This is a genomic window from Streptomyces justiciae, assembly GCF_015163075.1.
GTDB lineage: Bacteria > Actinomycetota > Actinomycetes > Streptomycetales > Streptomycetaceae > Streptomyces > Streptomyces justiciae.
In genome coordinates this window covers 229,623-342,616 of sequence record NZ_JADDXU010000006.1, presented here as the reverse complement: position 1 = coordinate 342,616, position 112,994 = coordinate 229,623, and the positions used below count along the sequence as shown (strand labels likewise).

Sequence of the window (112,994 nt, the reverse complement as noted above, 5' to 3'; positions counted from 1 at the left end):
CGCCCGAAGCTGCTCGCGCCCGTCGTCCGTGATCTTGTCCGGGCCCCACGGCGGCATCCAGACCCAGTTGATGCGGAGTTCGTTGACGAGGCCGTCCGTGGCGGACTTGGCCTGGTCCTCGATGACGTCCGTCAGCGGGCAGGCCGCCGAGGTCAGGGTCATGTCGATCGTCGCGATGTTGGCGTCGTCGATGTGGATGCCGTAGATCAGGCCCAGGTTGACGACGTCGATGCCCAGTTCGGGGTCGACGACGTCGTACAGCGCCTCGCGGATCTCCTCCTCCGAGGCCGGCTTCATCTCAAGCGTCTCGCTCATGCCGTCTTCCTTTCGGCGTCGGCTCCGCCCAGGGCCTGGGCCGTCGCGTCCTTCCACGCCATCCAGCTGAGGAGGGCGCACTTGACCCGGGCCGGGTACTTGGAGACACCGGCGAACGCGACCGCGTCCTCCAGCACCTCCTCCATCGCGTCGTCGGGCTCGATCCTGCCCTTGGACTGCATCAGCTCCAGGAAGGTCTCCTGGATCTTCTGCGCGTCGGACAGGTCCTTGCCGACCAGGAGTTCATTGAGCACGGACGCGCTCGCCTGGCTGATGGAGCAGCCCTGGCCCTCGTACGACACGTCCTCGATCTTCGTGCCGTCGTACTTCACGCGCAGGGTGATCTCGTCGCCGCACGTCGGGTTCACGTGGTGCACCTCGGCGTCGCCGTCCCGGAGACCACGCCCGTGCGGGTTCTTGTAGTGGTCCAGGATGACTTCCTGGTACATCGAATCCAGCTTCACGACAGCCTCTCAGCCGAAGAAGTTCCGTACGTGCTCCAGCCCCTCGACGAGTGCGTCGATCTCGGCAGGCGTGGAGTACAGATAGAACGACGCTCGCGTGGTCGCAGGAATTCCGTACCGGAGGCAGACCGGACGGGCGCAGTGGTGACCCACGCGGACCGCGATGCCCTGCTCGTCCAGCACCTGGCCCACGTCGTGCGGGTGGATGTCACCGAGGGTGAAGGAGATCGCCGCGCCCCGGTCCTCGGCCGTGGTCGGGCCGATGATCCGCAGGTCCGGGACCTCGTTGAGCTTGCGCACCGCGTACTCGGTCAGCGCGTGCTCATGGGCGAGGATCTTGTCCATGCCGATGGAGTTGAGGTAGTCGATCGCCGCGCCGAGCCCGACCGCCTGCGCGATCGGCGGGGTACCCGCCTCGAACTTGTGCGGTGCGGGAGCGTACGTCGACGAGTGCATCGACACCGTCTCGATCATCTCGCCGCCGCCGAGGAACGGAGGCAGGTCCTCCAGGAGCTCCTGGCGGCCCCAGAGCACGCCGATGCCCGTCGGACCGCACATCTTGTGGCCGGTGAAGGCCACGAAGTCGGCCTGGAGCGCCTGCACGTCCAGCGGCATGTGCGGGGCAGCCTGGGAGGCGTCGATGCAGACGAGCGCACCGACCTCCTGAGCGCGGCGGATTATCGTCTCGACCGGGTTGACCGTGCCCAGGATGTTCGACACCAGCACGAAGGAGACGATCTTCGTCTTCTCCGTGATGATCTCTTCGATGTTGGACAGGTCGAGGCGGCCGTCGTCGGTGAGGCCGAACCACTTCAGCTTCGCGCCCGTGCGCTGCGCGAGCAGCTGCCACGGCACGATGTTGGAGTGGTGCTCCATCTCCGTGATGACGATCTCGGTCTCGGAGTCCACGCGGTAGGGCTCGTCCGCCCAGCCCAGCATGTTCGCCACGAGGTTGAGCGACTCGGAGGCGTTCTTGGTGAAGATCACCTCGTCGCGCGAGGGCGCGTTGATGAACGCGGCGACCTTGTCACGCGCGCCCTCGTACAGCGCCGTGGCCTCCTCGGCGAGCACATGCACACCGCGGTGGACGTTGGCGTTGTAGCGCTCGTAGTACTCGCTCAGGGCGTCCAGTACCTGGCGCGGCTTCTGCGACGTCGCCGCGTTGTCCAGGTACACGAGCTTCTGCCCGTCGTGGACCTGGCGGTCCAGGATGGGGAAGTCCTTGCGGATCGCCTCGACGTCGAGGAGGCCCGGCAGCTGTGTCACGCGGATACGCCACCCTTCGTGTATGCCTCGTAGCCCTCGTTCTCCAGCTTGTCGGCGAGCTCGGCGCCGCCGGACTCGACGATCCGGCCGCCGGAGAAGACGTGGACGAAGTCGGGCTTGATGTAGCGCAGGATGCGCGTGTAGTGCGTGATCAGCAGGGTGCCGACCTCGCCGGTCTCGCGGACGCGGTTGACGCCCTCGGAGACGATGCGGAGGGCGTCGACGTCCAGACCGGAGTCCGTCTCGTCGAGGATCGCGACCTTCGGCTTGAGCAGCTCCAGCTGGAGGATCTCGTGGCGCTTCTTCTCACCGCCGGAGAAGCCCTCGTTGACGTTGCGCTCGGCGAAGGACGGGTCCATGTTGAGGCGCTCCATGGCCTCCTTGACCTCCTTCACCCAGGTGCGCAGCTTGGGGGCCTCGCCGCGGATGGCGGTGGCGGAGGTGCGCAGGAAGTTGGAGACGGAGACACCCGGGACCTCGACCGGGTACTGCATCGCCAGGAACAGGCCCGCGCGGGCGCGCTCGTCGACGGACATCTCCAGGACGTCCTCGCCGTCCAGCGTCACGGTGCCGCCGGTGATCGTGTACTTCGGGTGACCCGCGAGGGAGTAGGCGAGGGTCGACTTGCCGGAGCCGTTGGGGCCCATGATGGCGTGCGTCTCGCCCTGCTTCACGGTCAGGTCGACGCCCTTGAGGATCTCCTTCGTGGCGTTGTCGGCCTCGACGGTGACGTGCAGGTCTCGGATTTCAAGCGTTGCCATGGGTGCCTCAGGACTCCTGGGTGAGGGAGACGAGCACGTCGTCCCCTTCGATCTTTACGGGGTATACGGGGACGGGGCGCGTCGCGGGAAGGCCGGACGGCTTGCCGGTGCGGAGGTCGAAACTGGAGCCGTGCAGCCAGCACTCGATCTGGCAGTCCTCCACCTCGCCCTCGGAGAGGGAGACGTTCGCGTGGGAGCAGATGTCGTGGATCGCGAACACCTCGCCCTCGGTCTGCACGACCGAGACCGGCGTGCCGTCGAGTTCCACCCGCTTCGGGGTGTCCTCCTCCAGCTCGCTCAGCCCACAGGCGCGTACGTAGGCCATCAGACCGTGGCCTCCAGCTCGGCCTCGATCTTCTCGAGCAGGCGCGCCTCGATGTCCTCGACGCCGATCTGCTGGACCAGCTCGGCGAAGAAGCCGCGGACCACCAGGCGACGGGCCTCGTCGGCGGGGATGCCGCGGGCCATCAGGTAGAAGAGCTGCTCGTCGTCGAAGCGGCCGGTCGCGGAGGCGTGCCCGGCGCCGACGATCTCGCCGGTCTCGATCTCCAGGTTCGGCACCGAGTCGACCCGGGCGCCGTCCGTGAGGACGAGGTTCCGGTTCATCTCGTACGTGTCCGTGCCCTCGGCCTTGGCCTCGATGAGGACGTCACCGATCCACACGGCGTGCGCGTCGTCGCCCTGGAGCGCGCCCTTGTAGACGACGTTGGACTTGCAGTGCGGGGTGTTGTGGTCGACCAGGAGGCGGTGCTCCTGGTGCTGACCGGCGTCGGTGAAGTACAGACCGAACAGCTCGGCCTCGCCACCGGTGCCGGCGTAGGACACGCGCGGGTGGAGGCGTACGAGGTCGCCGCCGAAGGTGACGACCACGGACTTGAAGGAGGCGTCCCGGCCGATGAGCGCGTTGTGCTGCGCCACGTGCACGGCCTTGTCGTCCCAGTCCTGGACGGAGACGACGGTCAGCTTGGCGCCGTCGCCGAGCACGTAGTCGACGTTGGCCGCGAGGACGGCGTCGCCGGTGTGGTCGATGACGACGACGGCCTCGGCGAAGGCGCCCAGCTCGATGACCTGGTGGCCGAAGCGGACCCCGCCCTCGCCGTGCACGGCGATACGGATCGGCTCGGTGAGGACCGTCTCCTTGGGGACGGTGACCACGCCGGCCTTCTCGAACGCCGAGTACGCCTGGGCGGCGATGCGGTCCACCGGGGTGCCCGCCTTGCCGAGGCGCGCGTCGTCGCGACCGACGGTCTCGACGGTGACGCCCTCGGGGGCCTGCACCTCGACCTTCACGCCCTCGCCGGTCGCGACGGCGGTGCCGTCGTGCAGCCCGCGCAGGCGCTCCAGCGGGGTGAACCGCCACTCCTCCTCGCGGCCGTGCGGGACCGGGAAGTCCGCCACGTCGAAGGACGGGGGCGCGCTCATGCGCGTGGCGACGGTCGACTCGGCGGCCACCGCGATCGAGCCGGCGGTGGTGGACCCCAGCGGTGGGGGTCCCCCCGCCCGACCGGAGTTGAGGGTGGGGGAGTTCTGAGCCTCAGCCATGGCTGTCGGTTTGCTCTCTTCCTGACGCTTATAAGACTTACGACGGGGACGCGGGTCGGTGATTAACCGACCGCACCCTCCATCTGGAGCTCGATCAGCCGGTTGAGCTCAAGGGCGTACTCCATGGGCAGCTCCTTCGCGATGGGCTCGACGAAGCCGCGCACGATCATGGCCATCGCCTCGAACTCGGAGAGACCGCGGCTCATCAGGTAGAAGAGCTGGTCCTCGGAGACCTTGGAGACGGTCGCCTCGTGGCCCATGGACACGTCGTCCTCGCGGACGTCCACGTAGGGGTACGTGTCGGAGCGGGAGATGGTGTCGACGAGCAGCGCGTCGCACAGCACGTTGGACTTGGAGCCGTGGGCGCCCTCGCCGATCTCGACGAGACCGCGGTAGGACGTACGACCGCCACCGCGCGCCACCGACTTGGAGACGATGTTGGAGGAGGTGTTCGGCGCCATGTGGACCATCTTGGAGCCGGCGTCCTGGTGCTGGCCCTCGCCCGCGAAGGCGATGGAGAGGGTCTCGCCCTTGGCGTGCTCGCCCATCAGGTAGACGGCCGGGTACTTCATCGTCACCTTGGAGCCGATGTTGCCGTCGATCCACTCCATGGTCGCGCCCTCGTACGCCACGGCGCGCTTGGTGACCAGGTTGTAGACGTTGTTCGACCAGTTCTGGATGGTCGTGTAGCGGCAGCGGGCGTTCTTCTTGACGATGATCTCGACGACCGCGGAGTGCAGCGAGTCCGACTTGTAGATCGGGGCCGTACAACCCTCGACGTAGTGCACGTAGGCACCCTCGTCGACGATGATCAGGGTCCGCTCGAACTGGCCCATGTTCTCCGTGTTGATGCGGAAGTAGGCCTGGAGCGGGATCTCCACGTGGACGCCCGGCGGGACGTAGATGAAGGAGCCGCCCGACCACACCGCGGTGTTCAGCGACGCGAACTTGTTGTCGCCGACCGGGATGACGGTGCCGAAGTACTCCTTGAAGAGCTCCGGATGCTCCTTCAGGGCGGTGTCGGTGTCGAGGAAGATGACGCCCTGCTCCTCCAGGTCCTCACGGATCTGGTGGTAGACGACCTCGGACTCGTACTGGGCCGCGACACCGGCGACGAGGCGCTGCTTCTCCGCCTCGGGGATGCCGAGCTTGTCGTACGTGTTCTTGATGTCCTCGGGCAGGTCCTCCCAGGACTCCGCCTGCTTCTCCGTGGACCGCACGAAGTACTTGATGTTGTCGAAGTCGATGCCCGACAGGTCCGAGCCCCAGCTCGGCATGGGCTTCTTGTCGAACAGGCGCAGGCCCTTGAGGCGGAGCTTGGTCATCCACTCCGGCTCGGACTTCTTCGCGGAGATGTCGCGGACGACGTCCTCGCTCAGGCCACGCTTGGCAGAGGCACCGGCCTCGTCGGAGTCCGCCCAGCCGTATTCGTACTTACCCAGGCCCTCGAGCTCGGGGTGGGCAGTCTCCTCGATGGGGAGAGTCATGCGGGGTTCCTCCCGGCCGTGCTTGCAGATGCGTTGTGTGTGGTGTGGGAAATCTTGGGGATGAACGTCGTGCAGACGCCGTCACCGTGCGCGATGGTCGCCAGTCGCTGGACGTGCGTTCCGAGCAGCTGGGAGAAGATCTCGGTCTCCGCCTCGCAGAGCTGCGGGAACTTTTCCGCGACGTGGGCGACGGGGCAGTGGTGCTGGCACAGCTGCTCGCCGACCGGTGCGCTGCGCGCCGTAGCAGCGTACCCGTCCAGGCTCAGGGCCTTGGCCAGGGCTTCGGTGCGCTCCTCGGGGGCGGCGGCCTCGATGGCCCGTCGGTACGCGGTCGCCTGCTCGGCGATCCTGGCGCGCGCGAAGGCGACGACGGCCTCGTCCCCGCCGAAGCGCTCCCTGATGAAGTTGAGGGCGTCCGCGGCGAGCTTGTCGTAGGACTGGTCGAAGGCGTCCCGGCCGCAGTCGGTGAGCGCGAAGACCTTGGCGGGACGCCCGCGCGTGCGCGCGCCGTAGACCTTCTGCTCGCGCGCCTCCACGACGTCGTCGGCGACGAGTGCGTCGAGATGCCTGCGTACGGCGGCCTGGGTCAGGCCCAGCCGGCCGGCCAGCTCGGCGACGGTCGACGGCCCGTGGTCCAGGATGGACCGCGCGACTCGGTTGCGGGTGGACCGCTCACCGGTCGCGAGCTCCTCCTGAGGGGTCCCCGTGGGGGTCTCCCGAGCCTCGCCGACGTTTTTCACAACGCCATTGTTGCGTAATTCCTCAGAGCCGGGCAAGCCGCGTCCGAACGGATCAACGGTGGAGTGCATCACTTAGGTAAGGCTGACCTGACCTGCGAAAACGATCTTTGATCGATCAATTCGGTGGCATCGCCCGGTCCCTTCCGGGACACTCCACAACCATGCCCACACCCCCTCCGACCGGCCCTCTTGTCACCCGCGGCACCGTCGCCGCACAGCTGCGCGAACTGGGTGTCCAGGACGGCGAGACCCTGCTCGTGCACTCCTCCCTGAAGTCCCTCGGCTGGGTCTGCGGCGGCCCTGTCGCCGTCGTCCAGGGACTCCTCGACGCCCTCGGCCCGAACGGCACCCTGGTGGTCCCCACCCAGACCGGCGAACTCTCGGACCCGGCCGTGTGGGAGAACCCGCCGGTGCCCGAGGAGTGGTGGGACACGATCCGCACGTCCATGCCCGCCTACGACCCGCTGATCACCCCCAGCCGCGGGGTCGGGGTGATCCCCGAGACCGTCCGCACCTGGCCCGGCGCCCTGCGCAGCGCACACCCGCAGACCTCCTTCGCGGCGCTCGGCCCCGGCGCCGCCCAGGTGATCGACGGCCACGCCACCGACTGCCGCCTTGGCGAGCGCAGCCCCCTGGCCCGCCTCGAAGAGCTCCACGCGCGCGTGCTGCTCCTCGGCTCGGGCTACGACACCTGCACCAGCTTCCACCTCGCCGAGTACCGCATACCGTCCCCGCTCGTGAAGGTCGGCCGCCCCGGCCCCGTCGGCTGGGAGACGGTCACCGAGATCTCGATCACCTCCGACCGCTTCGACGAGCTCGGCCACGACTTCGAGCGCGACCGTCCCGTCGTACGAGGCAAGGTGGGCGCCGCCGACGCCCGGCTGTTCCCGGTGGCCGACGCGGTGGCGTACGCGGAGCGGTGGCTGGCGGTGCACCGCCCCCGTGAGGAGGAGATCTGAACCCGGCGACCGGAGCCGCCGCCGTCGTACCTAGACTCTTGAGCCATGCGAAGTGAGCCCGTGGTCCAGGTCCAGGCCCTGGTGAAGCGGTACGGCACGAAGACCGCGGTGGACGGCCTCGACCTGGTGGCCAGGGCGGGTGTCACCGCCGTACTCGGTCCCAACGGGGCGGGCAAGACGACCACGGTCGAGACCTGCGAGGGGTACCGCAGGCCGGACTCCGGCACGGTGCGCGTCCTGGGCCTCGACCCGGTCCGGCAGTCCCGTGAGCTGCACACCCGGATCGGCGTGATGCTCCAGTCCGGCGGCGTGTACTCCGGCGCCCGCGCGGACGAGATGCTCCGCCATGTCGCCAAGCTGCACGCCCACCCCCTCGACGTGGACGCCCTCATCGAGCGCCTGGGGCTCGGCAGCTGCGGCCGGACGACGTACCGCCGTCTGTCGGGTGGCCAGCAGCAGCGGCTGGCGCTGGCCATGGCCGTCGTGGGCCGCCCGGAACTCGTCTTCCTCGACGAGCCAACCGCCGGCCTCGACCCGCAGGCCCGCCACGCCACCTGGGACCTGATCCGCGACCTCCGCGCCGACGGCGTCTCCGTCATCCTCACCACGCACCACATGGACGAGGCCGAGCAACTCGCCGACGACGTCGCGATCATCGACGCGGGCCGGGTCATCGCCCAGGGCTCGCCCGAGGAGCTGTGCAAGGGCGGCGCCGAGAACACGCTCCGCTTCACCGGCCGTCCGGGGCTTGATGTGGGGTCACTGTTGAAGGCCCTCCCCGCGGACTGCACCGCTGCGGAGCTCACACCCGGCTCCTACCGCGTCGGCGGCAAGGTGGACCCGCAGCTGCTCGCCACCGTCACCTCCTGGTGCGCCCAGCACGGCGTGATGCCGGAGAAGATCTCGGTCGAGCGGCACACGCTGGAAGACGTCTTTCTTGAGCTGACCGGCAAGGAGCTGCGCTCGTGACCGCGACCGGTACATACACCCCGAAGCCGGGTGCGGCCCCCTCGGGGCGCATGATCGCGGCGCAGGCGGCGCTGGAGACGAAGATGCTCCTGCGCAACGGCGAGCAGCTCCTGCTGACGGTCGTGATCCCGACCCTCCTCCTCGTCCTCTTCAGCTCGGTCGACATCGTCGACACGGGCGCGGGCGAGGCGGTCGACTTCCTCACGCCGGGCATCCTCGCGCTCGCGGTGATGTCCACGGCCTTCACGGGCCAGGCGATCGCGACGGGCTTCGAGCGGCGCTACGGCGTCCTGAAGCGGCTGGCCGCCTCGCCGCTCCCCCGCTGGGGCCTGATGACGGCGAAGACGGCGTCGGTGCTGGTGACGGAGATCCTCCAGATCGTGCTGCTGACGGTGATCGCCTTCGCGCTGGGCTGGGACCCGCAAGGGAACCCGCTGGCCGTCCTGCTCCTGCTGATCCTCGGCACGGCCGCCTTCTCGGGCCTCGGCCTGCTGATGGCGGGCACGCTCAAGGCGGAGGCGACGCTCGCCGCCGCCAACCTCGTCTTCCTGCTGCTCCTCGTCGGCGGCGGCGTCATCGTCCCGTTGGACAAGTTCCCCTCCGGCGCGCAGGACGTGCTCGGGCTGCTGCCCATCTCGGCCCTGTCGGACGGCCTGCGGGACGTGTTGCAGCACGGGGCCGGGATGCCGTGGGGTGACCTGGGGATTCTCGCGGTGTGGGCGGTCGTGGGCCTGGCCGCGGCGGGGAAGTTCTTCCGCTGGGAGTAGGAGGGACCATGGACCCTCGTGAAAGCGTGCACAAGCGGCCCCCTACGATGGACCCCGTGCCAAAGCTGACCCGCGCCGACGCCACGGACGCCGTGCGCAACCCCCTCGCCTTCATCGCCGCACGCTGGACCCCGGAATCCCGGACGGTGCAGCGGGCGGCTCTCGCCGCGCTCGTCATGTCGGTGATCATCGTGGTCACCGGCGGTGCGGTGCGGCTCACCGGCTCGGGCCTCGGCTGCCCGACCTGGCCCAAGTGCACCGAGGACTCGATCAACAACACGGCCGCGATGGGCATCCACGGCTACATCGAGTTCGGCAACCGCATGCTGACGTACGTCCTGTGCGCCGCCGTCGGCTGGGCCATCATCGCCGCGCGCTCCGAGAAGCCGTACCGGCGCAGCCTCACCCGGCTCGGCTGGGCCCAGTTCTGGGTCGTGATGGGCAACGCCGTCCTCGGCGGCATCGTCGTCCTCGTCGGCCTGAACCCGTACACGGTCGCCGCGCACTTCCTGCTCTCCACCGCCCTGATCGCGGTCGCCACGGTGATGTGGCAGCGCACCCGGGAGGGTGACGACGCGCCGCGGCCGCTGGTCGGCAAGTCGGTGCAGCAGCTGGTGTGGTTCCTGGTCGCCGCGGCCGTCCTGCTGATCGCGGTGGGCACGGTGGTGACCGGCTCGGGTCCGCACGCGGGTGACTCCAGCGAGGTCGAGCGGATGCCGCTGGACTGGGAGACGGTCAGCAAGCTGCACGCCGTGCTGGCGTGGATCGTGGTGACGCTGACGTTCGCCCTGTGGTTCGTCCTCAAGGCCGTCGACGCCCCCAAGGGCCCACTGGACCGCACCCGCGACCTCTTCCTGGTCCTGCTCGCGCAGGGTGTCATCGGCTACGTCCAGTACTTCACCGATCTGCCCGAGATCCTGGTCGGCGTGCACATGTTCGGCTCGTGCCTGGTGTGGATCGCGGTCCTGCGGGTGCTGCTCGCGCTGCGCGAGCGGCCCGAGGTCGAGATCCGGCTGCCGGATCAGCCGTACGCCGCCACGAGCTCGTCGATCGCCGGACCCAGGTAGCCCCGGGTCAGCTCGCCCCTGCGCGCCGCCCACTCCTCGGTGGTCGGCGCCGGCGTCCTGTCGTACCGCCGCGCGCGGATGTCCTCGACGACCTCGACGGGTGCGCCGAGTTCCGGCAGCAGCTCCAGCGCCTCCCGCTTGGACAGGAGCCGCCCGTCGCGCAGGGTGGCGGTCGCGCGGGCGAAGGTCGTGAGGCCCACGTCGACCCAGGGGGCGTGCCGCCACCGCTCCGCCTTCGCGAGCTTGGGCCGCCAGAAGTCCCGCTGATCGCGTACGACGAACTCGTCCAGCTCGAGATCCAGCACCGGCGGCAGCAGCCCCGTGGGCGGCTTCCCGTGCAGCACCCGGCCGAAGGTGTGCAGTTCACGCCGGGTGACCGGGGTGACCGGGCGCTTGAACAACTGCTGGTGCGCCCAGGTCAGATGGGACCGTCTGGCGTCCTCGACGGCGTCCGGCGTCAGATAGGTGCAGTGCAGCAGCCCGGCGAGCGGCTCGTTCCGCAGCCTCGCGTGCAGCGTCGCGAGCCGCCAAGTGGTGCGCTGCGTGAGTGGTCGATCCATTACGGCGATCAGGTCGAGGTCGCTGCGGCCCTCCTGGTAGTCCCCGCCGGCGAGCGACCCGTGCGCCCACACGGCGAGCGGGTCCAGCGGGGCGAGGCCGGACAGGAAGCGGTCGAGTAACGCGTCGGTCTGCATGCCCCCATCCTGTACAGCGGGCAGGGGCCCGTACACCCCGGACGCGTCACTCCAGTCCGTACACCCTGCGCGCGTTCCCCGCCGCGATCAGCCCCGCCACCCGCTGCGCGTCCGCCAGCGACCACGCCCCCTCGGCGACCCACGTGCCGAGCACCCGGCCCAGCGCCTCGCGGAACAGCCGCGCGCCCACCACATGGAGTTCCGGCAGCCCCTGGGCGCCGCTGGAGAAGAGGATCTTGCCGAAGGGGGCGAGTTCGAGGATCTCGGCGAGGACGGTCGCCGCCCGGGCCCCCGTCCGCACGAGCGCCGCGCCCGAGTCGGCGTAGACGTGCGGGAAGACGCCCGCGAGATGGGCGGCGTGGCGGTGGTACGGGTAGCCGTGCAGCAGGACCAGGTCGGTGCCGAGGCCGGCCGTGGCGCGGACGAAGTCGGTGAGCAGCACCGGGTCCGTGCGATCGATCCGCTGGCCCGGCTCGCCGAGCCCGGCGTGCAGTTGGAGGGGCAGTCCCGAGGCGACGGCGATCCACAGCAGATGCCGTAGCAGCACCGGATCGGACAGCTCGCCGCCCACCCGGCGGCCCGCCAGCCACCGCCCGGCGGCGCCCCGCACCTCACCCGGGCCAGGCGGTTCGGGGGCGAGGGCGAGTCCGTGCCGTACGCCCGCCACCGAGGTGAAGGCGACCGCGCTCGTGGCCGCCCCGTGCACGGATTCCGCGAGGTTGGCGAGGAAGGACTCGACGGTGCCGGAAGTGTCGGCGACCTGTTCGGCGAGGAGTTCGAGCCGCACGATCTCGCGGGCCTCGGCGTCCGACGCCACCGCCATCTCGTCGGGGCCGGTCAGATCGCCGGGCAGGCCCGCGTCCACGAGATACGTCGTGATGCCACTGCCGCGCAGCAGCCTGCGGCCCGCTTCCAGTACGCCGAGTTCACGGCGCCGGGCGAGATAGCGGGCGGGCGGACAGTGCGGTTCCAGACCGAGCAGGGGTGGACACCAGCGCCGTACGGCGAAGCCCGTCTGGGTGTCGAACAGGGTCGTACCGGGGGCGGGCGGCCCCTCGGTACGGGCCAACTGGGCCTCGAAGGTGCCGAGGCCCAGCTCGGTTCTCAGTACGCCGTGGCAGTACTGGTCCACGAGGGACGGCGTTTCGATCATCCGGGCTCCCGTGGTCGGACCATGTCCTGCTACGGGGCCTAACGGGTGAACGGGGTGTCAGGTGATGCTCTCGCACACCCGGTGTGAAAACCGGCGCGCGTCAGTCGTTGCTCGGGCCGCCCACCTGGATGCCCGCCATGCGGCTCCACTCGTAGCGGCCGGTCTTCACCTTGGCCGCGAACTCGCCGTCGAAGTCCTCGTGGACGGTGAGGCCGGACTTCTCGACGGCCTTCTGGGCGATCTCGTAGGTGGGGGCGACCAGGTTGCCCCAGTTGCCGTCCTCGCCGACGAGGGCGATCCGGGCGCCGCGCTGACCGATGTAGGCCACCTGGCCCTCGGCGCCGCCGTGTGCCTTGGAGAAGGCGGTGATCTGCTTGGCGAGCTTGGCCGCCTTGCGGTCCGCCTTCGCGTCAACCTGCTGCGTGTCTGCCATGGCCAGGATGCTACTCACCGGTAGATCCACTGGCGAGGCCAGGGCACTGTGACATACGTCAGCGCAGGAACGGGTCCACCGCGATCGCCACGAACAGCAGCGACACATAGGTGATCGACCAGTGGAACAGACGCATCTCCTTCAGCTTCGCGCCCGTCACCTCCGCCTTCGCGCGGTTCTGCAGCGCGTGCGCCTCCCACAGCCACCAGCCGCCCGCGACCAGGGCGACCAGCGTGTAGAACCAGCCGGTGTAGCCGAGGGGCGTCAGGAGCAGGGAGACGGCGACCATCACCCAGCTGTAGAGGACGATCTGCTTGGCGACCGTCTTGTTGGAGGCGATGACCGGCAGCATCGGCACGCCCACGCGCGCGTAGTCCTCCTTCACCTTCATGGACAGCGGCCAGTAGTGCGGCGGCGTCCAGAAGAAGATGACCAGGAAGAGGATGACCGGCGCCCAGGTGAGGGAGTTCGTCACGGCCGACCAGCCGATCAGGACCGGCATGCAGCCGGCGATGCCGCCCCACACGATGTTCTGCGAGGTACGGCGCTTGAGGATCATCGTGTAGACGACGACGTAGAAGAGCAGCGCGCCGAGGGACAGCCAGGCCGACAGCCAGTTGACGGTCAGCCCGAACAGCAGCGTCGAGACGACCGCGAGGGTGATGCCGAAGGCCAGGCACTCGCGCGGCGACACCATGCCGGTGACCAGCGGTCGCTGCGAGGTGCGGTCCATCAGGGCGTCGATGTCCCGGTCGATGTACATGTTCAGCGCGTTCGCGCCGCCCGCCGACAGGTAGCCGCCGATGCAGGTGAGAAGCACCAGCGTCAGATCGGGCACACCCTGCTCGGCGAGGAACATCACCGGAACGGTGGTGATGAGCAGGAGCTCGATGATCCGCGGCTTGGTCAGCGCCACGAATGCCTTGACACGGGCCCCGAACGGCCGGTGACTCGAGCGCTTGCTCTCCCCCAGCACCCCGGCTGGACGGGATTCGACGGCCGTCACGCACACCCCTACAGAGACATCCCAGCAAGCCTCAGCCGTGTGAAGTCCCGGTAAAGGCCCGCGCGTACCACGCCACTGTAGACGTTGCCCATACCCCGACATTCGCGGGGGTGGGGTCGTGTTGGGAGGCACCCCCGGACGAGTGGCTCAGGGGGTGCCGGAAGAGCCGATCGACACTCGGTTGAGCACTCGAACGAGCGCGTCCGTATTCAGTTGCCGAATGGCGGTTCGGCCCAGTCAAGAGGCGGATCGTCTCGACTCCCGGCAGTCTGGAATGACGCGAAAAAACGCACGTACATACGGGGGTAGGCTCGACAACGGCCGGGGCGCCCCGTGCACCGGCATTTCGACATGCCTGACATGTGGAGAGGAGCCCTGACCCAGGGTGAGCACCAAGCCGACCACCACAGACCTCGAGTGGACCGAGCTGGACCAGCGGGCCGTCGACACCGCCCGCGTCCTGGCCGCCGACGCCGTACAGAAGGTCGGCAACGGCCATCCGGGTACGGCGATGAGCCTGGCCCCCGCCGCCTACACCCTCTTCCAGAAGGTGATGCGGCACGACCCGGCGGACCCGGAGTGGGTCGGGCGCGACCGGTTCGTGCTGTCCGCGGGCCACTCGTCCCTGACCCTCTACACCCAGCTCTACCTGGCCGGCTTCGGCCTGGAGCTGGACGACCTGAAGTCGTTCCGGACGTGGGGCTCCAAGACCCCCGGTCACCCGGAGTACGGCCACACCAAGGGCGTGGAGACCACGACCGGTCCGCTGGGCCAGGGTGTCGCCAACGCGGTGGGCATGGCCATGGCCGCCCGCTACGAGCGCGGTCTGTTCGACCCGGAGGCCGCCGAGGGCGAGTCCCCGTTCGACCACTTCGTGTACGTCATCGCCGGTGACGGCTGCCTCCAGGAGGGCATCTCCGCCGAGGCGTCCTCGCTGGCCGGCCACCAGAAGCTCGGCAACCTGGTCCTGCTGTGGGACGACAACCACATCTCGATCGAGGGCGACACCGAGACGGCCGTCTCCGAGGACACCGTCAAGCGGTACGAGGCGTACGGCTGGCACGTCCAGCGGATCGCCCCGAAGCCGGACGGCGACCTCGACCCGCACGCCATCTACAACGCCATCGAAGCCGCGAAGAAGGTGACGGACAAGCCGTCCTTCATCGCGATGCGCTCGATCATCGCCTGGCCCGCCCCGAACGCGCAGAACACCGAGGCCGCCCACGGCTCGGCGCTCGGTGACGACGAGGTGGCCGCGACCAAGCGCGTCCTCGGCTTCGACCCGGAGCAGTCCTTCGAGGTCGCCGACGAGGTCATCGCCCACACCCGGCAGGCCCTCGACCGCGGCCGTGAGGCCAAGGCCGAGTGGGAGAAGCAGCTCCAGGAGTGGCGCGACAACAACGCCGAGCGCGCCGCCGAGTTCGACCGCATCTCCGCGGGCGAGCTGCCCAAGGGCTGGGAGGAGAAGCTCCCGGTCTTCGAGCCCGGCAAGGGCGTCGCCACCCGCGCGGCCTCCGGCAAGGTCCTCCAGGCGCTCGGCGCGGTGATCCCCGAGCTGTGGGGCGGCTCCGCCGACCTCGCGGGCTCGAACAACACCACGATCGACAAGGCCTCCTCGTTCCTCCCTGCGGACAACCCGCTGCCCGAGGCGAACCCGTACGGCCGCACGATCCACTTCGGTATCCGCGAGCACTCCATGGCCGCGGAGATGAACGGCATCGCGCTGCACGGCAACACCCGCATCTACGGCGGCACGTTCCTCGTGTTCTCCGACTACATGCGCAACGCCGTCCGCCTGTCGGCGCTGATGCACCTGCCGGTGACGTACGTGTGGACGCACGACTCCATCGGTCTGGGCGAGGACGGCCCGACGCACCAGCCGATCGAGCACCTCGCCTCGCTGCGCGCGATCCCGGGTCTGAACGTGGTCCGCCCGGCCGACGCCAACGAGACGGCCATCGCCTGGCGCGAGATCCTCAAGCGCTGGACGAAGGTCTTCGGCAAGGGCGCCCCGCACGGTCTGGCGCTGACCCGCCAGGGCGTGCCGACGTACGAGCCCAACGAGGACGCCGCCAAGGGTGGTTACGTGCTCTTCGAGGCGTCGAACGGCGCCCCGGAGGTCGTCCTGATCGCCACCGGTTCCGAGGTGCACGTCGCCGTCGAGGCACGCGAGCAGCTGGAGGCCGACGGCGTCCCGACGCGCGTCGTGTCCATGCCGTCCGTGGAGTGGTTCGAGGAGCAGGACCAGGGGTACCGGGACAGCGTCCTGCCGCCCGCCGTCAAGGCACGTGTCGCGGTCGAGGCCGGGATCGGTCTGACCTGGCACAAGTACGTCGGCGACGCCGGTCGCATCGTTTCCCTGGAGCACTTCGGTGCTTCCGCCGACGGCAAGGTCCTTTTCCAGGAGTACGGCTTCACTGCCGACAACGTGGCCGCGAAGGCCCGGGAATCCCTGGCCGACGCCCAGCGCTGACGCTGACATACGACACGTAGGAGATGTAATTCCATGACAGACGCACTCAAGCGCCTCTCCGAAGAAGGCGTCGCGATCTGGCTGGACGACCTGTCGCGCAAGCGGATCACGTCCGGCAACCTCGCCGAACTGATCGACCAGCAGCACGTCGTGGGCGTCACCACCAACCCGTCGATCTTCCAGAAGGCGATCTCGTCCGGCGACGGTTACGAGCAGCAGCTCTCCGACCTCGCCGCCCGCAAGGTCACGGTCGAAGAGGCCCTGCGCATGATCACGACGGCGGACGTCCGCGACGCCGCCGACATCCTGCGCCCGGTCTTCGACGCCACCGGCGGCCAGGACGGCCGCGTGTCGATCGAGGTCGACCCGCGCCTGGCCCACAACACCAAGGCGACGGTCGCCGAGGCCAAGCAGCTGGCCTGGCTGGTCGACCGCCCCAACACCCTCATCAAGATCCCGGCCACCAAGGCGGGCCTGCCGGCCATCACCGAGGTGATCGGCAACGGCATCAGCGTCAACGTCACGCTGATCTTCTCGCTGGAGCGCTACCGCGAGGTCATGGACGCGTACCTCGCCGGTCTGGAGAAGGCCAAGGCCAAGGGCCTCGACCTGTCCCTGATCCACTCGGTGGCGTCCTTCTTCGTGTCCCGCGTGGACACCGAGATCGACAAGCGGCTCGACGCGCTCGGCACCGACGAGGCCAAGGCCGCCCGCGGCAAGGCCGGCGTCGCCAACGCCCGGCTCGCCTACGAGGCGTACGAGGAGGTCTTCTCCTCCGACCGCTGGGCCGCGCTCGACAAGGCGCAGGCCAACAAGCAGCGCCCGCTGTGGGCCTCGACCGGCGTGAAGGACCCCGCCTACAAGGCGACCCTGTACGTCGACGAGCTGGTCGCCCCCAACACGGTGAACACCATGCCGGAGGCCACCCTCCAGGCCACCGAGGAGAGCGGCGAGATCCGCGGCAACGCCGTCGCCGGCACCTACGAGCAGTCCCGCGCCGAGCTCGACGCCGTCGAGAAGCTCGGGATCGCGTACGACGACGTCGTACAGCTCCTGGAGGACGAGGGCGTCGAGAAGTTCGAGGCGTCCTGGAACGACCTGCTCAAGTCGACCGAGGCGGAGCTGGAGCGCCTCGCACCCTCGGAGGGCTAAACCTTGCCAGCCTTTTCCGGTTCCGGAGCGAACCCGCTTCGTGACCCCGCGGACCGACGGCTCCCGCGTATCGCGGGGCCGTCGGGCCTGGTCATCTTCGGCGTCACGGGCGACCTGTCCCGTAAGAAGCTCATGCCCGCCGTGTACGACCTCGCCAACCGGGGTCTGCTGCCGCCGGGCTTCTCCCTGGTCGGCTTCGCACGCCGGGAGTGGGAGAACGAGGACTTCGCCGCCGAGGTCCACGACGCCGTCAAGGCGCACGCCCGTACGCCGTTCCGTGAGGAGGTCTGGCAGCAGCTCATCCAGGGGATGCGCTTCGTCCAGGGCACCTTCGACGACGACGACGCGTTCGAGCGCCTGCGCGGCACCATCGAGGAGCTCGACAAGGCGCAGGGCACGGGCGGCAACTTCGCCTTCTATCTGTCGGTGCCGCCGCGTTCCTTCCCGGTGGTCATCCAGCAGCTGAAGAAGCACGGTCTCGCGGACCAGTCGTCCGGCTCCTGGCGGCGCGCGGTCATCGAGAAGCCGTTCGGGCACGACCTGAAGTCGGCCGAGGACCTCAACAAGGTCGTCCACGAGGTCTTCGCCCCGGACCAGGTCTTCCGTATCGACCACTACCTGGGCAAGGAGACCGTCCAGAACATCCTGGCGCTCCGCTTCGCCAACCAGATGTTCGAGCCGATCTGGAACCGGTCCTTCGTGGACCACGTGCAGATCACCATGGCCGAGGACATCGGCATCGGTGGTCGCGCGGGGTACTACGACGGCATCGGCGCGGCCCGTGACGTCATCCAGAACCACCTCCTCCAGCTCATGGCGCTCACGGCCATGGAGGAGCCCTCGTCCTTCGACGCGGACGCGCTGGCCGCCGAGAAGACCAAGGTGCTCGGCGCGGTCCGGCTGCCGAAGGACCTGGGCCGGGACACCGTCCGCGGCCAGTACGCCGAGGGCTGGCAGGGCGGCGAGCAGGCGGTCGGTTACCTCCAGGAGGAGGGCATCGACGCCAAGTCGAAGACCGACACGTACGCCGCGATCAAGCTGGAGGTCGACAACCGCCGCTGGGCGGGCGTCCCCTTCTACCTGCGCACCGGCAAGCGGCTCGGCCGCCGCGTCACCGAGATCGCCGTGGTGTTCCAGCGGGCCCCGCACTCCCCCTTCGACACGACGGCCACCGAGGAACTCGGCCAGAACGCGATCGTCATCCGCGTCCAGCCGGACGAGGGCGTCACCGTCCGCTTCGGCTCCAAGGTGCCGGGCACCTCGATGGAGATCCGGGACGTGTCGATGGACTTCGCCTACGGCGAGTCCTTCACGGAGTCCTCGCCCGAGGCGTACGAGCGGCTGATCCTCGACGTGCTGCTCGGCGACTCGAACCTCTTCCCGCGCACCGAGGAGGTCGAGCTGTCCTGGAAGATCCTCGACCCGATCGAGGAGTACTGGGACAAGCACGGCAAGCCCGCCCAGTACCCGTCCGGTACGTGGGGGCCGGTCGAGGCGGACGAAATGCTCGCACGCGAGGGACGGAGCTGGCGCCGGCCATGAAGATAGACCTCACGGACACCACCGCCAGCAAGATCAACAAGGCGCTGGTCAAGGGCCGCCGGGCCATCGGCACGCCGGCCGTCGGCATGGTGCTGACGCTGGTCATCGTCACGGACGAGGAGAACGCGTACGACGCGTTGAAGGCCGCCAACGACGCGTCGCGCGAGCACCCCTCGCGCACGCTGGTGGTCATCAAGCGGGTCTCGCGCTCACCCCGCGACCGGACGAAGTCCCGCCTGGACGCCGAGGTACGGGTGGGCGCGGACGCGGGCACCGGCGAGACGGTCGTCCTGCGGCTGTACGGCGAGGTCGTGAACCACGCCCAGTCGGTCGTCCTGCCGCTGCTGCTGCCCGACGCCCCGGTGGTCGTCTGGTGGCCGGTGGACGCGCCGCTCGACCCGGCGAACGATCCGCTGGGCGCGCTGGCCCAGCGCCGGGTCACCGACACCTACGCCTCCGAGCAGCCGGTACGGGACCTGGGCGCCCGCGCCGACACCTACACCCCCGGCGACACCGACCTGTCCTGGACCCGCATCACGCCCTGGCGCTCGATGCTGGCGGCGGCCCTCGACCAGGTCACCGTGGACGTCAAGGGCGTCGAGGTGGAGGGCGAGGAGTTCAACCCGAGCTGCGAGCTGCTGGCGATGTGGCTCGCGGACCGGCTGGACGTGCCGGTGAAGCGGTCGCTGTCCTCGGGCCCCGGCCTCACGGCGGTCCGTATGGACACCAACCACGGTCCGATCGTCCTGGACCGCGCGGACGGCGCCCTCGCGACGCTGTCCATCGAGGGCCAGCCGGACCGTGCGGTGGCGCTCAAGCGGCGCGAGACGGCCGAGCTGATCGCGGAGGAGCTGCGACGCCTCGACCCGGACGACACGTACGCGTCCGCGCTGCGGTTCGGGGTGGAGAAGCTGAACCCCGCACCGGCCGTGGCCGTGGAGACTCCGGTGGAGGAGGCGGTCAAGGCTCCGGCCAAGAAGGCTACCGCCAAGCGGGCCACCGCTGCGTCGCGGAAGGCGGCGGCGAAGTGAGCACTCCGCAGCTGGTCGTGCACCGCGACAAGGAACTGATGGCGCAGGCTGCCGCGGCCCGCCTCATCACGAAGATCGTGGACGCGCAGGCCTCCCGGGGCCACGCGTCCGTGGTTCTGACCGGTGGCCGCAACGGCAACGGCCTGCTGGCCGCGCTGGCGGCGGCACCGGCCCGGGACGCGATCGACTGGGGCCGGCTCGACCTGTGGTGGGGCGACGAGCGCTTCCTGCCCGAGGGCGACCCGGACCGCAATGTCACGCAGGCCCGCGAGGCCCTGCTGGACGCGGTGCCGCTCGACCCGAAGCGGGTGCACGCCATGCCCGCCTCGGACGGCCCGTACGGCGGCGACGTGGACGCGGCGGCGGCCGGGTACGCGGAGGAGCTGGCCCGCGCGGCGGTCCCCGAGAACCACGGCACGGTGCCCACCTTCGACGTCCTGATGCTCGGCGTCGGCCCGGACACCCACGTCGCGTCCCTGTTCCCCGAGCTCCCTGCGGTCCGGGAGACGGACCGCACGGTAGTCGGCGTCCACGGCGCCCCGAAGCCGCCGCCGACCCGGGTCACCCTCACCCTGCCCGCCATCCGCGCCGCCCGCGAGGTCTGGCTCCTGGCGGCGGGCGAGGACAAGGCCCAGGCCGCGGCGATCGCCCTGTCGGGCGCGGGCGAGATCCAGGCCCCGGCCGCCGGCGCCCAGGGCCGCTCCCGCACCCTGTGGCTCCTGGACGCGGCAGCGGCTTCCCAACTGCCCCGCTCGCTGTATCCGCCGGCGTCGCCCTGACGCCTTCGGCTCCCCGAGGAACCCGTACGGTCAACTTCCGTACGGGTTCCCGCCGTTGTAGGGGTTTCCGGAGGGCGGGCCGTACGGGTTGGTGCCCTGGTTGTACGGGTGCCCTGGCTGGGGCCCGTACGGGTTGCCGGGCGGCGGTCCATAGGGGTTGCCGTAGGGACTGCCGCCGTACGGATTGCCCTGCGGCGGCACGTACGGCGGTGTACCCGGCGGCATGGGCGGGGCGTTCGGTGGCATCGGCGGGACGGGCGGTGCCTGGGTGGCCGGGTGGGCCTTCAGACGGATGCCGTAGCGCTGGTCCAGGCGGCGCATCTCCATCAGTGCGATGCCCGTGACCGTCAGGGGGGCGCCCAGGATGAACAGGACGCCCATCCCGAGGCTGAGGCCGTGCAGGTCGCCCGTGAGGAGGTCGGGGAGGGCCATCAGCCACGTGGTGACCGTGGCGAGCAGCGGCGGCAGGCAGCGGTGCACGCCCGCGGTGCCGAAGAAGTTCGCGCCGACGTGCCAGGCACCGCGTCCCACGAAGACCGCCAGCCAGATCACCAGCGGGGCGAGGATCAGCACGAAGAAGCCCGCGCCGCCCGCCGACTGCAGCAGCACCACCGTGATCACGATCGATCCCACGAACGCCAGCAGCAGCTTCAGCGAGTTGAACAGCGGTGGCTTCAGCGCCCGGATGTCGCCGTCGCGCTTCCACACCAGCAGCATGATGCCGACCGTCAGCGGCGTGATGAACAGCAGGACGACGGACGCCGTCAGCATGTTCTCCAGCATCTCGTCGAAGGCGAAGCCGCCCTCGACGAAGGTGTAGACGCCGACCGCCGCGACCGTCCCGGCGATGAGGCGGATCTTCTTGAGCTGCTCGACCGCCGGGTCGATGGACTCCGGGATCCACGCCGGATGGAACACGGCACGCGCCACGTACTTGGGTTTCCACAGGTCTCTCGCCACCAGCGAGCCACCTGTCCAACTGCCTTGCGAACCAGCCACTTTGCACTCCCCCGAGCCATGGCTTCCATGATCGTCGGGGATTCTACGGGAAGCGGACGCCCGCGCACCGCCCGCTTTCCCGCATCGATGACATCAGCGGCGATTACCGGCCGCGCAGCTCCCGGTACTTGGCCACCAACGCCCGCGTCGAGCCGTCCAGCCCCGGCACCTCAGCGCCCTCGGTCAGCGCGGGTTCGACCCGCTTGGCGAGCACCTTGCCCAGCTCGACGCCCCACTGGTCGAAGGAGTCGAGGTTCCAGACGGCACCCTGCACGAACACCTTGTGCTCGTACAGCGCGACGAGCTGCCCGAGCACGGACGGCGTCAGCTCCTTGGCAAGGATCGTCGTCGTGGGGTGGTTGCCCAGGAACGTCTTGTGGGCCACCAGCTCCTCCGGAACCCCCTCGGCCCGCACCTCGTCCGGCGTCTTGCCGAAGGCCAGCGCCTGTGTCTGGGCGAAGAAGTTGGCCATCAGCAGGTCGTGCTGCGCCTTCAGCCCCTCGCTCAGCTCGGCCACCGGCTCGGCGAAGCCGATGAAGTCCGCCGGGATCAGCTTGGTGCCCTGGTGGATCAACTGGTAGTACGCGTGCTGCCCGTTGGTGCCGGGCGTGCCCCACACCACCGGCCCGGTCTGCCAGTCCACGGCGCGCCCGTCGCGCCCGACGTACTTGCCGTTGGACTCCATGTCCAGCTGCTGGAGATAGGCGGTGAACTTGGACAGGTAGTGGCTGTAGGGCAGCACCGCGTGCGACTGCGCGTCATGGAAGTTGCCGTACCAGATGCCCAACAGGCCCAGCAGAAGCGGGACGTTGGACTCGGCGGGTGCGGTGCGGAAGTGCTCGTCGACGATGCGGAAGCCGTCGAGCATCTCCCGGAAGCGGTCCGGGCCGATGGCGATCATCAGGGACAGGCCGATCGCGGAGTCGTAGGAGTACCGCCCGCCGACCCAGTCCCAGAACTCGAACATGTTCGCCGTGTCGATGCCGAAGTCGGCGACCTTCCCCGCATTGGTCGACAGGGCCACGAAGTGCTTGGCGACGGCCTCCTGACCTGCCTTCAGCTCATCGAGCAGCCACTCCCGCGCCGAGGTGGCGTTGGTGATCGTCTCGATGGTGGTGAAGGTCTTGGACGCGATGACGAACAGCGTCTCCGCCGCGTCCAGGTCGCGGGTGGCCTCATGCAGGTCGGCGCCGTCGACGTTCGACACGAAGCGGACGGTGAGGTCGCGGTCGGTGTAGGCGCGCAGCACCTCGTACGCCATCGCGGGGCCGAGGTCGGAGCCGCCGATGCCGATGTTGACGACGTTGCGGATACGACGACCCGTGTGCCCGGTCCACTCGCCCGAGCGGACCCGGTCGGCGAAGCCGGCCATCTTGTCGAGGACGGCGTGCACCCCCGGGACGACGTTCTCCCCGTCGACCTCGACCACCGCGTCCGGCGCCGCCCGCAGCGCGGTGTGCAGGACGGCCCGGTCCTCGGTGGTGTTGATCTTCTCGCCGCGGAACATGGCGTCCCGCAGCCCGAACACGTCCGTCGCGGCGGCCAGTTCACGCAGCAGCCGCAGGGTCTCGTCGGTGACCAGGTGCTTGGAGTAGTCGATGTGCAGGTCGCCGACCTGGAGCGTGTAGCCGGTGCCGCGCCCGGGGTCAGCGGCGAACAGCTCGCGCAGCCGCACCTCGCCGAGTTCCTCGCGGTGCTTGGCCAGAGCGGTCCACTCGGGCGTCTGGTTGAGCCTGGTACGGCCGTCTGCGTTCATGTCCGACTTCCGCCTTCTTTTCGTGCCTGTCCCAGCTGGTCCAACCTAGTTGATCAGCGGGTGACGTGAGCTGTCGTGGCGCTGTCCTGCGGTGCAACAACAGGTACGTCCCGCTTGAACGCCGGTATCAACGAGGCGACGGACAGCGTGAAGAACGCGGCGGCGAGCAGCGCCGGGGCGTTGAGTCCCCAGGCCGTGGCGACGGCGCCACCGAGCAGGGCTCCTATGGGTGCCCCGGCCACGCCCAGGGTGCGGAAGGCGGAGCTGACCCGGCCCAGCATCTCGGCGGGGCTGCGCTGCTGCATGAAGGTCGTGGTGTTCACGTTCCACACCATGCCCATGAGCCCGAAGAGGGCCATCGCGGCGACCAGCGCGGGCAGGCTGCGGACCGTCCCCATGACGACCAGGGCGCCGATCTGCACGCTCCCCGCGAACAGCACCGCCCGCACCCGCCCCGCCCGGGAGACGAGCAGCCGGTTGACCGCTCCCCCGGCCAGCGAGCCGACGGTGTAGCCGGTCGTCGCCACCACGAACCCGGTGTGGCCGGCGTCCAGCCAGCCGGTCACCAGCAGCACCAGGGTGGCGATCAGGGCGCCCACGCCGATGTTGCACAGGGCGGTGGCGGCGCACAGGCCGCGCAGGGCCCGGTCGCGGGCGAGGGTGCGCAGGCCCTCGGTGATCTCCCGGCGCAGGGTGCTGCCCGCCGGTCTGGGCCCCCGGGCGGGGGTTGCCGGCCGCAGCGAGGCCACCAACGCGGCGGCCAGCAGGAAGGTCGCCGCGTCGGCCGCGAAGGGCAGCGCCGCGCCGCCCGCGAGCAGCAGCGGCACGACGGGGGCGCCCAGCAGCCCGCCCGCGATCTTCTGCCCGGTCATCAGCCGGGCGTTGGCGCTGCCGAGGGCGTCGTCGTCGACCAGGGACGGCAGCAGGGCCGTGGAGGCGTTGTCGAAGAGGGTCTGGAACGTGGTCAGCGCGAAGGCGAGGGCGATCAGCAGGCCGATGGAGGCGTGGCCGAGGCCGACGGCGACCGCGAAGCAGGCGACGAGCAGACCGCGTAGGGCATCCACCGTCCACATAGCGCGTCGCTGGTCCACGCGGTCGGCGACGGCGCCGCCGAGCAGCCCGAAGACCAGCCAGGGCAGATAGCCGCAGGCGGTGACCGCCGCTATCGCCAGGGGCTCGTCGGTCAGGGTGGTGGCCAGCAGGGGCAGCGCCGCCGTACGCAGCGCGTCTCCGAAGCTGGAGAGCACGGCGGCACCCCACAGCCGCCCGAACCCGCCACGCCACGCGGGCACACGCACGCCCGCAGCCTCGACCGTCGCCACAGCTTCCCCCTCACGATTCGCACGCCTTGAAGCGATGCACAAACCGTAGAGGTCACCACTGACAGTCGGTCGGGCCTGTGGACAACCCCGGCGACCGGTGTGAAAACACCTCCGGCCAGGCACCTCTCGGTACCCGGCCGGTCGTCAAGTCCCAGGGCCTACCCGGCGGATCATGCCGGAGACTCGGAGCTTGGCACGCCCATCTGCGGCGTTGTCGTCGGTCGCCGACGCTCCGCGTCGACTCCCTCCTCCGCCTTGCAGCTGCACGCGCCAAGCTCCGCTCGCCAGCGCCGAGTTGACACCGTTGCTTTTCTCCGGCCTGATCCGCCGGGTAGGCCCTAGATCTCGCCCCGCAGTTTGGCGAGCGCCTCGGCGAGGATCGCCTCGCCGTCCGCGTCGCTGCGCCGCTCCCGTACGTACGCGAGGTGCGTCTTGTACGGCTCGGTACGCGGCGGGTCCGGCGGGTTGTCCCGGTCCTGTCCGGCGGGGAAGCCGCAGCGCGGGCAGTCCCAGGTTTCGGGAACCTGCGCGTCGCTGGCGAAGCTGGGCTGCGTCTCGTGCCCGTTGGAGCACCAGAAGGAGATGCGCAGTCGGGGCGCGGACTCGCCCCGCTCGGCCTCGCCCATCGGCCCCGCCCCGACCCGGCTTCCTCGGATCGCGTTGCCACTTGCCACGGTCGTAACTCCCTGCGTGATGGTGCCGCGAAGCGAGTCGGCGTTTCGCTTCGTTGCGAGCGCCTCAGTCTACGTAAGGCCCAACGCGCGTCCAGTGATTGGAGTTACAGCCCCCACATCTAGACGCAAGCCCCATGATAGGCCGCGCTCAGGGGCGCGTACCGAACATGGGGCCTTACGTACGGAATGTGCGTGGCGGTCAGTTGTTCGTCTTCATGAGGAGACCGAGCACGATGATGCACGCGAACCAGAGCAGACCGACCACGATGGTGATCCGGTCGAGGTTGCGCTCGGCGACCGAGGAGCCGCCGACGGAGGACTGCATACCGCCACCGAACATGTCGGACAGGCCGCCGCCCTTGCCCTTGTGCATGAGCACCAGCAGCATCATCAGGCCGCTGAAGACGATCAGGGCGATCGAGAACCCCATAACCACGGCTGGACCAACTTCCTCGGATCTGGATGGACGACAGGGGCACAGCCACCGGGCTGTGCCCCCGCAAGGGTACGACGGATCGCCGCTACCGCATACTTACTGGTCGCGGAAGCGCACGATCTTGACGAACTCGTCGGCATCGAGCGACGCACCGCCCACGAGCGCCCCGTCGATGTCGGCCTGCGCCATGATCTCGGCGACGTTGCCGGACTTCACGGAGCCGCCGTACTGGATGCGGACCTGGTCGGCCAGCTCCTGCGTGTACAGCTCGGCGATCTTGCCGCGGATGGCGGCGCAGACCTCCTGGGCGTCCTCGGCACCGCAGACCTTGCCGGTGCCGATGGCCCACACGGGCTCGTAGGCGATCACGACGGACTCGGCCTGCTCGGCCGGGAGGTCCTTCAGACCGCCCTCGACCTGGGCGAGGGTGTGGGAGACGTGGTTGCCCGCCTCACGGACGTCCAGCTCCTCGCCGACGCACAGGATCGGGGTGAGGCCGTGCTTGTAGGCGGCCTTGACCTTGGCGTTGACGATCTCGTCGGTCTCGGCGTGGTACTGGCGGCGCTCGGAGTGGCCGACGGCCACGTACGTGCACTTCAGCTTGGCCAGCATGGCGCCGGAGATCTCGCCGGTGTAGGCGCCGGAGTCCTGGGCCGAGAGGTCCTGGGCACCGTACTTGATCTTCAGCTTGTCGCCGTCGACCAGGGTCTGCACGGAGCGCAGGTCGGTGAAGGGCGGCAGGACGGCGACCTCGACGGCCTCGTAGTCCTTGTCGGCCAGGGCGAAAGCGAGCTTCTGGACGTGTGCGATGGCCTCGAGGTGGTTGAGGTTCATCTTCCAGTTACCCGCCATGATCGGCGTGCGAGTGGTCATGCGGGGTCAGTCCTCCAGTGCGGCGAGGCCGGGGAGCGTCTTGCCCTCGAGGTATTCGAGGGAGGCGCCGCCGCCGGTCGAGATGTGGCCGAACGCGTTCTCGTCGAAGCCGAGCGTGCGCACGGCGGCGGCGGAGTCTCCGCCACCGACGACGGTGAAGCCGTCCGAGTCGATGAGGGCCTGGGCGACCGCCCGGGTGCCCTCGGCGTAGTCGGGGTGTTCGAAGACGCCCATGGGGCCGTTCCAGAACACGGTCCTGGCGTCGGCGAGCTTGCTCGCGTACAGCTCACCGGTCTTCGGGCCGATGTCGAGGCCCAGCTGGCCCTCGGGCATCTTGTCCGCGTCGACGGCGGTGTGCTCGGTGGGCGCCTTGGCCTTCAGGTCCGGGAAGCCCGGAGAGACCACGACGTCGATCGGGAGGACCAGCTCGACGCCGAGCTTCTCGGCGCGCTCCAGATACTCGGTGACGGCCGGGATCTGGTCCTCCTGAAGGAGGGAGGTGCCGACCTCGTGGCCCTGGGCCTTGAGGAAGGTGAAGGCCATGCCGCCGCCGATGAGGATGCGGTCGGCCTTGCCGAGGAGCTGGTCGATGACGGCCAGCTTGTCGGAGACCTTGGAGCCGCCGAGCGCCACGGCGTAGGGCCGCTGGACGTCCTCGGTGAGCTTCTTCAGGACGCCGACCTCGGTGGCGATGAGGTAGCCGGCGTAGTGCGGCAGCTTGGCCGGGAGGTCGAAGACCGAGGCGTGCTTGCGGTGCACCGCGCCGAAGCCGTCACCGACGTAGACGTCGGCGAGGGCGGCGAGCTGGTCGGAGAAGGCGGCGCGCTCAGCGTCGTCCTTGGAGGTCTCACCGGCGTTGAAGCGGAGGTTCTCGACGACCGCGACCTGGCCGTCGGCGAGGCCGGCGACGGTGGCCGTGGCGGACTCGCCGACCGTGTCCGTCGCGAACGCGACGTCGGCGCCGAGGAGTTCACCGAGGCGCGCGGCGGCCGGGGCGAGGGAGAACACCGGGTCCGGGGCGCCCTTGGGGCGGCCCAGGTGCGAGGCGACGACCACGCGGGCGCCCGCCTCGGCCAGCGCCTTGACGGTGGGCAGCACCGCGCGGATACGGCCGTCGTCGGTGATGGTGGTGCCGTCCAGCGGCACGTTGAGGTCGGCGCGGACGAAGACCCGCTTGCCTGCGACGCCTTCGGCGAGAAGTTCGTCGATCGTCTTCATATAGGGGACTCCTGGGGAGGGCTCTGGCTCGTACGAAAGCTGATCACATGAGCGAGGGCTCGGACAACGCGCCCTCGCGCTGCCCGAGCCCTGCACTCACATCAAGCTGCCTGCTCTGTCGGTCAGAGCTGGTTGCCGACGAAGACCGTCAGGTCGACGAGGCGGTTGGAGTAGCCCCACTCGTTGTCGTACCAGCCGAGGATCTTCACCGACTTGCCCTCCTGGACCATGGTCAGGGAGGAGTCGAAGGTGCAGGAGGCCGGGTCGCTGACGATGTCCGAGGACACGATCGGGTCCTCGGTGTAGAACAGGATGCCCTTGAGGTCACCGTCGTCGGCGGCCTTCTTGAACGCGGCGTTGACCTCGTCCTTGGTGACCTCGCGCTGGAGCTCGACGACCAGGTCGGTGGCCGAACCGGTCGGGACCGGCACGCGCATCGCGATGCCGTCGAGCTTGCCCTTGAGCTGCGGGAGGACCAGGGCGGTGGCCTTCGCGGCACCCGTCGTGGTCGGGATGATGTTCTCGGCGGCGGCGCGGGCGCGGCGCAGGTCCGAGTGCGGGAAGTCCAGGATGCGCTGGTCGTTGGTGTACGCGTGGACCGTCGTCATCAGGCCCTTGACGATGCCGAAGTTCTCGTCGAGGACCTTGGCCATCGGCGCCACACAGTTGGTGGTGCAGGAGGCGTTGGAGATGACGTGGTGGTTCGCCGGGTCGTACTTGTCCTGGTTGACACCCATCACGATGGTGATGTCCTCGTCCTTGGCCGGAGCCGAGATGAGGACCTTCTTCGCGCCACCGGCGATGTGCTTCTCGGCGTCGGCCTTCTTGGTGAAGATGCCGGTCGACTCGATGACGATGTCGACGCCCAGCTCGCCCCACGGGATGTCGGCGGGGTTGCGCTCCGACAGCACCTTGATGGTGTGACCGTCGACCGTGATCGTGTCGGCGGTGTGCGACACCTCGGCCTTGAGGCGGCCCAGGATGGTGTCGTACTTCAGCAGGTGAGCGGTGGTCGCGGTGTCACCCAGGTCGTTGACAGCCACGATCTCGATGTCTGCACCCTGCTCCAGCAGCGCGCGGAAGTAGTTGCGACCGATACGACCGAAGCCGTTGATGCCTACGCGGATCGTCACGAACCGATCTCCTCGTTGGTACGCCGGCTATGCGGTGCCGGCGAGCTCTGTTTGGGATGTCCCCGACCGCCTACGACCCTACCTCTCCGACGCCTCCTCAGTGACATCGAGATGCCCCATACACGGGCAGGCGGTCCGTACCCGCCAGTAGGGGTACGGACCGCCCGGGCCGAAAGGCCATATAGCTCGAATTGACTACGGAGAGTCAGTCACTGTTGACCAGTGCGCTCCCCGCTCGTCCGTGCTTCCCGGCGCTCATCCGCCGAGTGCCGCGAGCGCCTTTCCGAGCAGTGCCGTGCGGTCGGCCGCCGCGGTGACGTGCTCCAGGCCGAAGCCCAGCAGCACGGTGTCGTCCGTGGTGACCGCGCCGTACGTCTTGAACAGTTCACCGGCGAGTCCCCAGTCCTTCACGACCGCCGGGCTGCCCGCGGGCGGTCCGGGGACGCTCCAGGCGCCCAGCGAGGTCTCGAAGCCCTCGGTCTCGGTGGCCTGGCCGCCGATGACGACGGAGGCGTTGTCGACGAGGACGCCGCGACCGCCGCTGCCGGGGTCGGTGATGTAGCTGATGGAGATCTCGACCTTCTTGCCGGCGTAGGCGGACAGGTCGAAGGCGACCTGCTGCCACCCGGCCGACGCCCCGGTGAAGCTGTTCCACTGGCCGCTGGTGCCGGTGTTGGTGCAGCCGCCCGAGCCGAGGGTCAGGTACCGCTTGAGCGCGGGGTGGGCCGCGATGAAGTACCCGGCCTCGCACTCGGCGGGCACCGCGGTGCTGGTGGCGCCGTTCTTCTCCGGGAGGGTGGTCCAGTCGTCGGCCCCGGTCGTGTGGGCCTCCAGGACGGCGTGGTCGTAACCCTCCTCGGTGTTCCACAGCATCCGGGTCTGGAACGTGGGCGCCTGCGCGGCGGTCACGTTCGTGAGGTCGATGGTGCGGGTGAGGCGGTTCCAGGCGTAGTCGCTGTGCGTGACGGCGGCCATGGAGGCGCCTTCGTAGGGGCCGTACGGGTTGACGGTGCCGGGGTAGCTGCCCGCGCCCGCGCTGGCGAACTGCGGGAACGTGGTGACCGGCAGGTTGTCGGAGGTGACGCTGAACGACCCTGCCGTGTCGAGCGGGTTGCCCGGCGCCGCGCCGAGGGCTCCGCCGGCTCCGGCGAGCTTGCCGCTGCCCTGGAAGGCGGTGGCGTTCGGCAGGGAGGTGCGGGTGTAGGCGCCCAGGTAGTACTGGCTGAAGTCGTTCGAGAGGGTGCCGCCGCCGAGGTCGACGCTGCCGCCGGCCCGCTCGCCCGCCTCGATCAGCTTGCCGCCCTCGTTGAGGAAGGCGCGCAGCTGGAGCTGGGTGGCGTTGCCGGGGATGCTCGCGCCCGTGTAGTGGACGACCGTCTTGAAGTGGTCGAGCACGCCGAGCGCGTCGGGCGCGCCCTGGGTGGCGACGTCCCAGACGATCGCCTTGCGGCCGTTGGCCTTCAGGGCGTCGACGTAGGTCTGCGCCTGGGTCGCGGTCGCGCCCTCCTCGGCGACCACGAGCGTGTCCGCGCGCGGCCGTTCGGCGACCGTGTAGGTGAAGTGCGGGCTGGAGGTGCGCTTCTTGTCGCGCGTCTCGCCGGTGAACCACACCTCGACCTTGTCGCCCGGGTCGCCTTCGGGGACCTTCGCGCGGTACTCGTCGAAGTAGAGGTTGTCCTCACCGCCGTACGTCTCGCCGCCCTTCCACGCGCGGAGCGGCACGTCGTGCGTGTGGCCGCCGTTGACGCGGTACTTGAGCTCCTTGTCGCGCACGGCCCTGCGCACGACGACGGAGACCTCCTGGTCGGCGCCGCGCGAGTAGGACGTGGCGAAGGTCTTCGGGGTGAAGTCCGCGGCCTTCAGGCCGAGCGAGGACTTCGGCTGGTCGGGCTGCTTCGCCGACTCGGCGACGGAGAGCGCGAACGGGATGTTCTTCTCGAACTCCTGCTGGATCAGCTTCTCGTCGTCCGGGAAGTTGAACACCGACTGGCAGTCGGCCGCGTTCCACTGGTCGTTCGGGTCGAGGTCCGAGGCGGTCTGGCAGGTCGACATCTCGGGCGTGTACATCGCCAGGCCGTTGACGTTCGACGCGTGGCCGTCCGCCTCGCCGTTGGTGGTGTACAGCTCCGAGGAGACCTGCGGACGGTACCCGGGGATCGCGGAGTTGTCGGGGGTGCCGGCGAGCGCCTTGTACATGACGTCGTCCGGGGTGTCGGTGGCCACCTGCCAGCCGACGCCGTAGAGGAGGAGCTCGGCGGCGGAGTGGTAGTTGATGCCGTACGTGAAGCCGATCCGCTTCTCGAACGCGTCGAGCGCCTTGGTCTCGGGCTCGGAGCTCGGTTCCGTGCCGCGGTAGGTCTCGCTGGTGGGGTTGGGGGACGAACCCTCGTTGTCGTAGCCCCACTTGTAGGCGAAGTTGCGGTTGAGGTCGACGCCGTCGCCGATGGCGATGTTGCCGTCGCCGTTGTTGTCGCGCAGGTTCTTGCGCCACAGGCGCTGGTCGGTGCCGGTGAACGTGTAGTCGTAGCCGTCGGGGTTGGCCGAGAGGACGAACCACAGCTCGGTGGAGTCGACGATCTTCTTGATCCGCTGGTCGGTCTTGTAGTGGTCCAGGTAGTAGTGCATCAGCCGGCGGGTCATCTCCGGCGTGATCCATTCGCGCGCGTGCTGGTTGGACAGGTAGAGGACGGCGGGTTTGGCGCCGTCCTTGGTGTGCTTCGCGTTCTTGGTCAGTTTGAGCGCGAGGATGTCCTGCCCGTTCACCGTCTTGCCGATGGAAACCGCCTTGGTGAGGCCGGGGTTGGCCTGGGCGGTGGCGAGGATCTCCTGCTTGAGGCCGCCGCTGCCGCTGTAGGGGCGGTACACGCCCTCGGCGGCGGCCTCGACGCGGGCCTCGGCCTTGGCGGAGAGGGTGTGCTCGGTGAGCTCGACGCCCTGTTTCTCCAGCTTGTCGGCCTGTTTGTCGGTGAGGTAGACCTCGACGGTCGCGGTGCCCTTCGCGGGTACCTGCTCACTCAGTTCGTGGCCGTCCTGACCGGCCGCCAGCAGCAGGGGTACCTGCGCGCTGGTGACGTCGGCCCGGAAGACCTTGATCTCGTCGGGACCGGGAGAGCTGCCGCTCTCCGCGGCCTGGGCGAGGGGCGTAAGGCCCGCGCCGCCCAGAAGGAGTGCGCCAACGGCGAGGATCGGTCTCGCTCTTCGTCTCATGTGCCCCCCTTGCGGTGGTCCGCCACAGCAGCGAACAGATGCCAGGCTCATGACACTTCATGATCCAGTCAAGGGTGCCTCACAGACATGCAAAAGCCGGTGCCGTTCACCCGACTGGGCGGCGGCACCGGCTTCTTGACGGTTGATCAACCGGCGAGGTTGTCGGCCATCTCCTCGGTGAGGCTGGACTCCGTGCCCGGGATGCCGAGGTCCTGGGCCCGCTTGTCGGCCATCGCCAGCAGTCGGCGGATACGGCCGGCGACGGCGTCCTTGGTCAGCGGCGGGTCGGCGAGCGCGCCCAGCTCCTCCAGCGAGGCCTGCTTGTGCTCCATGCGCAGCCGCCCGGCGGCGGCGAGGTGCTCGGGCACGTCGTCGGCGAGGATCTCCAGCGCGCGCTGCACCCGGGCACCGGCGGCGACGGCCGCGCGGGCCGAGCGGCGCAGGTTGGCGTCGTCGAAGTTGGCGAGCCGGTTCGCCGTGGCCCGCACCTCGCGGCGCATCCGGCGCTCCTCCCAGGCCAGCACCGACTCATGGGCGCCGAGCCGGGTGAGCAGCGCGCCGATCGCGTCGCCGTCCCGGACGACCACGCGGTCCACGCCGCGCACCTCGCGGGCCTTCGCGGCGATGGAGAGGCGGCGGGCGGCGCCGACCAGGGCGAGCGCGGCCTCGGGGCCCGGGCAGGTCACTTCCAGGGAGGAGGAACGGCCGGGCTCGGTGAGCGAGCCGTGCGCCAGGAACGCCCCGCGCCAGGCGGCCTCCGCGTCACAGGTGGCCCCGGAGACGACCTGCGGGGGCAGGCCGCGGATCGGGCGGCCCCGGCCGTCGACCAGGCCGGTCTGCCGGGCCAGCTGGTCACCGCCGGCGACGACCCGGACGACGTACCGCGAGCCGCGGCGCAGTCCGCCCGGCGCCATCACGATCAGCTCCGAGCTGTGGCCGAAGATCTCCAGGATGTCCCGCTTGAGGCGGCGGGCCGCCATCGCGGTGTCCAGCTCCGCCTCGATCACGATGCGCCCGCTCACCAGGTGAAGGCCGCCGGCGAACCGCAGGACGGCGGAGACCTCCGCCTTTCTGCAGCAGGTCCGGGTGACGGGGAGCCGGGAGATCTCGTCCTTCACCGCTGCCGTCATCGCCATGGGCCGATCCTTCCATGCATCCGAAAAATACGGTCGTACGCGGCGGCCAACAGCTCCGGGTCGTGCCTCGGGGTTCCGTCGGGCCGGGCCACCGGGGCCAGCTCGACCGCGGCGCCGAACCGCTTGGCGGCATCGGTGAGCGAGTCACGGTCGGGCACGGCGGCCTCGTCGGCCAGCACCACGTCCAGGGCGAGTTTAGGGGCGTGTCGTCCCAAAACCTCCAAATGACGCTGCGGGGAGAAGCCTTCGGTTTCTCCGGGCTGCGGGGCGAGGTTCAGCGAGAGTACCCGGCGCGCCTTCGTCTCGGTGAGGGCGTCCAGCAGTTCCGGCACCAGCAGGTGCGGGATGACCGAGGAGAACCAGGAGCCTGGGCCGAGGACCACCCAGTCCGCGTCCATGACCGCGGCCACCGCCTCGGGGACGGCCGGCGGGTCGTGCGGCACCAGGTGCACCGACTGCACCTCACCGGGGGTGAGGGCGACGGTGGCCTGGCCGCGGACGGTGTCCACCTCCTCCGGCCGCTCCGGGTCGTGCCCCTTGACCAGGGCCTGGAGCTCCAGGGGTACGGCGGACATGGGCAGCACCCGCCCGTGCGCGCCGAGCAGCTTGCCGACCAGGTCCAGGGCCTGGACATGGTCGCCGAGTTGCTCCCACAGGGCGACGATCAGGACATTGCCGACCGCGTGGTCGTGCAGGTCGCCCTTGGAGTGGAAGCGGTGCTGGATGACGCGGGCCCAGGTCTGGCCCCAGTCGTCGTCGCCGCACAGCGCGGCCAGGGCCTTGCGCAGGTCGCCGGGCGGCAGGACGCCCAGCTCGTCGCGGAGCCGGCCGCTGGAGCCGCCGTCGTCGGCGACGGTGACGACGGCGGTGAGGTCACCGGTGATGCGGCGCAGCGCGGCGAGCGAGGCGGACAGGCCCATGCCGCCGCCGAGGGCGACGACCTTGGGCTGGGCGCCGCGGCGGCGGGGCCTGGCGCCCCGGACCTCGACGGGCCGGCCCGCGCGGGACTCGGGCACCGTCCGGCCCAGCCTGCCGAGCCGGGCCAGCCGCGGAGAACGTGCGGTCATTCGCGTCCCATGTCCCGGTGTACGACCACCGTCTCCACGCCCTGGGAGACGAGGCGGGCGGCGAGCTTCTCGGAGGTGGCGACGGAGCGGTGCTTGCCGCCGGTGCAGCCGACCGCGATGGTCACGTACCGCTTGCCCTCGCGGCGGTAGCCGGCCGCGATGAGCTGGAGCAGTTCGCTGTAGCGGTCGATGAACTCCTTGGCGCCGGGCTGGTTGAAGACGTACGCCGACACCTCCTCGTTCAGGCCGGTGTACGGCCGCAGCTCCGGGACCCAGTGCGGGTTGGGCAGGAACCGCATGTCCACGACCAGGTCGGCGTCGACGGGGAGGCCGTACTTGAAGCCGAAGGACATGACGGTGGCCCGCAGCTCGGGCTCCTCCTCGCCGGCGAACTGGGCGTCCATCTTGGCGCGCAGTTCGTGGACGTTGAGGCTGGAGGTGTCGATGACCAGGTCGGCGTCGCCGCGCAGCTCGCGCAGCAGTTCGCGCTCGGCGTCGATGCCGTCGACGATGCGGCCGTCGCCCTGGAGGGGGTGCGGGCGGCGCACGGACTCGAAGCGGCGCACCAGGGCCTCGTCGGAGGACTCCAGGAAGACGATCCGCCGGGTGACGTGCTTGGCCTCCAGGTCGGCGAGGGACTCGCGGAGGTTGTCGAAGAAGCGCCGGCCGCGGACGTCGACGACCACCGCGATCCGGGCGACATTGCCCTGGGAGCGGGCGCCGAGCTCCACCATGGTGGGGATCAGCGCGGGCGGGAGGTTGTCGACGACGAACCAGCCGAGGTCCTCCAGACACTTGGCGGCGGTCGACCGGCCGGCTCCGGACATGCCGGAGATGATCACCAGCTCGGGGATGGCCGCGTCGGGGATCCCGGCCGCGTCGCCGTTCGTGCCCGTACTCACCTGTGCTCCGTCTCCGCCTTGGCTCTCTTGGCCTTCGTGCTCGTTCACATTCATGTCTCCTGCCCCCGTCGTTCGTCCGGGGCGCCCGCCGTCGCGGGCTCCCCTGTGGAACCCATGGTGCCGGGTTCCTCTTCCATGATCTCTCCAGTGGCTGTGTTCACCGCAGGGGCGGCCGGTGCCGCCTGGGCGAGGGCCACGGCAATGGTCTCGGCTGTTTTGCGGCCTATGCCGGGAACCTCGCAGATCTGATCGATCGTGGCAGACCGAAGTTTCTTCAACGAGCCGAAATGTTTCAGAAGCGCCTGCTTACGGGTGTCCCCCAGCCCGGGTACGTCGTCCAGGGGGCTCGACCGGAACCGCTTGGCCCGCTTGGTGCGCTGGTAGGTGATCGCGAAGCGGTGGGCCTCGTCACGGACGCGCTGGAGGAGGTAGAGGCCCTCGCTGGTGCGGGGCAGGACGACCGGGTCCTCGTCGTCGGGCAGCCAGACCTCCTCCAGGCGCTTGGCGAGGCCGCAGACGGCGACGTCGTCGATGCCGAGCTCATCGAGGGCCTTCTTGGCGGCGGCCACCTGCGGCCGGCCGCCGTCGACGACGACGAGCTGGGGCGGGTAGGCGAACTTCTTGGGGCGGCCGTTGTCCTCGGTCAGGGTGTTCCCGGAGGCGTCCCGGAAGTCGTCCTGGGGGTCCTGGGAGCCGCTCCCGGCGCCCTCGTCCACCCACTCGCCGGTCTTCTCCTTCTCGGCGATGTACCGCTTGAAGCGGCGGGTGATGACCTCGTGCATGGAGCGGACGTCGTCCTGGCCCTCGAAGCCCTTGATCTGGAAGCGGCGGTACTCGCTCTTGCGCTGGAGGCCGTCCTCGAAGACGACCATGGACGCCACGACGTCGTCGCCCTGGAGGTGGGAGATGTCGTAGCACTCGATGCGCAGGGGCGCGCTGTCCAGGTCGAGGGCCTCGGCGATCTCCTCGAGGGCGCGCGAGCGGGTCGTCAGGTCGGAGGCGCGCTTGGTCTTGTGCAGCACGAGGGCCTGCTGGGCGTTGCGCGCGACGGTCTCCATGAGGGCCTTCTTGTCGCCGCGCTGCGGGATGCGCAGCGAGACGTTCGACCCGCGGCGGCCGGTGAGCCACTCCTGGACCGGCTCGAGCGGGTCGGGCAGGGCCGGGACGAGGACCTCCTTGGGGACGGAGTCGCCGGTCTCCTCGCCGTAGAGCTGCTGCAGGGCGTGCTCGACGAGGGCGCCGGTGGTGATCTCCTCGACCTTGTCGGTGACCCAGCCGCGCTGGCCGCGCACGCGTCCGCCGCGCACGTGGAAGATCTGGACGGCCGCTTCGAGCTCGTCCTCGGCGACCGCGATCAGGTCGGCGTCGGTCGCGTCGGCGAGCACGACCGCGTTCTTCTCCATGGCCTTCTTCAGGGCCTCGATGTCGTCGCGCAGCCGGGCCGCCCGCTCGTACTCCATCTCCTCGGCCGCCTCCGTCATCTGCTTCTCCAGACGGCGGAGGTAGGTGCCGGTGCGGCCGGCCATGAAGTCGCTGAACTCCTCGGCGAGTTCGCGGTGCTCGTCGGCCGACACCCGGCCGACGCAGGGCGCCGAGCACTTGCCGATGTAGCCGAGCAGACAGGGGCGGCCGGTGCGGGCGGCGTTCTTGAAGACGCCGGCGGAGCACGTACGGACCGGGAAGACGCGCAGCAGGAGGTCGACGGTGTCGCGGATCGCCCACGCGTGCGCGTACGGGCCGAAGTACCTGACGCCCTTCTTCTTGTGACCGCGCATCACCTGCACGCGCGGGAACTCCTCGTTCATCGTCACCGCGAGGTACGGGTAGCTCTTGTCGTCGCGGTACTTGACGTTGAACCGGGGGTCGTACTCCTTGATCCAGGAGTACTCCAGCTGCAGGGCCTCGACCTCCGTGGACACCACCGTCCACTCCACGGACGCGGCGGTGGTCACCATCGTGCGGGTCCGGGGGTGCAGGTTCGCCAGGTCCTGGAAGTAGTTCGCCAGGCGCTGGCGCAGGCTCTTCGCCTTTCCGACGTAGATCACCCGGCGGTGCTCGTCGCGGAACCTGTAGACCCCGGGAGAGTCCGGGATCTGTCCCGGCACGGGGCGGTAGCTGGAGGGGTCGGCCATGCTTCACACCCTACTGGCGGGCGGTGACAGTCCGGCGGGCCTGTGGATGACGCTAGTGCGACTCCAGGAAGGTGAGAACGGCCAGTACCCGCCGGTGGTCGTCCGTGTCCTCGGTGAGGCGGAGTTTGCCCAGGATGCTGCGGACGTGTTTCTCGACGGTGCCCTCGGTGACCCACAGGCGGCGGCCGATGCCGGCGTTGGAGCGGCCCTCGGCCATGAGGGCGAGGACCTCGCGTTCGCGGGAGCTGAGGTGGGCCAGCGGGTCGTCGCGGCGCTGGGCCGTGAAGAGCTCGTGGACCAGGGAGGGGTCCACCACCGAGCCGCCCCGGCCGATGCGGTCCAGGGCCTCGATGAACTCGTCGACCACCGTGACCCGGCTCTTGAGGAGGTAGCCGATGCCCCGGCCGCTCGCCAGCAGCTCCAGGGCGTCCTCGACCTCGACGAACGCCGACAGCACCAGGATGCCGGTACGGGGGTGGCGCTCGCGGATCGTGCGGGCCGCCTTCAGGCCCTCTGTGGAGTGGTCGGGCGGCATTCTGATGTCGACGATCGCCAGGTCGGGGCGGTGTTCGTGGACGAGGTCCAGGAGCCCCGCCGCGTCACCGGCCTGGCCCACGACCTCGTACCCGACCCGCTCGCACAGACTCGCCAGGCCTTCCCTGAGCAGGATGTCGTCGTCTGCGAGGACGACCCGTCCCCGCGTCTGCCGCTGCGATGCGTCGTCCATGGTCCCGGCTCCCCTTGCCCGAACGGAGCGGTGCGCGCCCAACAGCCTGCCCCACCGTCGGGGTTACGGCTAGCAGGAAGCGGGATTGGAAGCCTGCCGTGACGACACGCGCGCGTGGACGAGCGATTCTCATAGCACCGCGATACGGAACGGCCGGTCACGCACCCCCGGCCCTTCTCGTAGCACCGCGATACGGAAGCGCCGGTCACGCACCCCCGGCCCCCTCCAGACCGGACGGCAGCCTCTCCGTCCGACCCGACCGCCCGGTGCGTACGCGAACGTCACCATGTCCGAGGTCCCCCCGCCTGGACGACTCCCCCCGCGTGCGCCCCGGGCGGTCACCCGTCCGTCGCGGGCGCGTCCAGCGGCAGCCGCGCCCGCAGGGTGGTGCCCGCGCCGGGCGGACTGCCGAGCTCCAGCCTGCCGCCGATCGCCTCGACCCGGTCGACGAGCCCGATCAGTCCGGAACCGCGGCCCGTCTCGGCGCCCCCGACGCCGTCGTCCCTGACCACCAGCTCCAGCACCCCGCCCTCGATCCCGGCCCGAACCTCCACCCCGCGCGCGTGCGCGTGTTTCGCGGCGTTGGTGAGGCACTCGGAGGTGACGTAGTACGCGGCCACCTCCACCTGTTCCGGCAGCCGTTCCGGCGGCAGCTCCAGGTCGAGCTCCACGGGGACGGCGGAGCGCCGGGCCAGGGACCGCAGGGCGGGGCCCAGGCCGCCCTGCGACAGGATGGCGGGGTGGATGCCGCGGGCCACCTGGAGCAGCTCCTGAAAGGCGTCGTCGAGGCCTTCGCCGACGTGGGCGAGTTGCAGGGTGAGCTGCCGGGCGAGCTCCGGAGGCGGGCCAGGGGAGCGTGATCGGCTCGGCGGGTCCGACGCCTCCGACGGGCCCGCCAGCCCCACCAGATCCCCCAGCAACGACTCAGCCACCCTCAACTCGAGCCGCAGCGCGACGAGCCGCTGCTGGACCCCGTCGTGCAGATCGCGCTCGATGCGGCGCCGGGAGGCGTCGGCCGCGGCGACCACGCGCGCGCGTGACGCGGTCAACTGGGCGCGGCTGTCGGCGTTGGCGAGGGCGGTGGCGACGAGTTCGGTGAAGTCGGCCAGCCTGGACTCGGTGCCGGAGAGCAGCGGTTCGAACGGGGAGGCGACGAGGATGAACCCCCAGAGCCGGTCGTCGACGACGATGGGAGCGCCCGCCGCGTGCCCCACGTGCACCGCGAGCCGCGTCCGGGTCATCTCCCGTATCGCCTTCCGCCCCGCCTCCCGGCGCTCCTCGCGGGTGGCCCGTTCGATCTCCTCCGGGAGGCCGAGCGCGATCCCGAGGACCGTGTGGCTGGCGTCGGACTCCTGCCGCAGGACCGCCGCGGTGGTGTCGAGCAGGCCCCCGACCTCGGCCGCAACCGCCTCGAACACCTCGCGCGGCGGGGCGCCGCGGGCCACCAGGGTGGCGACCCGGCGCAGGGCGGCCTGTTCCGAAGCGGTCCGTCTGCTCTCGGTGACGTCCCGGGCGGCGGCGTAGACGAGCCCTTCCTCCCGGACCAGCCGGGCGCTCCACCGCAGCCAGAGCTCGGTGCCGTCCCGCCGCAGGAAGCGGTTCTCGACATCGGTGAGCTCGGCGTCCTCGTCCAGGCGGGCGAGGCCGTCCCGGACGCACTCCTCGTCCCGCGCGTCCACGAACGACAGGAACGGCCGGGTCAGCAGCTCGTCGCCCGGGTAGCCCAGGGCGCGTTCGAACGCCGGGTTGACCCGCTTGAGGTAGCCGTCGAGTCCGCAGACGCACAGCAGGTCGGGAGAGAGCTCGAAGATGCTCGCCAGTTCCTGTTCGGCCTTCTCGCGCCTTCCGTGCGCCGCCGCGAAGGAGGCCATGGTGCCGTTCATGCCGTCGAGCAGCTGGGCCCAGGTGCCGTCGAAGGCGGCGACGTCGGCCCGGTGGTCCAGGTGGTTGTGGTCGATCGCCGTGGTCATGGCCCGGATCTCGCCGGCCAACCGCTCGGTGGTGACCCGCAGTTCGCGGAAGGTGTCGGCGACGCCGCCCAGTTCGTCGCGGCCCGCGTACCGGATGTCGTACGACAGTTCGCCGTACGACAGCGCCCGCGCGCCCTCGGAGACCTCGCCGAGCGGGCGGGTGATGGACCGGCGCAGCGCCAAGGTGAGGCCCATGACGACGGCCACGACCCCGAGCGAGAGGACGAGGTCGCGCACGACCCGGGTCTCCGCGCTGTTGCGGTCCTCGGCGGCGACGACGGCGAGTTCCCGCGCGGCGCTGTCCTGGATGCCGCGCAGGGCGGCGACGCGGGCCTGGGAGTCGGCCGTCCAGTCCTCGTACGAGGGCAGACGGGCGCTCTCGGGAGCGGGGGCGTCCAGCAGGTCGCGGACCTCGCGGACGGCCCGGGCCGGGGCCCGGGACTGGACGCTGTGGAGCTCGCCGCGCAGTGCGTCCGAGGTGTTCTGCTCGAAGATGTCCAGCTCGGCGCCCTCCAGGGCGGGCCAGCGGCCGGTGGCGGTGGGGCGCCGGTCGGACGGCGCGTCGAGCAGGACGGCGAGGTCCGCGCGTTCGCGTTCCGCGGCCTCCACAGCGCGCAGGAACGCAATGTGGGCGTCGGCGGCTTGGCCGGCCTTCCGGGTGGGGCGTCCGGATTCGAGGGCGGCGACGGCGTCGAGCAGGGCGTCCTCGTTCTCCGCGTACCGGCCCGCCACCGTGTGCGCGGAGAGCGTGCCGGCCTCCGCCCCGGCGCGCACGGCGTGCAGTCCGCGGCCCACGCCGGCGAGTACGCCGGTGATGTCCGTCCCGGTCCAGGAGGCGGCGCGGTCGACGGCCCGGTCCAGCGCGCGGCCGGTGGCCCGCTCGGCCGCCGCGCGCTCGCCCCGGGTGCGCGGCCCGGGCCGCAGTACGGCCTGTACGGCGGTGATCCGCTCGCGCGCGACGGCGTCGGAGACATCGGTGAGGGCGAACGACACCTCGGTCGCGGCGTGGAACGTCCGCAGCGTGTCGGCCTCTTCCCACTGGTCCTCGGCGCTCAGGGCGATGAAGGCCAGCAGCCCGGTCACCGGCAGCAGCACGAGGAGCATGAGCTTTCGGCCCACGCGGAGACGGGAGAGGAGCGGGGGACGCACAGCCGGTCCTCAGTGTCCGGAGCGCCCGGCGCCCGGATGGTCCCGGCCGTGGTGTTCGACGCCCGGACGGTCCCGGCAACCGGCGGCGACCGCTCTGTCGTTCCCGACCGAGGTTCTCATCGCGCACCCCCACCCGACCGGACGTCCACGGCCGCCCGAGGGCAGTCCACATGCTACCGCGCGTGATGCGTCACGGCCGCCGGGTGAGCGTGAACGACCTTGTCCGGCAACGGACTTCGGCACCTTCCCGCTGCCTGGTAGCGACGCGCGTCGACTCTTTCCCGCTAGCCGGAAAGCGCGTTCAACGACCCGTTGGCACCCTGTGAGCATGTCCATGCGCTGTCTTCTCGTCGATGACAGCATCCGGTTCCTGGAGGCCGCACGCGCCCTGCTGGAGCGCGACGGTGTCGCCGTCGTCGGCGTCGCCAGGTCGGGGCCGGAGGCTCTCGCACGGGCCGCCGAACTGGCCCCGGACATCGTCCTGGTGGATCTCGACCTCGGCGGCGAGAGCGGCCTCGACCTCGCCGTCGCCCTGACCGGCCGCGTCTCGTCCGTGATCATCCTGACCTCCACGCACTCCCTGGACGACTTCCAGGAACTCGTCGCCGCCAGCCCGGCCCGCGGCTTCCTGCACAAGTCGGCGCTCTCCGCCCGGGCGATCAGAGCCGTACTCGACAACGGCGGTCACGGCGCGCCGACTTGACTTGACCAGTCGCGTATCGGCCGCGCACGGCCCGCTGTTGGGCACGAGGTGTTGTCGGGACTAGGTCAACACGCTTCAATGCGGGGGAACTCGGGGCCGTGAACGACGGCGCACGGAAGCCACGGCGTACGTACTCACAGACGCCGCTGCGCCGACGGGGTGACCCCGAGGACATCCCCGCGCACGGTCTGACCAGCCGTTGTGAACACCCACAGAAAGGCCCCTGCATGCCGCACGCCACACAGCACGCGGACGTCGCCGCCGTCGTCGCCACCGCGGAACTGGACTCGGCCCTGCGAGGCGGCCCCTTCCACGTGGCCCTGCGTGCCGCGATCGCCGCCCGCGGTCTGCCGCTCCAGCGTGTGCAGCACCACCTGTCCCGCCATGGGGTCAAAGTCGGCGTCACCAGCCTGAGTTACTGGCAGCAGGGCGCGCGGCGTCCGCAGCGCCCCGAGTCGCTGCGCGCCGTCCGCGCCCTGGAGGAGATCCTCCAGCTGCCCGAGGAGTCGCTGATCAGGCTGCTCGCCGAGAGCGACGACGCCGCGGCCGGCCAGCGCCCCGCCGCCCGCTCCTACCGCTCCCTGGTGGAGGCCTCGGGCGTGCTGCACCGGCTGCTCGCCGAGCTGGGCTCGCCCGTGGACGGCGGCCTGCACACCCTCGGCCACCACGAGCGGGTACGGATAGGCGGGCGCCGCGAACTCCTCGGGCGCGAGTCGCACCACATCGTGCGCGCCCACAAGGACGGCGTCGACCGCTTCGTCGCCGTCCACCACGGCGACCCGGGATGCGCGCCGGAGCGGATGCAGGTGCACGCCCTGGAGAACTGCCGCACGGGACGTGTCCGGCTGCACCACGACACCGGGGTGCTCGTCGCCGAGCTGCTCTTCGACACCCGGCTCCGGGCGGGCGAGACGTTCCTGTTCCGCTACGCCGTCGAGGACGGCACGGCCGGTGTCTCCCGCGAATACGTCCGCGGGTTCGGGCCCGCCGGCGGCCAGTACGCGCTCCAAGTGCGGTTCGACGAGAACGCGCTGCCGACCCGCTGCCACCGCTTCACCCAGCACTCACCCGCGGCCCCGCGCAGCGGCCGTCAGGAACTGGCCCTCACCGGCCTGCACCGCTCGGTCCACATCGTCGAGCCACGGGTGCGGAGCGGGATCGTCGGGATCGGGTGGGACTGGGAGTAGGACGCCTGGTGACGTGCGGGGGCGCTCCCCTCTGACGTGCGGAGCGCCCCTCTCTGAGGTCCGGGGCCGGACGTAAACGCTTGCGCAAGCGTTTACGTCCGGCCCCGGATGGGATACGTTCCCGGCCTGACGGTGTTTCTGGGAGGGAACGGGGGGCGGCATGCCGACCATGGCCGACGTGGCGCGCAGCGCGGGCGTCTCCGTGGCGACCGTCTCGCACGTGCTCAACGGCACCCGACCGGTCCTCCCCCACACCCGGCAGGCCGTCCTGGACGCCATGGACGAGCTCGGCTACACGCCCAACACCCTCGCCCGTTCCCTGGTGACGTCCCGGACCCGGTCCATCGGCCTCGCGGTGTCGGCGATCAGCAACCCGTACTTCACGGAGATCCTCCAGGGCGTCGAGGCCGAGACCCTGCGGCACGGCTACAGCCTCCTCATCGCCGACCCGCACGACGACCCCGCCCATGAGCGCAAGGTCGTCCAACTGCTGCACGAGCGGCGGGTGGACGGCATGATCGTCGCGCCCTCCGCGGAACCCGGCGAGCTGCTCGCCTACCTCGACCGCCACCGGGTGCCGACCGTGCTCCTGGACCGGGTGGTCGAGGGGCCGCCGCACTTCGACCAGGTCTGCGCCGAGAACACCGGGCCGACGAGCCTGCTGGTCACCCACCTCGCCGGACTCGGCCACCGGCGGATCGGCCTGGTCGCCGGCCTGCCGGGGCTGAGCACCAGCGGTGAACGCCTCGCCGGGTACCGGTCCGGCCTCACGGCCGCCGGACTGCCGTACGACGAACAGCTCGTCGCGTACGGCGACTCCGCGTCGGCCGGTGCCGAGCGGGCGACCGCCGCGCTGCTGTCCCTCGCCGATCCGCCCACGGCCCTCGTCACGGCCAACAACGCGATGACCATCGGCGCGCTGCGCGCCCTGCGCGACCGCGGCCTGTCCGTGCCCGGCGACCTCGCGCTGTGCTGCTTCGACGACTTCGCCTGGGCCGACCTCTTCTCGCCCCGGCTCACCGCGATCGCCCAGCCCAGCAAGGAGCTGGGCGCCGAGGCGGTCCGGGTGCTGCTGGCGCGGCTGGCCGCCCCGGACCGGCCGGCCGGGACCGTGCGCCTGCCCTGCACGTTCGTCCACCGCAGTTCGTGCGGCTGCGCCGAACCCCCGGCCCGGTCAACGCAGTTCGAGACATCTGAGAAGTTCGAGAAGTTCGAGAAAGGACCCGACTCGTGATCGTCGTCGCCGGTGAGGCCCTCATCGATCTGGTACCGCAGGGCACGGGCGCCCTGGCGGGGCTCACGCCGGCGCTCGGCGGCGGCCCGTACAACACCGCCGTCGCCCTCGGCCGCCTCGGCTCCCCCACCGCCTTCTGCTCCCGTACGTCGTCCGACGCGTTCGGCGAGGCGCTGCTGGACGGGCTGCGCCGGGCGTCGGTGGACGTGTCGGCCGTACAGCGCGGCCCGGAACCGACCACCCTGGCCGTGGCCACGATCGACGCGCACGGCTCGGCCGCCTACTCCTTCTACGTCGACGGCACCGCCGACCGCCTGTTCACGGCCCCCGACCGACTCCCCGCCGGTACGCGCGCGGTGTCCTTCGGCACCTGTTCGCTGGTGCTGGAGCCGGGGGCGAGCGCCTACGAGGAGCTGATGCGGACGGCGGCCGCGCAGGGCGTGTTCACCGCGCTCGACCCCAACATCCGCGCCGGGCTGATCCCGGACCCGGACGCGTACCGGGCCCGCTTCAAGAGCTGGCTGCCGTCGGTGTCGCTGCTGAAGCTCTCCGAGGAGGACGCGCTGTGGCTGGGCGGCACCCCGCGTGAGTGGCTGGCCTCGGGCCCGTCGGCCGTGGTCATCACGCAGGGCGGTGACGGGCTGACCGCGTTCACCCGGGACGGGGGTGTGCACTCGGTGCCGGGCGAGGAGGTCGACGTCGTCGACACGATCGGCGCGGGCGACACCGTGAACGCGGCCCTGCTACACGGCCTTTCCGCTCTCGATGCCCTGTCCGCGGAGGCGGTCGAGGCGCTGCGCCGGGACGACTGGACACGGCTGCTGCGGTTCGCGGCGCGTGCGGCGGCGGTCACCTGCTCACGGGCCGGGGCGGAGTCGCCGTACGCCGATGAAGTGGCGGGGATCTAACGGGCGGGATGCGGGTTCAGCCGGACGTACGGTTCGTCGGGCCGTGGTGGGTCAGTTGGCCGTCTCTCGCTCGGCCCACTGGGCGGTTTCCTGGCTCGTGAGCTTCTCCACCTGTTCGGCGAGCAGGAGTTCGGGGTTCTGGGCGGTCGCGTAGGGGCCGGCGTGGACCAGGTAGAGGTGTTCCTCGCGGCGCAGGTTCTCGCAGACCGAGCGGTAACTGATCCAGTTCTCCTGGTACTTGAAGAGCTGCTGGGCGCCCTCGACGACCGCGACCAGGGCACCCATCAGTGCCGCGACCCAGTTCGGCGCGGAGGCCGCCACCGCCACGGGGATGCCCGCCGCCAGGATCAGGGTGGCCATCTTCAGGCGTCTGAACTGGTGTTGGGCCGACTCGCTCTTCTCGTCGAACCAACGGATCTGGTCCTGCAGACGCTTCCAGACGACGTCCGCGGGCTTCTCCTCACGGCGGTCTGGTGAGGTGCCTCTGGATGCCGGGACGACGGGCTCGGGCATGGATTTCCCCCTGCTGCAAGGCACTTGGTGCTGATGCCGCTTCATGCGCGCTTGGCTCGGTGCGTGATGCTTTGGTGCTTGGCTCGGTGCTTGGGCGCAGCATGGCAGTCGGGGGCCTGCCGATCAAAGGCCGGGGCCGGAAACGGCGCCGGGAGGCGGCTGTCGGCCAGCCGCCTCCCGGTAATCCGTTGTTCTGCCGCGTCAGGCCTTGCGGGCCCGGGTCGCCTTCTTCGCGGGGGCCGCCTTCTTCGCGGAGGCTGCCTTCTTCGCGGTCGCGGTGCCCGTCTTGGCCGTCGCCGTCTTCTTCGCCGTCGACCTGGCCGCGACCGTCTTCTTGGCCGTCGTCTTCGTCGCCGCCCGGCGCGGGGCCTTCACCGCGGCTCCGTCGCTGATGCGGTCGGCGCCGAGGATCTCGCGGAGGAACTTACCGGTGTGGCTGGCGGGGACTCCGGCGACCTCCTCGGGGGTGCCCTCGGCGACGACGAGACCGCCGCCCGCGCCGCCCTCGGGACCCATGTCGACGATCCAGTCGGCGGTCTTGATCACGTCGAGGTTGTGCTCGATGACGATGACCGTGTTGCCCTTGTCGACCAGGCCGGCGAGGACCTTCAGCAGCTTGCTGATGTCCTCGAAGTGCAGACCGGTGGTCGGCTCGTCGAGGACGTAGACCGTGCGCCCGGTGGAGCGCTTCTGGAGCTCGCTGGCGAGCTTCACGCGCTGGGCCTCACCACCGGAGAGGGTCGTCGCGGACTGGCCGAGGCGGACATAGCCCAGACCGACGTCGTTAAGCGTCTTCAGGTGGCGGTTGATCGCCGGGACGGCCTCGAAGAAGTTCATCGCTTCCTCGATGGGCATGTTCAGGACCTCGGCGATGGACTTGCCCTTGTAGTGGACCTCCAGGGTCTCCCGGTTGTACCGGGCGCCGTGGCAGACCTCGCACGGGACGTAGACGTCCGGGAGGAAGTTCATCTCGATCTTGATGGTGCCGTCGCCCGCGCAGTTCTCGCAGCGGCCGCCCTTGACGTTGAAGGAGAAGCGGCCGGGCATGTAGCCGCGGACCTTCGCCTCGGTGGTCTCGGCGAACAGCTTGCGGACGTGGTCGAAGACGCCGGTGTACGTGGCCGGGTTGGACCGCGGGGTGCGGCCGATCGGCGACTGGTCGACGTGCACGACCTTGTCGACGAGGTCGTCGCCGTCCACGCGCGTGTGCCGCCCCGGAACGCTCCTGGCGCCGTTCAGCTCACGGGCCAGGTGCGTGTACAGGATGTCGTTGACCAGCGTGGACTTGCCGGAGCCGGAGACACCGGTGACGGCCGTGAAGACGCCGAGCGGGAACGAGACGTCGATGTCCTGGAGGTTGTTCTCCCGGGCGCCGTGCACGGTGAGCCGCCGGGACGGGTCCTGCGGGCGGCGGATGTCCGGGATCGGGATGGCCTTCTTGCCGGACAGGTACTGGCCCGTCATCGACTCCGCGTTGGCGAGCAGCTCCTTCATGGAGCCGCTGTGCACGACCTTGCCGCCGTGCTCGCCCGCGCCGGGGCCGATGTCGACGACCCAGTCGGCGACCTTGATGGTGTCCTCGTCGTGCTCGACGACGATGAGCGTGTTGCCCATGTCGCGGAGCCGGACGAGGGTCTCGATCAGCCGGTGGTTGTCGCGCTGGTGCAGACCGATGGACGGCTCGTCGAGGACGTACAGCACGCCCACGAGGCCGGAGCCGATCTGAGTGGCCAGGCGGATGCGCTGGGCCTCGCCGCCGGAGAGGGTGCCGGCCGCGCGGTTGAGCGAGAGGTAGTCCAGGCCGACGTCGACCAGGAACTTCAGCCGCTCGTTGACCTCCTTCAGCACGCGCTCGGCGATCTTCTTGTCGCGGGCGTTGAGCTTCAGCTCGCCCAGGAAGTCCGCGCAGTCGCTGATGGACATGCCGGAGACCTCGGCGATCGACTTCCCCATGATGGTGACCGCGAGGACGATCGGCTTCAGGCGCGTGCCCTCACAGGTGGGGCAGGGCACCTCGCGCATGTAGCCCTCGAAGCGCTCGCGGCTGGCATCGCTCTCGGACTCGCTGTGCCGGCGCTTGACGAAGGGGACGGCGCCTTCGAAGGGCGTCGTGTACACGCGCTCGCGGCCGTACCGGTTGCGGTACCGCACCTCGATCTGCGTCTTGTGGCCGTAGAGCAGGGCCTTCTTGGCGCGCTGGGGCAGCCCGGCGAAGGGGATGTCCGTCCGGAAGCCGAGCGCGTCCGCCAGGGCGCCGATCAGGCGGCCGAAGTAGTCCTTGGTGTGGCCGTGCGACCAGGGGTGGATGGCGCCCTCGTCGAGGCTCTTGTCCTCGTCCGGGACGATCAGCTCCGGGTCGACCTCCATGCGCGTGCCGATACCCGTGCACTCGGGGCAGGCGCCGAAGGGCGAGTTGAAGGAGAAGGAACGGGGCTCCAGCTCCTCGAAGGACAGGTCGTCGTAGGCGCAGTACAGGTGCTCCGAGTACATGCGCTCGCGCTCGGGGTCGTCGGCGGGGAGGTCGACGAAGTCGAGGACGACCATGCCGCCGGACAGGCCGAGGGCGGTCTCCACGGAGTCGGTGAGGCGGCGCTTGGCGGAGTCCTTCACCGTGAGGCGGTCGACGACCACCTCGATGGTGTGCTTCTCCTGCTTCTTCAGCGTGGGCGGCTCGGAGAGCTGGATGGTCTCGCCGTCGACCCGCGCGCGGGAGTAGCCCTTGGTCTGGAGGTCGGCGAAGAGGTCGACGAACTCGCCCTTGCGCTCGCGCACCAGCGGCGACAGCACCTGGAAGCGGCTCCCCTCCGGCAGCTCCAGGACCTTGTCGACGATGGCCTGCGGCGACTGGCGCGCGATGGGCCGGCCGCACTCGGGGCAGTGCGGCTTGCCGATGCGGGCGAAGAGCAGCCGGAGGTAGTCGTAGACCTCGGTGATGGTGCCGACTGTCGAGCGCGGGTTGCGGGAGGTCGACTTCTGGTCGATCGAGACCGCCGGGGAGAGGCCCTCGATGAAGTCGACGTCCGGCTTGTCCATCTGGCCGAGGAACTGGCGGGCGTACGAGGAGAGCGACTCCACGTAGCGACGCTGGCCCTCGGCGAAGATGGTGTCGAAGGCCAGGGAGGACTTGCCCGACCCGGACAGGCCCGTGAAGACGATGAGCGAGTCACGCGGCAGGTCGAGCGAGACGTTCTTCAGGTTGTGCTCGCGCGCGCCACGGACGATGAGACGGTCGGCCACGCCGGTCCGCACCTTTCTTGAGAGAAGTGACAGGGGCGAGGCCCCCGTGTCTTCTCACACTAGGGGGAGCCACTGACAACGCCGGTCGGATTCCCGAATGGGAGAACAATCCCGGACCATCCAGCATGCCCGACGCCACGACCGACCATATAGCACGCGCATTCGATTTACGGCACTGCTTCACCACCTTCACCCAAAGGTGTGGCGGGTCTAGGGTCAGCACCATGATTGATCACGCGCATGACCTGGCGTCTGTACGTGACGCTACGGATCGACTGCTCACCGCAGTCGCCAAGCTGGACAACGCGTCTGTGACCGAGCCGTCACGGCTTCCCGGGTGGAGCCGCGGTCACGTGCTCGCCCACCTCGCCCGGAACGCGGACGCCCTCGTGAACGTGCTGCGGGGCCGGCCCATGTACGTCTCCGGCGAAGCCCGGGACGCCGACATCGAGCGCGACGCCCCGCGCCCCCTCGACGTCCAGCTCGCGGACGTCCGCGACAGCGCCGCCCGCTTCCAGGAGGCGGGGGCCGCCCCGGCCGACTGGTCCCGCACCGTCGAGCTGCGCAACGGCGTGACCGACACGGCGTCCCGGGTGCCGTTCCGGCGGTGGGTGGAGGTCGAGCTGCATCACGTGGACCTGGGGATCGGGTACGAGCTCGAGGACGTACCGGAGGAGTTCACGGAGCGGGAGATCGCTTTCCTCGCCGACCGTTTCACCGGGCACCCCGACGTACCGCCGACACAGCTGACGGACGGCACGCGCGTGTGGACGACGGGCCGGGTGGGCGAGGCGTTCTCGGTCACCGTGACGGGGTCCCCCGCGGACCTGCTCGGATGGCTCGCCGGACGCCGGGACGGATCGACGCTGCGGGTGGGGAACGGCGGGCTGCCGGAGCTTCCTCCGCTGTGAGCGCGTCCTAGACTGACCGCCATGACGTACAGCGGACAGGTGACCGTCGGTGGCCCGGCGGACGTGCATGAGCTCAAGGACCTGATGATCACCAAGATCGCGGTCGGCCCGATGGACAACAACGCCTATCTGCTGCGCTGCCGGGCCACGGACGAGCAGCTGCTGATCGACGCGGCCAACGACGCGGACACCCTGCTCGGGATGATCGGTGACGACGGCATCACCTCCGTCGTCACCACCCACCAGCACGGCGATCACTGGCAGGCGCTCGCCCGGGTCGTCGAGGCGACGGGCGCGCGCACGTACGCGGGCCGCGACGACGCCGCCGGCATCCCCGTGCCGACCGACGTCCTCGTCCAGGACGGCGACACGCTCCATGTCGGCCATGTCGAGCTCACCGCCCGCCACCTGGTCGGCCACACGCCGGGCTCGATCGCCCTCGTCTACGACGACCCGCACGGCCACCCTCATGTCTTCACCGGCGACTGCCTGTTCCCCGGCGGCGTGGGCAACACCCGCAAGGACCCTGAGGCGTTCGCCAGCCTCATCCACGACGTCGAGACGAAGATCTTCGACGTCCTCCCCGACGAGACGTGGGTCTACCCGGGCCACGGCAACGACACGACGCTGGGCGCGGAGCGCCCGCATCTGCCGGAGTGGCACGCGCGCGGGTGGTGAACGCCGGGGCGTGCGACAGGTGTCGTACGCCCCGCGCACTACGAATTCTCACGCCCGGCGCGCGCCTCTTCGCACGCGCCCCGTGTGAACCCTTCGCACACGCCGGTGTCATCCGCACGCTCCCGGCCCACGTTGTTGCGGGGTCAACTGGTAGCAGCCCCGCACAGGATGACGGCTCCTGCGCGGTACGGGCCGCCGGTCTTCCGATCCCCGCCCTCGACCGGCGGCCCCGGCGAACCGCCCCACAGGGAACGTTCACGAGAACGCAACACCCGTTCCCAGTATGCGGACAAAAGCCGACGTGACCTCGACAAACGGGGCGACGTGCTGTCAATCTCCCGCCATGCACCTCGCCCCCAGCGCCCTGCGCCGCGCCGTAGCCGCCGCAACGATAGCCCTGCTCGCCACCGCCGTAGGCTGCGCTCCGCAGCCCGAGGACGACTCGGCCGCCAAGCCCGCGGGGTCGACGACGGGCGCCGCGTGCGCCAAGGGCGAGCTCGCCACCAAGACCTCCGGCAAGCTGACGATCGCCACCGACGAACCGGCGTACGAGCCCTGGTTCAAGGACGACAAGCCCGCCAACGGCAAGGGCTTCGAGTCCGCGGTCGCCTACGCCGTGGCGGAGCGGCTCGGCTACGACAAGAGCGCCGTCGTCTGGCAGAGCGTCCCCTTCAACAAGGCGTTCGCGCCCGGCGAGAAGACGTTCGACTTCGACATCAACCAGGTGTCGATCAGCGCGGAGCGCAAGAAGGCCGTGGACTTCTCGTCCGGCTACTACGACGTGCGCCAGGCCGTCATCGCCCTCAAGGGCTCCAAGGCCGCCAAGGCGACGAGCATCGCGGACCTCAAGGGGCTCAAGCTGGGCGCCCAGGTCGGCACGACCAGCCTCAACTACATCGAGGACGTGGTGAAGCCGACACAGGAGGCCGCCGCGTACGCCAAGAACGACCAGGCCAAGTCCGCCCTGAAGAACGGCCAGGTGGACGCCATCGTCGTCGACCTGCCGACCGCCTTCTACATCACCGCGGCCGAGGTCACGGACGCCGAGATCGTCGGCCAGTTCGAGAACCAGGGCGGCACCCCGGAGCAGTTCGGGCTCGTCCTGGACAAGGGCAGCGCGCTCACCTCCTGCGTGACCGGCGCCGTGGACGCCCTGCGCAAGGACGGCACGCTGGCGAAGATCGAGCAGCAGTGGCTGTCCGACGCCGTCGACGCCCCGGTGCTCAAGTGACGCTCACGAAGGACGAGTCCGGCGCCGAGACGCCGGACCCGGTCGACACGTACACGCCCTCCGCGCGGCGGCTGGAGCGCGAGCGCCACAAGCGCGCCCGCTCCCGCCGCGCCACGGCGATCGCCGCCGTCTCGACGCTCGTGACGGCGGTCGTGCTCTATCTGGTCGTCGTCAACGCACCCGGCTGGCCGCGCACCAAGGAGACCTTCTTCAACGGGCAGTACGCGCGCGAGGCGCTGCCCAAGGTCCTCGAAGGGCTCTGGCTCAACGTCCGGCTGCTGCTGATCTGCGGCGCGGCCGTGCTGGTCCTCGGCATGCTCATCGCCGTCGCCCGCACGCTGCGGGGCCCGGTGTTCTTCCCGCTGCGGTTCCTGGCCGCCGCCTACACGGACTTCTTCCGCGGGCTTCCGCTCATCATCAACCTCATGATCGTCGTCCTGGGCGTCCCCGCACTGCGGCTCCAGGGCGTGACGGTCGACCCCGTGTGGCTGGGCGGAACAGCCCTGACGCTGACCTACTCGGCGTACGTCGCCGAGGTGTTCCGCGCCGGCATCGAGTCCATCCACCCCTCGCAGCGCGCCGCGGCCCGCTCGCTCGGCCTCTCCAACCGGCAGGCCCTGCGGTACGTCGTGCTGCCGCAGGCGGTACGCCGTCAGGTGCCGCCGCTGCTCAACGACCTGGTGTCGCTGCAGAAGGACACCGGGCTCGTGTCGATCGGCGGCGCGGTGGACGCCGTACGGGCCGCCGACATCATCGTGGGCCGCAGCCTCAACTACACGCCGTACATCGTCGCGGGCCTGGTGTTCGTGGCGCTGACCATCCCGATGACCCGCTTCACGGACTGGGTGACGGCTCGGATGGACCGTCAGCGGGCCCAGGAAGGAACCACATGAGCGACGCACCGGTGCTGCGGATGGAGGCGGTCCGCAAGACCTTCGGCGGCTCGGTCGTGCTGCGGGACGTCGATCTGGAGGTCGCCCCGCACACGGTGACCGCGCTGATCGGCGCCTCCGGCTCCGGCAAGTCGACGCTGCTGCGCTGCGCGAACCTCCTGGAGGAGATCGACGACGGCGCGATCTGGCTGGACGGCGAGGAGATCACCGATCCGCGCGTCGACCAGGACGCGGTACGCCGCCGTATCGGCGTGGTCTTCCAGGCGTACAACCTCTTCCCGCACATGACCGTGCTGGAGAACATCACCCTCGCCCCGCGCCGGGTGCACGGGGTGTCCCGCGCGGAGGCCGAGGAGCGCGGCAGGGAGCTGCTGGAGCGGCTCGGGCTCGGCGGCAAGGCGGGCGAGTACCCGGACCGGCTGAGCGGCGGCCAGCAGCAGCGCGTCGCGATCGTGCGCGCGCTCGCCGTGCGGCCCCGGCTGCTGCTGCTCGACGAGATCACCGCCGCCCTCGACCCGGAGCTGGTGGGCGAGGTGCTGACCGTCGTCCGTGACCTCAAGGGCGACGGCATGACCATGGTGCTGGCCACGCACGAGATGGGCTTCGCGCGGGACGTCGCCGACCAGGTTTGTTTTCTGGACGGAGGCGTGGTCCTGGAGCGCGGGAGCGCCGAGCAGATCTTCGGCGACCCGCAGCAGGAGCGCACGCGGCGGTTTTTGCGGCGGATCGTGGAGGCGGGACGGCTGTAAGCCAGTAAAGGGTGCTGTGAAGGGCGGCTGTAACGACCGCCCTCCAGGCCATCGCTCCTTACACGTCGGCCTGTGCCGCCCCCACCAGCGCCGCCACCCGCTCCACCCCGAACACGTACCCCTGCACCCCGCAACCCGCGATGACGCCGTCGGCGCGCAGGGAGACGTACGAGTGGTGCCGGAAGGTCTCGCGCTGGTGGATGTTGGAGATGTGGACCTCCAACACCGGCAGTCCGTCGCAGGTGTTGAGCGCGTCCAGGATGGCGACCGAGGTGTGCGAGTAGGCGCCCGGGTTGATGACGATCCCGCAGTGGTTGAGTCGCGCCTCGTGGATCCAGTCGACCAGTTCGCCCTCGTGGTTGGACTGGCGGAAGTCCACCGTGCCGCCGTGCGCGGCCGCCGCCTTGGCGCACAGGGCCTCGACGTCGGCCAGGGTGTCCTTGCCGTAGATCTCCGGCTGACGCTGCCCGAGCAGGTTCAGGTTGGGGCCGTTGAGGATCATGATCGGGGCGTTGGCCAGGGTGCGGGGCACGGTTCCTCCGGTCCGGTGATGGGTGTGCGGCCCGTTGAAGACCGCTGCTCAGACCCGGTTTATCACGGTGCGCCGGACGCGGTGCGGCCCGTACCCTCCCCGAATGACGACGATCTCGTACCCGCCCAAGCCCTCCCCCGGTGACCGCATAGCCGTCATCTCGCCCGGCGCCGGGCTGCCCGGGCTCTTCCCGCGCCCGTACGAACTGGGCCTGGAGCGGCTGCGCGAGGAGTTCGGCCTCGAACCCGTCGAGTACCCGACGACCCGCAGGATGGGTGCGACCCCGCAGGAGCGGGCCGCCGACGTCAACGCGGCCTTCGCCGATCCGGAGGTGAAGGCGGTCGTCGCCTCGATCGGCGGCGACGACCAGATCACCGTACTGCCCTTCCTGGACCGCGAGTTGATCCGGGCGAACCCGAAGCCGTTCTTCGGGATGAGCGACAACACGAACCTTTTGGCGTTTCTGAGCAACACCGGCATCGTCGGCTACCACGGCGCGACCGTGATGGTGCAGCTCGGACGACCCGTCGCCATGGACCCGCTGACCGCCGAGTCGCTGCGGGCGGCACTGTTCACCTCGGGCGCGTACGAACTCCGGCCCGCCGAGCGCTGGAACGACGTCAACCGGGACTGGGCCGACCCGGCGACCTTCGACGAGGAGCCGCCGACCAAGCCCGGCACCGGCTGGACCTGGGTGAACCCCGACCGCGTGTGCGAGGGCCGCAGTTGGGGCGGCAACCTGGAGATCCTCTCCTGGCTGCTGATGGCCGACCGCGAACTGCCACGCGATCTCTCCGTGTACGACGGCGGCGTGCTGTTCCTGGAGACCTCGGAGGAGCTGCCCAGCGCTACGGAGGTCTTCCGCATCCTGCGCAACATGGGCGAGCGCGGTCTGCTCCGGCGCTTCTCCGCACTGCTCATGGCCCGCGCCAAGACGTGGTCGTTCGAGCGGCCCAACAGCCCCGAGGAGGGCGCCCGTTACGCCACCGAGCAGCGCGAGGCCGTTCTGCGCGCAATGCGGACGTACGCCCCCGACACCACGATCGTCCTCGATGTCGACTTCGGTCACACCGACCCTCAACTGGTCATCCCTTACGGCGGGCTCGTCCGCGTCGACGGACCCGCCCGGCGCATCACGGTCACCTACTGACGCGCCCGTACGCCCCCGTAACCCACGGTCACCGTGGGTAGTTGACGCGGCATGCACGACGTACGCACCGTAAGGGCGCCTTCCATGCTGCGGCTCGCGGCCGCCTCGCTCGCCGGGACGGCCATCGAGTTCTACGACTTCTTCGTCTACGGGACCGCGGCGGCGCTGGTCCTGGGGCCGCTGTTCTTCCCGACCTTCTCGCCGCTGGCCGGGACGCTGGCCGCGTTCGGCACGTTCGGGGTGGGGTTCGTGGCCCGGCCGCTGGGGTCGGTGCTGTTCGGGCACATCGGGGACCGGCACGGGCGGCGGCCGGTCCTCGTGCTGTCGCTGCTGCTGACCGGGGGTGCCACCGTCGGGGTCGGCTGTGTGCCGACGTACGGCTCGATCGGGGTGGCCGCTCCCCTGCTGCTGCTCGTGCTGCGGTTCCTCCAGGGGCTGGGGCTCGGCGGGGAGTGGGGCGGTGCGGTGCTGCTGACGGCGGAGCACGCGCCGGCCGGGCGGCGCGGGCTGTGGTCGAGCTTCCCGCAGGTCGGTCCCGCGCTGGGGTTCCTGCTCGCCAACGGCGTGATGCTGGCGCTGTCGGCGACCCTGACCGAGGCGCAGTTCGCGTCGTGGGGGTGGCGGGTGCCGTTCTGGGCGGCGGGCGTGCTGGCCCTGGCGGGGCTGTGGCTTCGGTCGTCGCTCGCCGAGAGCCCGTCCTTCCTCGCACTCGACGACCACGCGCGCGTGCCGCTCGTCGAGGTAGCGCGCGACCACTGGCGGCTGGTCCTGCTGACGGCCGGCGGGCTCGCGATCGGGTACGCGATCTTCTACGCCGTGACGACCTGGTCGCTCGCCTACGGCACGGAACGGCTGGGGGTGAGCCGTACGGTGATGCTGGCCTGCATCATGGCGGCGGTCCTGGTGAAGGGCTCGCTCACGCCGCTGGTGGCGCTGCTCGGCGACCGGTACGGGCGGCGGCCGCTGTGCCTGACCGGGTGTGCGGCGGCGGCTCTGTGGATGTTCCCCATGGTCGCGCTGCTCTCGACCGGTGAACCCCTGCTGATGTTCCTGGGGTTCCTCGGCGCGATGCTCGCGTTCATCACCATGTTCGCGGTGATCGCCGCGTATCTGCCGGAGCTGTACGAGCCGCGGGTGCGCTGCACGGGTGCCGCGGTCGGCTACAACCTCGGCGGGGTCCTCGGGGGCGCGCTCACCCCGATCGTGGCGACGGCGCTGGCCGAGCAGGGCGGTCGGGTGCCGTGGGGGGTGGGGGCGTATCTGACGGGGATCGCGCTGCTCAGTCTGGGGTGCTTCGCGCTGCTGCCGGAGACGCGGCCGGTGGGAGCGGGGGCGGCGGTCAAGGCGGAGCCGGTCATGGATTGAGCCGGAGGCGGCCTATGGGTTGATCGCCAGCTCCAGGTAGGCCGCGAACAGCACCAGGTGCACACCGCCCTGGAGCGGGGTGGCCCGGCCGGGCACCACCGTCAGGGAGCTGACCACGACGGTCAGGGCGAGCAGCACCATGTGGGTGGAGCCGAGGCCGAGGACGAGGGGGCCGGAGAGCCAGACGGAGGCCAGCGCGACCGCGGGGATGGTCAGGCCGATGCTGGCCATCGCCGAGCCGAGCGCGAGGTTGAGGCTGGTCTGCACGCGGTCGCGGCGGGCCGAGCGCAGCGCGGCGATGGTCTCGGGGAGCAGCACCAGCAGGGCGATGATCACGCCGACGACGGCATGCGGCAGCCCGGCGGCCTCCACGCCGGACTCGATGGTGGGCGACACCCCCTTGGCCAGTCCTACGACGCCGGCCAGGGCGAGCCCCAGCAGGGCCAGGCTGATCAGGGCGGTGCGGGCGGAGGGCGCGTCGGCGTGGTCGTCGGCGGTGATGACCTCGCCCTGGCGGGTAATGGGGAGGAAGTAGTCGCGGTGCCGCACGGTCTGGGTCGCGACGAACAGGCCGTACAGGATCAGCGAGGACAGCGCGGCGAAGGTCAGCTGGACGCCGGAGAACTCCGGGCCCGGCTTGCTCGTCGTGAACGTCGGCAGCACCAGGCTGAGGGTGGCCAGGGTGGCGACGGTCGCGAGGGCGGCGCCGGTGCCTTCGGGGTTGAAGACCGCCAGGCCGTGACGCAGCGAGGCCACCAGGAGGCAGATGCCGACGATGCCGTTGCAGGTGATCATGACGGCCGCGAAGACCGTGTCCCGGGCGAGGGTCGAGCTCTTGTCGCCGCCGTCGGCCATGAGGGTGACGATCAGCGCGACCTCGATGATGGTGACGGCGACGGCGAGGACGAGCGAGCCGAAGGGTTCGCCGACCCGGTGGGCGACGACCTCGGCGTGATGCACCGCGGCGAGGACCGCTCCCGCGAGGACCAGCGTCACCAGGGCGACGACCGCGCCCGGCAGGTCGCGCCCCCAGGTGAACGCCAGGAGGACGGCCGCGAGCACCGGCACGAGGAACGTCCACTGGGAGGTGAGCGACCTGAGCCGAACGATCATGCAGCGATCCTCACAAAGGTACGGAGGCCCCGCATTTCGGCGCCGCGGGGCCTCATCCGTCGGTTCGGGCTACTTCAGCTCACGCGAGTCCAGCAGGTCGCAGTTGACGAAGCGTGGCGCCCGGGTACACAACGCGCCCAGTTGCTCGGCCATCTTGCTCGTCTCGGGGCGCTCGTTGTTGCGCATCGCCTCCTCGAAGGACTCGAACTCGATCACGGCGAGGTAGCGTCCGGGCGTGTCGCGGTCCTTCAGCAGGATGCGGTGGGTGGGGCCGCCTTCCTGGCCCTCCATGCGCTGCCTGGCGCCTTCGAGCAGCTGCTCCATCTCGTCGAGCCGCTCCGTTTCGAAGTCGATGATCTGCACGAACTTCATGGCTGCCTCCGTCGGCCGGGGCGTCCCCCGGGCGGGGAACGCGCTCAGAACAAAGCAAGCACCGGGAGCGGTGGGCGGCAATCGGCCACACGGCGCTCCCGGTGCTGGTTGTTCCTACGTCCGACGTGGTCAGGCGTCGATGCTGTCCTTCGGAGCGCCATCGCTCCGCGTCTGCGCCGCCTCGGCCGCCGCCTGCTTCTTGGAGGCGCGGAGGCTGGTGATCGTGGTGACGATCAGGACACCGCAGATGACGCCGAGGGAGACCGGGATGCTGATCTCGGGGACGTGGACCCCGGACTCATGCAGCGCGTGCAGGACCAGCTTGACGCCGATGAAGCCGAGGATGATCGACAGGCCGTAGCTGAGGTGGACCAGCTTCTTCAGCAGGCCGCCGATGAGGAAGTACAGCTGGCGCAGGCCCATCAGGGCGAACGCGTTGGCCGTGAAGACGATGTACGGGTCCTGGGTCAGGCCGAAGATCGCGGGGATGGAGTCGAGGGCGAAGAGCACGTCGGTGGTGCCGATCGCGAGCATCACGACCAGCATCGGGGTCATGACCCGCTTGCCGTTCTGCTCGATCCACAGCTTGGTGCCGTGGTAGCGGTCGGCGACACCGAAGCGGCGCTCGGCAGCCTTGAGGAGCTTGTTCTCCTCGAACTCCTCGTCGTCCTCGTCAGCCCGGGCCTCCTGGATGAGCTTCCAGGCGGTCCAGATCAGGAAGGCGCCGAAGAGGTAGAAGACCCACGCGAAGCTGGCGAGGATGGCGGCGCCCGCGGCGATGAAGATCGCCCGCAGGACCAGGGCTATGAGGACACCGACGAGAAGGACCCGCTGCTGGTACTGCGAGGGCACCGCGAACTTCGCCATGATCAGGACGAAGACGAAGAGGTTGTCGACGCTCAGCGACTTCTCGGTGATGAAGCCCGCGAAGAACTCTCCACCGGCCTGGCCGCCGCCGAAGATCAGCAGGCCGAGGCCGAAGAGGCCGGCCAGGGCGATCCAGACGACGGTCCAGATCCCGGCTTCCTTGATGGACACGTCGTGCGGCTTGCGGCCGATGAAGAAGTCGACCGCGATGAGGGCGGCGAGGCCCACGATGGTCAGGACCCACAGGGTCACGGAAACATCCACTGATCCTCCGGCAATACGTAACGGCAAATAACCAGCGTCGTCGCGCTGCCGGAGGTCTCTTCCACCCAGGGTGGGCCGACGCCCCGGGAGCAGATCCATGGGGATCTGTTCCGTATTGACGGGTACGCCGCAGTCGACAGGGAGTACTCCCCTCCGTGAGGAAAACGGTACCCCAATCACCAAGGAAAGGTAAAGCGATTGGCAAAAGAAAGGTCAAAGTAGCTGGTCAGGCGCCTTTACGTGTACTTGGTGCGGGCGGCTGCCAGTCGGCTGAGGACCTGCTGGAGGACCTGGCTGCCCGGCGGGACGAGCGAGGGCTCGTACGTCCAGGCGTGGCCCACCCACGGGTCGGCGAGATGGTCGTCGGGCACCGGGCTCAGTCGCAGCAGCGAACGCCACAGCGGGTCGAGCAACGGACCGTACGCGGCGGCCTCCTCGCGGTCCGCGACCATCATCAGATGGACGCCGACCGCCGGTCCCTCGTCGGCGAGGTAGCGCAGCTGGGTCACGGCTCGGTCGTCGAAGCCGTGCGGGAAGTCGTTGACGATCAGCAGCTGCTCGGAGGTGTCGAAGCCCGGCGGGAGCGAGTCGGGCGCCCCTCCGCGTACCGCCATCTGCACCAGGTCGACGCGCTGGGTGAGCCGGGCCAGGACGTCCGCGACACCGGCCGCGCCGAGGGCGGGCGGCCCAGCGAGCACACCGGTCTGCACCAGCGGGACGAGCGCCTGTCCTCCCGAGCCGGCCGGGTCGATGACGTGCACGGTGAACTCGCCCGCCGGATAGACGGCGAGCAGCCGGGCCGCGTGCGCCACCGCCGACTCCATCGCCAGACGCTTGAGGTCATGGGAGTCGGTGAAGGAGCCGTCGAGCGAGTCGGCCCGTCCGCTGTCGATCCACAGCCCGCGCTCCAGCGGCAGCCTCACCAGCATCGGGATGCGCAGCTGCGGGGCCTCGGGAAGATGCAGGTCGCCCAGGCGCAGGGCCATGGGGATCTCCATCGGCACCCGGTAGCCGTGCCAGACGGGGTTGTCCCAGCGGGCGTAGGCCGCGGGCAGCGCGGGCTCGACGACGTCGGCCTCGGCGGCGAGCTGGGCGAGGTCCCGGTCCAGGGCCGAGCGGGCCTGGTCGACGAGCTGCGTGTGCTTGGCGCGGGCCGCCTCGCGCGCGGCGTCGCTCTGACCGCCGATCCGGCTGCGCGGGTCGGACAGTGCCTCATCGAGCTCCTTCTCCATCCGCGAGTCGGCGAAGTCGACGGCGCTGCGGTACGCGGCCATCGTGCGGGCCAGGTCCTCGAACATGCCCCACACCTGGTTGTACAGCCGCTCGTCCATGGACCAGCCGGTCGCGTCCCCCGCGACGGGCTGCTGGGGCTGTCCGGGCTGGGCCGGGGGCGCGGTCGGCGGGGGTGGGGGCGGGGCGGTGGTCTGGCGGCGCGGGTGGCTGTAGTCGACGGGGCCGCCCGCGGTGGCGCCCGGCTGGGCGCCCGAGGGCGGGTCCGTGGCGGCCGGGGGGTCGTAGGGCGAGGCGGGCGGCTGTCCGGGGGTGCCGGGGGCCTGGGCGCCGTAGGGAGAAGTGGGCTGCCCGGGTGTGCCGGATGGCTGGGTGCCGTACGGCGACGGGGGCGGCGGTACGGCCCCCTGAGCCGCGGCGCCGCCCTGGTCGGCGCCGAGGGTCGGGGTCGCCGCGTGCCGGGTGCGGTCGCCGTCGGTCGTGCGGGGTGCCTGGACCGAGCGGGCGAGGCCCTGGGCCACGGCGTCGTTGATGCCGGCGGCCAGTTGGTGGGCCTCGGCCATTCCTTGGTCGGCGAAGAGGTCGGCGAGACCGCCCGCATAGCCCTGGCCGACGGCGCGGACCTTCCAGGCGCCCTGGCGGCGGTAGAGCTCCAGGGCGACGACGGCGGACTCGGCCTCCAGGCCGGTGATGGTGTAGTTGGCGACCTCTGAGCCGTCGAGGCCGGTGACCGCGAGGAAGGGGGCGGCGAGGCCGCCGAACCGGACGGGTCCGCCCACCCCGGTGGGCAGGGCGAGCAGCACGCTGATCCGGTGCACGGCCTCCGGCATCGCGCCGAGGTCCACCGCGAGACGGTGGTCGGCGGCGGCCTGGCGGGAGACCTCCAGGCCCGGCAGGGTGGGGGCGCCCGGGTGGGCCACCCACTCCACACCGTGGACCTTGCCGTGCTCGTCGCTGAGCGTCGCGCCGGCCACCACCGGCTTGCCGGCGGAGACCCGGATCTCGAGGCGGGCCTGGGAGAGCGGGTGGTTCTGCCCCCGCACCAGCTCGGCCGTCATGCCTTCGTCCCCCTGTGTCGCTTTCGGTGTCGGATGCCGCCAGGGCCCGTCCGCCGGATCATGCCGGTGTACGGGCCCTGGCCGGGCGGGGCCGGTCGGCCTACAGGTGCGGCAGGATCGCCGGCATCAGGTCCTGGAAGGTGCGGCCGTTGGCCGGGGTGCCGAGCGCCGTCATCGTCCAGTTGGCGCCGGTGCGGTGCACCTTCGCCATGATCTGGGCCGTGTAGGCGCCACCGCCCGCGAGCGTGTAGCGGGCCAGCTCCTGGCCGTTGGTCTCGTCGACCAGCCGGCAGAACGCGTTCTGCACTTCCTGGAAGGTCTGGCCCGTGAAGGAGTTCACGGTGAAGACGATCTGGTCGATGTGGACCGGGACGCGCGCGAGGTCGACGAGGATCGCCTCGTCGTCGCCGCCCTGGCCGACACCGCCGACGAGGTTGTCGCCGGTGTGGCGCACCGAGCCGTCGTCGCTCACCAGGTGGCGGAAGAAGACGACGTCGACGGGCTGCTTGTCCGCGAACAGCACGGCGGAGGCGTCCAGGTCGATCTCGCGGGTGCGCGAGCCGAACAGGCCGCGACGGGGGGCCGCCTGCCAGCCGAGACCCATGCGCACCGCGGTCAGGCTGCCGCCGTCGTTCTTCTGCAGACTGATGGCCTGACCCTTGGTCATGTTGACGGTCACGCGCTGATTCCCCTCTCGAACTGTCCCCTGTTGCCGCGGAGTCCGCGGTTGACCAGAACCCTACGCAGGAGCACTGACAGTGCCGCTACCCGGGGCCGTACTTTGTGTCGGTCTTGCAACACTGCGCGTACAACAGGGGCGTCGCGGGTCCGTCAGGCGATGCCCGCCTCCCTCATCTGGCGCAGTTCCTTCTTCATCTCGGAGACCTCGTCGCGCAGCCGGGCCGCGATCTCGAACTGGAGGTCCGCGGCGGCGGCGCGCATCCGCGCGGTCATCTCCTCGATCTGCTCGGCCAGCTCGGCCGCGGGCCGGTCGGTCGGCACGGTCTCCTTGGCCTTGCCCTTGGCTGCCTTGCCGCCCGCCGCCTTGCCGCCGAGGGACGGCACCGGAGCCTTGGCGCCCTTGCCGTCCTTCTGCTTGCGGTAGCCGGAACCGAGCAGCTGCTCGGTGTCGACGTCCTCGCGGGCGATCTGCGCCACGATGTCGTTGATCTTCTTGCGCAGCGGCTGGGGGTCGATGCCGTTCGCCGTGTTGTACGCGACCTGCTTCTCCCGGCGCCGGTTGGTCTCGTCGATGGCTTTCTCCATCGCCGGGGTGATCTTGTCGGCGTACATGTGGACCTGACCGGAGACGTTGCGCGCCGCGCGGCCGATCGTCTGGATCAGGGAGGTGCCGGAGCGCAGGAAGCCCTCCTTGTCGGCGTCGAGGATCGCCACCAGGGACACCTCGGGCAGGTCGAGGCCCTCACGCAGCAGGTTGATGCCGACCAGGACGTCGAACTCGCCGGAGCGCAGTTCCCGCAGCAGTTCGACGCGGCGCAGGGTGTCGACGTCGCTGTGCAGATAGCGGACCTGGATGCCGAGCTCCAGGAAGTAGTCCGTGAGGTCCTCGGCCATCTTCTTGGTGAGCGTGGTGACCAGGACGCGCTCGTCCTTCTCGGTGCGCTTGCGGATCTCGTGCACCAGGTCGTCGATCTGGCCCTCGGTGGGCTTGACCACGACCTCCGGGTCGATCAGGCCGGTGGGGCGGATGATCTGCTCGACGACTCCGTCCGCGCGGGACAGCTCGTAGTTGCCGGGGGTGGCCGACAGGTAGACCGTCTGGCCGATGCGCTCCTGGAACTCCTCCCACTTCAGCGGGCGGTTGTCGAGGGCGGAGGGCAGCCGGAAACCGTGGTCGACGAGGGTGCGCTTGCGAGAGGCGTCGCCCTCGTACATGGCGCCGATCTGCGGGACGGTGACATGCGACTCGTCGATGACGAGCAGGAAGTCGTCCGGGAAGTAGTCCAGCAGGGTGTTCGGCGGGGAGCCGGGCTGCCGGCCGTCGAAGTGCATCGAGTAGTTCTCGACGCCGGAGCAGGAGCCGATCTGGCGGAGCATCTCCAGGTCGTACGTGGTGCGCATGCGCAGCCGCTGGGCCTCCAGGAGCTTGCCCTGCTTCTCCAGCTCGGTGAGGCGCTCGCCCAGCTCCTTCTCGATGTCATTGACGGCCCGCTCCATGCGCTCGGGACCTGCGACATAGTGGGAGGCCGGGAAGACGTACAGCTGCTGGTCGTCGCTGATGATCTCGCCGGTGAGCGGGTGCAGCGTGGACAGCGCCTCGATCTCGTCGCCGAACATCTCGATGCGGACGGCGAGCTCCTCGTAGACCGGGAAGATCTCGATGGTGTCGCCGCGCACCCGGAAGGTGCCCCGGGTGAAGGCCAGGTCGTTGCGCGTGTACTGGATGTCCACGAAGCGGCGCAGCAGCTCGTCGCGGTCGAGTTCGTCGCCGACCCTGAGGGGGACCATCCGGTCCACGTATTCCTGCGGCGTACCGAGGCCGTAGATGCACGAGACGGAGGCGACCACGACGACGTCACGGCGGGTGAGCAGCGAGTTGGTCGCGGAGTGGCGCAGGCGCTCGACCTCCTCGTTGATCGAGGAGTCCTTCTCGATGTAGGTGTCCGACTGCGGGACGTAGGCCTCGGGCTGGTAGTAGTCGTAGTACGAGACGAAGTACTCGACGGCGTTGTTGGGCAGCAGCTCCCGGAACTCGTTGGCCAGCTGGGCGGCCAGGGTCTTGTTCGGGGCCATCACCAGGGTGGGCCGCTGGAGCTTCTCGATCATCCACGCGGTGGTGGCGGACTTGCCGGTGCCGGTCGCGCCGAGGAGGACGACGTCCTTCTCACCGGCCTCGATGCGCTTGGCCAGGTCGGCGATGGCCGCCGGCTGGTCACCGCTGGGCTGGTAGGGGCTGACGACCTCGAAGGGCGCCACCGTGCGTTCGATGTGGGAAACGGGCCGCATGGAACCACCGTACGACCCCCCACTGACAACGCGGTCCGATCAGCGGTTCTGCGGGGTGCGGGAGCTGCGGTGGCCGACGCCGCGGCGGGTGCGGACCGTCGGGCGGCGGGCGGTGTGCGGGAGGTCCGCGTGGGCCGGGATACCTGGCTTGTTCTCGACGGGGGCCCAGTCGGGTTTGCCCATGACCATCAGCGGGTCGAACATCACGACGACGCCGGCGATCAGCAGGAAGGCGAGAGGGCCGACCATCATGGGCGCGAGCAGTTCCGCGGGGGAGTCGCCCGAGGACGGGGCGGCGGAGGTGCCGTGCAGATGGACCTTGAGGGCGGCCATGCCGGTGTAGTGCATGCCGCTGACGGCGAGCCCCATGACGAGGCTCGCGCCCACGCTCCACAGCAGTCCTCTGACCTGGCCGGCCGCCCACAGCGCGGCGGTGGCGACGACCATCGCTATCACGACGGAGGCGGTGACGGTGAGCGTGTTGTACTCCAGGTTCCCGTTGAGCCGCATGCCGGCCATGCCCAGATAGTGCATGGAAGCGACGCCGAGCCCGGTGATGGTGCCCCCGGTGAACAGGGCCGTGCCGCTCGCGCCCTTGTAGCCGACGATGAAGATCCCGATGCCCACCATGACGATCGCGACGCCGAGGCTCGCGAACGTCGTCGGTTTGTCGTAGTGGATCGGGGCGCCTTTGACGGTGAATCCCATCATGGCGACGAAATGCATGGTCCATATACCGGAGCCGATCGCGGCGGCGCCGAGGGCCAGCCAGCCCGGGCGCCACGAGTTCGACACCAGCATGGATCTGGTGGTGCAGCGCAGGCCGAGGGCGCCTCCCAGGCAAGCCATGAGGTAGGCCACCAGCGGTGTGACGAGTCCGTAGCTGAATCCGTCGACCGTGCCTTGCATGCGCGGCTACCCTTCCGCCTTCTTGCGTCCCGGAATGTGCTGAAATGCGCCCCTTCCCAGGACCGCTCGAGCGGTCAGGGTTGAGGCGAAGAGTATGACCCCCACCGGAATGGTCGAACGATTTTCCGGCAAAGAAACACGCCCTTGCCACGCCGTTGCCGCAGTTGTGCGGCACCGGTGAGCGGAGTTGGGCAACTCCATTCAATCTGTGGCCATTCTGTACTCCCCTGCTGTTGACCCTCTGCTGTCACAGTGGAGCTGTCCGTGCACGCTCGACGCAAGGAGTACGCATGCACGCGCGCGCAGTTGCCGCCACGACCACCGCGCTCCTGGGGGCCGCCGCCCTCCTGCTTCCCTCCTCCGCCGTCCGGGCCGCCGAGGAAGGCGAACCGCCCACGGTCGTCGCCCACCGGGGCGCCTCCGCCTACGCGCCCGAGAACACCCTGGCCGCCGTCGACACCGCGGCCCGGATGGGCATCAGCTGGGTCGAGAACGACGTCCAGCGCACCAAGGACGGCGAGCTCGTCGTCATCCACGACGACAGCCTCCAGCGCACCACCGACGTCGAGGAGGTGTTCCCCGGCCGGGCGCCCTGGAAGGTGAAGGACTTCACCGCCGCCGAGATCGCGCGCCTCGACGCGGGCAGCTGGTTCGGCCCCTCCTACGCGGGCGCGCGCGTGCCGACCCTGGAGCAGTACGTGCACCGGGTCGAGCGCAACCACCAGAAGCTGCTCCTGGAGATCAAGAACCCCGCCCTGTACCCGGGCATCGAGCGGCAGACCCTCAAGGTCCTCGCCAACGAGGGCTGGCTCGACCAGGAGCACCGCACGAGCCGGCTGGTCGTGCAGAGCTTCAGCGCGGACAGCGTGCGCACCGTCCACGAGCTGAAGCCCGGTGTGAAGACCGGCATCCTCGGTACGCCGTCCGTCGCGAACCTGTCGGCCTACGCGGCGTTCACCGACCAGATCAACCCCTCGCACAGCACCATCTCCCCCGGGTACGTCGCCACCGTCCACGCCTTCGACGGGGCGCACGGCAAGCCGCTGGAGGTCTTCGCCTGGACCGTGAACGACGCGGAGACGGCCCGCCGGGTCGCCGGGTACGGCGTCGACGGCATCATCAGCAACAAGCCGGACGTGGTGCGGGACGCGACCGACGGGTCCTGAGACGCACCGGGCCGGGCGGACCTTGCCACGCCCGGCACCGGGCGGGCCCCGAGGTCCGCAGGTCCGCTCCGCGGGGCGTTGTCAGTGGCGAGTCGTACGGTGGGCGCATGGACAGCCATGGGCAGAACGAGCAGCAAGGCGTATGGGCCGTCGTCGCCACCGACATCGGCCCCCTGCTGCTGGCCGCGACCCGCGAGGGCCTCGTCAACGTCGTGTTCCACGCCACCGACCCGGTGCGCGACAAGGCGCTCGACCGGCTCGCCTCCCGCCTGGGCAGCGAGCCCGTCGAGGCGCCCGGCTCCCCGCTGCTGGCCGAGCCGATACGCCAGGTCGAGGCGTACTTCGCGGGTCGGCGGCGCGATTTCGAGCTGCCTCTGGACTGGTCGCTGATCTCCGGCTTCAACCGGCAGGTGCTGCGCGAGCTGGCGGCCGGGGTGCCGTACGGCAGCGTCGTGGGCTACGGCGATCTGGCCGGCCGGGTCGGTCAGCCGGGCGCGGCGCAGGCGGTCGGGGTGGCGATGGGCTCCAACCCGCTGCCGGTGGTCGTGCCCTGCCACCGGGTCGTGGAGAGCGACGGCGGGATCGGCGGGTTCGGCGGCGGCCTGGAGACCAAGCGGAAGCTGCTGGCCCTGGAGGGCGTGCTCCCCGAACCGCTGTTCTAGGAGACAGCTGGCTCCGGTCCCGCGTGCCACGGCAGGGCGGAAGGCCGACGCGACAGGAGACGGCTGTCTCCCGGTCCGCGCGCGACGGCTGGCCGGAAGGCCGACGCGGTAGCAGACTCCGCCATGCGCACAGCCACTGGCATCCGAAGACTTCGGAGCCGAAGGGACGGCGATCACGCATGAGCGGAAGCGGGAACAGGGCAGTCGCGTATCTCAAGCCGGGAGCGGTGGAGGTCAGGACCATCGACCACCCGACGCTGGAACTCCAGGACGGGCCGGGGGTCGCACCCGAGAACGTCGGCCGCAAGTGCCGGCACGGTGTGATCCTCAAGGTGCTCGCCACCAACATCTGCGGCAGCGACCAGCACATGGTGCGCGGGCGGACGACGGCGCCCGAGGGGCTGGTCCTCGGACACGAGATCACCGGAGAGGTCGTCGAACGGGGACCGGACGTCGAGACGATCGACGTCGGCGACATCGTCTCCGTACCGTTCAACATCGCCTGCGGCCGGTGCCGCAACTGCAAGGAGCGCGCCACCGGCATCTGTCTGAACGTCAACCCGGCACGGCCCGGGGCGGCCTACGGCTATGTCGACATGGGCGGCTGGGTCGGCGGCCAGGCCGAGTACGCGATGGTGCCGTACGCGGACTTCAACCTGCTGAAGTTCCCGGACCGGGACCAGGCGCGCGCGAAGCTGCTCGACCTGACCATGCTGTCGGACATCTTCCCGACCGGCTTCCACGGCGTGGTGAGCTCGGGCGCCGGTGTCGGTTCGACGGTGTACGTCGCCGGGGCGGGGCCGGTCGGACTGGCGGCGGCCGCGTCCGCACAGCTGCTGGGCGCCGCGGTCGTCATCGTCGGCGACCTCAACGCCGAGCGGCTCGCGCAGGCGCGCAGTTTCGGCTGCGAGACCGTCGACGTCTCGCGCGGCAGCGTGGGCGAGCAGATCGAGCAGATCCTGGGCGAGCCCGAGGTGGACGCCGCGGTCGACGCGGTCGGATTCGAGGCCCGGGCCCACGGTCCGGAGGCCCCGGAGGCGCCCGCCACGGTCCTCAACTCCTTGATGGGCCTCACGCGCGCGGGCGGCGCCCTCGGCATCCCCGGTCTGTACGTCACGGACGATCCCGGCGGGGTCGACGAGGACGCGAAGTCCGGGACGCTGAAGGTGCGGCTCGGGCTCGGCTGGGCCAAGAGCCACCGGTTCACCACCGGACAGTGCCCGGTGATGAGGTACCACCGGGGCCTGATGATGGCGATCCTGCACGAGCGCGTGCACATCGCCAAGGCGGTCAACGCGACCGTCATCGGCATCGAGGACGCGCCGCGTGGCTATGCCGAGTTCGACCAGGGCGCGAGCCGCAAGTACGTGCTCGACCCGCACGGGGCGCTCAAGGGCGTACGACCGGTCTGACGCCTGTCGACCGAGGAGGGGGCCCACGCGCGCGTGCGGCCCCCTCGCGCGCGGGTCAGTCGTTGTGCCGTACCTCGAAGATGTTCCCGTCCGGGTCGCGGAAGTAGAAGCTGCCTCGGGCCATGCCCCGGGCCCCGTAGGAGTCGTGGTGGATCTCCGAGACGGGCACCGAGCGTTCCTCCAGGCGGGTGCGCAGTGCGTCGAAGTCGTCGCCGGGCAGGGCCAGGCAGATGTGGTTGACCGGGTGGCCCGCGCTGTCGGCGGCGCCGGGGAGCATCGTCGCGTGGGCCGCACCGGCCAGCGGGGCGAGGTCGAGGATCGTCTCGTCGTTGAGCCGCACGGAGGGGAAGGGCGCGGTGCCGGCGGCGAAGTCGGTGACCCTCAGGGGCCGCATGCCGACCGCCTTCTCGTAGAAGTCGGCCGACGCCAGCGGGTCCCGCACCCAGAGGACGACATGGTCGAGACGTGTCGAGTTGTCCGTCATGCACCCCAGGCTGGTGTCGTCCCCCACGGCTCGCAAGGGTTTGGCCGGGTGTGCCGCCCGCCAGAGATGAGGGAAGAACGATCGACGATCGGCAGGAGGCAGGCGCGTGGTGCTGGTGGTTTCCGAAGAAGTGCGCGAGGCGATCGACGCGCGTCGACCCGTGGTGGCCCTGGAGTCCACGATCATCGCGCACGGGCTGCCGCGGCCGCGCAACCTCCAGGTGGCGCTGGAGCTGGAGGACGTCGTACGGCGCGAGGGCGCCGTTCCCGCGACCATCGCGGTGCTGGACGGGCGGCCCCATGTCGGCCTGGACAAGCAGCAGTTGGAGCGGGTCGCGAACGAGGACGGCATCCGCAAGCTGGGGCATCGCGATCTGCCGCTCGCGGTGGCCGCCGGGGCGAGCGGAGCGACCACGGTGTCGGCGACCGCGCTGCTGGCGGCGCTCGCTGGAGTCCGGGTGTTCGCGACGGGCGGGCTCGGCGGGGTGCACCGGGAGTGGACGGTGACGCAGGACGAGTCGGCCGACCTGGGGCTGCTGGCGCGGACGAGGATCACGGTGGTGTGCGCGGGCGTGAAGTCGATCCTGGACGTGCCGGCGACCCTGCAACGGCTGGAGACGCTGGGTGTCGCGGTGGCCGGGTACGGCACGGACCGGTTCCCCGGCTTCTATCTGTCCGACTCGGGCCACCCGGTGGACTGGACGCTGGAGACCCCGGAGCAGGTGGCGGCGGTGATGCGGGCTCAGGACGCCGTGTCCGGCCCGGAGTCGGCGCTGATCGTCGCCAACCCGGTGCCCGAGGCCGAGCAGTTGGATCCCGACCTGCACGCGCGCGTACTGGCCGACGCGCTGCACGCATGCGAGGAGCGGGGCATCACGGGCCAGGGCGTCACCCCGTTCCTCCTCGACTACCTGGTACGACACACCGACGGCGCCTCACTGGAAGCGAATCTGGCGGCGGTACGGGGCAATGTGCACTTGGCCGGACGGATCGCGGCGGCCTGGGCCGGGGCGTAGGGGTGAGCGCGGGGAGGGGCGGGGGCGCGGTCGGGTCCGGCGGCTCGGGCGAGGAAGACGGGGGCGGAGGAATGTCCGCCGGATTGGTCGGCTCGGCCGCGAGTGGTGCAGGTGAGGCAGCGGGGGTCGGTTCGTCGGCCGGGGCGTTGTTGGTTGTCGGGGACGTCATCACCGACATCGTCGCCCGGCATCGGGGGCCGCTTGCGGCGAGTACGGACACCGTCGCGGCGATCCGGACGCTGCCCGGTGGGGCCGGTGCCAACGTGGCCTGTTGGGCGGCCCATTGGGGTCGTGGCGAGGTCCGGTTGCTCGGGCGGGTGGGCTCGGACGCTGCGGCCTGGCACGAGCGGGAGCTGACGGCGTGCGGGGTGCAGCCCCTGCTCGTCGTCGACCCGGAGGCGCCGACCGGCACGGTGATCTGCCTCGTCGACACGAGCGCCGCCGCCGAGCGGACGTTGGTCACGGACAGTGGGGCGTCCCTGCGGCTCACCCCGGACGACTGGTCGGACGCCCTGCTCGACGGGGTGGCCCGGCTGCATCTGTCGGGGTATCTGCTGTTCTCCGCGGGGAGCCGGGCATTCGTGGAGGTGGCTCTGGAGGCGGCACGCGCGCGTGGGGTGCCGGTGAGCTTGGATCCCGCGTCGGTGGGCTTCCTCGTGGAGCTGGGCGTCGATCGGTTCCTCGCGCTCGTGGAGGGGGTCGACGTCCTCCTGCCCAGCCTCGACGAGGCCTGCCTGCTGACGGGGTTGCCCGATGCGGAGGACGCGGCGGCCAAGCTCAGTCGTCATGTTCCGCTGGTGATCGCCAAGTTGGGCGCGGACGGTGCGTTGGTGGCCCGCTCGGGCACCGTGTCCGCCCGCATCCCCGCGGTCCCGGCCATCCCCACGGACACGACCGGGGCCGGCGACGCCTTCACCGGCGCCTTTCTCGCCACCCTCCTCACCGGCGCAGAGCCCGAGGACGCGGCGCGGGAAGGGTGCCGGGCGGGGGCGAGGGCGGTCGAGGCGGTAGGAGGCCGACCACCGGCGACACGCCCACCCGGACAGCACCGACGGGACGCCACACCCGGTGGGCGGGGGTGACCCGATAGCCGGAGTGACCCGGGCAGCCCTGGCCCGCCTCCGCCCCGCTAACCCCAGTTCGCCTCAGCCCGGCCCGCCTCAGCTCCCCCGCCCACTCCCCTCCACCCACCCCCTACGCCTTCCGCCCCCACGCCGAAATCATCGGCGCCGTCGCCAAATCCATCGCCCCGGACTCGACGTTCGCCAGATGCCGGTCGATCTCCTCGTCCGTGGCCAGGCCCGCCGTGACGAGGTCGGTGCGGATCTGGCGGATCGTGGCGGACTCCAGGGCCGCGCAGGCGGGTGAGGTCAGCGGGAAGTACGCGTCGGCCTCCACGCGACGCAGTCCGGCCTCCCGGAGGAGGCGCGGGAGGCGGCGCCCGTAGGAGAGGTCGGCGCCGCGGTCGGCGAGGAGGCGGCGGAATCCGGTGCGCAGTCGGTTCGCCAACTGCTCGGCGGGACCGTGTTCGTCGGGACAGGTCAGGGGTTGCAGCGCGGGGTCGGCGTCCTCGACGAGCAGTCGTCCGCCGGGCCGCAGGGACTCCACCATCGACCGCAACGCCCGTTCCCGGTCCGGCACATGGACGAGTACGAGCCTCGCGTGCACGAGGTCGAAGCCCTCCCCCGGCGCCTCCTCCGCACCGACGTCGTGGACCCGCACCTCCACCGGCGGCCGGGCGGCCGGGGCGACCCGGGAGGTGTCGATGTCGGTCGCGACGACCCTGCCGGTCGGTCCCACCTTCTTGGCCAGCCAGGACACGACGGACGTACCGCCGGCCCCGACCTCCCAGCAGCGCCAGCCGGGTCCGACACCGAACCCTTCGAGGTGCCGGAACGTCGTGGGGTCGAAGAGGGAGGCGAAGGCGTCGAAGCGCTCTCCGGCCTCGGTCTGCCGGTTGTCGAGGAGATACCCGTCGGTTCGCATCATGTCGCGATCATCCCAGTTGTCCCGCTTGTCCATAGTGGTCGACGCTCCGATACGACTCCGATACGACAGCACGGCGACGCAACTCTACGAGGGGTACCCGAGCGTCCCGCGCCGCGTCGGAAACCCGTCGTCCACAGGCGGGAACAAAGCGGAATGCCCTGCTCCCACAGGCTTACCCGCGTTTCACGCAGGGCTGGCACACTGGCACGCCAGGGCGCAGCAATGCGGCGAGCGGGGATCCACGCAAGGAGATCCAGATGTCCATGGCAGGGAATCTGCGGAAGGTCACGAGCCTAGGCAGGGTCGGCGGCCTCCGCAGGGTGGCAAGGCTGGCGCGGCGCCGCCCGCGTGTGGACCTGAGCCATCCCGCCCGGTCACCGCTGGGCTCCTCGGTGGTGAACTGCGTGTCGTACCGGGACGGGGCCAGGGTCCCGGGCGGCGGCGACCTGGTCGACACCGTGGAGCGGGTGCGCAAGCACGGGGACGGTTTCGTGTGGCTCGGTCTCCATGAGCCGACGGACCAGGAGTTCGCGGGCATCGCGGAGCTCTTCGAACTGCACCCGCTGGCGGTGGAGGACGCGATCGAGGCGCATCAGCGCCCGAAGCTGGAGCGGTACGACGAGACGCTGTTCGCGGTGTTCAAGACCGTCTGCTACGTGGAGCACGAGGAGCTCACGGCGACGAGTGAGGTGGTGAACACCGGCGAGATCATGGTGTTCGTCGGCGAGGACTTCGTGATCACCGTGCGCCACGGGATGCACGGCTCGCTGGGCCCGTTGCGCGAGGAACTCGAGGCGGACGCCCTGCAGTTGGCCAAGGGACCGGCCGCGGTGCTGCACGCGATCGCGGACCATGTGGTGGACGACTATCTGAACGTCACGGACGCGGTCCAGGCGGACATCGACCAGGTCGAGACGGACGTCTTCTCGCAGGACGGCGCGCGGACCGACCCGGGCCGTATCTACCAGCTCAAGCGTGAACTCCTCGAACTGAAGCGGGCCGTGGTGCCGCTGGCCCGTCCGATCGAGGAGTTGTCCACGCGTCCGATACGGGTGGTGAGCTCGGAGATACAGGCGTACTTCCGCGATGTCTCGGACCATCTGCTGCGCGCCAAGGAGCAGATCGCCGCCTTCGACGAACTCCTCAACTCGATCCTCCAGGCACACCTCGCCCAGGTGACGGTCGCGCAGAACGAGGACATGCGGAAGATCACGGCCTGGGCGGCGATCGTCGCCGTGCCGACGATGGTCTGCGGGGTGTACGGCATGAACTTCGAGCACATGCCGGAACTGCACTGGACGTTCGGCTATCCCATGGTCCTCGGCGTCATATCCGTGGCGTGCCTGGTGCTGTACCGCGGCTTCCGGCGCAACGGCTGGCTCTGAGCACGCCACCTACGCACGACGACAGGACGACAGGACGACAGGACGACGGGACGACGATCAGCGCGTCGCGCTCTTCGCGTAGACGCTCTCCGCCCAGCCCGCGATCTGGTCCTCCGTCAGATGGCGGGCGAGGTCGGCCTCGCTGATCATGCCGACCAGGCGCTTGTTCTCGATGACGGGGAGGCGGCGGATCTGGTGGTCCTTCATCTCCCGGAGCACGTCGCTGACATCGGCGTCCGCGTCGATCCAGCGGGGCGTTCCCTGGGCCATCTCACCGGCGGTGACCTTGGCCGGGTCGTGGCCCATGGCCACACAGCCGACGACGATGTCGCGGTCGGTGAGGATGCCGCAGAGGCGTTCGTTCGCGTCGCTGATGGGCAGGGCTCCGACGTTGAGCTCACGCATCAGCTGGGCGGCGCGGTCCAGGGTCTCGTGCGCGGGGATCCACTGGGCGCCGCGGTGCATGATGTCTCCGGCGGTGGTCATGTAGTACCTCCCGGTGCCGGACGGCCGGCGCGGAGCGGGAGTGCTCCGCTGGTCCCGGCGCCGTTCATTCTCGCCGCGCCCGGCCGCTGCCGCACCCGGAGGCGAGGGCCGGCAGCGGGGCCGCTCAGGCGGAGAAGCCCACGATCTTCCGCGGCACGACGCGGATGATCACGCGGGTCTCGTCCTCCTTCTCGGCGGGCGGGTCGATGCCGAGGTACTTGTGCGAGAGGTCGTGCGGGAGGCGCTTGTCGGGGTCCGGGAGGATCTCGGCGGTGCCGCGGATCTCGACCGAGGTGTAGGGGTTGGCCAGGTCGTAGACCGAGACGCTGATGCGGGGGTCGCGGCGGAGGTTGCGGACCTTCTGGCGGTGGTCGACGGAGGAGAAGAGGACGGCGTCGCCCTCGCGTTTGATCCAGACCACCGAGTTCTGCGGGGCGCCGTCGGGACCGAGGGTGGCGACGCTGGCGAAGTTCTTGCCGTCGAGGAGGGCGCGGACGGAGTCGTCGAAGGAGAGGTGACCGCTCGTGGAAGTCGTCATGGGCCCAGCGTAGTTACATGCACGCGCATATAAAAGTGGTTTGCTGGATCTTCCGGGAACGGACATCCGGGAACCCGGTCAGCCCCGCCATGCCGGGTGCCGGGGGTCGTCGGCGCGCACCAGGACGTCTGCGGTGCCCGCGGGGTCCGTCTCGCGCTCGTAGCGCTCGAAGGCTTCCAGGGTCCACTGCTCGGGCTCGGGGGTGCGGCGGCGCAGGGCGCCCGGGGAGAGGAGGAGGTGGACGGTCAGGTCGAAGGGGAACCAGTGGCGCAGCAGGAGGGGGCCGTGCAGCAACAGGAAACCGCCGGGCGGGAGTTGGACGTAGGGGCTGCGGGTGGCGCGGTCGGTGTCCGGGTCCCACAGGTCGGGCAGGACGCGGCCGTCGCCGCCGGGTTCGAGGGGGCCGAAGACCTCGCGCCACAGGGCGCCGGTGTCGAACCAGCCGTCGTAATAGGCCTCCACGTCCTGGTGGCCGTACTCGAAGCGGAGCGAGGCGGGGCGCAGGAAGCCCTGGGTGCCGACGACGAGAGAGGGCCGGCCTCGTACGCGGAGCGCTTCCGCGACGCGTTCGGCGAGGTCCTGGGGGCGGGCCGCCGGGGCGCCGTCGAAGGCGATGCGCGGCCAGGGGCCGCCGTCGGCCGGCTTGAGGTCGAGAAGGCGGTCGGCGAGGAGGTCGCCGAGCCGGTCCCAGGTGATCGCTTCGAGTCGCACAGGGCCCATGATGCGTCAGCCGACGGTCAGGACGCGTCCCGCTCGTGGGACCGGCGGGCGGCGAGCAGGTGCGGGAGGTGGGTCTCGCTCCAGGCGCGGGCGGCGTCGAGGAGGGGGATCAGGGTGCGGCCGAGAGGAGTGAGGGCGTATTCGACACGGGGCGGGTTCTCGTCGTACGCGGTGCGGGTGAGCAGGCCGTCGCGCTCCATGGCGCGCAGGGTCTCGCTGAGGACCTTGGGGGTGACGGCCCGGAGCGGGACGCGGAGCTCGGTGAAGCGGCGCGGGCCGCTCTCCAGACAGCGAATGACCATGCCCGTCCACTTGTCTCCCACCCTGAAGGGCATCGCGGAGGAGGGGCAGAGGGGGTCGAACATGTCAGGGTCGAGCGGAGCGGTCATCGGTCGAGGCTAGCGCCGATACCGTTGAAGTAACCGGGGCTTGCGTCTCTACCGTCCAGGTCAGGCACCGAACGGCGGTGTCCGGCAAGGAGGTTGGCCATGGGTGACGGGATCGTCGTCTTCGGGGGCGGCGGGCGTGCGGGGCGGGCGGTCACGGCGGAGGCGCGGCGGCGCGGGTACGAGGTGACGGCCGTGGTGCGGGAGCCGGCCCGGTATCCGGAGCTGGGCGCGGAGGGGGTGACGGTCGTCCGGGGTGATGTGACCGATCCGGGCACGGTCCGTGCCGTGGCGGGCGGGCATGTGGCCGCCGTGCACGCGGTGTCGCCGTTCAGCGGTCCGGAGCAGGGGTTCGACTCGCTCGATCCGGACTTCTTCGTGAAGGCGGCGGACGCGCTGCTGAGTGGGCTGACCGCGACGGGGGTGCGGCGGCTGGTGGCCGTGGGGCTGTTCGCGAACCTGCTCGGGGCGGACGGGCGGCCGGTGATGGACGACCCCGCGGTGTTCCCGCCGGAGATCCGGCCGTTCGCCCGGGCGCACACGGCGGGGCTGGACCGGTTGCGTGCACACGCGGCCGGGGAGGACGCGGTCGACTGGGTGATGCTCACCCCGGGAGGAGGACTGGAGCAGGGCGCGCCGCGCACCGGGCGCTATGCGATCGGCGGTGAGCCGGTGCCCGAGAGGGCGGGGCCGACGTTGTCGTACGCGGACCTCGCGGTGGCGGTGGTCGACGAGATCGAGCGGCCGACGCGGCATCGGACGCGGGTGTCGGTGACGGCTGCGGAGTAGGGCGGGTGGGGTGGTTCGTGGCCCGTGCACGGGAATGAACCCCGTATGGCACACCTGGCAACTCCCCCGCACCGCACCGGACTTCTCGTCTTCCAGCCCGTCAAGCGGAAGCAGTGCGCCGAGTGCCGGGGCGGGCCGTTGGCGATGCTGGTCCTGGAGGACGGGGCGCCCCGCTGTCTGGACTGCGCCGACCTCGGCCACCTGGTGTTCCTGCCGCGCGGCGACACCGCGCTGACGCGCAGGTCGCGGGAGGAGAGTGGGCTGTCGGCGGTGGTCGTGCGGTTCAACCGGCGCAAGGGGCGGTACGAACGGCAGGGCGTCCTCGTCGAGGAAGGGGCGCTGGCCCGGGCGGAGGCGCGGTGTCTGGCGGACGCCGAGGCACGGCGGCGGCGCCGGGAGCGGGACGCGCGGCGGCGGGCGGTCGAGGACGTGCGCTTCGCGGAGGCGTTCGCGGCGGAGATCCGGCGGCTGTTTCCCGGCTGCCCGGCCGACCGGGCCCGCGGGATCGCCGCGCACGCGTCGCTGCGGGGCAGTGGGCGGGTGGGGCGGAGTGCGGCGGGGCGGGCGTTGTCGGAGGGGGCCGTCGTCTCGGCGGTGGTGGCGTCCGTACGGCATGTGGACACGCCGTACGACCAGTTGCTGATGAGCGGGGTGCCTCGGCATGAGGCCCGGCGGAGGATCGCGGTGGCGGTGGCGGGCGTGCTGGAGGGGTGGCGGTGACGAACCGGCGCAGCGGATCGAAGACGCCGGCCGTTCAGACAGACGTCCCCTGGACGCCTGCGTATGTGTCCGCGTCGATCGGCCATGGTGACGCATCCCGTACGGGAATTCACTTGTGGTGACGGTGGGTGCCGGGCAGGATCTCGGCTCGATGCGGGAGTTGACGTTGAGATGATCGCTGGACCGTACTTCGTGCTGACGGTGCTGGGCGTCCTGGGGACCGGGCTGGTGGCGGGGGTGTTCTGCGCGTTCTCGACCTTCGTGATGAAGGGGCTCGCCGCGTTGCCGCCCGCGCAGGGGGTCGCCGCGATGAAGGCGATCAACGTGACCGCGCTGCGGCCCGCGTTCATGCTGGTGTTCGTCGGCTCGGCGGTGCTGTGCGCGGTGCTCGCGGTGGTGACGTTCGTGCTGCTGCCGGACGACGGCACGGTGGAGCTGCTGGTGGGCAGTGCGCTGTATCTGGTCGGCTCGTTCGGGGTGACGATGGTGGCGAACGTGCCGCGCAACGAGGCCCTGCTCAAGCTGGACGCCGGCACTCCCGAAGCGGCCGCGTACTGGCCGACGTACGTGCGCGAGTGGACGAGGTGGAACCACGTCCGCATGGTCGCCTCGGCCGCGGCGGCGGTGGCGTACGTACTGGCCCTCACCTAGCCGCGGGACGGCTCCCCGAAGCCCGTCGAGAAAGCGCTGTCCCCCACTCTGCGCGGGTGGCCCGGGCGACGTATCGTGGCCGAAAGAGTGCCGCCCGATGACGCACGGCCCGTCGATGCCAACGCAAGGAAGACGGCCATGGCCGATCCCAAGGGATTCATGACCACCCCTCGCCAGGACTGGCCCCGTCGGCCGGTCGAGGAGCGGGTCCGGGACTGGGACGAGGTGTACGTCCCCGGGGCGTTGCTGCCCATCATCAACAAGCAGGCGGACCGGTGCATGGACTGCGGCATACCGTTCTGCCACGAGGCCTGTCCGCTCGGGAACCTCATCCCCGAGTGGAACGACCTCGTCTCCCGGGACGACTGGCGGGCCGCCGCCGACCGGCTGCACGCCACCAACAACTTCCCCGAGTTCACCGGCCGGTTGTGCCCGGCGCCGTGCGAGGCGGGATGCGTCCTCGCCATCAACCAGCCCGCGGTCACCATCAAGAACGTCGAGGCGGCCATCGCCGACCGGGCCTGGGAGCTCGGTTTCGCGCCACCGCGGCCACCGGACCGGCTGTCCGGACGGACCGTCGCCGTCATCGGCTCGGGACCGACGGGGCTGGCCGCGGCACAGCAGTTGACCCGGGCGGGCCACACAGTCGCCGTGTTCGAGAAGGACGACCGGCTCGGCGGGCTGATGCGCTACGGCATCCCCGAGTTCAAGATGGAGAAGCACCATCTGGAGCGCCGCATCGCGCAGATGCGGGCCGAGGGGACTAAGTTCCGTACGTCCACGGCGGTCGGGCGGGACATCGGGGCGGCCGAGCTGCGGGCGCGGTACGACGCCGTCGTGATCGCCACCGGTGCCACCGCCTGGCGTGAACTCGACGTGCCGGGGCGGGAGTTGGCCGGCATCCGCCAGGCCATGGAGTATCTGCCGCTGGCCAACCGGGTGTGCGAGGGGGATCTGGACGTCTCCCCGATGTCCGCCGCCGGGAAGCACGTCGTCATCGTCGGCGGCGGTGACACGGGCGCCGACTGTCTGGGCACCGCGGTACGCGAAGGCGCCGCGTCCGTCACGCAGTTGGACATCTACGCCCAGCCCGGCGCCGAGCGCGACGAGGACACCGAGCCCTGGCCGACGTACCCGAAGATCTACCGGCTGTCGGCCGCGCACGAGGAGGCCGGTACGCTGCGGACCGCCCCGGCGGCGGACGCGGACGCGCGGCTGTTCGCGGCGTCCACGCTCCGCTTCACCGGTGACGCCGGCGGACAGGTGCGCTCGCTGCACCTGGTCGAGGTCGACGCGGAGCGGCGGCCCGTGGCGGGGACCGGGCGGACGCTCCCCGCCGACCTCGTCCTGCTCGCCCTCGGCTTCTCCGGCCCCGACCGCGCGGACGGCCTCGTCGACCAGCTCGGGCTGGCGATGGAGCCGCGCGGCACGATCGCGCGGGACGCCGGGTTCGCGACGAGCGCCCCCGGCGTGTTCGCGGCGGGGGACGCCGCGCGCGGGCAGTCGCTGATCGTGTGGGCGATCGCCGAGGGGCGGGCGGTGGCGGCGGCCGTCGACCGTCATCTGACGGGGAGTTCACGACTGCCGGCGCCGATCGGACCGTACGACCGGCCGATGACCGTGTGACGCTCCGGGCGCCGCGGCCACCGGGCGGCCGATGACCGTCTGACGCGCCGCGCGCCGCAGGAACCAGCACCGCGCGCCGCAGGAATCAGCACCCCTCGCCGCAGGAACCAGCACCACGCACCGCAGGAATCAGCCCCGCGCGCCGCAGGACCCAAGCCGCGTCACCCCCGTTCGTCCGTCCCCGCCACCTTCTTCGTCGCCAGGGCCACCCTGTTCCAGGTGTTGATCGCGAAGATCAGCGCCAGCACCTGGGCCAGCTCCTTCTCCTCGAACCGGTCCGCGGCCTGCGCGTACACCTCGTCGGGGACTCCCCCGTCGGCGACCAGTGTCACGGCCTCGGTCAGGGCCAGCGCCGCCTGTTCCTTCTCCGTGAAGAAGTGCCGGGCCTCGCGCCAGACGGGGACCATGTGCAGCCGGTCCTCGCTCTCGCCGGCCTTGCGGGCGTCGTTGGTGTGCATGTGGAGGCAGTAGGCGCAGTGGTTGAGGTGCGAGGCGCGGATCTGGATCAGCTCGACCAGGGCCGGGTCGAGGCCCTCGCGGGCGGCGGCGTCGAAGCCGATGAGGGCGCGGAAGGCCTTCGGGGCGGCCTTGGCGAAGTTGAGGCGGGTCGTCTCGGCGGAAGCGATCGTGTTCGTCGTCATGCCCTCGAATCTATGGCCCGGAAAGACCGACGGTAGGGTGCATTTCCATGGCGAAATCGTGGGTCAATTCCGCGGAACGGATCGGCACGGACCTGCATCTGGAGCTCACGGGGCCGGGCAGCAGGCGGGCCGCGCTCGGCGACGCCCTGCGGGAGGCGGTACGGAGCGGCCGGCTCGCCCCCGGCACCCGGCTGCCGCCCTACCGGTCGCTCGCCGCCGACCTCGGCGTGGCCCGCAACACGGTGGCCGACGCCTACGCCGAACTCGTCGCGGAGGGGTGGCTCACCGCGCGCCAGGGCTCGGGGACGCGGGTGGCGGACCGGACCGAGCCGCTGCGGGCGGCCGGGCACGCGCGCGTACCCAAGAAGTCGCCGCCACGCGCGCGTGGACCGCGGCACGACCTGCGGCAGGGCACGCCGGACAGGTCGACGTTCCCGCGCGCGGCCTGGCTGGCCTCCTACCGGCGGGCCTTGCAGCAGGCGCCCGACGAGGTGTTCGGGCCCGGTGATCCCGCCGGGCGCGTGGAGCTGCGGGAGGCGCTCGCGGAGTATCTGGCACGCGCGCGTGGAGTGCGTACCGAACCGGGACGGATCGTGATCTGCTCCGGCTTCGCGCACGCCCTGCGACTGCTCTTCCAGAGCGCCCAAGTCCTCAAAGGCCCCCTGGCCGTGGAGGCGTACGGCCTGCCGTTCCACCGTGAGCTGCTCGCGGGCGCCGGCGTGCGGACCGTACCGCTGCCGCTGGACGAACAGGGCGCCGACGTCGGGCGGTTGACGCGCGAGCGGGCCGTGCTGCTCACCCCGGCGCACCAGTTCCCGACCGGCGGCCCGCTGCACGCCGAGCGGCGGGCCGCGGCCGTCGACTGGGCACGCGCGCGTGACGGTGTGGTGCTGGAGGACGACTACGACGGAGAGTTCCGCTACGACCGCAAGCCCGTCGGGGCGGTCCAGGGGCTCGATCCGGAGCGCGTGATCTACCTCGGCTCGGTGAGCAAGAGCCTGTCGCCCGCGCTGCGGCTGGGGTGGATGGTGCTGCCGGAGCGGTACGTCGACGGCGTGCTCGCGGCCAAGGGCGAGCGGGAGGCCTGGGCGAGCGTCCTCGATCAGCTGGCCCTCGCCGACTTCCTCGTCTCCGGGGCGTACGACCGTCACGTGCGGCGTATGCGGCAGCGGTACCGGAGCCGACGCGACCGCCTCGTCGCGGCGCTCGCCACGCACGCGCCGCACGTCGGGGTCAGCGGCATCGCGGCCGGGCTGCACGCGGTGCTGAGGCTGCCGCCCGGCACCGAGCGGTCGGCCGTCAAGGCGGCCGTCTGGCAGGGCGTCGCGCTCGACGGGCTGGCGGAGTTCCGGCATCCGGAGGCCTCGGCGGCGGACATGCCCGCCCGGGACGGCCTGGTCGTCGGGTACGCGACGCCGTCCGAGGCCGCGTACGGGGCGGCGCTGGCGGCACTGTGCGCGTCACTGCCCCCGGGCTGAGCGGGTCCGCCGAAGTCCAATGCGGTTCGGCAGCGCCCTGAAGGGGCGCGGGGAACTGCGCGACATGCCACGACGGCGCCGCAGGGGACCCACGACCCCTCACCGCACTTCCAGCGGAGCGCCTTGCGGCCGGCGCCCCTCCTGCCTTCGGATGAGCCCGGTGTTGCGCGGCTCCTGCCCGGGGACGAGGCGGGGGTTGCTGCGGCTGGACCAGCCGCCGGAGGCCGTCTCCTACCGCGTTCGGATTTCTTCTGGCATCTGTCCGAAAAGTGGCTTACGGGCTACATCGAACGGAACAGCGGTGGGATCATCGAGAAAGGAGGCGTGCTGCCGCCGCACCCGGCCCGGCCGGGTCCGGCAGAGGTCCGCCCCATCCTTCGTTCCGCCGTCAGGCGCAGGGCCACCCCCGCGCGTCCCCCCTGTTGGCGGTCGGTCCTGGAGGGTGTTCGATGACGACGCTCGACGAACGTCACGGAGAGGGCCCACGCGACGGGGACGGTCCGCGGGGCGAGGCCGCCCCGAACGCGACCGTCGTCCTGGAACAACCCGTCGCCGCGGTCCCCCGGTCCGCCGGTTCCAAGGCCGCGAACCTCGCCCGCGCGGCCCGTGCCGGGCTGCCGGTGCTGCCCGGCTTCGTGATACCCGCCGGCGCGGCCACCGACGAGACCGCCCTGCGGCGCGCTTGGGCCGAGCTGTCCGAGGGCGGCACGCTCCCCCTCGTCGTACGGTCCTCGTCGCCGCAGGAGGACACCGAGCAGTCGTCGCTCGCGGGTCAGTTCGCCTCCGTGCTGGACGTGCGCGGCTGGCGGGACTTCCGTACGGCGGTACGGACCGTGCTCGACTCGGCGCACCGGCCCGACGGGTCCACGGCACCCATGGCGGTCCTCGTGCAGCCGATGCTGACCGCTCGCGTCGGCGGAGTGATGTTCGGGGCCGACCCCGTCGCCGGGCGAACCGACCGGATGCTGGTCAGCGCGGTGCGCGGCGGTCCGGACAGCCTGGTCGGCGGGGAGCAGGCCGGGACCAGCTACTGGCTGAGCCGACGCGGGCGGCTGCTGCGGACGGAACCGCCGGACGCGGGCACGCGGACCGACCCCCTCCTCACCCGCTCCCAGTTGCTGCGGGCGGAACCCCCGGCCGTGGCCCCTCGGACCGACCCCCTGCTCACCCGTTCCCAGCTGTTCCGGTTGGCGCGGCTCGCGCGGCGGGCCCGGCGGGTGTTCGGCGGGCCGCAGGACATCGAGTTCGGCTTCGACGAGGACGGGCGGCTGTGGCTGTTCCAGAGCCGGCCGATCACCGCGATGGCGGCACGACCGCCGCGCGGAGCACGGCTGCTCGGGCCCGGGCCGGTCGCCGAGACGCTGCCCGGGCAGTTGGAGCCGCTGGAGGAGGACCTGTGGGTGGCACCCATGGCCCGGGGGCTCGCCGCCGCCCTGGACATCGGGGGCAGCGCACCGCGCCGGCTGCTGCGGGCGGTGCCGGTGGTCACCACGGTCGGCGGGCGGGCCGCGGCCGACCTGCGCCTGCTGGGCGCGGTCCCGCCGCGGCACCGGTGGCTCGCGCTGCTCAACCCGGCGCCGGGCGCGCGCCGGCTCGGCTCCGCCTGGCGGGTGGGCCGTCTCAGCGCGGCGCTGCCCGGCCTCGCGACGGACCTCGTCGCGGACGTCGACGCCCGGCTGGCCCGCATCCCGTCGCCCGCCGGGCTCCCCTCACCGGCGCTGGCCGCCGAGCTGCGCTGGACCCGCGCGGTCCTGGTGTCCCTGCACGCCCAGGAGGCCCTCGCGGGCGCCCTGCTGCACGACCCGCCGAAGAACCGCACCGCGGCGGGCGTGGCCCTGACCGCCCTGTCCGAGGCCCGCGCCCACCACCTGCCGGACGACCACATCATCGCCACCCACCCCGTGGTGCTGGCCCTCACGGCACCGAGCCTGCGCGGGCCGGGGCGACTGCCGGAGCCGATGGGCACGGGCGCCGCCGGGGCTGCTGGCGTACCGACCCAGGAGTTCGATGCCGTACGGGCCTACGAGGCCACGTCCGTGCCGGCACACAAGCCCGATGTCGTACGGGCCCACGAAGCCACGTCCGTGCCGACACGCAACCCCGATGCCGTACCGACGCGCTCCCCCTCGACGGCAGCCACCCCCGCTCTCCCACCCCGAGAAGCCCTGCGCCTCCGTATCCGATGGGTGCAGGAGTTGCAGGTCAGGCTGGTGCGTGAGGCCGGTCGGCGGTTGGGGGTCGGGGACGGACGGGTGGCGTTGTTGCGGTGGCGGGAGCTGGCCGACGCGCTCGACGGTGGGGCGTTGCCCGGGGATCTCGGTGAGCGGATGCCGTCCGTCGAGTCGGCCCCGTTGCCGGACGCGTTCCGGCTGGCGGACGGCAAGGTCGTCGCCGAGCGCGGGGGCGGCCGGGACGGGGACGGCGGGCGCGGGGTGTCCGGTGGGCGGGCCGTCGGGACGGTGTGGGACGGGACCGGGGCACGGCCCGCGGACGCGGTGCTCGTCGTACGGACGCTGGACCCCGCGCTCGCGCCGCTGCTGCCCGGCCTCACCGGACTCGTCGCGCAGACCGGCAGCCCGTTGTCCCATCTCGCCGTGCTGGCACGCGAGTTCGGCCTGCCGGTGGTGGTCGGCGCCGCCGACGCCGTACGGCGTTTCCCGCCCGGCTCCCGGCTCACCGTGGACGGCACGACCGGTGACGTACGCCCAGGCGACGCGACGGAGGTCGTACTGAGAGATGCGGTGGGGGGCGCGTCATGAGGAAGATCGCCTACCTCTTCGGAGGCCTCGCCGCGGCCGGGGCGGGGACCTACCTCGTCGTCTATCTGTACCGGTGGCAGTGGCAGCGGGCCATGCTGTGCGGGGTGCTGCTGCTGGTGGTCGAGGTCATGCTGCTCGGGATCGTGCTGCTGGGGCGGCTGACCCGGATCGAGGACCGGCTGCGCGACAGCGACCGGCGCCAGCGTGAGCTCGCCGCCCGCCAGGAGGACGCGCTCGCCCGGCTGCGCGGCGCCCCCGAACCGGCCGCCGGTCCCGGACGGTTCCGGTGGCTGGAGGACCCGGCGGAGCGCACGTACGTCTTCGTGCCCGTCCTCATGGTCACCGGCGTGCTGCTGTCCGGGCTCGCCTGGGTCGTGCAGCGGATCGCGTCGGCGACGGCCAGACCCGCCGAGCGCCGCCTCGCCGGGCGGCTGGCCGTCCTCACCGCACCCGACCCCGCCTCACCCGACGACCTGGAGGACCTCGCGGACCTGCCGCCGTACGGCGTCCGGCGCGACCGGCGCCGTACGGTGCGCACGGCCGCCGTCGGCACGCTCGGCGTGGCCCTGCTCGGCGGGCTCGTCGTGGGGCTCGCCCACTTCACCCAGACGCGGGAGGATAACGCCGACGACAGCGCGGCGACCTCGGTCGTGGTCCGGGTCGACATGCGCGGACCGGACGTGACGACACAGCGCCGGGCCCTGGCCGCCGAGCAGGTCTGGGAACGCTGCCGCGACTCCACCTCCGTGCCGCTGCGCCACGCGACTCTCGGCGACCTGGGCGACGGGCTGTACGCCGGGGTGGTACGGCCGGCGCTCACCGATCACGACCGGATGCGGCTGCGCGGCTGCCTGGAGGACGCGACCCTGGAACGCGCGCACCTGACGGTGGTCGGCATCGGGGACGCGGACACCGACGACGACTGAGCGGCCGTAGAACGGTTCAGGACGGACATAAAGGCCACATAACATCGCGTACACGGACAAGACGGCCAATCGGGTGACGGGCTACCATGCGAAAGCACCCACGTCCCCCACTCCCCCGGGTCGCCCATGGCTGTCCTCACCGCTACCCTGCCCCGCCCCGCCTTCCACAAGCGGCCGCTCCAGCGGCGCACGCTGCGGGTTCTCCTCGCCGTCGTGCTCGGTTACGTCGTCCTGTGGGCGGCCGGCGCCGGAGGCATCCTGGCGCTGTCGTACTGGATGCGGGAGGAGACCCCGGCACCGGCCGGGACCCGGACCGTGCAGGGAGTCCACAACTTCCAGCCGGTCGACACACAGGGTCATCTGTGGCGCGGCGCGGCCCCCTCGCCCGCCGGGTATCGGGCCCTGGCCGCGATGGGCATCACCACGGTCGTCGACCTGCGCGCCGAGGACCTCAGCGCGGCCCAGCTCGCCGAGCCCGCGAAGGCCGGGCTGAAGCTCGTACGCCTGCCCATCCGGGACGGTCAGACGCCGAAGCCGGAGCAGGTGCGGGAGTTCCTCGACACCGTCGCCCACGCGTCGGGGCCGGTGTTCGTGCACTGCGGTGCGGGTGTGGGCCGTACGGGCACCATGGCGGCGGCGTATCTGGTGCAGACCGGCGAGGAGTCGTCCGCCCAGGCGGTCCGGCGCAATCTCGCGGTCGGACCGCCCTCGATCGAGCAGATCTACTACGGGCTCAACCTGAGCCCCGCGGAGGCCGAGCAGCCGCCGCTGCCCGTGGTGGTCGTGAGCCGGCTGGTGGACGCGCCCCGGCGTATCGCCTCCTGGTTCTGAGCCTCGATGCCAACCACTGCTTAAAAAGTGTCAACTGACGTCATGACAGCAGGAAGTCCGCCTCCCCTGCCTTCGCGCCCTCGATGAAAGCCGTCATCTCGTCCGTGGTGTAGATCAGCGCCGGACCGTCCGGATCGGTCGACTGGCGGACGGCGATCCGGCCGTCGGCCAGCTTCATCGCCTCCAGGCAGTTGCCGCCGTTGCCGCCGCTCCACGGCTTGTGCCAGCCCTCGCTGCCCAACTCCCGCGCGGGCATGCCGTTGTAGACCGGTATGCGCGGCTTGATGCGATCCATTCACAGCTCCTTGCGGAGATCCCGGAGGATCTCCTTCGTGCGATGTGCCGTAGCGGCCTGCGCCGCCGTGCGGTCCATGACCTCGAGGTGGGTCGCCACCTCCGCGCGCGCGTCCAGGTAGACGGCGCCGGTCAGGTACTCGCTGTAAACCATGTCCGGAAGCTCCGGCACGGCGAATCGGAACAGCACGAAGGGCCCGTACGTGCCGGGGTGCGGCCCGTTGGCGAACGGGGCGACCTGCAGCGTCACGTTGGGCAGCTTCGTGGCCTCGAGCAGTCGGTCGATCTGGGCACGCATCACCTCCGGGCCGCCCACCGGGCGGCGCAGCGCGGTCTCGTCGATGACCGCCCAGAAACGGGGGGCATCGGGACGGGTGAGCAGTTCCTGGCGTTGTACTCGCAGGGCGACGTGGCGCTCGATGTCCTCCGGCCGGGTCTGGCCGATGGCTCCGGACTTCAGCACACCGCGGGCGTACTCCTCGGTCTGGAGCAGCCCGGGCACGAAGTGCGGGTCGTAGGACCGGATGAGGCTGGCGGCGCCCTCGAGGCTGACGTACATCGAGAACCAGCCGGGCAGGATGTCGTGGTACCGCTGCCACCAGCCGGGCTTGTTGGCCTCCTCGGCCAGCTGCACGAAGGCGTCGGCCTCCTCGTCGGAGACGCCGTAGGACTTCAGGAGCAGCTGGAGGTACGGGATCTTGAGGCCGACCTCGGCCATCTCCATGCGGCGGACGGTGGCCGGGGCGACGCGGAGAACCTTGGCGGCCTCCTCGCGCTTGAGACCGGCGCGCTCGCGCAGGTCCAGCAGGCGCCGGCCGAGGACGACCTGGCCGACCGTCGGCGCGGACCGCGGCTCGCTCACCCTCCACCTCCTGGACGTCCCGGGGGCCCGGGGACCCGAAAAACCTGTGCAAAAGAATCCTGGCAGCCGGACGGCGCCATTCGAAGACCTATTCGAAGACCTGGTCGGATCTCCGGTGATCTCAACTGGCGCCGCTCGACGTGCTTGTTGCGAGCAGTGTGCCACGGCCTTCCAGACCGTCACACAGCACTCTGCAATTTTCAGAGTGACACTTGCCAAGTGTTCACGGCGGGGCGATAGTGGCAAGCGTGATTCCGTCCGCGCCCTTAGGAACAGACGCCGCCGCAGGCCCCCACAGCCTCGGTGCCGCATCGGGAGCAGGCCGCTCTGCCGGGCCCGCTGCCGAGCGCCGGTTCCGGTTCGAGCTGGCCGCACATCCGGGTTCCGCCGCGCAGGCCAGACGGCTGACGCGCGCCCGGCTGAACGGCTGGGCGGTCTGTGAGGACACCTGCGACACGGCGGCCCTGGTGGTCTCCGAGCTCGTCACCAACGCCATCGTGCACACCGCGAGCAGACACATAGTCTGCGAGCTGCACGACGGCGACGACCTGGTGCGCATAGCCGTGCGGGACGAGGGCTGCGCCCCGGGCGAGCCGCACCCGTGCGCGCCGCGGGGCGAGGAGGAGCACGGGAGGGGATTGCTTCTCGTCGACGCCCTGTGTCACTCCTGGGGCACCCATGAGCACGGTCCCGGCCTGCTGGTCTGGGCGGACCTGCCCCGTGAGGGCGACACCGCGGGGACCGGCACCGGCCCGCACAACGACCTCGGCTGGGGAGCCCGCCCCAAGCCCGGCCCGGCCGGCGGCTCGGGCGGCGAGGACGACGAGGCGGACGCCCTGCACAAGGCGGACGCACGCTACGACGCCGACACCAGCCCTCGCCACGACGCCGACGCCCGACACCACGCGCTACCGGAACACGGCGACGCGATACCGATGAACGGCGACGCGATACCCGGCCACGGCACCGGAGCATCCGGGCACAGCGACGCGCTCCCCGGCCACGGCGCGGGCATACCCCGCCCCGACGGTGCGAGAGCCGCCCGGCACGACGCAACTCCCCGGCACGACGGCACCCCCCGCCACCACGGCGGCGAGCCCTGGCCCCCCGGCGCCGAGACCTGGCACCTCGGAAGGCCCCGGCACGACGGCAGCGAGACCCTGCACTACGGGGCGCCCTGGCACGACGGCACGGAAGTCCGGTACGACGGGGCGGAAGCCCCCCACCACGGCACATCCCGGCACCACGGATCGGCGCCGCACCACGGGACGGGGGGCCCATGGCTCTGAGGGCTGCGACCGGTGGCCAGGTCATGACCCTGGACACGCTGGTCCGCCTCCGGCGGGGACTGCACACGCCGGTCACCCCCCGACGGCTCCCGGTACCCGACGGCATGACGGCCCCGCTGGGCTGCGACGCGGTGGCGGTACCCGCCCGCTTCGGCCCGCTGGTGATGCCCCGGCTGCCCCGCGTCGGCTGCGTCTACGCCGATGAGGCGCACTGGTGGTGGATCGTTCCGTCGGACTCCGACTACGCCCTGGAGTGGCCCGCGCCCGCGCGCTACGCCACCGGCGCGATCGTCCCCGACGCCCCGGGCGTCCCCGGCCTGATCCACAAGCCGGAGGGCACGGTCCCTTACACCCCGCCGATTCCCCTGTATCTGGCCCTGTGCCGGCTGACGGGGACGACACCCGCCTGGTCCCGACCGGTCAGCGCCTGAGCCTCCGTCTCCCCGCGGGCCCGCACAGGCGTACGCCCGCGCGCAACCCCGGCCGGTCTCCGCGCCCTGCCCCTGGCGACCCCCTCCCGCGATAGTGGCCCTCCGACCACGATCGGGGGAGGCCGTCGGTGGGGAAGAAGCGCGACGCCGGAGAGCCTGAGGTGTCGGAGTCGGAGCGGCTGCTCTTCGGTGGGCCGCTGCGCTACGACATGGGCTGGAACAGCCACTCCGACGCCCGGCTCCAGCTGAACTTCCGGGAGATGGTGCGCCAACTGCCCGCGCTGCTCTCGCTCAGTTTCCGGCTCGCCTGGCAGGCCGACCGGCGGGCCGCGAAGGTCGTGCTCGGCGCCGAGGCGGGCCGGGGCGCGGCACAGGCGGTGAGTCTGCTGGCCGTGAACAGTGTGCTGGGGCAGCTGATCGGCGGCGGTTCGATCGAGGAGCGGTTACGGGGTGCCGTCCCCGCCCTCGTCGCGATGGCCTCGGTGATGCTGGTGGCCGCGGTGCTGCGGGCCGCGTCGACGTACGCCACCGGACGCCTGGAACCGAAGGTGGAGCGGGTGGCGACCGAGCGCTATCTGGAGCGGGCGGCCGCCGTGGAACTGGCCGCGATCGAGGACCACGCCTTCCACAAACTGCTGGACACCGCCCAGTACGGCGCCTCGTCCGCCCGCCGCATGATCGCCTACGCCACCCGGGTCATGAACGCGGCGATCTCGCTGATCGCGGCGGCCGGCGTGCTGACCGTGCTGCACCCGGCGCTGCTGCCGCTGCTGGTGACCATGACCCTGCCCAGCGCCTGGAGCGCCCTGACGATCGCCCGGCGCCGGTACGAGTCCTTCCACACCTGGGTGCAGCACGCCCGCGCCGGTCATCTGCTCAGCGAGCTGCTCACCGAACCGACCGCGGCGCCGGAGATCCGGGTGCACGGCGTCGGCCCGTTCCTGCTGCACCACTACCGGGCCATGTCGGAGGTCGCGGAGGCGGAACAGGCCCGGCTGGCCCGGCTCGCGGCCCGTACCGGGCTGATCGCGGCGTTCTGGACGGGGCTCGCGACGGTGGCGACGTACGCGACGCTCGGCGGGCTGCTGCTCGCCGGGGCGATGGCGCTGTCGGTGGCGGGCACGGCGGTGATCGCGATCCGTTCGGGTTCCGCCAGCCTGGACAGCCTGGTCCTGGAGGTGAACCAGCTCCATCAGGAGGCCCTCTTCGTCGGCGATCTGCAACGGCTGTACGTCGAGGCCGAGCAGCGCGCGATCCCGGTCGGCGGACGGGAACTGCCCGAGGACCCGCGGGAGATCCGATTCGAGAACGTCACGTTCAGCTATCCGGGCGAGTCCACGCACCCGGCCCTGGACGACGTGACGCTCACGCTCCCCCTCGGCCGGATCGTGGCGCTGGTCGGCGAGAACGGCTCGGGCAAGACGACCCTGGTGAAGCTGCTGGCCGGGCTCTACAAGCCGGACCGGGGCCGCATCCTGTGGGACGGCGTGGACACGGCGGACGCGGACCGGCATCTGCTCGCCGAGCGGATCGCGATGGTGGCGCAGGACTTCAAGCGCTGGCCGTTCACGGCCCGGGTCAATGTGGCGGTCGGCCGGTCGGCGGCGCCGCTGACCGAGGAGCGGATGGCCGACTCGATCGCCGAGGCCGGCGCCCAGGACGTGGTGGCGGATCTGCCGCGTGGCCTGGACACGCTGCTGGCCCGCCATTTCAGCGGCGGGCACGAGCTGTCCGGCGGGCAGTGGCAGCGCCTCGGCATCGCGCGGGCGGCCTACCGGCGCGGCCGCATCCTGATCGTGGACGAGCCGACGGCGGCGCTGGACGCGCGGGCCGAGCTGGAGGTCTTCGAGAAGATCCGCGCCCTGGCGGGCAGCGGGCAGACGGTCGTCCTGATCACCCACCGGCTGGCGTCCGTACGGCACGCGGACCTGGTGCACGTCCTGGAGCAGGGCCGGCTCGTCGAGTCGGGCACCCCCGAGGAGCTGCTGGCGACCGGCGGCGTCTACGCCGAGCTGTACTCGCTCCAGGCGGACCAGTTCACGGCACCGAAGGCGAGCTGACCGCGGTGTCCGCGGGGACGACAACCAGGAACGCGTCCGTCGCGAGGTCCATCACGACCTCGGCGGGCGTGCCCTCCATGCGCCGTGCGTGCGCGAACTCCTCCGCGGGCCAGGAGCCACGCGGGCCACCGGCGGGAAAGCGCTCGAGCACCTTTCGCCCGTTCACCATCCTGCACCTCCGATCAAGCGTCCTTCTGTAAGGAGTTAACGCTCTGGAGGCCCGGAACGGCTCGTTGAGTTGCGGGACTGAGACGTAGTTGACACCGGTTCAGCGCGCAGCGTGAGAAACCGGTTACCGAACGGTCACTTCCGTTACCGCTCGTGTCATTTCCTGCACTCTCCGCGTCAATCGTCGTACTCGTCGTGGTAGCGGACGCGCTCGCTCCCGGCGGGCGCCCCCAGCGCCGACGCGCGCCCCTTGGGCTCCTCCCACTCCTCCTGCCGGCCCAGCGCGGTGAGGTCCAGGAGGCTGGTCGTGGAGCCGAGCCCGTCCAGGCCTCGCTCGTACGTCGAGTACGTGTGGAAGACGCGGTCCCGCTCCCGCAGGAAGCAGCTGACGCCGGGCCGCTCGACGAGCTCCCCCTCGTGCACGAGGGTCGCCTCGAAGTCGCGGTTGAAGTCGCCGCCGTACGACGAGTACCAGGGCAGGGTCCATCCCATCCGCGCCTTGAACGGCAGGATCTTCGTGTACGGCGCCCGGGACACCGCCGCGAACGTGGTGCCCCGCGCCTTCAGATGCGCCAGATGCCCGATCTGGTCCAGGAACGCCGAGCAGCTGCGGCAGCCCGCGTCCCACTCCGGCGCGAACATGAAGTGGTAGACGACGAGCTGGGACCGCCCTTCGAAGAGGTCGAGCAGCGTCGCCTTGCCGTCGCCGCCCTCGAAGAGGTACTCCTCCTCGATCTCCACCATGGGCAGCCGGCGCCGCTCGGCGTTGAGCGCGTCCCGCGCCCGTGTGGCCGCCTTCTCCCTGACCAGCAGTTCCCCGCGCGCCGCGCGCCACTGCGCGCGCGAGACGATCTCCGGAAGCGACATGAACCCTCCTGTGCAACGGTCCCTTCGGGGGGTGACCGATGGCGGCGGCGGAACTCATCGCTGTGCCGGGAAATTCTTTTTCCGGCGGGCTCTCAGGTGTCGTAGTCCTGGATCCGTCTGCCGTGGCTCCGGTCGAGAAGCGCGGGCATCCGCTCCCCCAACTCCCTGACGACACCGGGCACATCGATGGTCAGCAGCTCCCGGTCGCGCATCAGGACCCGTCCGTCGACGATCGTCGTGCGGACGTCGGAGGAACGGGCGCTGTGCACGAGGGTGGCGGCGAGGTCGTGGACGGGCTGGGTGTGCGGGCCGCTGAGGTCGACGAGGACGAGGTCGGCGCGGCGGCCGGGCGCGAGGGTGCCGAGGGTGTCGCCGAGTCCCACCGCGCGGGCGCTCTGGAGGGTGGCATGGTGCAGAGCCTGGCGGGACGTCAGCCAACGCGGGTCGCCGGTCGTGGACTTCTGGATGAGCGCGGTGAGCGCCATCGACTCCCATACGTCGAGGGAGTTGTTGGAGGCGGCGCCGTCCGTGGCGAGGCCGACGGGGATGCCGAGGTCGTACAGGGCGCGGACGGGTGTGGTGGTGGGCCAGGCGAACTTGAGGTAGCCGCGGGGCGCGGTGGCGACGGAGACCCGACCGCCGGCACCGGCAAGGACGGGCAGGTCGCGGTCGAGGATGCCGGTGCCGTGGGCGATGAGGACGTCGGTGTCGAGGATGCCGGTGCGGGCCAACACCTCGATGGGGGTGACGCCGTGGCGTTCGAGGCTGGTGTCGGCCTGGTCGCGGTTCTCGGCGGCGTGGAGATGGACGGGGAGGCCATGGGCGCGGGCCAGTTCGGCGGTGGCGGCGAGGTCGGCGTCATCGACGGTGTAGGGGGCGTGCGGGGCGAGGGCGGTGGTGATGCGACCGGCGGCGCCGCCGCGGTGCCGGAGCGCGAACTCCAGTGATTTCTCCCGCCCTTGAGGGCCCTGGGAGGAGAAGTAGGCCTCGCCAAGGTGCGCCCGGATGCCGCACTCCTCGACGACCGAGGCGACGGCGTCCATCGAGAAGTAGTGGTCGGCGAAACAGGTGACGCCGCCGCGGATCATCTCCGCGCAGGCGAGCCGGGCGCCCAACTCCACGTCCCGCTCGGTGAGGTTGGACTCGACGGGCCAGACGACGTCGTTGAACCACTCCTCGGTCGGCAGATCCTCGGCGACCCCGCGCAGCGCGACCATCGGGGCGTGGGTGTGACAGTTGACGAGCCCGGGCATGGCCACCTGCCCACGGGCGTCGATGTGTTCGGCGGCGGGCGGCGGCGGTTCGGTCGCCGTGAGGGACTCGATGACACCGCCCCGGACGACGATGGTGGCGTTCTCCTCGAACCCGATGCGCTCCTCGTCGTCGTGGACGAGGGCGGTGCATCCGGTGATGACGAGGTCGGCGGGAGAGTCGGTCATCACGCCAACGTACGGCGTGGTCGTCGGGCCGCGTGAGCCGAACCGCGCATCGTGTCCCGACTCTGTCGCCGCGTCGGCCGGACGAGCACGCTGGCCTCACCACACCGTCCGGAAGGGGGACCGGCATGCTCATCGGCACCTGGAACCTGGAGAACCTGTACCGCCCCGGCGGCCCGTTCGGCCCGGCCGACAAGACCGCGTACGAGACGAAGCTCGCCGCCCTCGCCGCCACGATCACGGCCCTCGACCCGACGCTGCTGGGCGTGCAGGAGGTCGGTGAGCCGGAGGCGCTGCGGGACCTGGTCGGCATGCTGGACGGCGACTGGCACACCGGGCTGTCCCGGCACCCGGACAGCCGGGGCATCCGGGTCGGGTTCCTCAGCCGGGTCCCGTTGGAGGTGCTGTCCGACGCGAACGCGTTCCCGGCACGGCTGCGTCCGGTGCAGGCGGACGACGAGGGCGGGGTGGCCGCGGAGGCGGGCCGCGGCTTCCTGGCGGTGGAGGCGGCGACGGAGGCCGGCCCGCTGCGGGCGGCGGTCTGCCATCTGAAGTCGAAGCTGCTGTCGTATCCGGGCGGCCGCTTCGTGCCCCGCGACGAGGGCGAACGGGCGCGCTACGGAGCGTACGCGCTGTACCGGCGGGCGGCGGAGGCGACGGCGTTGCGCGCGCTGGCCGATGTGCTGCTGGCGGGTGACGGGCGGGAGCGGGACGTGGCCGTGCTGGGGGATCTGAACGACGAGGTGCAGGCGGCCACCACGCAGATCCTGCTCGGCCCGCAGGGTTCCGAGATCGGCACACCCGGCTTCGACAAGCCGGACAAGGGGGATGTGGAACGGCTCTGGAGCACCGCCCCCATGATCCCCCTCGAACAACGCTACTCCCGCCTCAACTCCGGGCGCCGCGAGCTGATCGACCACATCCTGGTGAGCCATCGCCTGGTCTTCCGGGTGACGTCGGCAGGCACCGGCCTGCCGGGCGAGGAGGTCCCCCGGCTGCCGTCGGTGGGCCCGGACCCGGCGGAGCGGCGAGGGGCGCCGGGGTCGGATCACGCGCCCGTGTGGATGCGGATCGGCTAGACGGCCAGCGGCAGTTCGGGCAGCCGTACCCGCAAATGATGTTTCCCTTCCGCCAGTTGCTCCAGCAACCCGGCGAGCCGTTCGGTGTGCCGCGATGTGAGTCGGCCCGAGTCGTCGAGGTGCACGGCACACGCCGTGGTCGTGTCGACGAGTTCCTCGAGTACGGCGACGACATCCCCCGCGCCCGCCGAGTGCCGGGCGAGCGGCGGGAGTTCGGCGGCGGCGAGGGCGATGGCGGTACGGGCCTCGGCGAGCGTGCGATAGGCCTCGCGGCGCAGGGTCCAGCGGACGCGACGGCTGTGGGTGTCCGGGTCCGTCTCGTGCAGGACGTGGGAGAGATAGGCCTGGGCGGCCTCGCTCGCCGCGCCGAGCCGGGCCCGTACTCCGCCGCCGCGCTGCCCCGGCATCGGCAGATGACCGACGACGAGCACGAGCGCGCAGGCCAGCAGCGTCTCGCCGATCCGGCTCACGGAGGCCTGCGGTTCCCCGCCGACCATCACCAGGGCGAGCACGAGGACGGTGACCACAGCGGTCTGGGCGGCAAAGTGCCGGGTGGCGACGGGGATGAGCGCCCCGCTCACGGCGACGAGCGCGATGAGCCCCTCGGGCCGGGGCAGTACGGCGGCGAAGGCGGCGAACACGAGCGCGCCGAGGACGGTCCCCGCGGCCCGGCACAGCACCCGCGAGACCAGCGGCCCCAGATCCGGCTTGACGAGGAAGACGGCGGTGGCGGGCAGCCAGTACCAGTGCTCGTGCTGCCCGTACCAGTGGGAGTGGTGCAGGCCCTGGGCGATAGCGGCGCTGGCGCCGAAGCAGAGGGCGACCCGCAGCCCGTACTCCCGTCCGCCGCTGCCGAACGCGGCCCGCAGCAGATCCCCGGCCGCCCTCCGACGCGTGTGCAGATCTCCGCCCTTGCCGCGGTCGAAGGCCTCGGCGGCGTGCAGCAGGGCGTCGTCGAGTGCGCGCAGCGCGGGGGCGGACCGGGAGGGCGCGGGCAGCGGCCCGGTGTGCGTGTTCTCGCGTACGGCGGTGGCGAGCCGCCGGGGACCGGCCGAGGCCCGCCCGGTCAGGGGTTCGCCGGCCCAGGCGAGCGCGGTGGCGGCCTCGGCGAGCGGGAGCGCGGCGGCGTACTGCGCGTGCAGGCGCCGTTCGGCGGCGGAGCTGGCGTAACGCCGCAGTCGGGGCCCGGCGAGGGCGTCCTGGGCGTGGTCGAGAGCGGCGGTGAGGGCGGCGCGGCGCGCGGTGGCGTGGCCGGCGCCGACCGCGTCGAGGAGGTCGGCGACGGCGTCGTACACCCGCGCGACCGCCTCCCGTTCCCCGTCGAACCGGAAGTCACCGGCGAGCGAGCCGGGCGTCGGCAGGGCCAGGCGCAGCCCGAGCAGCCAGGCGGCACCGGCGAGATAGCCGAGCGCCCGCACGGGGCCCGGCTCCGGCAGCGGCATCCCGGCCCCGATCGCGGAGGCGACGAGCAGCTGCGTCCCCGCGCCGGAGGCGACGGGCCCGATGGCGCTCATGCCGCCCGCGACCAGCCCGAGCCCGGTGAGAAGAAGAGTGAGAGGGAGAGCGGATACGTGCTGTCCGGCGTACGTCCCGACGAGCATCCCCAGTGCCCCTGCCACTGCCGGGAGCCCGATCCGCTGCACGGAGGCCCGCCGACTGCCGGGCCGGTCGTTGATGCCGGCGAGCATCGCGGCGATGGCGGCGACGACACCGAGGGAGGTGCGGTCGGTGAGCACGGCGGCGAGCAGGAGGGGTCCGGCGGAGAGGGCGCCGCGCAAAACAGCGTTCCAGGGGACGGGGCCGCGCTGGGTGCGGAGGGTGTGGGCGAGCCAGGGCGGGAGGGCGAGCGGGCGGGACACTGGGCTCCTGTCGTCTGGTCGAGGGCGGGGGTGTGCCTTCGGGCGACGGTGGCCGGGCGGTAGATGTCCACGGTAGATCGCGCGGGGGGAGAAGTTGGGACGGCCGTATTTCGGGGATGTGACGGTTGGCCCGAAGGCCGCTTTCTTTATGAACTCAACTGTCCGCGGGATGAACTCAACGGTCCGCGGGCTCCGGAAACGGGAGCGGACCCGAGGGCGTAGCGTCTCTGATCAGTTAAGCGAACCCATGCGAACTGTGGGGTCTGGCATGGGTTCTGCCCACCGTGGTGGGGTGGCGTGGGTGTGCAGGTGGAATCCCGCGCCCAGTGCCGCCCCTCTCGGCCGGTGTCGGCGGGTGGCGGGTGTGCTGATCGTCGTCACGCCCTGGTGCCGGTGGGCTGCGCGGGGCAGCTGCCTCCGGCCCGTGTGAGCGTGTCCCTCCGGACGCTTTCCCACCGGTCCTGTCGGGCCGGTGGGGGAGGGTGCCCCGCGTCGCCTGGGCGCGGGGCGTGGAGTTGCGTGCCGGGTGGGTCCGGTCTTGGACCGGTCCCAGCAGACTGGTGCGGTGGTGGCCGCTTCGACCACGGCGGTGGCTTCGAGCTGGTCAACCACGCTGCGGATGACCATGGTGTTGCTGGTGCGGTCGATGACGGTCTTGGTCTGGTGGGTGAGGCCGCGGGCGGCGATCCGCTGCCATGCGCCGGTGTCGCGGTCGCCCTGCCAGCGGCAGTCGAGGTTGGGGCACAGGGCCCATTTCCAGCCGGGTGTGGTGGGTCGGTCGGGTGCTTTGCGGTGGCGTAGCGGAACCAGGCAGCGAGGGCAGTGCCGTGAGGTGCCACGGGCCGGGACGGTGACCACGGCGACACCGGCCTCGGCGGCCAGGTGCCGCATCCGGTCCACGATCTGCCCGCGAACCTGCTGGGACAGGCGGCTGTTGAGAGTGCGGCCCATGCCCCGGGCCTCCATCGACCGCAGGTCCTCGACGTAGATGACACTCGCGCGGGCGGCGATGGCCTGATCGACCGTCCAGCGGGCGGCGGACCGGGCCAGGGCGTCGTTGAGGTTCGAGCGCCGGTCCGACAAATGACGGACTTCCTCGGCCAGCACGGCGTGTTTGCCGGTCAGGTGATGGCTCTCGGTGTCGTTGATAAGCCGGTGGTAGTGGTCGGTCTTGGCGTGCAGTTGCTCGCCCTGACGGCGCAGCCGGTGCTGCTTGGCCAGCACACCGGCCGTCCGGAACTGGGCACCGGCTCCTAGCGCGGTGATCGTCCCGTTGTCGTGAAGCCGGACGGCGCCTGCGCTGAGCAAGGTGTTCAGACCCCAGTCCACGCCCAGCGCCACGGTGTGCCCGGTGCTCCGGGCGGCGGGTACGGCATGGGTGTAGGCGAGGTCCGCGTGGACCCGGGCGGAGCGGACGCGCAGGGTGGGCAGGTGCAGCAGGGCGCCGGGCGGGACGGTGGGCGGGAGCGTGACGGGGCAGGCCACCCACGCCCAGTCCCCATAGGAGCGTGGATCGGGGCGGGTGGGCAGTTGCAGCCGCAGCAGCGCCCGGCCTGGATCATCACCGCGGGCGAGGGTGGCCTGCTGGCCGTCGCAGGCGGACAGCAGCAGCATCCGCGCAGCCCGGGGTGCGGCCTCCAGCTCGAAAACATCCGCCGGCTTGCGGCCGTACGTGCCCGTGAAGGCGGCGATCTGCCGGGTCCGGGATCTGATCACACCGGACGGCAGGTGCTTGCCCTCGGGGACCGCCTCGCGGACGGCATCCCACTCGCCTGGGGTGCGCTTCGCGGGGTCGGCGGGCCACGTCTCAATCACTCCAGTCGTCAGGTCGGCCCGCCACTTCGCCGACCGCAGCAGACGCCCCGCCTGCTCCTGGGCCATGCGCACGATCCGGTCGTTGACACGGATGCCGTCGGCCGGGGCAGTGGTCCAGCCCAGACGCCGCAGCGCCATCCACGCGTTCGACGGCAGCCCGCGGCCCTCAGCATCCACACCCGAGGCCAGTAGGCCCACATCGACGGCGCTCCAGTGCGCGGCCAGCAGCCCGGCGGCCATGCCGGACACCAGATCCGCAGCCCAGCCCACCCGCTCGGCGAGCACGGCGGCCGACAGCACCGCACCCGTCTTCTCCACCACACCCGTCCGCAGCAGACCACGTGCACAGGCGGTGCGGGCCGTCTCACGCTCACCGAGCGGAAGCCTCCGGCTCACCGGCCCCTCCCCCTTCACCCGGTGCTGTCATCCGATCAACGACACACTCCCAGAAAGGTCACGTATTCGATTCACGCACCCACATGCGACTCCGCTGACAGCGCCTGCCCCACGACATGGCACCGACGGATGACACGCCACTACGGATCACCACGGATCCGAAAGGAAACACGTAAGCCTGGACCCGGTCGATCCGGCGATCGACGGCGAATACCGAATCTGGAGCGAGAGGCTGAGATTGACCGCGGCCGGCTCTTGGACCTGACACCGCTTCATCAGGCAGAGCCTCAGGTTACCGCCGTCTCACACAGCGCCTGCACTTGATCGATCGCCTGACTCAGCGCGTCCACGCCTGTCTCCGCAGAGAGCGATGCGACGACGGCGTCCACGGACCTCAGACCTGCCCGCTCCACCAGCCGCTTCTCATTGGTGACCCATTCTCCGCGTCCCGCCAACACCCCATGTCCCGCCTGTACGACGGCCGTGGCAATAGCCCCTGCGGTCTCCGTCAGACGGCCCGAGGGGGCGTGGTTGGCGCGCGCGTAAGCCAAGGTCGCCCGAGCCGTGCCGTGCCAGCGGTCGCTCGCTGCATGGCGCAGCTTCTCCGGGTAAGTTGCCGGGCGCGGCAGATCACCCCGCAGCACCTCATTGATCGCCAACTCGGCCACCACCAAGTAGCTGGGAATCCCCGCGAGATGGAAGAGCAGCGGCTCCACATGGAACCGCCCTTCCTCCGCCTCCGCCAACTCGTGTTCCACGACGTCGAGATCGCGGTAGTGGACGTCGACGCGGCGCCCGTCGACGGTCAGCCACGCGCCGCCGTTGAAGACGCCCCCGCCCCAGCCGCCGACGTCCGACACCTCACCCTCCCAGCCGACGGCGCGGAGGTCGGCGGGATCGAAGGGGCCGCGGTAGTACACCGCCAAGTCCCAGTCGCTGTCCGGCCGGTTCGTGCCCTGGGCGCGGGAGCCGCCGAGGGCCACGGCCTGGACGGTGGGGAGCGCGGCGAGGCGGTCGGCGGTGGTGTCGAGGAAGGCGGCGTCGGAGAGGGTGGGCATGGGGGCAGCGTACGAAGCCGGGTGGCGTGCTTCCACGCGATTACGCGCCGCCACCACCCCGAAACCCCCCTCTACGCCATCACGCGCCCGTCGCCACCCCGAAGTCCGCCCCCGAGATCCCGCCCAGCCGGTCGGCGATCGTTCGCAACGGCCCTTGCAGCGCGGCAAGTTCGGCCCGCATGGCGTCCGCCTCCGGCCAGGCCGTCTCGTGGTCGAGTGGGGCCGTGTCCGTCGGGCAGCGGGCCTCGTACGCGGCCAGGCGCGGGTGCCAGGTCGATGTGAAGGGGCGGATGACGTCGTTGATCAGGCCGTACGCGAGGCTCTGGACCGTGGGCGCGCCGCCGGCCGAACCCCGTTCCAGACCGACGCTGTACGTGTGCAGCGTCGCGCGCGTGAAGTCGATCAGCGACTTCAGGGACGTCAACGCCTCGCGGAGGCTGCCCGTTCCCGGCGCCAGTTCCTGCACGCCGATCCTCGTGACCAGCTCGACCTGGATGTCGAAGGCGGCCATCCGCTCCGACTCGCTGGGCGCGGTCATGGGTGCCTCCCTTCGGCCACCGGGGAAGGCCAGCGTAACCGGGTCGCGGCGGGCGCACAGGGTCCGCAGGGCGGCTCGGCGCAGGGTCTCCGTGCGGGCCGGGGCCGGATCGTGGTGGTGCCAGGCGTGCAGGGTGACCGGGTGGAGCTGCCAGCCGCCGTCGGCGACGGGCGTGAGCAGACCACGTACGCGCAGTTCGGCGATGCCGTTGTCGGCACGCCGGTGGGCGACGGCCCTCGGTACGCGATCGGCGGCGGCCAGCACCTGCTCCGCGTCCTCGGCGGTCAGCGGCAGCGGGTGCAGCGCCGCGGCGCAGCGGAGCGCATCTGCGGCGTCCCGCGTGTCCACGTCGCGTACGAGAGCGGCGGTCACGTCCTCGCCCGCCAGCGTGTCGAGGAGCGAGCCACCGCGCGCGTGCAGCCGGTCATAGAGCGCACTGGCCTCGTGACCTGCGGCGACGGCCCGGCCGAGGAGCGTGAGGGCGAGGGGGTGGCCGCCCATCGCCTCCGCGAGCGTGTCGTCGCCGTCGACGAGCACGCGCGCGTGAGGCGAGTCCAGGGGACCGAGGTCCACGGCGGTGCCGAGTCCGTCGTACGCCCTGCTGCGCAGCGTGAAGAGGGTGTGGCCCAGCGGGTGCGGTGCCGCCATGCCGCTGATCTCGCGCGCGGGGAGCCGGCCGGCGGGGACCGAGTCGACGATCCAGAGGAACGGTTCGCCGGCCGCCTCGAAGTGGTCGTACGGCTCGACGATGCCCAGCCCGCGCAGCGAGTCGTCGTACGCCTCCCCGTTCAGCCAGAAGACACCGCCCGGGTATGCCGCCTCGAAACGCAGCGCGTACTCCTCGGCGAGAGCGGTCTTGCCGATGCCGGCCATGCCGCGGATCTGGACGGCGTGGGCGGCGGCGCGGCCGGTGACGAGGGGCGCGGCGTGGGCGTGCAGCGCGGAGTGCACCTGCCACAGTTCGGCGAGGCGGCCCAGGAAGCCGGGGTGCGGCCGCGGTGCGCCCGGCCGTCGGCGTCGTACGTCGAACTCGCGGACGGGCATGGGGCCGTCGAGGCTGGCGACATGCGCGCGTACGTCGTCGACGAGGGCGGCGAGATCGTCGTCCGAGGCGTGCCGGGCGTCCCGCAGTTCGACGGGACGGATATGTCCGGTCCCCCGTTCCGGGTTGACGACCATGACCCGGCGCCGCGGGTCGCCTTCGCCGAGTCCGGCCAGATACGCGGTGGTCAACTCCCACTGGCAGGCCTCGCGTTCGGGGTAGCCGGTGGAGTAGTACGCCAGCAGGGCCTTGGAACGGGCCAGTTCACGCCGGATGGTGTCGCTGATGCCGGCGAAGGACGCGACGCCGGTCTCGTCCGTGAACACCCGAAGGCCCCCGCCGCGCAATGCCCGCGCGAGCGGACGGACCCGCTCCACATCGCTGCGGCTGTAGCTGAGGAAGACGTCCCACACGGCGACTTACCCTACTGTGGGTACCGGGGAGGTCGATCATGGCAAACAGGCAGCGCAGGCGACGCCGACCGGGCGGCCCGGCTCAGGTCACGGCCAAGCTGACGATTCCGTTCGTCGGCGAGATCTCGGGTACGTGGGAGCCGGCGGACGCGGAACGCAGTGCGGCCTGGGAGCTGTACCTGGAACTCGTCACGCGCGTGTCGGTCGAGGAACTCGACCCGGACGAGGGCTTCCTGCGCGAGGCGCTGTCCTCCCTCTACACCTTCTTCAACACGACCCGCGAGATACTCCGCCGCTACGGCCCCGACGTCGCCCCTCCCCTGGCCCCCGGCCATGTCAGCTTCGGCGTCCTCGCGGTCACGGTCCTCAACCGCGTCCTGCGCCCGCTGCTCGCGTCGTGGCATCCGCGGTTGACGGCGTACGAGTCGCAGCGGCCGGAGGGACATGATCCGGTGGCGTGGGAGCGGGAGTGGGAACACGCGGGCACGCTGCGTGAGCGGATCGGCGAGGTCCGCCAGACCCTCGTCTCGCTGGCCCGGACCCTTCAGGAGGTGGCGGACGTCAGCGATCTCATCGACCTGCCGACTCCTCGGTCCTCGGGGGCGGGGTCCCCCCCCCACAGGTCAGAGGGGTCCTGACGGTTCAGGGGCGTGAAATCGCGCTCGGCGGCCGGAGGTTCGGGCTCGCGGCCTGAACGGCCGTCCGACACGGGGATCACGCTCAGGCTTACCAGAGGTCCCGGTGCCGATGCCGAGTTGGTGGATGGTCGAGTTCCTCGGCTGTCAGGAGCAGCGCCTCCGCGGGAGCGGCACGCAACTCGAGGCGTGCGGTGGACCGGAAGGCCTGGAGTGCGGCGCGGGCACGGCGCTCGTACGGGCTGCTCACGCGGTCGTTCATCGCCCGGGGGTACGTGTACGAGGTGAAGCTCCGCACGACTCGACTCGGCATGGGGCGACGGCCCTCGCGGTGGGCTCGGGTCAACTCCTCGTACGTGTAACGGAGTTCAGGGACGGCGTTGCCGGTCCAGGGGCCAGGCAGGCCCAGCGACCAGAACGCGGGGAGGGTGCGGTGCCGGCTGGGGACGTGATGGGTGGTGCGGGACACGCATGAGCCTCCTGGGACCGAGCGCACCTTGCGGCTGCCGACGCCCGTCGCGCGAAGCGCCGTCCGACGAAGGCTGACAGCCGCCACGCGTTTCCGTCGAGCGGTTATCCACAGGAGGCCGCGGCCTCGGGCGATTGTCAGTGGGACGCGCTTCAATGGGATGCGTCGTCACAGAACGTGACGGCGGCCGCGGCCGGAAGGCTGTGGTGTGCCACGGGGGAGGCAGCGATGGCGAGTGTGGGTCGCGGGGAGCATGAAGAGGACGGGCGGCGGTACGTCTCCTTGGCCGGACTGCGCATGCGGGGCTGGGCCGGGAGCATGGTCCACTGGCTGCTCGGGCCGCCGGACCGGCTGAGTGTGAATCCGCGGGTCAGAGCGGCGCCCCCGGTGCGGCTCTATCGCGTCGAGCGGGTCGAGGCGGCGGAGCGGGGGCGCGGGCTGCGGCCGGGTCGGACGGCCCTGCCGGAAAAATTGGATGCGCTGCCCAACCACCCCTTGGATGATCGCCGGGTTGTCCGTCCGCCGTCCAGAACCTCGGGAGCCCCTATGATCCGGCGCGTCACCGCCCCCGCCCTCTTCCCGCCGCCCACCTACTCCCACGCCTCCGTCGTCGAGGCCGGCACGAAGCTCGCGTTTCTCGCCGGGTCCGTGCCGCTCGATGCCCAGGGCAGTCTCGTCGGCGAAGGGGACCCGGTGCGGCAGGCCGAGCAGGTGATCGCGAACCTGGAGGAGCAACTGCGGGCGATCGGCAGCGACTTGGCCCATGTGCTCTACACCGACGTGTATGTCGTGAGCCAGGAGACCTCGGTCCTCTCCGCCGTCTGGGAGGTCGTGGAGGCGTCCGGGCTCAGCACCGGACCGCACTCGTCGACGCTGATCGGTGTGGCCTGCCTCGGGTACAGCGGCCAGTTGGTGGAGATCACGGCGACGGCCGCGGTCCCGGAGGAGGCGTGATGAACGACGACGCGCAGGGCGTCACGATACGGCGCGCCACCCCCGCCGACGCCGCCGCGGCGGCCGACGTCTGGCTGCGGTCGTTCGATGCCGCGCTGCCGACCGTCGTCAGACCACGGTCCGACGGCGAGGTGCGGGGCTACATCCGGGATGTGGTCGTGCCGCTGCGGGAGACATGGGTCGCGGAGACGACCGGTCCCGAGAAGCAGGAGGTCGCGGAGACGACCGGTCCCGGGAAGCGGGAGGTTGTGGGGACGACTGGTCCCGGGAAGCGGGAGGTTGTGGGGGCTCGGGAGGTCGCGGGAGCCCGGGAGATCGTGGGGATCATGGTGCTCGACGGCGACCTGCTCTCCCAGCTCTATCTCGCCCCGGACTGGCGCGGGCGGGGCATCGGGGACCGGTTCGTCGCGCTCGCCAAGGAGCGCAGTCCGCGGGGGCTGCAGCTGTGGACCTTCCAGATCAACAAGCCCGCCCACCGCTTCTACGAGCGGCATGGCTTCGTCGCGGTCGAGCACACGGACGGGAGGGGGAACGAGGAGCGGGAGCCGGACGTGCGGTATGTATGGCGGCCGTGAGCGACCTGGTGAGCATCAGCCGCGGGCGTTTCGGGCCAGCTCCAGCGCGTACGACGGCCACCAGCTGCCCGCCGCCGGCCCGCCCCGGCAGGTGCCGTCGGACTCGCCCGGGCGCTTGATCCAGAGGTAGGCGTCCAGGCGAGGGTTGCCCGTCTGCGTCGTCGGGGGTTCGCCGAGGGCGCGGCCGGGCGGGTTGCACCAGCTGTCGGTGCCGGAGTACGGCCCGTTGCCGTTGCGGCTGGTGTCGACGACGTAGTGCTTGCCGCCGAGGTCCGCCGACAGCCAGTCGCCGTACGTGGAACTGGCCTCGTTCGTCTGGAAGTTGGAGACATTGAGCGCGAAGCCGTCGGCTTGCGCGATGCCCGCTGCCGTGAGCGCGTCGACCAGGCGCCAAGCCTCCGGAATCCAGCTGGAGTTGCCGGCGTCGAGGTACACGTGGGTGTGCGGGCTCTGCGTGAAGCGGTCGACGGCGTAGGCGAGCAGGGCGTAGCGGTCCTCGGCCACGACCTGGGTGCAACCGGCCACCACCTGGGCGACGGCGTCGGGTTCGACGATCACGTAGGCGCCGCGGTCACCGAGGGCGTCGGCGAACTCGTCGACCCACGCGCGGTAGTCGGCCGCACTGGGAGCGCCTCCGGTGGAGAAGAGGCCGCAGTCGCGGTGGGGGATGTAGTACGCCACGAGTACGGCGGTCCGTCCGGCCAGGGCGGCGTCGGTGGTGCGGGCGCGGACCACCGGACCGGGGTTCGGGCCGTTCAGCCACTCAGCCTGGGGGCGCGTCGCGATGCGGTCCATAAGGGCGGCCTCCGTGTCGCGTCCCGCCTGCCTCCACTCGGCGGCCTGCCGGGCGGCCGGGGAGTCGGGGTCCGTCCAGAACGGCTCGGCCTCCCCTCCCGAAGCGCCGGTGCAGCACAACCCGAGGAGCAGGAGGGCGGCAAGCACGGTACGCGGAGCCCGGCCACCAGCCACCGACGACGACCCGAACACCGGCGACTCCCGTTCCCGCCGCCGAGCATCAGGAGGTGTGGGGGACGCGGGGGCGGCGCCACGTCCCGACGGAAGTGTGCGGTCGTACCGCCCCTGGCCCTGACGCACCGCCGACGGGACCGCGCCAGGATCACCCCGACGGCGTCCTCTCCCCGGCTTGATGCTCCACGGCGTCCCCGACGCACCCCGACGGCGCCCCCTCACCGGCTCGGTGCGCCACGGCTTCGCCGACGCACCCCGACGACACCCCCTCACCGGCTCCGTGCGCCACCGCATCGCCGCCCACACCCCACCCGCAGGGCCGCAAACCCCTCACCCCACCTGCCTCCCCCAAACCCGCCCCTTGGCCAACGGCCGTGCATACCCGCCCACCCGGCTCGTCCCCAACCCCAACCCCACCAGCGACTCCGCCAGCTTCACCGCGGCCCCGACCCCGTCGACCACCGGCAGCCCGAGTTTCTCCCCCACCGCCCGTTGCAGCCCCGTCATCCCGGCGCAGCCCAGCACCAGCACCTCGGCGCCCGCGGCGATGGCTCTCTCCGCGGCGGCCACGAAGGCGGCCTCCGTGCGCTCCGCGTCGCCGAGTTCGAGGACGTTCAGCCCCGTTCCGACGACCGCGGCGCAGTTGCGGCCCACGCCGGCGAGTTCCAGGCTGTCCTCGATCTGGCCGCAGGAGCGTTCCAGGGTGGTGACCACGCCGTAGCGCCGGCCGAGCAGACAGGCCAGATGGGCCGCCGCCTCGGTGATGTCGACGACGGGGACGTCGACCAACTCCCGGACGCCTTCCCGTCCGTGTTCGCCGAAACCGGCCATGACGACCGCGTCGTACGCGGGGCCCTCGTAGGTCCGCAGGAGGTCGATCACCGCAGCCGCCGACAGGTAGCTGTCGAGCCAGCCCTCGGCCGACTCCGGTCCCCACTGGGGGGTCAGCCCGGTCACGGCGGTGCCCGGGCCTGCCGCGGCCCGGGCACCTCGTACGATCTCCTCGGTCATCTCCTGCGTGGTGTTGCAGTTGGTGACGACGATTCGCACTTCCGTCAGACCTCCACAGCCTTGGTAGCGGCGGTGCGCTCGTCCCGGCACAGCAGCGCGTACAGTCCGGCCGCCAGCGCCGTGCCGATGAACCAGGAGTACGGGGCCACGTCGCTGAACGTCTTCACGAGGGCGAGGACGGCCGCGACGCCCGCCGAGGGCAGGAACGCCCACAGCGCCTTGGGGTTGACGCCCTTCTTGTAGTAGTAGCGGGAGCCGGGGGCGCCGTTGAACAGTTCGTTGACGTCCACGCGGCCCTTCTTGATCCAGTAGTAGTCGAGCATGATCACGCCGAACAGCGGGCCCAGGAAGGCACCGAGGCCGCCGAGGAAGTAGTTGACGACGGTCGGGTTGGAGAAGAGGTTCCACGGGGTGACGACCAGCGCGGCGACCGTGCTGATCATGCCGCCGACCTTGAAGCTGATCTTCTGCGGCCAGACGTTGGCTAGGTCGTACGCCGGTGAGACGAAGTTGGCGACGATGTTGACGCCCATGGTGGCGATCGCGAAGGTCAGCGCGGCGACGACCAGGACCCAGGTGTTGCCGACCTTGGCCACCAGCTCCGCCGGGTCGGTGATGGCCTCGCCGAACACCTCCAGCGAACCGGCCGTGACGATCACCGAGACGACCACGAACGCCGTGGAGTTGATGGGCAGGCCCCAGAAGTTGCCGCGGCGGACGGTCTTGTAGTCCGGGGCGAAGCGGGAGAAGTCGCAGAAGTTGAGCATCAGCGTGCCGTACGTGGCGAGGATCAGGCCGATCGCGCCGAACCACTGCCGCCACTGCTCGCCGACCGACACCGGGTGCGGGGTGGTGGTGAGGGAGATGGTCCAGTCGGCCTTGGCCAGCACCCAGACCGCGAGCGCGATCATGACGATCCAGATCGCCGGACCGCAGAAGTCCTGGAACTTCCGGACCGACTCCATGCCCTGGCTGATGATCAGCGCCTGGATCAGCCACAGGGAGAGGAAGGAGACCCAGCCGAGCGCGTCAAGTCCCAGGAAGGAGCTGTGCGTCCAGGACTCCAGGCCCGGCCAGGCGGCGAGCAGCATCACGTTCACCGCGACCGAGGCCAGATAGGTCTGGATGCCGTACCACATGATGGCGATCACGGCCCGGATGAGGGCCGGGATGTTGGCGCCCCACACGCCGAAGCTGATGCGGCTGACGACCGGGAAGGGGACGCCGTGGCGCTGGCCGATCTTCCCCATCCAGTTCATGCCGACGTAGATGAGCACGAAGCCGACGAGGAGCGAGGTGAAGACCTGCCACACGTTCATGCCGAGGACGAGCAGACCGGCGGCGAACGTGTAGTTGCCCAGGTTGTGGACGTCGGACATCCACATCGCGAAGAGGTCGAAGACCTTCCAGTTCCGCTTCTCGGCGGGCGCGAGGTCTTCGTTGGTGAGGCGGGGATCGGGGACGAACGCTGGGGCGCCGGTGGCTGTGGCGCGGTCGGCGAGGGACACGGGGCCTCCATGAGCCGGGGACGGAGGAGGATGACGACCGTTTGGTATACCAAACTGCGGTCATAGTCCTCCCGTCAAGCGTTCCGACCGATGTCGCGTCGGTTAACGCTCGGTAAAACACCTCCGGAGTCGGCGAAGATGACCCCATGAGCTCCACGACGAAGATCGAACCCCTCGGCGCCATCCGCGAACGCGTCCTGGCCTCGCTACGGCAGGAGATCATCGCGGGCAGGCTGCGCCCCGGCGACCGACTGGTCGAACGGGAGCTCGCCGAGCGCTTCGGCGTCTCCCGCGTGCCGGTCCGCGAGGCGATCCGCGCCCTGGTCGCCGAGGGCTTCGTCCACTTCGAGACCCCGCGCCGGATCGTCGTACGACGGCTGACCCCGCAGGACGTCAAGGAGCTCTTCGAACTGCGCGAGGCGCTGGAGGTGTACGCGGCGGGGCTGGCCGCGGCCCGCGCGACACCTGATGACCTGGCCGAGGTCGAGCGGCTCATCGACGAGGCGGCGACCGCGACCGAGGCGGGCGACGCGGAGACGATCACAGACATCAACAGCCGGCTGCACGACCGCATCGTGGCCATGGCCGGCAACAGCCTGCTGATCGAAGCCCTCGAACCGGTGGCCGGCCGACTGCGCTGGATGACCCGACGGAACGAGGAGTGGCCCCAACTCCTCATAGAACACCGCGAGTTGTACGAGGCGATCGCGTCCGGCGACCCGGAGCGGGCCCGCGCGCACGCCCTCGCGCACGTGCGGACCAACTACGAGTCGACGGTACGGCAGTTGTTCGGGGAGACCGGCTGACCCGGAACCGGCTAACCCGCCTGCGTCTTGGCGTACTTGTCGGTCGCCGCCACCAACGCCTCCCCCACGCCCGGCGCTCCCGCGTTGTGTCCCACGTCGTCGATGACGACCAACTCGCTGCCGGGCCAGGCCTGGTGGAGCCGCCATACGATCCCCAGCAGATTGCCGAAGTCGAGGCTGCCCTGCACCAGCGTTCCGGGGATGCCCTTCAGCAGCGGGGCGTCCCGCAGGACGACACCCTCCTCGTTGCCCTCGCCCAGGAAGTGGTCGTTGCCGAAGTAGTGCGTGACGGTACGGGCGAAGCCCATCCGGAACCGCTCGTCCTCGTACCGCGGCACCGACCTCGGCGGCGCCGGCACACACGCCGTCTCCCAGTCCGTCCAGGCCCGGGCCGCCCGCGCCCGCACCTCGGGATCGGGCGACTCGATGAGCCGGTTGTACGCGGCGGCGAGGTTCCCCTCCCGCTCCCCCGCGGGCAGCTCGGCCAGGAACCGCTCGAAGGCCTCCGGGAAGATCTGCCCCAACCCCCTGGTCAACAGGGCGACTTCGGGATTCGACCCCGTGGCGACGCCTGTCAGCACCAGCTCCGACACGACGGCCGGATGCGTCTGCGCGTACCGCAGCCCCAGCACCGACCCCCATGACACGCCCCACACCAGCCACCGCTCGATCCCGAGGTGCTCCCGCAGCAGTTCCAGGTCGGCGATGAGGTGAGCGGTCGTGTTCACGCTCATGTCGGTCCCGTACACGCTCGCGTGCGGTGTGGAACGCCCGCAGCCGCGCTGGTCGAGCAGCACGATCCGGTACACGGCCGGATCGAAGAGCCGCCGGAAGTAGGGCCCGCAGCCGGACCCCGGCCCACCGTGCAGCACCACGGCGGGCTTGCCCAGCGGGTTCCCGCAGGTCTCCCAGTAGACGTGGTTGCCGTCTCCGACATCGAGCATGCCGTGGTCGTACGGTTCGATCTCCGGGTGAAGAGGCATCCCGCGACCTTAACTCCCGTACGGCGACCAGGTCCCCTCAATTGACGGCCGCCGCCGTGCGCAGCACGTCCCGGAGCATCTGCGGGGTCAGCCGGCCGGTGAACGTGTTGCGCTGGCTGACGTGGAAGCAGCCGAACAACTCGATCCCGTCGAGCGGCACCCGCACTCCGTGCCCGAAGGCGGGCCGAGGCCTCGGTACGTCCCACCCCGCCGCCACCAGCGCGGGCAGCGTGGCCTGCCAGCCGAAGGCACCCAGCACCACCACCGACCGCAGCGTCGGCCGCAGCAGCCTCAGCTCCTGCACGAGCCAGGGGCGGCAGGTGTCCCGCTCCCCCGGGGTGGGCTTGTTGGCGGGCGGGGCGCAGTGCACGGGCGAGGTGACGCGGACGCCGTGCAGTTCGAGGCCGTCGTCGATGCTCACCGCCGTGGGCTGCGAGGCGAGGCCGACGTCGTACAGCGCCTGGTACAGCACGTCTCCGGACCTGTCGCCGGTGAACATCCGGCCGGTGCGGTTGCCGCCGTGCGCGGCGGGGGCGAGGCCGACGATCAGCATCCGGGCGTCCGCCGGCCCGAATCCCGGCACCGGACGCCCCCAGTACGTCTGGTCGGCGAAGGCGGCGCGCTTGGTACGGGCCACTTCCTCCCGCCAGTCGACCAGGCGGGGGCAGGCCCGGCAGCCCGCGATACGCCGGTCCAGGTTGTCGAGAGCGTCCACGTCACCACGGTACGACCGTGTCGTCGCCGCCTCCGGAATCGGCAGCGGACGGTGTGGGGCTCGGCGTGGAAATCGCGTCGGGGTGGGGGTGGGGGGGCGGGCTAAGGTCGGGGTATGGCTGCTGAACGTGTGGAGGGCGGGGCGGGCGGGGGCGCCGCCGAAGCCGGTCGGAACGGTGCCGATGAGGTGCCGACCGCTACCGGCGCGATGTCGGCACCCGCCCGGGCGGAGTCGGACGGTCGTGGTGATGGTGCGGGGGCGGATCCGCAGGTCGCCGCCGCGGTTGCTGCCGCCGAGGCCGCTGGGCCTCAGCAGGGTGAGACGGTTCGCGTCGACAGCTGGATCTGGTCCGTGCGGCTGATCAAGACCCGGTCCGCCGGTGCCGCCGCCTGCAAGGGCGGTCATGTCCGGGTGAACGGTGAGCGGGTCAAGCCGGCCCACTCCGTCCGGGTCGGTGACGAGGTCCGTCTGGTGCATGAAGGGCGGGAGCGGATCGTCGTCGTCAAGCGCCTCATTCGGAAGCGGGTGGGGGCGCCTGTCGCGGTGCAGTGCTATGTCGACAACAGTCCGCCGCCTCCGCCTCGTGAGGCGGTGGCTCCGGCGGGTATCCGGGACCGGGGTGCGGGGCGGCCGACCAAACGGGACCGGCGGGACATGGAGCGGCTGCGGGGGATGGGTGGGGTGCCTGGAGTGCCGGGTGGAAGTAAGGGTGGTCGCACGGGCGGGCGGTGACCGAGGGGTTTTTCTCGCCCCCGCCGCCCCTACCCGTCCCATCCTCCAGGGGCTCTGCCCCTTCGACCCCGCCTCCCTTGGGGCTGCCGCCCCCAGACCCCCGCTTCGGCCCTGAAGGGGCCTCGTCCTCAAACGCCGGACGGGCTGAGAGATGCGGGCCAGCGCAGAGAAGGCGACGCCCGCCCTCAAACACCGGACGGGCTCGATGCTCGGACCCGCGCTTCAGAGGAAGCGGACCGACATCAGGCAGTGCCAGCTCCCCCCGCACACCCCGGACAGGCTGGGTCGACCAGCCCGCCGGGGTTTGCAGCGAGGCCGGCAGGGCGCCGGCGCGGCTGTCACGAGCGGCGTCGCAGTAGCCGCAGCAGCTGGGCGTTCTGGCCGCGGCGGGCCCAGGCGATCAGGGCCAGCGGGATGATCAGGATCAGCGGGGTCGCGGCGTTCTCCCCGTCGAAGTAGGAGACCTGGACCACGAACGCGCCCACCATCAGCCCGCTCAACGCCACCGCCGCCACCGACTGCAGCACCGGCACCAACAACGCGATCGCACCGGCGAGTTCGAGCGCGCCGATGGTGTACATCCCCGCGTTGCCCCAGCCAATCTCGGCGAAGGCGTCGGCGGCCGTGGGGTGTGCGATCAGCTTGGGCAGCGCGCTCGCGAACGCGTAGAACAGGGCCAGCAGCACCTGAATGGTGCGCAGGGCGATCCTCGCGCGGCGCCCACGGGCGCTCGCGGACTCGGCGACGACGGTGCCGGTACCGGAGTTGGCGGACGCGGCGGCGGGGACGGAAACGGTGGTCTCGGACATCGGGGGCTCCTGTGGGATGCGGTCCGTTGTGCTGTCACAGAGATAGACCGGCCCCCGCACAGAAACTCATCGCCGCCCGGCCAGCGATCTCACACCGAAACTCATCGCCGACCCGCGAATGCAGCCCCGTCTACGCAGCGCTCTCCGCACGCACCGCCCGCACCCATATCCGGTCCCCCGTCAGATACTTGTCCACCCGCAGGCCCGCCTCCCCCAGTGCCTCCTCGAACTGTTCCTCCGTCAGCGGCCGGGCCAGGAACGTCTGGGTCCATACCGCGTCCGGGAACTCGTACTCCGCGCGTACCGAGTTCACCCCGTCGCCGACCGGCTCCGCCGACACCATCCGGACGGTGAAGCCGCTGGGGTCGACGCGTTCGCGTGGCAGGTTGGTGTGGTAGTCCTCGCCCTCCCGCTGGATCAGTACGCACCCGCCCTCCGCCACATGCCGGGCGCAGGCGCGCAGCATCCCGCGTCGCACTTCGGTGTCGCCGGTGTGCACGAGGAACGACGCGAGCATCACCACGTCGAACGTCTCGGGCAGGTCGAGTTCCTCGACCGTGCTGCGTATCGTGCGCGCTCCCTGCACGCGGGCCAGCATCTCCGGGGACTCGTCCACCGCCGTGACCCGGAAGCCCCGTTCCAACAGCGGGTGGGTCATCCGGCCCACACCGCAGCCCAGTTCCAGGATGTGCGCCCCCGGCGGCACGGCCGCGGCGATGATGTCCGGCTCGTCGTACACCGGCAGCCGCGAATACAGCTCCACCGCGCAGCCGTCCGGAGTGATCGCCCCCGGTCCCGTCCCCTCGTACCCCTCACGCATTTTCAGTTCCATGCCCGTCCAACGGCCCGCATCCGCAAGCCCGTTCCCCCCTCGAACGACTTCACCCGTTCGAGGGACGGAGCCCCTCCTCGGGCAGCGGAAACCACCCGTGCCCGATGTACCAGTGCCCGCCCGACCGTAGATGGTCGCCCACCGCCCGCTCCACCGACGTACGCCGAGGCAGTCCCGCCACCGGCAACTCCGGGTCCCCGAACACGAACTGGACCGGCTCGGTGTCGGCCGACTCGACATCCCGCGGCGCGATCCGGAACCGCTCCTGGAAGCGGACGATGTTGGAGTCGGCCGGCAGGTACCGCTTCAACTGCGGGTCCAGCAGCCAGGAGTGGCACATCACCGACCGGTA

The 112,994-nt window shown here is 71.0% G+C and carries 104 protein-coding genes and 1 pseudogene (2 of these 105 cut by a window edge); 43 read left to right on the top strand and 62 right to left on the bottom strand.

What is annotated here, in order from left to right; all coding sequences use genetic code 11:
- The 8 genes from IQ210_RS19425 to IQ210_RS19390 form a co-directional block, all read right to left on the bottom strand.
- Nucleotides 1-315: the 5' portion of a metal-sulfur cluster assembly factor gene (locus tag IQ210_RS19425; protein WP_079308860.1), read on the bottom strand. The gene continues 18 nt to the left of window position 1, outside the view; the window shows 315 of its 333 coding nt (coding positions 1-315); the start codon lies at nt 313-315; the stop codon falls past the left edge of the window.
- The gene (gene sufU, locus IQ210_RS19420; RefSeq protein WP_190018342.1) at nt 312-779 is read right to left on the bottom strand and encodes a Fe-S cluster assembly sulfur transfer protein SufU; all 468 of its coding nucleotides are present in this window, start codon (nt 777-779) and stop codon (nt 312-314) included. Before sufU ends, IQ210_RS19425 begins: the two co-directional genes overlap by 4 nt.
- 9 nt (nt 780-788) lie before the next feature.
- Nucleotides 789-2,045 (bottom strand): cysteine desulfurase, encoded by a 1,257-nt coding sequence (locus IQ210_RS19415; protein ID WP_194080298.1) that lies wholly within the window; start codon nt 2,043-2,045, stop codon nt 789-791.
- Nucleotides 2,042-2,806 carry a Fe-S cluster assembly ATPase SufC gene (sufC, locus tag IQ210_RS19410; protein ID WP_079308857.1) on the bottom strand — a complete coding sequence of 255 codons (765 nt, stop codon included), beginning with the start codon at nt 2,804-2,806 and terminating at the stop codon, nt 2,042-2,044. Before sufC ends, IQ210_RS19415 begins: the two co-directional genes overlap by 4 nt.
- Nucleotides 2,807-2,813: 7 nt before the next feature.
- Nucleotides 2,814-3,131: a non-heme iron oxygenase ferredoxin subunit gene (locus IQ210_RS19405; protein WP_123988415.1), complete on the bottom strand. Its 318-nt coding sequence runs from the start codon at nt 3,129-3,131 to the stop codon at nt 2,814-2,816.
- Entirely contained in the window at nt 3,131-4,348 is a 1,218-nt protein-coding gene (sufD, locus tag IQ210_RS19400; RefSeq protein WP_194080297.1) for a Fe-S cluster assembly protein SufD, read from the bottom strand. The genes IQ210_RS19405 and sufD overlap by 1 nt, the downstream gene beginning before the upstream one ends.
- Nucleotides 4,349-4,410: 62 nt before the next feature.
- Nucleotides 4,411-5,835: a Fe-S cluster assembly protein SufB gene (gene sufB / locus IQ210_RS19395; RefSeq protein ID WP_079308854.1), complete on the bottom strand. Its 1,425-nt coding sequence runs from the start codon at nt 5,833-5,835 to the stop codon at nt 4,411-4,413.
- Nucleotides 5,832-6,575: a helix-turn-helix transcriptional regulator gene (locus IQ210_RS19390; RefSeq protein WP_194080296.1), complete on the bottom strand. Its 744-nt coding sequence runs from the start codon at nt 6,573-6,575 to the stop codon at nt 5,832-5,834. Before IQ210_RS19390 ends, sufB begins: the two co-directional genes overlap by 4 nt.
- 161 nt (nt 6,576-6,736) lie before the next feature.
- Here IQ210_RS19390 and IQ210_RS19385 point away from each other — a divergent pair, with 161 nt between their 5' ends.
- From IQ210_RS19385 to IQ210_RS19370, 4 genes are read left to right on the top strand one after another with little or no spacing between them, the layout of a single operon-like run.
- Nucleotides 6,737-7,534: an aminoglycoside N(3)-acetyltransferase gene (locus tag IQ210_RS19385; protein ID WP_194080295.1), complete on the top strand. Its 798-nt coding sequence runs from the start codon at nt 6,737-6,739 to the stop codon at nt 7,532-7,534.
- A 45-nt stretch (nt 7,535-7,579) separates the two neighbouring features.
- Nucleotides 7,580-8,503, top strand: coding sequence for an ABC transporter ATP-binding protein (locus IQ210_RS19380; protein WP_194080294.1), 924 nt, complete (start codon nt 7,580-7,582; stop codon nt 8,501-8,503).
- Complete coding sequence (locus IQ210_RS19375; protein ID WP_194080293.1) at nt 8,500-9,270, top strand: ABC transporter permease; 771 nt, start codon at nt 8,500-8,502, stop codon at nt 9,268-9,270. Before IQ210_RS19380 ends, IQ210_RS19375 begins: the two co-directional genes overlap by 4 nt.
- A gap of 47 nt (nt 9,271-9,317) precedes the next feature.
- The gene (locus tag IQ210_RS19370) at nt 9,318-10,337 is read left to right on the top strand and encodes a COX15/CtaA family protein (protein WP_228047985.1); all 1,020 of its coding nucleotides are present in this window, start codon (nt 9,318-9,320) and stop codon (nt 10,335-10,337) included.
- On the opposite strand, the gene IQ210_RS19365 is transcribed toward IQ210_RS19370, so the two are convergent.
- The 4 genes from IQ210_RS19365 to IQ210_RS19350 all read right to left on the bottom strand — a co-directional run bounded on the left by IQ210_RS19365 (nt 10,292) and on the right by IQ210_RS19350 (nt 13,630).
- Nucleotides 10,292-11,032, bottom strand: a complete 741-nt coding sequence (locus tag IQ210_RS19365; RefSeq protein WP_194080291.1) for a nucleotidyltransferase domain-containing protein — start codon at nt 11,030-11,032, stop codon at nt 10,292-10,294. The two genes, IQ210_RS19370 and IQ210_RS19365, sit on opposite strands and share 46 nt — an antisense overlap.
- A 46-nt stretch (nt 11,033-11,078) precedes the next feature.
- Nucleotides 11,079-12,185, bottom strand: a complete 1,107-nt coding sequence (locus IQ210_RS19360; RefSeq protein ID WP_194080290.1) for an amidohydrolase family protein — start codon at nt 12,183-12,185, stop codon at nt 11,079-11,081.
- 100 nt (nt 12,186-12,285) lie between these two features.
- Nucleotides 12,286-12,618 (bottom strand): hypothetical protein, encoded by a 333-nt coding sequence (locus IQ210_RS19355; protein ID WP_097262511.1) that lies wholly within the window; start codon nt 12,616-12,618, stop codon nt 12,286-12,288.
- Between the two features lie 58 nt (nt 12,619-12,676).
- Nucleotides 12,677-13,630 (bottom strand): heme o synthase, encoded by a 954-nt coding sequence (locus IQ210_RS19350; RefSeq protein ID WP_194080289.1) that lies wholly within the window; start codon nt 13,628-13,630, stop codon nt 12,677-12,679.
- A 379-nt stretch (nt 13,631-14,009) separates the two neighbouring features.
- Between IQ210_RS19350 and tkt the strand changes: the two genes are divergently transcribed.
- Genes tkt through pgl form a run of 5 tightly spaced genes read left to right on the top strand, consistent with a single transcriptional unit; the run spans nt 14,010 to nt 20,601 of the window.
- A complete protein-coding gene (gene tkt, locus IQ210_RS19345) occupies nt 14,010-16,097 on the top strand; it encodes a transketolase (RefSeq protein WP_194080288.1) in 2,088 nt (695 codons plus the stop codon).
- 33 nt (nt 16,098-16,130) lie between these two features.
- Complete coding sequence (tal, locus tag IQ210_RS19340) at nt 16,131-17,249, top strand: transaldolase (RefSeq protein WP_194080287.1); 1,119 nt, start codon at nt 16,131-16,133, stop codon at nt 17,247-17,249.
- A gap of 3 nt (nt 17,250-17,252) precedes the next feature.
- Nucleotides 17,253-18,791 carry a glucose-6-phosphate dehydrogenase gene (gene zwf / locus IQ210_RS19335; RefSeq protein WP_194080286.1) on the top strand — a complete coding sequence of 513 codons (1,539 nt, stop codon included), beginning with the start codon at nt 17,253-17,255 and terminating at the stop codon, nt 18,789-18,791.
- A complete protein-coding gene (opcA, locus tag IQ210_RS19330) occupies nt 18,788-19,822 on the top strand; it encodes a glucose-6-phosphate dehydrogenase assembly protein OpcA (protein WP_194080285.1) in 1,035 nt (344 codons plus the stop codon). Before zwf ends, opcA begins: the two co-directional genes overlap by 4 nt.
- Nucleotides 19,819-20,601: a 6-phosphogluconolactonase gene (pgl, locus tag IQ210_RS19325; RefSeq protein ID WP_194080284.1), complete on the top strand. Its 783-nt coding sequence runs from the start codon at nt 19,819-19,821 to the stop codon at nt 20,599-20,601. Before opcA ends, pgl begins: the two co-directional genes overlap by 4 nt.
- A 30-nt stretch (nt 20,602-20,631) precedes the next feature.
- On the opposite strand, the gene IQ210_RS19320 is transcribed toward pgl, so the two are convergent.
- From IQ210_RS19320 to IQ210_RS19250, 15 genes are all read right to left on the bottom strand, one after another.
- Nucleotides 20,632-21,561, bottom strand: a complete 930-nt coding sequence (locus IQ210_RS19320) for a hypothetical protein (protein ID WP_256783583.1) — start codon at nt 21,559-21,561, stop codon at nt 20,632-20,634.
- 142 nt (nt 21,562-21,703) lie between these two features.
- Nucleotides 21,704-23,356, bottom strand: a complete 1,653-nt coding sequence (pgi, locus tag IQ210_RS19315) for a glucose-6-phosphate isomerase (protein ID WP_194080282.1) — start codon at nt 23,354-23,356, stop codon at nt 21,704-21,706.
- A gap of 53 nt (nt 23,357-23,409) precedes the next feature.
- Nucleotides 23,410-24,678 (bottom strand): MFS transporter, encoded by a 1,269-nt coding sequence (locus IQ210_RS19310; RefSeq protein WP_194080281.1) that lies wholly within the window; start codon nt 24,676-24,678, stop codon nt 23,410-23,412.
- A 338-nt stretch (nt 24,679-25,016) separates the two neighbouring features.
- Nucleotides 25,017-25,352 carry an RNA polymerase-binding protein RbpA gene (locus IQ210_RS19305; RefSeq protein WP_003976875.1) on the bottom strand — a complete coding sequence of 112 codons (336 nt, stop codon included), beginning with the start codon at nt 25,350-25,352 and terminating at the stop codon, nt 25,017-25,019.
- A 199-nt stretch (nt 25,353-25,551) separates the two neighbouring features.
- Nucleotides 25,552-25,782, bottom strand: a complete 231-nt coding sequence (secG, locus tag IQ210_RS19300; protein ID WP_194080280.1) for a preprotein translocase subunit SecG — start codon at nt 25,780-25,782, stop codon at nt 25,552-25,554.
- 102 nt (nt 25,783-25,884) lie between these two features.
- Complete coding sequence (tpiA, locus tag IQ210_RS19295) at nt 25,885-26,661, bottom strand: triose-phosphate isomerase (RefSeq protein WP_194080279.1); 777 nt, start codon at nt 26,659-26,661, stop codon at nt 25,885-25,887.
- 6 nt (nt 26,662-26,667) lie between these two features.
- Nucleotides 26,668-27,879, bottom strand: coding sequence for a phosphoglycerate kinase (locus tag IQ210_RS19290; RefSeq protein WP_194080278.1), 1,212 nt, complete (start codon nt 27,877-27,879; stop codon nt 26,668-26,670).
- A gap of 122 nt (nt 27,880-28,001) precedes the next feature.
- Nucleotides 28,002-29,012, bottom strand: a complete 1,011-nt coding sequence (gene gap / locus IQ210_RS19285) for a type I glyceraldehyde-3-phosphate dehydrogenase (RefSeq protein ID WP_109499517.1) — start codon at nt 29,010-29,012, stop codon at nt 28,002-28,004.
- A gap of 255 nt (nt 29,013-29,267) precedes the next feature.
- Nucleotides 29,268-32,219 carry a M14 family metallopeptidase gene (locus IQ210_RS19280; protein ID WP_194080277.1) on the bottom strand — a complete coding sequence of 984 codons (2,952 nt, stop codon included), beginning with the start codon at nt 32,217-32,219 and terminating at the stop codon, nt 29,268-29,270.
- 146 nt (nt 32,220-32,365) lie between these two features.
- Nucleotides 32,366-33,355: a DNA-binding protein WhiA gene (whiA, locus tag IQ210_RS19275; RefSeq protein ID WP_194080276.1), complete on the bottom strand. Its 990-nt coding sequence runs from the start codon at nt 33,353-33,355 to the stop codon at nt 32,366-32,368.
- On the bottom strand, nt 33,346-34,422 hold the full coding sequence (locus tag IQ210_RS19270; protein WP_194080275.1) for a gluconeogenesis factor YvcK family protein: 1,077 nt from the start codon (nt 34,420-34,422) through the stop codon (nt 33,346-33,348). The genes whiA and IQ210_RS19270 overlap by 10 nt, the downstream gene beginning before the upstream one ends.
- Nucleotides 34,419-35,378 (bottom strand): RNase adapter RapZ, encoded by a 960-nt coding sequence (gene rapZ / locus IQ210_RS19265; protein WP_194080274.1) that lies wholly within the window; start codon nt 35,376-35,378, stop codon nt 34,419-34,421. The genes IQ210_RS19270 and rapZ overlap by 4 nt, the downstream gene beginning before the upstream one ends.
- Nucleotides 35,375-37,456, bottom strand: a complete 2,082-nt coding sequence (uvrC, locus tag IQ210_RS19260; protein ID WP_194080273.1) for an excinuclease ABC subunit UvrC — start codon at nt 37,454-37,456, stop codon at nt 35,375-35,377. Before uvrC ends, rapZ begins: the two co-directional genes overlap by 4 nt.
- Nucleotides 37,457-37,508: 52 nt before the next feature.
- Nucleotides 37,509-38,183, bottom strand: a complete 675-nt coding sequence (locus IQ210_RS19255) for a response regulator transcription factor (RefSeq protein ID WP_194080272.1) — start codon at nt 38,181-38,183, stop codon at nt 37,509-37,511.
- 338 nt (nt 38,184-38,521) lie between these two features.
- Nucleotides 38,522-41,272, bottom strand: coding sequence for a PAS domain S-box protein (locus tag IQ210_RS19250; RefSeq protein ID WP_322656386.1), 2,751 nt, complete (start codon nt 41,270-41,272; stop codon nt 38,522-38,524).
- Nucleotides 41,273-41,630: 358 nt separating this feature from the next.
- On the opposite strand from IQ210_RS19250, the gene IQ210_RS19245 reads away from it, so the two are divergent.
- The 4 genes from IQ210_RS19245 to IQ210_RS19230 all read left to right on the top strand — a co-directional run bounded on the left by IQ210_RS19245 (nt 41,631) and on the right by IQ210_RS19230 (nt 45,334).
- Complete coding sequence (locus IQ210_RS19245) at nt 41,631-42,005, top strand: response regulator (RefSeq protein WP_194080271.1); 375 nt, start codon at nt 41,631-41,633, stop codon at nt 42,003-42,005.
- A gap of 227 nt (nt 42,006-42,232) precedes the next feature.
- Nucleotides 42,233-43,192: a hypothetical protein gene (locus IQ210_RS19240; RefSeq protein WP_194080270.1), complete on the top strand. Its 960-nt coding sequence runs from the start codon at nt 42,233-42,235 to the stop codon at nt 43,190-43,192.
- A 160-nt stretch (nt 43,193-43,352) separates the two neighbouring features.
- Nucleotides 43,353-44,426 (top strand): LacI family DNA-binding transcriptional regulator, encoded by a 1,074-nt coding sequence (locus IQ210_RS19235; protein WP_194080269.1) that lies wholly within the window; start codon nt 43,353-43,355, stop codon nt 44,424-44,426.
- Nucleotides 44,423-45,334: a carbohydrate kinase family protein gene (locus IQ210_RS19230; protein WP_194080268.1), complete on the top strand. Its 912-nt coding sequence runs from the start codon at nt 44,423-44,425 to the stop codon at nt 45,332-45,334. Before IQ210_RS19235 ends, IQ210_RS19230 begins: the two co-directional genes overlap by 4 nt.
- 51 nt (nt 45,335-45,385) lie before the next feature.
- On the opposite strand, the gene IQ210_RS19225 is transcribed toward IQ210_RS19230, so the two are convergent.
- Together IQ210_RS19225 and uvrA are read right to left on the bottom strand one after the other, a co-directional pair.
- Nucleotides 45,386-45,847, bottom strand: a complete 462-nt coding sequence (locus tag IQ210_RS19225; protein WP_194080267.1) for a DUF4231 domain-containing protein — start codon at nt 45,845-45,847, stop codon at nt 45,386-45,388.
- Nucleotides 45,848-46,048: 201 nt separating this feature from the next.
- Nucleotides 46,049-49,084, bottom strand: coding sequence for an excinuclease ABC subunit UvrA (gene uvrA, locus IQ210_RS19220; RefSeq protein WP_194080266.1), 3,036 nt, complete (start codon nt 49,082-49,084; stop codon nt 46,049-46,051).
- Between the two features lie 224 nt (nt 49,085-49,308).
- On the opposite strand from uvrA, the gene IQ210_RS19215 reads away from it, so the two are divergent.
- From IQ210_RS19215 to IQ210_RS19195, 5 genes are all read left to right on the top strand, one after another.
- Complete coding sequence (locus IQ210_RS19215; RefSeq protein WP_194080265.1) at nt 49,309-49,995, top strand: maleylpyruvate isomerase family mycothiol-dependent enzyme; 687 nt, start codon at nt 49,309-49,311, stop codon at nt 49,993-49,995.
- Between the two features lie 21 nt (nt 49,996-50,016).
- Complete coding sequence (locus tag IQ210_RS19210) at nt 50,017-50,673, top strand: MBL fold metallo-hydrolase (protein ID WP_194080264.1); 657 nt, start codon at nt 50,017-50,019, stop codon at nt 50,671-50,673.
- A gap of 343 nt (nt 50,674-51,016) precedes the next feature.
- The gene (locus tag IQ210_RS19205; protein WP_194080263.1) at nt 51,017-51,904 is read left to right on the top strand and encodes an ABC transporter substrate-binding protein; all 888 of its coding nucleotides are present in this window, start codon (nt 51,017-51,019) and stop codon (nt 51,902-51,904) included.
- The gene (locus IQ210_RS19200) at nt 51,901-52,797 is read left to right on the top strand and encodes an amino acid ABC transporter permease (RefSeq protein ID WP_194080262.1); all 897 of its coding nucleotides are present in this window, start codon (nt 51,901-51,903) and stop codon (nt 52,795-52,797) included. The genes IQ210_RS19205 and IQ210_RS19200 overlap by 4 nt, the downstream gene beginning before the upstream one ends.
- Complete coding sequence (locus IQ210_RS19195) at nt 52,794-53,546, top strand: amino acid ABC transporter ATP-binding protein (RefSeq protein WP_194080261.1); 753 nt, start codon at nt 52,794-52,796, stop codon at nt 53,544-53,546. Before IQ210_RS19200 ends, IQ210_RS19195 begins: the two co-directional genes overlap by 4 nt.
- A gap of 58 nt (nt 53,547-53,604) precedes the next feature.
- On the opposite strand, the gene aroQ is transcribed toward IQ210_RS19195, so the two are convergent.
- On the bottom strand, nt 53,605-54,078 hold the full coding sequence (gene aroQ, locus IQ210_RS19190) for a type II 3-dehydroquinate dehydratase (protein ID WP_194080260.1): 474 nt from the start codon (nt 54,076-54,078) through the stop codon (nt 53,605-53,607).
- A gap of 103 nt (nt 54,079-54,181) precedes the next feature.
- Between aroQ and IQ210_RS19185 the strand changes: the two genes are divergently transcribed.
- Together IQ210_RS19185 and IQ210_RS19180 are read left to right on the top strand one after the other, a co-directional pair.
- A complete protein-coding gene (locus IQ210_RS19185; RefSeq protein WP_194080259.1) occupies nt 54,182-55,228 on the top strand; it encodes a S66 family peptidase in 1,047 nt (348 codons plus the stop codon).
- A gap of 84 nt (nt 55,229-55,312) precedes the next feature.
- Nucleotides 55,313-56,593, top strand: coding sequence for an MFS transporter (locus IQ210_RS19180; RefSeq protein ID WP_194080258.1), 1,281 nt, complete (start codon nt 55,313-55,315; stop codon nt 56,591-56,593).
- A 12-nt stretch (nt 56,594-56,605) separates the two neighbouring features.
- Here IQ210_RS19180 and IQ210_RS19175 read toward each other — a convergent pair whose 3' ends face one another.
- The 7 genes from IQ210_RS19175 to IQ210_RS19145 form a co-directional block, all read right to left on the bottom strand.
- Nucleotides 56,606-57,706 (bottom strand): calcium:proton antiporter, encoded by a 1,101-nt coding sequence (locus IQ210_RS19175; RefSeq protein ID WP_194080257.1) that lies wholly within the window; start codon nt 57,704-57,706, stop codon nt 56,606-56,608.
- 69 nt (nt 57,707-57,775) lie between these two features.
- Complete coding sequence (locus tag IQ210_RS19170; RefSeq protein WP_194080256.1) at nt 57,776-58,078, bottom strand: hypothetical protein; 303 nt, start codon at nt 58,076-58,078, stop codon at nt 57,776-57,778.
- A gap of 129 nt (nt 58,079-58,207) precedes the next feature.
- A complete protein-coding gene (locus IQ210_RS19165; RefSeq protein ID WP_194080255.1) occupies nt 58,208-59,209 on the bottom strand; it encodes a TerC/Alx family metal homeostasis membrane protein in 1,002 nt (333 codons plus the stop codon).
- Nucleotides 59,210-59,445: 236 nt separating this feature from the next.
- Nucleotides 59,446-61,497, bottom strand: a complete 2,052-nt coding sequence (locus IQ210_RS19160; protein ID WP_194080254.1) for a TerD family protein — start codon at nt 61,495-61,497, stop codon at nt 59,446-59,448.
- Nucleotides 61,498-61,597: 100 nt separating this feature from the next.
- Complete coding sequence (locus IQ210_RS19155) at nt 61,598-62,176, bottom strand: TerD family protein (protein WP_194080253.1); 579 nt, start codon at nt 62,174-62,176, stop codon at nt 61,598-61,600.
- 152 nt (nt 62,177-62,328) lie between these two features.
- Nucleotides 62,329-64,464: an excinuclease ABC subunit UvrB gene (gene uvrB, locus IQ210_RS19150; protein WP_194080252.1), complete on the bottom strand. Its 2,136-nt coding sequence runs from the start codon at nt 64,462-64,464 to the stop codon at nt 62,329-62,331.
- A 39-nt stretch (nt 64,465-64,503) separates the two neighbouring features.
- Entirely contained in the window at nt 64,504-65,373 is an 870-nt protein-coding gene (locus tag IQ210_RS19145) for an MHYT domain-containing protein (protein WP_194080251.1), read from the bottom strand.
- A 290-nt stretch (nt 65,374-65,663) separates the two neighbouring features.
- Here IQ210_RS19145 and IQ210_RS19140 point away from each other — a divergent pair, with 290 nt between their 5' ends.
- The 3 genes from IQ210_RS19140 to fdhA all read left to right on the top strand — a co-directional run bounded on the left by IQ210_RS19140 (nt 65,664) and on the right by fdhA (nt 68,613).
- On the top strand, nt 65,664-66,539 hold the full coding sequence (locus IQ210_RS19140) for a glycerophosphodiester phosphodiesterase (protein WP_194080250.1): 876 nt from the start codon (nt 65,664-65,666) through the stop codon (nt 66,537-66,539).
- Nucleotides 66,540-66,646: 107 nt separating this feature from the next.
- Nucleotides 66,647-67,201: a methylated-DNA--[protein]-cysteine S-methyltransferase gene (locus IQ210_RS19135; RefSeq protein WP_194080249.1), complete on the top strand. Its 555-nt coding sequence runs from the start codon at nt 66,647-66,649 to the stop codon at nt 67,199-67,201.
- A gap of 179 nt (nt 67,202-67,380) precedes the next feature.
- Entirely contained in the window at nt 67,381-68,613 is a 1,233-nt protein-coding gene (gene fdhA / locus IQ210_RS19130) for a formaldehyde dehydrogenase, glutathione-independent (RefSeq protein ID WP_194080248.1), read from the top strand.
- Nucleotides 68,614-68,668: 55 nt separating this feature from the next.
- Here the strand turns inward: fdhA and IQ210_RS19125 are convergent, their stop codons facing one another.
- Nucleotides 68,669-69,097 carry a VOC family protein gene (locus IQ210_RS19125; protein ID WP_194080247.1) on the bottom strand — a complete coding sequence of 143 codons (429 nt, stop codon included), beginning with the start codon at nt 69,095-69,097 and terminating at the stop codon, nt 68,669-68,671.
- A 106-nt stretch (nt 69,098-69,203) separates the two neighbouring features.
- Between IQ210_RS19125 and IQ210_RS19120 the strand changes: the two genes are divergently transcribed.
- Entirely contained in the window at nt 69,204-70,112 is a 909-nt protein-coding gene (locus IQ210_RS19120; RefSeq protein ID WP_194080246.1) for a pseudouridine-5'-phosphate glycosidase, read from the top strand.
- 71 nt (nt 70,113-70,183) lie between these two features.
- Nucleotides 70,184-71,194 carry a carbohydrate kinase family protein gene (locus tag IQ210_RS19115; protein ID WP_194080245.1) on the top strand — a complete coding sequence of 337 codons (1,011 nt, stop codon included), beginning with the start codon at nt 70,184-70,186 and terminating at the stop codon, nt 71,192-71,194.
- Nucleotides 71,195-71,306: 112 nt separating this feature from the next.
- On the opposite strand, the gene IQ210_RS19110 is transcribed toward IQ210_RS19115, so the two are convergent.
- The gene (locus tag IQ210_RS19110; RefSeq protein ID WP_194080244.1) at nt 71,307-72,101 is read right to left on the bottom strand and encodes a methyltransferase domain-containing protein; all 795 of its coding nucleotides are present in this window, start codon (nt 72,099-72,101) and stop codon (nt 71,307-71,309) included.
- Nucleotides 72,102-72,358: 257 nt separating this feature from the next.
- On the opposite strand from IQ210_RS19110, the gene corA reads away from it, so the two are divergent.
- Nucleotides 72,359-73,486 (top strand): magnesium/cobalt transporter CorA, encoded by a 1,128-nt coding sequence (corA, locus tag IQ210_RS19105; protein WP_194080243.1) that lies wholly within the window; start codon nt 72,359-72,361, stop codon nt 73,484-73,486.
- Nucleotides 73,487-73,543: 57 nt separating this feature from the next.
- On the opposite strand, the gene IQ210_RS19100 is transcribed toward corA, so the two are convergent.
- From IQ210_RS19100 to IQ210_RS19085, 4 genes are all read right to left on the bottom strand, one after another.
- On the bottom strand, nt 73,544-73,972 hold the full coding sequence (locus tag IQ210_RS19100) for a CBS domain-containing protein (protein ID WP_194080242.1): 429 nt from the start codon (nt 73,970-73,972) through the stop codon (nt 73,544-73,546).
- A 124-nt stretch (nt 73,973-74,096) separates the two neighbouring features.
- Nucleotides 74,097-74,510 (bottom strand): PPOX class F420-dependent oxidoreductase, encoded by a 414-nt coding sequence (locus IQ210_RS19095; protein ID WP_194080241.1) that lies wholly within the window; start codon nt 74,508-74,510, stop codon nt 74,097-74,099.
- A gap of 78 nt (nt 74,511-74,588) precedes the next feature.
- Nucleotides 74,589-75,230, bottom strand: coding sequence for a nucleoside/nucleotide kinase family protein (locus tag IQ210_RS19090; RefSeq protein ID WP_194080240.1), 642 nt, complete (start codon nt 75,228-75,230; stop codon nt 74,589-74,591).
- A 17-nt stretch (nt 75,231-75,247) separates the two neighbouring features.
- Nucleotides 75,248-75,619, bottom strand: coding sequence for a winged helix-turn-helix transcriptional regulator (locus IQ210_RS19085; RefSeq protein WP_194080239.1), 372 nt, complete (start codon nt 75,617-75,619; stop codon nt 75,248-75,250).
- Nucleotides 75,620-75,718: 99 nt separating this feature from the next.
- Here IQ210_RS19085 and IQ210_RS19080 point away from each other — a divergent pair, with 99 nt between their 5' ends.
- The 4 genes from IQ210_RS19080 to IQ210_RS19065 all read left to right on the top strand — a co-directional run bounded on the left by IQ210_RS19080 (nt 75,719) and on the right by IQ210_RS19065 (nt 79,402).
- On the top strand, nt 75,719-76,405 hold the full coding sequence (locus IQ210_RS19080) for an NAD(P)-dependent oxidoreductase (RefSeq protein ID WP_194080238.1): 687 nt from the start codon (nt 75,719-75,721) through the stop codon (nt 76,403-76,405).
- A 45-nt stretch (nt 76,406-76,450) separates the two neighbouring features.
- Nucleotides 76,451-77,125, top strand: coding sequence for a DUF2293 domain-containing protein (locus tag IQ210_RS19075; RefSeq protein WP_194080237.1), 675 nt, complete (start codon nt 76,451-76,453; stop codon nt 77,123-77,125).
- A 171-nt stretch (nt 77,126-77,296) separates the two neighbouring features.
- The gene (locus tag IQ210_RS19070) at nt 77,297-77,776 is read left to right on the top strand and encodes an anthrone oxygenase family protein (protein ID WP_194080236.1); all 480 of its coding nucleotides are present in this window, start codon (nt 77,297-77,299) and stop codon (nt 77,774-77,776) included.
- A 138-nt stretch (nt 77,777-77,914) separates the two neighbouring features.
- The gene (locus tag IQ210_RS19065; protein ID WP_194080235.1) at nt 77,915-79,402 is read left to right on the top strand and encodes a glutamate synthase subunit beta; all 1,488 of its coding nucleotides are present in this window, start codon (nt 77,915-77,917) and stop codon (nt 79,400-79,402) included.
- A gap of 161 nt (nt 79,403-79,563) precedes the next feature.
- On the opposite strand, the gene IQ210_RS19060 is transcribed toward IQ210_RS19065, so the two are convergent.
- Nucleotides 79,564-80,043: a carboxymuconolactone decarboxylase family protein gene (locus IQ210_RS19060; RefSeq protein WP_194080234.1), complete on the bottom strand. Its 480-nt coding sequence runs from the start codon at nt 80,041-80,043 to the stop codon at nt 79,564-79,566.
- 47 nt (nt 80,044-80,090) lie between these two features.
- Between IQ210_RS19060 and pdxR the strand changes: the two genes are divergently transcribed.
- The 4 genes from pdxR to IQ210_RS19040 all read left to right on the top strand — a co-directional run bounded on the left by pdxR (nt 80,091) and on the right by IQ210_RS19040 (nt 86,037).
- Nucleotides 80,091-81,521 carry a MocR-like pyridoxine biosynthesis transcription factor PdxR gene (gene pdxR, locus IQ210_RS19055; RefSeq protein WP_194080233.1) on the top strand — a complete coding sequence of 477 codons (1,431 nt, stop codon included), beginning with the start codon at nt 80,091-80,093 and terminating at the stop codon, nt 81,519-81,521.
- Between the two features lie 449 nt (nt 81,522-81,970).
- Nucleotides 81,971-84,280: a PEP/pyruvate-binding domain-containing protein gene (locus tag IQ210_RS19050; protein ID WP_194080232.1), complete on the top strand. Its 2,310-nt coding sequence runs from the start codon at nt 81,971-81,973 to the stop codon at nt 84,278-84,280.
- A complete protein-coding gene (locus IQ210_RS19045; RefSeq protein ID WP_194080231.1) occupies nt 84,277-85,206 on the top strand; it encodes a hypothetical protein in 930 nt (309 codons plus the stop codon). Before IQ210_RS19050 ends, IQ210_RS19045 begins: the two co-directional genes overlap by 4 nt.
- A gap of 126 nt (nt 85,207-85,332) precedes the next feature.
- Nucleotides 85,333-86,037, top strand: coding sequence for a fused DSP-PTPase phosphatase/NAD kinase-like protein (locus IQ210_RS19040; protein WP_194080230.1), 705 nt, complete (start codon nt 85,333-85,335; stop codon nt 86,035-86,037).
- Between the two features lie 40 nt (nt 86,038-86,077).
- Here IQ210_RS19040 and IQ210_RS19035 read toward each other — a convergent pair whose 3' ends face one another.
- Together IQ210_RS19035 and IQ210_RS19030 are read right to left on the bottom strand one after the other, a co-directional pair.
- A complete protein-coding gene (locus tag IQ210_RS19035) occupies nt 86,078-86,332 on the bottom strand; it encodes a DUF397 domain-containing protein (protein WP_059197394.1) in 255 nt (84 codons plus the stop codon).
- Entirely contained in the window at nt 86,333-87,193 is an 861-nt protein-coding gene (locus tag IQ210_RS19030; protein ID WP_097262621.1) for a helix-turn-helix domain-containing protein, read from the bottom strand. It lies immediately after the preceding gene.
- Nucleotides 87,194-87,405: 212 nt separating this feature from the next.
- On the opposite strand from IQ210_RS19030, the pseudogene IQ210_RS19025 reads away from it, so the two are divergent.
- From IQ210_RS19025 to IQ210_RS19015, 3 genes and pseudogenes are all read left to right on the top strand, one after another.
- Nucleotides 87,406-88,041: pseudogene (locus tag IQ210_RS19025) on the top strand (ATP-binding protein); the annotation flags it as partial.
- Between the two features lie 431 nt (nt 88,042-88,472).
- Complete coding sequence (locus IQ210_RS19020; RefSeq protein ID WP_165951128.1) at nt 88,473-88,913, top strand: hypothetical protein; 441 nt, start codon at nt 88,473-88,475, stop codon at nt 88,911-88,913.
- A gap of 128 nt (nt 88,914-89,041) precedes the next feature.
- Nucleotides 89,042-90,973, top strand: a complete 1,932-nt coding sequence (locus tag IQ210_RS19015; protein WP_194080229.1) for an ABC transporter ATP-binding protein — start codon at nt 89,042-89,044, stop codon at nt 90,971-90,973.
- Here the strand turns inward: IQ210_RS19015 and IQ210_RS19010 are convergent.
- From IQ210_RS19010 to IQ210_RS19000, 3 genes are all read right to left on the bottom strand, one after another.
- Entirely contained in the window at nt 90,951-91,142 is a 192-nt protein-coding gene (locus tag IQ210_RS19010; protein WP_179143344.1) for a hypothetical protein, read from the bottom strand. The two genes, IQ210_RS19015 and IQ210_RS19010, sit on opposite strands and share 23 nt — an antisense overlap.
- A gap of 176 nt (nt 91,143-91,318) precedes the next feature.
- The gene (locus IQ210_RS19005) at nt 91,319-92,008 is read right to left on the bottom strand and encodes a DUF899 domain-containing protein (protein ID WP_194080228.1); all 690 of its coding nucleotides are present in this window, start codon (nt 92,006-92,008) and stop codon (nt 91,319-91,321) included.
- A 92-nt stretch (nt 92,009-92,100) separates the two neighbouring features.
- Entirely contained in the window at nt 92,101-93,447 is a 1,347-nt protein-coding gene (locus IQ210_RS19000; RefSeq protein ID WP_194080227.1) for an amidohydrolase, read from the bottom strand.
- A 125-nt stretch (nt 93,448-93,572) separates the two neighbouring features.
- Here IQ210_RS19000 and IQ210_RS18995 point away from each other — a divergent pair, with 125 nt between their 5' ends.
- A complete protein-coding gene (locus IQ210_RS18995; protein WP_194080226.1) occupies nt 93,573-94,523 on the top strand; it encodes an endonuclease/exonuclease/phosphatase family protein in 951 nt (316 codons plus the stop codon).
- Here the strand turns inward: IQ210_RS18995 and IQ210_RS18990 are convergent.
- From IQ210_RS18990 to IQ210_RS18975, 4 genes are all read right to left on the bottom strand, one after another.
- Nucleotides 94,520-96,382: an FUSC family protein gene (locus tag IQ210_RS18990; RefSeq protein ID WP_194080225.1), complete on the bottom strand. Its 1,863-nt coding sequence runs from the start codon at nt 96,380-96,382 to the stop codon at nt 94,520-94,522. The genes IQ210_RS18995 and IQ210_RS18990 overlap by 4 nt on opposite strands.
- A gap of 231 nt (nt 96,383-96,613) precedes the next feature.
- Entirely contained in the window at nt 96,614-98,593 is a 1,980-nt protein-coding gene (locus IQ210_RS18985) for a zinc ribbon domain-containing protein (protein WP_194080224.1), read from the bottom strand.
- Nucleotides 98,594-98,880: 287 nt separating this feature from the next.
- A complete protein-coding gene (locus tag IQ210_RS18980) occupies nt 98,881-99,651 on the bottom strand; it encodes a nucleotidyltransferase domain-containing protein (RefSeq protein WP_194080223.1) in 771 nt (256 codons plus the stop codon).
- 79 nt (nt 99,652-99,730) lie between these two features.
- Nucleotides 99,731-101,644 carry a toll/interleukin-1 receptor domain-containing protein gene (locus IQ210_RS18975; protein WP_194080222.1) on the bottom strand — a complete coding sequence of 638 codons (1,914 nt, stop codon included), beginning with the start codon at nt 101,642-101,644 and terminating at the stop codon, nt 99,731-99,733.
- Between the two features lie 38 nt (nt 101,645-101,682).
- Here IQ210_RS18975 and IQ210_RS18970 point away from each other — a divergent pair, with 38 nt between their 5' ends.
- Nucleotides 101,683-102,282, top strand: coding sequence for a hypothetical protein (locus IQ210_RS18970; RefSeq protein ID WP_194080221.1), 600 nt, complete (start codon nt 101,683-101,685; stop codon nt 102,280-102,282).
- Nucleotides 102,283-102,370: 88 nt separating this feature from the next.
- Here IQ210_RS18970 and IQ210_RS18965 read toward each other — a convergent pair whose 3' ends face one another.
- Nucleotides 102,371-102,748 (bottom strand): hypothetical protein, encoded by a 378-nt coding sequence (locus tag IQ210_RS18965; RefSeq protein ID WP_194080220.1) that lies wholly within the window; start codon nt 102,746-102,748, stop codon nt 102,371-102,373.
- Between the two features lie 546 nt (nt 102,749-103,294).
- Here IQ210_RS18965 and IQ210_RS18960 point away from each other — a divergent pair.
- On the top strand, nt 103,295-103,702 hold the full coding sequence (locus IQ210_RS18960; protein WP_194080219.1) for a RidA family protein: 408 nt from the start codon (nt 103,295-103,297) through the stop codon (nt 103,700-103,702).
- Nucleotides 103,702-104,277 carry a GNAT family N-acetyltransferase gene (locus tag IQ210_RS18955; protein WP_228047983.1) on the top strand — a complete coding sequence of 192 codons (576 nt, stop codon included), beginning with the start codon at nt 103,702-103,704 and terminating at the stop codon, nt 104,275-104,277. The genes IQ210_RS18960 and IQ210_RS18955 overlap by 1 nt, the downstream gene beginning before the upstream one ends.
- Nucleotides 104,278-104,292: 15 nt before the next feature.
- On the opposite strand, the gene IQ210_RS18950 is transcribed toward IQ210_RS18955, so the two are convergent.
- From IQ210_RS18950 to IQ210_RS18940, 3 genes are all read right to left on the bottom strand, one after another.
- Nucleotides 104,293-105,219: a glycoside hydrolase family 6 protein gene (locus IQ210_RS18950; protein ID WP_407699710.1), complete on the bottom strand. Its 927-nt coding sequence runs from the start codon at nt 105,217-105,219 to the stop codon at nt 104,293-104,295.
- Nucleotides 105,220-105,576: 357 nt separating this feature from the next.
- Nucleotides 105,577-106,296: an aspartate/glutamate racemase family protein gene (locus tag IQ210_RS18945; RefSeq protein ID WP_194080217.1), complete on the bottom strand. Its 720-nt coding sequence runs from the start codon at nt 106,294-106,296 to the stop codon at nt 105,577-105,579.
- A gap of 5 nt (nt 106,297-106,301) precedes the next feature.
- The gene (locus IQ210_RS18940; RefSeq protein ID WP_194080216.1) at nt 106,302-107,765 is read right to left on the bottom strand and encodes an NCS1 family nucleobase:cation symporter-1; all 1,464 of its coding nucleotides are present in this window, start codon (nt 107,763-107,765) and stop codon (nt 106,302-106,304) included.
- A 146-nt stretch (nt 107,766-107,911) separates the two neighbouring features.
- On the opposite strand from IQ210_RS18940, the gene IQ210_RS18935 reads away from it, so the two are divergent.
- Nucleotides 107,912-108,571 carry a GntR family transcriptional regulator gene (locus tag IQ210_RS18935; protein WP_194080215.1) on the top strand — a complete coding sequence of 220 codons (660 nt, stop codon included), beginning with the start codon at nt 107,912-107,914 and terminating at the stop codon, nt 108,569-108,571.
- Between the two features lie 11 nt (nt 108,572-108,582).
- Here IQ210_RS18935 and pip read toward each other — a convergent pair whose 3' ends face one another.
- Complete coding sequence (gene pip, locus IQ210_RS18930) at nt 108,583-109,554, bottom strand: prolyl aminopeptidase (protein WP_194080214.1); 972 nt, start codon at nt 109,552-109,554, stop codon at nt 108,583-108,585.
- Nucleotides 109,555-109,591: 37 nt separating this feature from the next.
- Entirely contained in the window at nt 109,592-110,269 is a 678-nt protein-coding gene (locus IQ210_RS18925) for a uracil-DNA glycosylase (protein ID WP_194080213.1), read from the bottom strand.
- 207 nt (nt 110,270-110,476) lie between these two features.
- Between IQ210_RS18925 and IQ210_RS18920 the strand changes: the two genes are divergently transcribed.
- Nucleotides 110,477-111,001, top strand: coding sequence for an RNA-binding S4 domain-containing protein (locus IQ210_RS18920; RefSeq protein ID WP_407699712.1), 525 nt, complete (start codon nt 110,477-110,479; stop codon nt 110,999-111,001).
- A 338-nt stretch (nt 111,002-111,339) separates the two neighbouring features.
- Here IQ210_RS18920 and IQ210_RS18915 read toward each other — a convergent pair whose 3' ends face one another.
- The 3 genes from IQ210_RS18915 to IQ210_RS18905 form a co-directional block, all read right to left on the bottom strand.
- Nucleotides 111,340-111,810, bottom strand: coding sequence for a DoxX family protein (locus tag IQ210_RS18915; RefSeq protein WP_194080211.1), 471 nt, complete (start codon nt 111,808-111,810; stop codon nt 111,340-111,342).
- Between the two features lie 130 nt (nt 111,811-111,940).
- Nucleotides 111,941-112,630: a class I SAM-dependent methyltransferase gene (locus IQ210_RS18910; protein ID WP_194080210.1), complete on the bottom strand. Its 690-nt coding sequence runs from the start codon at nt 112,628-112,630 to the stop codon at nt 111,941-111,943.
- A gap of 61 nt (nt 112,631-112,691) precedes the next feature.
- Nucleotides 112,692-112,994, bottom strand: partial view of an acyltransferase domain-containing protein gene (locus IQ210_RS18905; protein ID WP_194080209.1) — the 3' end only. Its footprint extends 639 nt past the window's final position; 303 of the gene's 942 nt are visible here — the last part of the coding sequence; its start codon lies off the right edge, out of view; it ends in the stop codon at nt 112,692-112,694.

Coding starts and splice junctions, on each gene's coding strand:
- sufC (WP_079308857.1), bottom strand. CDS start 2,806: ATGGCAACGCTTGAAATCCGAGACCTGCACGTCACCGTCGAGGCCGAC.
- IQ210_RS19405 (WP_123988415.1), bottom strand. CDS start 3,131: ATGGCCTACGTACGCGCCTGTGGGCTGAGCGAGCTGGAGGAGGACACC.
- sufD (WP_194080297.1), bottom strand. CDS start 4,348: ATGGCTGAGGCTCAGAACTCCCCCACCCTCAACTCCGGTCGGGCGGGG.
- sufB (WP_079308854.1), bottom strand. CDS start 5,835: ATGACTCTCCCCATCGAGGAGACTGCCCACCCCGAGCTCGAGGGCCTG.
- IQ210_RS19385 (WP_194080295.1), top strand. CDS start 6,737: ATGCCCACACCCCCTCCGACCGGCCCTCTTGTCACCCGCGGCACCGTC.
- IQ210_RS19380 (WP_194080294.1), top strand. CDS start 7,580: ATGCGAAGTGAGCCCGTGGTCCAGGTCCAGGCCCTGGTGAAGCGGTAC.
- IQ210_RS19370 (WP_228047985.1), top strand. CDS start 9,318: ATGGACCCCGTGCCAAAGCTGACCCGCGCCGACGCCACGGACGCCGTG.
- IQ210_RS19365 (WP_194080291.1), bottom strand. CDS start 11,032: ATGCAGACCGACGCGTTACTCGACCGCTTCCTGTCCGGCCTCGCCCCG.
- IQ210_RS19360 (WP_194080290.1), bottom strand. CDS start 12,185: ATGATCGAAACGCCGTCCCTCGTGGACCAGTACTGCCACGGCGTACTG.
- IQ210_RS19355 (WP_097262511.1), bottom strand. CDS start 12,618: ATGGCAGACACGCAGCAGGTTGACGCGAAGGCGGACCGCAAGGCGGCC.
- tal (WP_194080287.1), top strand. CDS start 16,131: ATGACAGACGCACTCAAGCGCCTCTCCGAAGAAGGCGTCGCGATCTGG.
- opcA (WP_194080285.1), top strand. CDS start 18,788: ATGAAGATAGACCTCACGGACACCACCGCCAGCAAGATCAACAAGGCG.
- pgi (WP_194080282.1), bottom strand. CDS start 23,356: ATGAACGCAGACGGCCGTACCAGGCTCAACCAGACGCCCGAGTGGACC.
- secG (WP_194080280.1), bottom strand. CDS start 25,782: ATGGGGTTCTCGATCGCCCTGATCGTCTTCAGCGGCCTGATGATGCTG.
- tpiA (WP_194080279.1), bottom strand. CDS start 26,661: ATGACCACTCGCACGCCGATCATGGCGGGTAACTGGAAGATGAACCTC.
- IQ210_RS19290 (WP_194080278.1), bottom strand. CDS start 27,879: ATGAAGACGATCGACGAACTTCTCGCCGAAGGCGTCGCAGGCAAGCGG.
- IQ210_RS19280 (WP_194080277.1), bottom strand. CDS start 32,219: ATGAGACGAAGAGCGAGACCGATCCTCGCCGTTGGCGCACTCCTTCTG.
- whiA (WP_194080276.1), bottom strand. CDS start 33,355: ATGGCGATGACGGCAGCGGTGAAGGACGAGATCTCCCGGCTCCCCGTC.
- IQ210_RS19270 (WP_194080275.1), bottom strand. CDS start 34,422: ATGACCGCACGTTCTCCGCGGCTGGCCCGGCTCGGCAGGCTGGGCCGG.
- rapZ (WP_194080274.1), bottom strand. CDS start 35,378: ATGAATGTGAACGAGCACGAAGGCCAAGAGAGCCAAGGCGGAGACGGA.
- uvrC (WP_194080273.1), bottom strand. CDS start 37,456: ATGGCCGACCCCTCCAGCTACCGCCCCGTGCCGGGACAGATCCCGGAC.
- IQ210_RS19255 (WP_194080272.1), bottom strand. CDS start 38,183: ATGGACGACGCATCGCAGCGGCAGACGCGGGGACGGGTCGTCCTCGCA.
- IQ210_RS19245 (WP_194080271.1), top strand. CDS start 41,631: ATGTCCATGCGCTGTCTTCTCGTCGATGACAGCATCCGGTTCCTGGAG.
- IQ210_RS19240 (WP_194080270.1), top strand. CDS start 42,233: ATGCCGCACGCCACACAGCACGCGGACGTCGCCGCCGTCGTCGCCACC.
- IQ210_RS19235 (WP_194080269.1), top strand. CDS start 43,353: ATGCCGACCATGGCCGACGTGGCGCGCAGCGCGGGCGTCTCCGTGGCG.
- IQ210_RS19225 (WP_194080267.1), bottom strand. CDS start 45,847: ATGCCCGAGCCCGTCGTCCCGGCATCCAGAGGCACCTCACCAGACCGC.
- IQ210_RS19215 (WP_194080265.1), top strand. CDS start 49,309: ATGATTGATCACGCGCATGACCTGGCGTCTGTACGTGACGCTACGGAT.
- IQ210_RS19210 (WP_194080264.1), top strand. CDS start 50,017: ATGACGTACAGCGGACAGGTGACCGTCGGTGGCCCGGCGGACGTGCAT.
- IQ210_RS19205 (WP_194080263.1), top strand. CDS start 51,017: ATGCACCTCGCCCCCAGCGCCCTGCGCCGCGCCGTAGCCGCCGCAACG.
- IQ210_RS19195 (WP_194080261.1), top strand. CDS start 52,794: ATGAGCGACGCACCGGTGCTGCGGATGGAGGCGGTCCGCAAGACCTTC.
- IQ210_RS19185 (WP_194080259.1), top strand. CDS start 54,182: ATGACGACGATCTCGTACCCGCCCAAGCCCTCCCCCGGTGACCGCATA.
- IQ210_RS19180 (WP_194080258.1), top strand. CDS start 55,313: ATGCTGCGGCTCGCGGCCGCCTCGCTCGCCGGGACGGCCATCGAGTTC.
- IQ210_RS19175 (WP_194080257.1), bottom strand. CDS start 57,706: ATGATCGTTCGGCTCAGGTCGCTCACCTCCCAGTGGACGTTCCTCGTG.
- IQ210_RS19170 (WP_194080256.1), bottom strand. CDS start 58,078: ATGAAGTTCGTGCAGATCATCGACTTCGAAACGGAGCGGCTCGACGAG.
- IQ210_RS19160 (WP_194080254.1), bottom strand. CDS start 61,497: ATGACGGCCGAGCTGGTGCGGGGGCAGAACCACCCGCTCTCCCAGGCC.
- uvrB (WP_194080252.1), bottom strand. CDS start 64,464: ATGCGGCCCGTTTCCCACATCGAACGCACGGTGGCGCCCTTCGAGGTC.
- IQ210_RS19145 (WP_194080251.1), bottom strand. CDS start 65,373: ATGCAAGGCACGGTCGACGGATTCAGCTACGGACTCGTCACACCGCTG.
- IQ210_RS19140 (WP_194080250.1), top strand. CDS start 65,664: ATGCACGCGCGCGCAGTTGCCGCCACGACCACCGCGCTCCTGGGGGCC.
- IQ210_RS19135 (WP_194080249.1), top strand. CDS start 66,647: ATGGACAGCCATGGGCAGAACGAGCAGCAAGGCGTATGGGCCGTCGTC.
- fdhA (WP_194080248.1), top strand. CDS start 67,381: ATGAGCGGAAGCGGGAACAGGGCAGTCGCGTATCTCAAGCCGGGAGCG.
- IQ210_RS19125 (WP_194080247.1), bottom strand. CDS start 69,097: ATGACGGACAACTCGACACGTCTCGACCATGTCGTCCTCTGGGTGCGG.
- IQ210_RS19115 (WP_194080245.1), top strand. CDS start 70,184: ATGTCCGCCGGATTGGTCGGCTCGGCCGCGAGTGGTGCAGGTGAGGCA.
- IQ210_RS19110 (WP_194080244.1), bottom strand. CDS start 72,101: ATGATGCGAACCGACGGGTATCTCCTCGACAACCGGCAGACCGAGGCC.
- corA (WP_194080243.1), top strand. CDS start 72,359: ATGTCCATGGCAGGGAATCTGCGGAAGGTCACGAGCCTAGGCAGGGTC.
- IQ210_RS19100 (WP_194080242.1), bottom strand. CDS start 73,972: ATGACCACCGCCGGAGACATCATGCACCGCGGCGCCCAGTGGATCCCC.
- IQ210_RS19095 (WP_194080241.1), bottom strand. CDS start 74,510: ATGACGACTTCCACGAGCGGTCACCTCTCCTTCGACGACTCCGTCCGC.
- IQ210_RS19090 (WP_194080240.1), bottom strand. CDS start 75,230: ATGGGCCCTGTGCGACTCGAAGCGATCACCTGGGACCGGCTCGGCGAC.
- IQ210_RS19085 (WP_194080239.1), bottom strand. CDS start 75,619: ATGACCGCTCCGCTCGACCCTGACATGTTCGACCCCCTCTGCCCCTCC.
- IQ210_RS19080 (WP_194080238.1), top strand. CDS start 75,719: ATGGGTGACGGGATCGTCGTCTTCGGGGGCGGCGGGCGTGCGGGGCGG.
- IQ210_RS19075 (WP_194080237.1), top strand. CDS start 76,451: ATGGCACACCTGGCAACTCCCCCGCACCGCACCGGACTTCTCGTCTTC.
- IQ210_RS19070 (WP_194080236.1), top strand. CDS start 77,297: ATGATCGCTGGACCGTACTTCGTGCTGACGGTGCTGGGCGTCCTGGGG.
- IQ210_RS19065 (WP_194080235.1), top strand. CDS start 77,915: ATGGCCGATCCCAAGGGATTCATGACCACCCCTCGCCAGGACTGGCCC.
- IQ210_RS19060 (WP_194080234.1), bottom strand. CDS start 80,043: ATGACGACGAACACGATCGCTTCCGCCGAGACGACCCGCCTCAACTTC.
- pdxR (WP_194080233.1), top strand. CDS start 80,091: ATGGCGAAATCGTGGGTCAATTCCGCGGAACGGATCGGCACGGACCTG.
- IQ210_RS19050 (WP_194080232.1), top strand. CDS start 81,971: ATGACGACGCTCGACGAACGTCACGGAGAGGGCCCACGCGACGGGGAC.
- IQ210_RS19045 (WP_194080231.1), top strand. CDS start 84,277: ATGAGGAAGATCGCCTACCTCTTCGGAGGCCTCGCCGCGGCCGGGGCG.
- IQ210_RS19040 (WP_194080230.1), top strand. CDS start 85,333: ATGGCTGTCCTCACCGCTACCCTGCCCCGCCCCGCCTTCCACAAGCGG.
- IQ210_RS19035 (WP_059197394.1), bottom strand. CDS start 86,332: ATGGATCGCATCAAGCCGCGCATACCGGTCTACAACGGCATGCCCGCG.
- IQ210_RS19020 (WP_165951128.1), top strand. CDS start 88,473: ATGGCTCTGAGGGCTGCGACCGGTGGCCAGGTCATGACCCTGGACACG.
- IQ210_RS19010 (WP_179143344.1), bottom strand. CDS start 91,142: ATGGTGAACGGGCGAAAGGTGCTCGAGCGCTTTCCCGCCGGTGGCCCG.
- IQ210_RS19005 (WP_194080228.1), bottom strand. CDS start 92,008: ATGTCGCTTCCGGAGATCGTCTCGCGCGCGCAGTGGCGCGCGGCGCGC.
- IQ210_RS19000 (WP_194080227.1), bottom strand. CDS start 93,447: ATGACCGACTCTCCCGCCGACCTCGTCATCACCGGATGCACCGCCCTC.
- IQ210_RS18995 (WP_194080226.1), top strand. CDS start 93,573: ATGCTCATCGGCACCTGGAACCTGGAGAACCTGTACCGCCCCGGCGGC.
- IQ210_RS18980 (WP_194080223.1), bottom strand. CDS start 99,651: ATGCCCACCCTCTCCGACGCCGCCTTCCTCGACACCACCGCCGACCGC.
- IQ210_RS18970 (WP_194080221.1), top strand. CDS start 101,683: ATGGCAAACAGGCAGCGCAGGCGACGCCGACCGGGCGGCCCGGCTCAG.
- IQ210_RS18960 (WP_194080219.1), top strand. CDS start 103,295: ATGATCCGGCGCGTCACCGCCCCCGCCCTCTTCCCGCCGCCCACCTAC.
- IQ210_RS18955 (WP_228047983.1), top strand. CDS start 103,702: ATGAACGACGACGCGCAGGGCGTCACGATACGGCGCGCCACCCCCGCC.
- IQ210_RS18935 (WP_194080215.1), top strand. CDS start 107,912: ATGAGCTCCACGACGAAGATCGAACCCCTCGGCGCCATCCGCGAACGC.
- pip (WP_194080214.1), bottom strand. CDS start 109,554: ATGCCTCTTCACCCGGAGATCGAACCGTACGACCACGGCATGCTCGAT.
- IQ210_RS18920 (WP_407699712.1), top strand. CDS start 110,477: ATGTCGGCACCCGCCCGGGCGGAGTCGGACGGTCGTGGTGATGGTGCG.
- IQ210_RS18915 (WP_194080211.1), bottom strand. CDS start 111,810: ATGTCCGAGACCACCGTTTCCGTCCCCGCCGCCGCGTCCGCCAACTCC.
- IQ210_RS18910 (WP_194080210.1), bottom strand. CDS start 112,630: ATGCGTGAGGGGTACGAGGGGACGGGACCGGGGGCGATCACTCCGGAC.